The sequence below is a fragment of the Thermoanaerobacter wiegelii Rt8.B1 genome, from assembly GCF_000147695.2.
Classification (GTDB): Bacteria; Bacillota; Thermoanaerobacteria; order Thermoanaerobacterales; family Thermoanaerobacteraceae; genus Thermoanaerobacter; species Thermoanaerobacter ethanolicus.
Genome location: NC_015958.1, coordinates 2,172,058 through 2,272,500, shown reverse-complemented (window position 1 = coordinate 2,272,500; position 100,443 = coordinate 2,172,058). Strand labels below are relative to the sequence as shown.

Below are 100,443 nucleotides of genomic sequence, written 5' to 3'. Positions count from 1 at the left end.
CGTAGTCGAGAGGGGAACAGCCCAGACCTCCAGCTAAGGTCCCGAAGGGCATGTTAAGTGGTAAAGGAAGTGGGACTTCGAAGACAACCAGGATGTTGGCTTAGAAGCAGCCATACATTTAAAGAGTGCGTAACAGCTCACTGGTCGAGAGGTCCTGCGCCGAAAATGAACGGGGCTCAAATATGCCACCGAAGCTGGGGCTACCGCGGAAGCGGTGGGGTAGGGGAGCGTACTGTACGGGTAGAAGGCAAAGCGTAAGCTAAGCTGGACTGTACAGTAGAGAGAATGCCGGCATGAGTAACGAGAGTAAGGTGAGAAACCTTACCGCCGGAAGCCTGAGGTTTCCTGGGGAAGGGTAATCCACCCAGGGTAAGTCGGGGCCTAAGCCGAGGCGAAAGCGTAGGCGATGGGGAACCGGTAGAGAATCCGGTACCACCGAGGGCCGCAAAGAGAAGTGGGGACGCAGCGAGATAGGTGGAGCGTGCGGTTGGTAGAGCACGTCCAATCAGGCACCGAAGGGTACGTAGGCAAATCCGCGTACTGGCAGGGGCCTGAGAAGGGGAGCCGGAAGGCGAAGCCACCGAAGCAGCTGCCGAGAAAAGCCGCTATCGAGGTCCAAGGTGCCCGTACTGCAAACCGACACAGGTAGGCGAGGAGAGGATCCACAGGCGAGCGGGAGAACCCTCATTAAGGAACTCGGCAAAATGACTCCGTAACTTCGGGAGAAGGAGTGCCGAAAGGCCGCAGAGAAGAGGCCCAAGCGACTGTTTACCAAAAACACAGGTCTCTGCTAAGTCGGAAGACGAAGTATAGGGGCTGACGCCTGCCCGGTGCTGGAAGGTTAAGGGGAAGTGTGAGAGCACTGAACCGAAGCCCCAGTGAACGGCGGCCGTAACTATAACGGTCCTAAGGTAGCGAAATTCCTTGTCGGGTAAGTTCCGACCCGCACGAAAGGCGTAACGACTTGGGCGCTGTCTTGATGAGGGGCCCGGTGAAATTGTAGTACTCGTGAAGATGCGAGTTACCCGCGATTGGACAGAAAGACCCCGTGGAGTTTTACTGTAGCCTGTCACTGGATTTTGGTAATTCTTGTACAGGATAGGTGGGAGACGGAGAAGGTAGGGCGCCAGCCTTACTGGAGTCGGCGTTGGGATACCACCCTGGGATTACCGGAATTCTAACCTATAGCCGTGGAGCCGGCGTAGGGACAATGGCAGGTGGGCAGTTTGACTGGGGCGGTCGCCTCCTAAAGGGTAACGGAGGCGCCCAAAGGTTACCTCAGCGCGGACGGGAATCGCGCGAGAGAGTGCAAAGGCAGAAGGTAGCCTGACTGCGAGAGAGACATCTCGAGCAGGGACGAAAGTCGGGCTTAGTGATCCGGCGGCAGTGAGTGGGAACGCCGTCGCTCAACGGATAAAAGCTACCCCGGGGATAACAGGCTGATCTCCCCCAAGAGTCCACATCGACGGGGAGGTTTGGCACCTCGATGTCGGCTCATCGCATCCTGGGGCTGAAGTAGGTCCCAAGGGTTGGGCTGTTCGCCCATTAAAGCGGTACGCGAGCTGGGTTCAGAACGTCGTGAGACAGTTCGGTCCCTATCCGTCGCGGGCGAAGGAAACTTGAGAGGCACTGCCCCTAGTACGAGAGGACCGGGGTGGACGAACCGATGGTGTACCAGTTGCACCGCCAGGTGCACAGCTGGGTAGCCAAGTTCGGAGGGGATAAACGCTGAAAGCATCTAAGCGTGAAGCCCGCCTCAAGATTAGGTTTCCCACCCGTAAGGGGTAAGACACCTCGAAGACCACGAGGTAGATAGGCCGGGGGTGTAAGAGTGGAAACACTCTTAGCTGACCGGTACTAATCAGTCGAGGACTTGACCGAGAAGGCTTTGTGCAGTTTTGAGGGTCTAGATTTCCGGTGGCGATAGCGGAGGGGAAACACCCGTTCCCATTCCGAACACGGAAGTTAAGCCCTCCAGCGCCGATGGTACTGCTTTCGCGGGAGAGTAGGTCGCTGCCGGAATTAAAAATATTCCTCAGTAGCTCAATGGTGGAGCAACCGGCTGTTAACCGGTAGGCTGTAGGTTCGAGTCCTACCTGAGGAGCCAAATCGTGGCCCCGTGGTCAAGTGGTTAAGACACCGCCCTTTCACGGCGGCAACATGGGTTCGAATCCCGTCGGGGTCACCAAATAAATATGGGCCTTTAGCTCAGCTGGCAGAGCGGTCGGCTCATAACCGATTGGTCCGGGGTTCAAATCCCTGAAGGCCCACCATTTAAAAAATTAAATAATAATGCGGCCCAATAGCTCAGTTGGTTAGAGCGCCAGCCTGTCACGCTGGAGGTCGAGGGTTCAAGTCCCTTTTGGGTCGCCATTATGTTATGCCTCGATAGCTCAGTAGGTAGAGCAAGGGACTGAAAATCCCTGTGTCAGTGGTTCGATTCCACTTCGAGGCACCATAATTTTTTTATGGAGTTTTTAGCTATTGCTGGCGTAGCTCAGTGGCAGAGCAGTTGATTCGTAATCAACAGGTCGTGGGTTCGAATCCCACTGCCAGCTCCAGTTCATTAATTAGATAGAGTAAAGGTTAATTAGATAGAGTAAAGGGGAGTAACTCTGAATCAATCAGTCGTCATGACGGCTTTGCCCGGCTGATTGAGCAAAAAATGCGAGTGAGACCTTTACTTTGTGGAATACTACAAAGTAAAGGTCTATTTTATTTTGCAAAATTTTTAAAGGAGGGCTGCTAATGAAAAGATATTGGAATATGGATGTAGAAGAGATAAAAAAAGAATTAGAAACTGATGATAAAAATGGATTGACACAACATCAAGCTAATGAAAGGCTATTAAAATATGGAAAAAATATTTTAAAAGAAAAGAAGAGGAAATCAATATTTTCATTATTTATTGAACAGTTTCAAGATTATATGGTGATAATTCTTATTATTGCTTCAATTATATCTTTTTTTCTAGGGGAAACAACGGATGCTGTTATAATATTAGCTATTGTAATTTTAAATGCATTATTAGGGACGATTCAGGAGAACAATGCTGAGAAATCGCTTGAAGCTCTTAAGAAATTGTCTCAACCTCTTGCAAAAGTAATAAGAGATGGGAAAGTAATGGAAGTTGAAGCATCTTCTCTTGTAATAGGAGACATAGTATTAATAGAAGCAGGAAATATCATACCTGCAGATGGAAGATTGATTGAGGCTAAAAACCTTAAAGTAGATGAAGCAATATTAACTGGTGAATCAGTACCTGTTGACAAGGTTGATACTGTAATAGAAAATGAAGATATACCTTTAGGAGATAGGCTCAATTTAGTGTACATGGGTACTACGGTTACTTATGGTAGAGGGAAACTTATTGTAATTGCTACGGGTATGGATACCGAAATGGGTAAAGTAGCCGGTTTGATAGAAAATGAAAGAGATGTCAAAACGCCACTCCAATTAAAACTTGAAGAATTAAGCAAATATTTAGGAACAGCTGCACTCCTCATAAGCGCTGTAATATTTGCAATAGGAGTACTTCAAAAAAGACCAGCATTTGATATGTTTATGACGGCTGTGAGCCTTGCTGTTGCAGCGATTCCTGAAGGACTTCCTGCTATTATAACTGTTACGCTTGCCCTTGGCGTGCAAAAGATGATTAAGAAAAATGCGATAATAAGGAAACTTCCGGCTGTAGAAACGCTTGGCAGTACAAGTGTTATTTGTTCTGACAAAACAGGAACCCTTACACAGAATAAGATGACTGTTGTGAAGTTTTATACAAACGATAGAAAAGTGAATGCTGATAAAGATGAAGTAAAACAGGAGGACTATTTCCTTTTTAAAAATGCTGCATTATGTACTGATGCTTTTATAGATGAAACAGGAAAAGGGATTGGCGATCCTACGGAAGTTGCACTTGTTGCCGTGCTAAATGATGTGGTAGGCCTAAAAAAAGCCGATATAGAAAAGGAATTTCCAAGAATTGCAGAACTACCCTTTGATTCAGATAGAAAAATGATGTCAACAATACATGCTATGGATAATGGGGGCTTTAGATTAATTACCAAAGGAGCGCTTGATAATATTATTCAAAGAAGTAAGTATATTTTGAAAGACAATAAAATTTTACCGCTTGATGAAATAGAGAGGAACAGGTTAAGTTTTATTAACGAAGAAATGGGAAAAGAAGCTTTAAGAGTTATTGCAGTTGCTTATAAAGATATAAAAGAAATACCTAAAAATTTGAGTAGTAATGAAATGGAAAAAGATTTGATATTTATAGGGCTTATAGGTATGATAGATCCACCACGACTGGAGGCCAAACATTCAGTTGAAATATGTAAAAAAGCAGGAATAAAACCTGTTATGATAACGGGTGATCACAAAATAACAGCCTCTGCGATAGCACGTGAGCTTGGAATTCTTGAGGATAATGATGAAGCAGTAACAGGCAAAGAGCTTGACAGAATCTCTGATGAAGAATTAAAGGAGAGGATAAAAAGAATACCTGTTTTTGCAAGGGTCTCTCCTGAGCACAAGATGAGAATTGTAAAAGCGTGGCAAAAAAACGGTGCTGTGGTAGCAATGACGGGTGATGGCGTAAATGACGCGCCTGCTCTTAAACAAGCGGATATTGGAGTCGCAATGGGTATAACTGGTACCGATGTTGCAAAAGAAGCGGCAGATATGGTTTTAACTGATGACAATTTTGCAACAATAGTTGCAGCAATAAAAGAAGGCAGGACTATATTTACAAACATAAAAAAAGCTATCCATTACTTATTAACCTGTAATTTAGGTGAAATAGTTGTACTGTTTATTGCTACAATATTAGGCATGCCGATGCCTTTAAAACCCATACATATACTATGGGTGAACCTTATAACTGATAGTCTGCCAGCTCTTGCCCTTGGATTTGAACCGGCGGAAAAAGATATAATGGAGAAAAAACCCAGACCAAAAGGCGAAAGTATTTTTGCAGGAGGATTAGCTTATAGAATACCGCTTGAAGGTATGTTAATTGGATTGGTCACATTAATTGCTTTTATAATAGGACTTAAGCAAAATATAGAGACTGCAAGAACAATGGCTTTTGCGGTACTGACTTTATCGCAGCTTGCTCAAGCTTTAAATGTAAGGTCTGACAAATCCGTTTTTAAGATAGGATTATTTACAAACAAATACATGGTTTTTGCTTTGATAGTGTCGATTTTGTTACAAGTTATTGTAATTGTAACTCCTTTAAACACTATATTTGGACTTAGAAATATTAATATTTATGACTGGGATATAATTATTGCAATGTCAATTCTACCTCTTTTAGTAATGGAAGTAGTTAAATTTTTTAAAAATAAGAGGTAAGGTTGATTATTGAAAATAATGGAGGTGGTTTTGAGAATAATTTCGCCTCCATTATTTTTTATATTTTATTTTTTAACCAATTTTTTTACCTGAATTAATGAGTTTCAAAAATACGATAAATAATTCTTGATATTATAAATTTTTATTGATTTTTCGAAAAAAAAAAAAAAAAAAAAAAAAAAAAAAAAAAAAAAAAAAAAAAAAAAAAAAAAAAAAAAAAAAAATAAGTAAAAAAAAAAAAAAAAAAAAAAAAAAAAAAAAAAAAAAAAAAAAAAAAAAAAAAAAAAAAAAAAAAAAAAAAAAAAAAAAAAAAAAAAAAAAAAAAAAATATTAGACAATTCGGAAGGATTTTATCGAATTTTGTCGAATTTATAAAAATAAAAGATAATACCGGTTTATTTATTGGGAGGGTTTTTAGATGAACAAAATCGCATTTGAGGAATCATATGCGATTAAAGATTTAGGTGACGAGTTAGAGAAGTTAATGAGTAAAATTGATGGTGTAAATTTACCTTTTTATGATGAAAATTTTGTTCTGATTTGTGAACTGCAAATAGACATGCCACGAAACAAGCACGAGGAGGAAATAAAATTCACAAAAAATATAATAAAGGATTTTTTAAGAAATGCGCTAAATACGCATTTTATTCTTGTTTTACCTAAAATTGATGAAATCTTATTATTTGTTGGGTTTGATAGAAATAAATATGATAGACAGACATATATAAATAAGTTAAGAGAAGTTTTTTATAGATTACAAAGAGAAATACATGATTTAAATAGGTATTTCAAATTATCGGCAGGGGTTAGTTCTTCCGTAAAAGAAAAGCTTTCTTTCAAAAAAGCTTATACGGAGGCTCATATAGCAAATGAGGTGGGAAAGAAGATTTATAAAAAAGAGAGTATTACTTTCTATGATGATTTAGGTATATACAAATTTTTGCACATTCTTGATAAAGAAGATGTTTTGGAAGACGAAAATATACGCTGCCTTTACGAGTATGACAAAAAACACAATACCAATCTCATAGAAACACTGGAAGCATTTATGGATAGTAATGGGAAGATTAGAAAAACAGCCGAAAAGGTTTTTGCCCATCCTAATACCATTAAATATAGGTTAAATAAAATAAAAGAACTTGTTGGAGAAGACATATTGAAAAATGAAAGCAAAAGACTTTATTACTACATACTGATAAAAGCAACCAAACTGATTTCAGATTGAATAAAGTTTTTACTATTCATACTAAAAAATACATAACATGTTATTTGTTTTGTTTTTTTTAGACATATGCATTTTTTGATACTGTTATTATAATTTAGTTAAAAGTTAATAAGGTTACAGGGGGTGAATATGCTGATAGGGTGTACCGGTTATATTTTGTAATTTGTTGAAGGACCTAAAATGTAAAAAATTGTTAAAGGAAGGTAAATCGTGACATCTAATGTTATTCATGCTTTATTTTACATGCTACTGGCAAGGGATAGATCAACGGCCATTCATTCTAGAAATGTATCGAAGTATGCTATGACGATAGGTACTGCATTGGGTTTAGATTCAAACGATATGAAAGAACTTTATGTAGCTGCTCTGTTGCATGATTGTGGCAAAGTTGCGTTGCCGGACAAGCTTTTAAAAACACCGAGAAGTTATACACGCTGGGAAAAACAGATGGTACAACAGCATGTGGTAATAGCGAAAAAGTTGTTGGTAAATCTCGGTTTTTCTAACAAAATTCTTGATGGCATTTATTATCATCACGAAAGATATGACGGTATGGGCTATGTAGAAGGTTTAAAAGGTGACAGCATACCACTCTTCGCACGAATAATTGCTATTGCAGATGTATTTGACGCGCTTACGAGCAAAAGACCTTACCGAGATCCATTATCCATTCAGCAGGCCATTCACTTATTAAAAGAATCAAAAGGGCAGTTTGATGAAGAATTGTTGGGCATTTTTTTAAGATATATTAACAAATCATATGTTGATACTATTAAAAGCAATTAATTTCAAAATTTTAAAATATGGTGGGAGGTTTAAAATATGGCTGAAAAAAATTATAAAACACTTGCTCCCTTGAGTGGAGAGAGCACAAGTACAACCAGTACAAATACAGTAATAGAGGGGGTAGATAAAAAGCAAATTGAGATGCAAAGAAAAAAGGCACGCACCTTTGCAAAGAGACAACAGGCAGCAGAAAGAATTGCAACAGCGACAGAAGAGCTTTCATCTGGAGTTGAGGAAGCTTCAGGAGCAATTGAAGAATTGAGATCTTCTATGGAACAGATTGCTAGCGGTGCAGAGGAAGCAAGCAAAGCAATACAGGAGTCACTCGCAGCAATTGAACAAGTGACCAGAGGAGCGGAACGTTCATCAGGGAATGCGCAGAAGGTATTGGATAGGGGTGAGGCTATTCAGCTACTTGTAAAAAAGACAGCTGAAGACATAGAAAAGCTTGTAGAAGGCGTAAATAAAGCATCGTCTAAAAATGAAGAATCAGCAAGACTTGTAGCACAACTAGAAAAGCAAGCAGAAAATATAGGTGATATAGTCAAGACAGTTGGAAGAATAGCAGATCAAACTAATTTACTGGCATTAAACGCAGCCATAGAAGCAGCGCGGGCTGGAGATCACGGCAGAGGATTTGCCGTAGTTGCTGATGAGGTAAGGGTGCTTGCTGAAACCTCTGAAAAGGCGGCTAATGATATAAGAGAAGTAGTAAATCAAATTCAGCAAGAAGTTAAGGTAGTAGTAGATGCCATTAATGGAGCAGCAGCCAAAGCACGTTCACAAGTTGAACGAGGGAAGGTTATAAGTGAAGGCCTTGTTTCTATTATTAGAGCAATGGATGAAGTAGTGAAAGGTGCCTCTTTGATAAATGATCTCAGTCGCCAATCGTTTCAAGCTGTGCAAGAATTCCAAAAAGGGGCGGAAATAATAGCAAGCAGTGCTGAAGAGCAGGCTGGAGCTACCCAAGAATCACTTCAGGCGATAGAACAACAGGCAAAAGCCATTGCTGATGTAAGTCAGGGTGCTGCTGAACTTGCTGAAATGGCAGAAGATTTAAAAACATCCACTGATACTCAAAAATCGGCTGAAAGCTTTGCGGCTGCGGCAGAAGAGCTTTCTGCTGCAATAGAAGAATTAAGTAAATCAGCAGACCAAATAATGGTTGCACTTTCACAGATATCCAAAGGTGCTGAACAGCAGGCAAGTGCAGCAGAAGAATCTTCCAGCGCTGTTGCTCAGGTTGAAAACGGAATGAAGACGATTGGAGAGCAGGCGCAGTCGGCTTTAAATAGAGTGATGGAACTTTCAAAGTTACTTGAAACCAACAAGAGCAATGTAGATCAACTTATTGCTGGTATTGAAGATGCTCTTAATGAAAACAAGCTAAATATAGAAAAAATAAAAACATTAGAGTCTATGGCTAAACAGATTAATAAAATTGTGGATACTATTGTCACAGTTGGCATTCAGACAAATATGCTTGCTGTAAGCGGAGCTATAGAAGCGGCAAGAGCAGGAGAACACGGTAAAGGCTTTGCAGTTGTTGCATCAGACATAAGGAATTTGGCGCAAGATAGTACGAATAATGCAGAGGAAATCAAAGAACTGGTAAGGTCTATACAGGAGCAAATAGGAATAGTACTTGAAGATGCAGAGGCGATAGGCGATTCTACTGCTGAGGAGGTAGAAAAAGCTAAAAGCACTTCAAAAGATTTGGAGCAGATAGAAAAGGATATGAAGGAAATGGTAAAAGCTAGCGAAGAAATTGCAGAAGAGGCTAATCAGAGTATATTAGCGATAGGACAAATAAGGAAAGGAGTAGAGCAGATTGCTTCGGCTGCCGAGGAAGCTTCAAGGGCCGCACAAGAAGCAGCCGCAGCCGGTAAGCAACAAGCAGAGGGTGTAAGGGCGTTAGCTGGGGCTATTGAAGACATTGCAGCACTAGCTGATGAAATGCAACAACTTTAAGATTTAAATATTGGTTAAGGTGATGTTTTATGGAACTGATAAACACGAGAGATATGTCAAAGAAAGATGGTCTTCAGTGTGTTACATTTCATTTGGGCGATGAAATGTACGGCATAGATATGCGATATCTCCAGGAGATAATAAGGGTTCCTGATGTAGTAAAAGTTCCGGGTACTCCTTCACATATTCGTGGGCTTGCTAACTTGCGAGGAACAATCTTAACAATTGTAGATTGTAGACTGCGCTTAGGACTCCAGAGGAAGGAGGATACTGAGGCAAGTCGTGTGATCGTGCTGACAGCGGGTAACAAGAAGTTAGGGTATGTGGTTGATGAGGTAGTTGGAGTAATATCTATCCATGAGGATGAAATAGAAAAGGGGTCTGGCTCAGAAACTGCTGCAGACTTTGTTGAAGGTATTGCCAAAATTGAAAAAGGCAAAAAGTTGGTCGTGCTTCTAGATGCCAAGAAACTTCTAAATTTACGCGAGGGAGAAACTATCAAAGAAGGGATAGAAGTTAGTAAGAATAATATAGTTAACATAGTTCAAGAAAGCGAAAAAAAGAACGCAGATGCCGCTAATGGAGAACAATTACAGATGATAAGTTTTAAGATAGGAGAGGAAGAATATGGTATTGAGGTAGGCAGTGTACAGGAAATTGTTCGTTTTTCTGGTGAAGTTAGTGAGGTACCTAATACACCACCTTATATCCTTGGTGTTATTTCTCTTCGAAATAAGGTATTACCCATTGTTAGCTTACGACGATTGTTTAATATGGAAGAATGTTCTTTTGATGAGAGATCGAGAATAGTAGTTACAAGTATAGAGGAAAATGGTTTTTCGTATACTGTGGGGCTTAGAGTTGATTTGGTTTTGGAAGTGTTGAGAATAGATAGAGTTGCGGTTGCTCCTGTACCACCTTTATTAAAGGCAAAAGATAGTGAAGAAATAAGTGGCATATGTAAGCTTAATGAAGGTAGTCGCCTAGTTTACGTACTTGATCCCAAAAAGCTATTTTCATATAGGTTGAGAGAAAGTGCTGATATATTAAGGACACAGGATGGTGATGAGAGGATGAAGGTTGTTGATGCAAAGGACGAAGAGGAGCAGCTTGTAAGTTTTTTGGTGGATGGTATAGAATGCGCATTTCCTATAGAGGATGTGAGGGAGATAATAAGACCAACGGAGATAATAGCGGTTCCTAAGGCACCGGATTTTGTGGAGGGTGTCATAAACCTGCGTGGTACTATTGTACCTGTTATCGACCTTAGAAAAAAATTTGGGTTAAAAGAGAAAAATCGTGATGATCGCAATAGGATAGTGATCGTTGAAATTTCTGGAAGACATACCGGCCTAATCGTTGATTCAGTTAAAGAAGTATTAAAAGTTAGGCATTCTCAGATAGAAGATACGCCGGAGATTCTTATGGATGAAATAGACCAAAGGTTTATGAAAGGCATTGCGAAGTTTGATGGAGCGAACAGGATGATTATTTTGCTATCTGTGGAAGAGGTGTTGTCAGGAAAGGAGAAAAGAGAACTAATGGCAATAGATGAAGCAGATAATTGACGTAATAGTTTGATAGGAGAGAAGTGTTAATTATGAAGAAAAAAATTCGCGTACTCGTAGTGGATGACTCTGCTTTTATGCGAAAGTGTCTAAAAGATATACTTGAAAATGAGGAAGACATTGAAGTAATTGATACCGCTCGTGATGGTAATGAGGCGGTAAAAAAAGCAGTAGAACTTCGTCCTGATGTGATAACTCTTGATATAAATATGCCAGTGATGGATGGGCTTACGGCATTGCAGTACATAATGTCTCTTGCACCATGCCCTGTTGTAATTATTTCATCTCTTTCTACAGAGGGAGCTTTAACCACATTTGAAGCTCTCGAACTCGGAGCCGTTGATTTTGTGGCAAAACCAGGAGGCACAATTTCGTTGGGAATAAAGCAGCTTGCAGACGAAATTGTGTCAAAAGTGAGGATAGCTGCTTTATCGAATAAGGAGTTAATAAGCTCTCCAAGAACTTTTAAAAAGTCTTTGAAACGTAAAAAGTACGATATAACTGGGAAAACATATGAAAATAAAATTGTCAAAAACGAAATTGTGGTAGTAATTGGAGTTTCTACAGGGGGACCAAAAACGCTGATGGAAATTTTACCTTATCTTCCTTCAGATTTTCCGGCGGCTGTGTTGGTAGTTCAGCATATGCCGCCAGGTTTTACACAATCTTTTGCTCAACGTCTAGATCAAAGCTGTAATTTAAAAGTAAAGGAAGCTGAAGACAGAGCAATCGTGGAACCTGGAACAATTATTATTGCAAGAGGTGGCTGGCACCTCGTGCTGGAAAGAGATTCAAGAAGTTCTAAGCTTATTACTAAATTAACTCAAAAACCCGAAGAGGCGCTTTATAAGCCTTCTATTAACGTTACCATGAAATCGGTACTTGAAAATGTAGATGGGCGGAATATTATAGGTGTGCTTTTGACGGGTATGGGTGATGACGGAGCAGATATGATGGTTGAAATAAGAAAACGAGGCGGGTTAACTATAGCAGAATCACAAGAGACTGCTATAGTATATGGTATGCCAAGAGAAGCTGTAGAGCGTGGTGGAGCTGAGATAGTAGCCCCTGCTTATAAGATAAGTGATATTTTGCTAAAGAAGGTGAATGAGTATGCAAAAACTCCATAATATTAATGAATTAGTAAGATTGATGAAAAACGGCAGAAATGAAAGCGAACGCATCGCGGCAGCACTCGATTTGGGGAATTTTAAAAGCAAGGAGGTAGTAGAAGCCTTGGCGGAGCAACTTTGGATAGAGACAAGTAGAGCAGTACAAGAGTCAATAGTGAGTTCTCTTATAAAAATAGGAAACGAAAATGTTGCAGAGCTTGCTGTGGAGTTACTTAAAAGTGACGATGCTTATCTTAGGAATGTTGGAGTAGAAATATTGGCAACCATAGGGGATTCGGCTCTTGAGGTTTTTGAAAGAATGATTATGCATCCTGACAAAGATGTTCGACAGCTAGTGGTTAATGCTGTGGGAGAAGGGCAATTGAAAGAAGCTGTTATGATTTTAAGAAAAGTTATAGAGGAAGATGAAGATGAAAATGTTGTGGCGGCAGCAGTTGAATACTTAGGCGAGATTGGAGGCAGTGATGAGGACAAGAAAGCAATAAAGCAAGCTTTAAATCGCTTTTCCAGTCCCTTTTTTCAATATGTCGCAGAAGTTGCGTTAAAAAAACTGGGGTGAATTGAAATGAGGTGTACAAGTGACAGCTGAAGAATTTATCAAGTTAAGAGATTTTATCTACCGTAAAACAGGGATATATTTTGAAGAACAAAAAATGTATTACGTCAAAAATAGGGTAGAAAGTCGCATAGAGGCTACCGGATCCGAGAATTTCAGGAACTATTTTGCGTGGTTGCGATTTGACGTGACAGGGCAGGAACTTCAACAGTTACTTAATACTTTAACGGTTAATGAGACTTATTTTTTTAGGGAATATTATCAATTGAAATGTTTTGCGGAAGAGGTTTTACCTGAAATTTTGGAAAGAAAACGTAAGGAAAACATGCAAAAAATCAGAATTTGGTCGGCGGGCTGTTCTACGGGTGAAGAACCGTATACACTTGCCATAATTATGGAAGAAATGCTTGAAAACATAAATGATATAGAATGGGAAATCTATGCAACGGATATAAATACAGATGTTCTAAAAAAAGCTGAGATGGGTTTGTATTCGCAAAGATCTGTTCGACTTGTGCCTGAAGAATATAAAAAGCGTTATTTATATAAAAAAGGAGAGTTTTATGAGGTAGTACCAGAACTTAAAAAGAAGGTTATATTTTTTCAGTTAAATTTAATGGATGCAGTGGAAATGCGAAAAATGAGGAACTTTGATGTGATTTTTTGCAGAAATGTGCTTATTTATTTTGATGATGCATCCCGAAGGCAAGTAGCTATTTATTTTTATGAAGCTCTTGTAGAAGAAGGTTATATATTTTTAGGCCATTCAGAGTCAATGAGCCGCATTACACCTATCTTTAAACTGCGAAAATATAAAAATGCGTTTGTGTACCAGAAATGAGGTGAAAAAAGTGAATCCCAGCGTATTAATTGTGGATGATTCTGCGGCAGTACGTGGTTTTCATAGTTCAATACTTCGAAATATTGGCTTTGAGGTTGAAGAAGCTGCTAACGGTTACGAAGCTTTGGAAAAATATCTTGCAAAAAAGTTTGACCTTTTATTGGTTGATGTAAATATGCCTAAAATGCACGGATACGAGTTGGTGCGGCAGATAAGAGAACAAGAGCTTCATGGCTTTGTACCAGTGATTGTTATATCTACAGAATCAGGAGAAAATGACTATTTAGAAGCGTTTCGAGTCGGTGCAAACCTTTATTTAGAAAAACCGGTTGATCCGATATGCTTACAACTTTCTGCAAAAATGCTTACAGGGATAAGGTAGGGATGGCGAAAATGAAGAATGAATCCAATGGATTTATAAATAATGCAAAAAAATTGCTTGATAATATAGGTTTTTTTGTGATTGCGTTAGAAGATGCTTATGAGAAAGATAAAGCAGCTGAAGAAATTTTAAGCAGATTGAATGGCTTATTGGAATTATGCAAGTCCTATGATTTTGATAAACTTGGGTCTTTTATAGAAAGTTTAATAAAGTTGATTGGAGAAATGACCCTAAAGGGAAAAATTATTAATACAGATATAAGCGATTTTTTGCTGGATTCCTTTGAGAGGATAATAAGTTTAATTGAAAACGCTGAAAAAGAGGGACTTGAAACATTAAAAACGCCGGATCTAAAAGAATTTGAAGAGAAAATATCCGAGTTTTTAAATGAAATAGATAAAATACTTCAGGTACCTGTGGTACATACAGATGATATGTTGCGTACCATTTCAAAAGACAAAAAAAGATTTTTAAGTGAATTAGCACAAAAAGGTGGAAACATATATGAGATATTACTGCAAGTGGTAGGTACAAGAGCTTTGGAGATTGACGTATCTGAATTTTTTAGCAAATTAAAACAAGTTGGGGAAGTTGCGCACATTGATGCTGATACGCGAAAATTGCCTTCACTTCAGGATTTTGATCCTTCTACCCCTTATATATCTTTGACTTTTGTCGTAATATCTGATAAAAATGCCCAAGAAATAGAAGATACACTGTATAAAGTAGTAGGAATAGATACTGATGTAAAGGTACTTGTGTCACCGGTATTTCCTGATGCAATTAAGGACGTTACAGAATTTAAAAGTTCTTCTTTTACAGATGTTTCAGCTGAAGAAGATAAAGTGCAAGAAGTGATGGATATGATTATTTCCCAGCAGGAGGATTTCTATAAGATTGCAGAGACGCCGGAAGACCAGCGCTGGAGAGGAAACATGGTTATAAACGTGCTTCAAAGGATAGCAGAATACATGGGTTGGGTTACGAAAAGAGAAAAATTAGTTAAAGCAATTAAAACGAATAAAATCAAATTGCCAGAAAGATTTGTAAAGCTTATGAATCTAATAATAAGTAACGAAAAAGAATTACAAGAAAGTGAATCTAAAGAAAAGGGGTTTTATGCAGTAAGAACTGAGAATGAAGAAATAGAAAAGCCTGAAATTAAAAAAGGTGAAGAAGAGTATAATGAAAGTATTTCCAGAGTCGTGATGAACAATAAAGGATTTTCAGAAATCGAAACTGCGAAAACGCTGAAAGTAGACCAGACTAAAATCGATGAGCTTATGAATTTAGTAGGAGAACTGGTTGTAGTTAACAATGGACTTTCGTTTATGATAAAAAAAATCGAAATGGAATATGGAACAACAGATGTAACAAAAGAATTAAAAGATAGGCAGGTTTTGCTAAAGAGGATAGGAAATGACTTGCAGGATATAGTAATGAGCTTGAGACTTCTTCCAATAAAATATATATTTGATCGTTTTCCCAGAATGATTCGTGAAATCAGCAAAAAACTTGACAAGAAGATACGTCTTGTTACTGAGGGGGAGGAAACCCAGATAGACAAGAATATTGTTACGGCGCTTTATGATCCAATGTTACACATTATAAGGAATGCAATCGATCACGGAATTGAGAAGCCAGAAGAACGGTTAAAAAAAGGAAAATCCGAAGAAGGTTTGTTGGTTCTAAAGGCACAAAAAATAGGAGATAAGGTTATTATTGAGGTTAGAGATGATGGGCGTGGCATTGATACTGATGCAGTAATAGCGAAGGCAGTTCAAAAAGGTTTTGTATCTGCTGAAAAAGCAGCAACGATGGATGAGCACGCTGCTTTGGAACTTCTGTTTATACCTGGTTTTAGTACTTCAGATGACGTAACAGAGTTATCTGGTAGAGGTGTAGGAATGGATGTTGTCCGTGATACGGTCAAAAAACTGGGTGGTAATGTGCGCCTGATAAGTCAGGTAGGAGTAGGCACTTCTGTATATCTGGAACTGCCTGTGACAATGGCAACATCCAGAGTAATGCTATTTACTTTGGAAAAGCGCCGTTATGCCTTGCCACTTGAAAGTGTAGGAGAACTAGTTAAAATAAAGGCTGAAAATATAAAAAAGATGAAAGGAAAAGAAGTAGTAGTATTGAGGCGAGAAATAATGCCACTTTTGAGACTAAAGGAATTTATGGGGCTTCAAAATGATGAGGGAGAAAAATTTGATACAGAATATTCACTTGTTGTACTAAATAATGGCATGGCGCTGGTGGTAGATGAATTTATCGGTGAACAGGAGATCATTATAAGGCCACTTCCGGAAGAACTATCTTCAGCATATTTTTTGGGTGCGGCTATATTGGGTGATGGGGATATTGTTCTTGTTCTAAATCCTGAAAAATTAGCGGGAGGCATTTAAAATGATGTTGGACTATATTGATGCTTATGTTGAGGAGACTGAAGAACAGCTTTCAAGATTGGAACAGCTTTTTTTGGAAATAGAGAAAAATTCCAACCAGATAGAAATTTTAAATGAAATTTTTAGGATTATACATACAATAAAAGGTTCGTCAGCTACAATGGGTTTCAGCGTGGTGGCAGATTTTTGCCACAAATTAGAAAGCCTTTTTGACAAGCTGAGGAAAGGTGAGCTTGGTGTAGACGACTATTTGATAGATATATTGTTTAAAAGCTTTGACACTTTGAAAGATATGATATCAACATCTATAAAAGGAGAAAACTATGATAGCCATATAGTAGAAGAGTTGATTAACGTTATAGATAGTTTTAAACAAATGGATGCCAATAATAATGATAAGAAGATAGAGGAAAGCAATAAAGAAACTATTGAAAAAAAAGAAAACCAAGCAAATGATAATATTTGGAAAATATCGGTTGAGATAAGCAAGGATTGTGTAATGAAAAATGCACGGGCACTTATAATTGAAAAATATATTGAGGAAATGGGAAATGTGATATGTTTTGAACCTTCTCTTGATGTGCTACAAAGAGAAGAGGTTATAGGTGAAAAGATAACGGCAATATTGGAAAGTCGTATGAGAGACGAAGATATAGTCTGGAAGTTACGAAATGTACCAGATGTTATTAACGTAGAAGTGAAGCAAGACTATGGAAGTAAAGAGGTTGTCAGAATAAAAATAAATACGCAGAATAAAATAGAAGATATTATGCATTTAAAAGAAGTTATGATGAGAGCTAACATGGTGGAACTCGAATTTGAAGAAAAGCCAAAGCTGAGTTATGCATTATTACAGCTTATACTTGCTGCGTATAGAGAAAATAAAGAAATTCATTATAAAAAGACTAGGGGAAATGTAGCAAAAATACTTAATTTAATGGGAATAATTTCATAAGGAGATTTTAGATTTTTTAAAAGTAGCACAAATTTTTTCATCAATATTATAAAATATAAAAATTATCCCACAAAGGACAAAATGTATAAGTCAGGGAAGTCTAATAATTTAAAATCCCTGACTTTTCTTTTTATACAAACCATGTTTCAAGATATTTTGTTAATATTGGTACTGTAATATCTCTTGGAGTGTAATTCTTAAAGATATTATTAATTGAGACTTTATATTATTACATTGCGACTTTCATTTAAAAGAAAATATTTAGTTTATAATCTTTTGTTAAATATAAAATTTTTTAAGCTTTTTGATATTGTATAAAGTTGTGGTATAATAAAAAAACAATAAAAAGTGAGGAGGATATTTATGGAGAAATTTGGTTCATTATATCAAAGTGGAGATTGGAAAGGAGAAAAGCACGTTCCTGTCATACATATCTCTGACAAAGTCAAAAAGGGAGAGGTAGTCGAATTAAGGGTCAATATAGGAGAAGAGATTCCGCATCCAAATACACTAGAACATCACATCAAATGGATTAAAGCGTATTTTCATGGGGAGGGAGATAAATTCCCTGTTGAGATAGGTAATTACAATTTCACATCTCACGGAGAGTATGGGGTGTTTACAGAACCCGACTTAACAATAAAATTTAAAGTTGAAAAATCAGGGACAATCTATGCGGCAAGCTACTGCAATATACACGGTTTGTGGGAGAATAGCAAAAAGATAGAAGTCGAGTAAAATTTCAAAGGGCTTTCATCTTTAAATTTATCCAGATGAAAGCCCTTTGTTGCTAATTTAAGGAGAGGAGAGAGTGCAATGAATTCTTTAGAGTTTGCTATAAAAATACAACCTCTTCTATAAATTTTCAGAAGGAGTTGTTAAATTATGGTTATATCAATTTATCATCTATTTCTAAAACCACAGGACAGTGGTCACTACCCATTACATCAGAATGAATTTCTGCATCAATAAGATAATCTTTTAATCTTTGAGAAACTATGAAATAATCAATTCGCCAACCGATGTTTTTTTCTCTGGCATTTCTCATATAAGACCACCAGGTGTAAGCATCTTTTTTATGAGGATAAAAATATCTGAAAGTATCTATAAAGCCGGAGTTTAAAAGCATTGTCATTTTTTCACGTTCCTCATCTGTAAAACCTGCATTTCTTCTATTAGCAGATGGATTTTTTATATCTATTTCTTTATGGGCTACATTTAAATCTCCACATAAAATTATAGGCTTTACGGAATCTAATTTTAGCAAATAATTTCGAAAGTCTTCTTCCCATTCCATTCTGTAAGAAAGTCTTGTCAATCCTCTTTGAGAATTAGGAGTGTAGGTATTTACTAAGTAAAATTTTTCGTATTCTAACGTTATAACTCTTCCTTCGTTGTCATGTTGAGGGATGCCTATTCCGTAGTTAACGGATAAAGGTTTATATTTTGTGAATACAGCAGTTCCTGAATAAGCCTTCTTTTCAGCAAAGTTCCAAAAAGCGTAATAACCTTCTAAATTAAGTTCTTCAAGGTCTGTCTGATGGGGCTGTAATTTGGTTTCTTGTATACAAAAAATATCAGCATTTACTTTTTTGAAATAATCCATAAACCCTTTTTGTAAGCAGGCCCGTAAGCCATTTACATTCCATGAAACAAGTTTCATATTTTTTCCTCCAATATTTTTGAGTTGCTATGAATTAAAAACTATGTGATTACTATCTTCATTATATAGAAAAACAAAAATAAATCAAATTCCAAAATTGTTTACATATTTTTACACAAAAATAACTGCATAAAAGCCCTTTACAAATAGAATTCTATATGATAAAATAAGCTACGTAGTTTTTGTTAAAGCTTCAAGCAAAACTTTTTATTGTTTTAAAAATGTGGAGGGATACCCAAGTGGCCAAAGGGGGCAGACTGTAAATCTGTTGGCTGTCGCCTTCGATGGTTCAAATCCATCTCCCTCCACCATATGACCCATTAGCTCAGGAGGTAGAGCACCTGCCTTTTAAGCAGGGTGTCCCGCGTTCGAGTCGCGGATGGGTCACCAGTTGTAAAAGACAGTTATCAGTTGATAGCTGTTTTTTGTTTTTTACAGCAAAAGTTTATGGTATAATAATATAAAATGTCGAAAAGGTCGGTTTTATAAATTTGAAGGGAGTTTTTGACATGAAAATGAGAAAATTGACTCCTGAAGAGGAGAAGCTTTTAGAGAATTTTGTGACAGACGTATATGGACCTGTCTATTTTATACATTCATTGCCGGAGTTTATCATTCCACCTATAAATTCGAAGGTAAGTAGAAGAGATACCAGCTGGAGGCTTAATATACTTGAGTCTTTGACAGATGGAGATTTAAACATAACTGACTACATACCCAAACATAACATACCTTTAGAAAAAGCAATACAAAAGGCGAAAGAATTTCACGAAAAGTGGGTTGAAAGATTTGGACATTCTTCTATTGCTGAGCAGCATTTAATGCACCTGTGCGTGGAAGATGTTTCAAGGCTTTTGTCAGGGGATATTGAACTTATGAACAGGCGGCCTGCCTTTATAGAGTGGAGCCAAAGGTATCAAAAGCCTACAAGAGATAAAGTAGTGATACCAAAAGAATTAGAAGGAAAGCCTGATTTGAAAGAAAAGTTTTTAAAAGTCTGGAACAACTCCTATGATGCCTATGAAAAACTTGTAGAAGTTTTGACAGAATATTTAGCTAGGGCAGAAGAGAAAAAAGAGGGGGAAAGTGAAGAAAGGTTTTACAATAGGATTAGTAAAATTGCCTTTGAAGATGCGAGATATGCACTTCTTTTAGCTACCAAGACAAGTTTTGCAGTAGCTTTAAATGCCTTAGATTTACAGGATATAGTGAGAAAACTTTTCGCGCATCCTACTAAAGAAGCAAAGTTATTAGCCGAAAGAATAGTAGAACAAGGGGAAAAAATTGCACCAAGCATGTTACGACATACAACTCCTACTGTTTATCAATTAAAAGTTCACGATAGATTAAAGAATTTAGCAAGTGTTGTAAAGGAAGATGAGCTTTCAGATTCAGATGAGGATGTCATTTTAATAGACTATACAGGGAAAGATAGTGAATATTCTCCGGTAGATATTGTAATTATGCATATTTTGTTTACATATTCAGGTAAAAGTTTTGAAGCGGTGAGAAAAACAGTGAAGGAGATGGACGAAGAGGGGAAAAGTAAAATCTTGCAGCAGGCAGTTGAAGATATAGGGGAATTTGACCATTTAATGGAGGCATTTAAATCGGTTAGATTTAAATTTCAACTGAAGATAAGTGAAGCTAATTGGCATCAGCTTTTAAGGCATAGAACTATTGTCTTTGATTGCGGTGAACCGACAATTGAAAATGGTTTTGTTATTCCTCCAAATATCGAAAAAGCGAAGGCTTCCGAAATTTTAATAAAAGCGATAAAGGCTTCAGAGGAATTGTTTATAGAATTAAAAGAAAAATTGCCTGAAGTAAGTCCTTACGTGGTAACAAATGCACACAAACGCTTGGTTCTTATGAATGCGGATTTATGGGCTTTTGATCATTTTGCAAATTTGAGATGCACTAATGAAGCTCAGTGGGATATAAGGAATGTTTCTTTTAAGATGCTTGATTTGATTAAGGAAGTAGCGCCCCAGTTGGCAACCTTTATGGCAAGGCGAAAGAAAGCTTAAAAGATGGAGATGAAATCATGAAAACCAGTTTTAAAGAAATAAGTTTGCCAAAGCTTAATAATTTGACACCCTCACTGGAATCTACTGCTCTTAAATTAATGGAAGAAGCAGGAGAATTGGCACAAGCTATAGGAAAATTTAGAGGTTTAAACGGAGAAAATGTCACTTTAAGCGAAAAAGAGATAATGGAAAAAATTTCAGAGGAGCTTTTAGATGTTGCTCAAGTCGCAGTTTCAATGATGTTTGTCTTAGAGGAAAAGTATAATATAAATATTGAAGAAAAACTTAAAGAACATATCGAAAAATTAAAAAGGAAGGGGTATATAAAATAAAAAATATGCAGAAAAACTCTGCATATTTTTTATTTTTGTGCGCATATTAAAATTGAAATCTAAGAAGGGAGGATAAATATGCAACTTTCAAACAAGGAGTTACTTTATTTGGATGATATTTTATCATTACAGCAAAATATGACAAAGACTTTAAACGATTATGCTGCAAGATGTCAAGACCCACAGCTTAAAGCTTTATGCCAAAATCTTGCAGATAGATGTCAAAACAATTTCAATTCTTTGCTAAAACATTTAAGTTAGGAGGAGTGTAAAAATATGTATGGAAATACGCAAATTAGTGACAAGGATATTATGATGAATGTACTGGGCAGTTACAAATTGGCAATAGAAATGTTCAGTCATGCAGCAGTTGAGTCTGCAAATGAAAGCATAAGAAGAGAATATATCAATCTTTTAAATTCTACCTTAGAAGATCAAAGGACAGTTTGGAATGCTATAAATCAAAGAGGATGGTATCCTGTCAAACCGGCTCCACCTCAGGATATACAAGAGGCAAGGAATAAATTTAGACAACCAGTTGGGATGATGTAAATATAAAAAGTTTGTGATATAATAATGGAAGTAGTGTTTTTACTGCTTCCATTATTATATTTTATTTTCAAAGGAGGAGTGATTTTATTATGTACGATCTAATTATTTTAGGAGGAGGTCCTGCGGGACTTACTGCTGGATTGTATGCTGCAAGATCAAGGCTTAAAACGGTACTTATTGAAAAAACTTATCTGGGAGGGCAAATAGTAAATACTTATCAGTTAGAAAATTACCCGGGTTATGAAGAGATAAGTGGTGCTGACCTTATTGCCAAGATGGAGGCACAGGTGAGAAAACACGGCCTTGAGATTGTTAATGAAGATGTTGAGAGCCTAGATATTACAGGAGATGTAAAGAAAGTTAAGACTTCTAATAAAACTTATGAAGCAAAAGCTATTATTTTAGCGATGGGCGCTACACCTAAAAAGTTAGGTGTTCCAAATGAGGATAGATTTATAGGAGCTGGTATCTCCTTCTGTGCTACCTGTGACGGAGCTTTCTACAGAGATGCTACAGTAGCAGTTATAGGTGGAGGAAATACAGCAGTAGAAGACGCGTTATATCTTACTAAATTTGCAAAAAAAGTCTATATAATTCATAGAAGAAATGAACTTAGAGCTACAAAGATTGAACAGGAAAAAGCCTTTGCAAATGAAAAAATTGAGTTTATTTGGGATACTGTAGTAGTTGATGTAGAAGGTGAGTATGGAGTAGAAAGACTCAAACTTAAAAATGTCAAAACAGGAGAAGAAAGCACACTAAACGTAGATGGTGTCTTTGTAGCTATTGGATATGCTCCTAATACAGAATTGGTGAAAGGAATAGTAGACCTTGATGAATATGGATATATCATGACTGATGATGATATGAGGACAAATATACCTGGAGTTTTTGCAGCTGGAGACATAAGGCATAAATCTTTAAGACAAGTTATAACGGCTGCTGGAGATGGTGCAACAGCGGCTTATGTAGCAGAAAAATATATAGACAGCGTCAAAAAATAGTCAGGATTTTTCCTGACTATTTTTTGACTTTATTCTTCTTTGCTTTCTTCTTGTTCTGCATTTATTTCTTGTACTTCTTGGTTATAGGCTACTTCCTGTGAAGATGTAGGAATTATAATTCTCTGACCGGGATAAATCAAATTAGGGTCTTTAATATCTGGATTTGCCTTTAATATAGCGTCTACTGTTGTGTTGAAAGCTTTTGCTATATTCCATAAAGTGTCACCAGGTTTTACTATATAAACTTTTCCTGGTGGTGTAGGGGTAGTAACAGGAGGAGTTCCAAACAAGAGTGCATTCCATGTCACGTTATCGACAATTCCTGTTACTGGAAGCCCTCTGCTTTGCTGATACGCTTTTACGGCTTCTTCTGTTTTTCTTCCAAAAATACCATCAATAGGACCAGGGTCAAAGCTCAAAGATTTTAGTCTTGCTTGCAAGTTTACTACAAAGGGTCCTTTATCTCCAATCTTTAGTGTGGGATATTCAATGGGTGGTGATGTGGGACAAGGAATTATTAATGTTTGCCCAGGGTATATCATATTTGGATTTACTAGATAGTTTGCTTTAATTAGCTCCTCCAATGATACTCCAAATTTTTGTGCTATAGTCCATAAAGTATCTCCTGGCTGTACTGTGTAATAGGTTGGACAAGGCTTTTGTGCGGGAGGTGGTGAAGGTAGTGGTGGTTGTGGTGCGATTATTTTTGCTCCAGGGATGAATAGCTTTTGACCCGGATATATGGTATAAGGGTATGTGAGATTATTTGTATAAATGATAGCTTCGTAGGGAACATTAAATTTTTGAGCAATAAGATATAGAGTATCTCCAGGTTGGACAGTATAATAACTTCCTTGTACTGGAATGATAAGCCTTTGTCCAGGATATATTAAAGATGGGTTTATAATGTTGTTTCTTGTGATTATAGCGTCAACTGAGGTGTTAAATTTTTTAGCAATTGAAAATACCGTGTCTCCTGGTTGTACTACGTATGTGAATTCTAAAGTGACCATATTTTTACCCCCTTCCTTTAATCATAATATGTGAATTTTATTATTAAGTGACATATAAACTTTTTTAGATGAATAATTTTTACTAAAAGATAAGGGGATGGGGACATGGTATTTAAAAGGTGGATGATGTTTTTAATAATTGTAAGTTTAATAATAGGGTTATATAGTTTTAAAAAAGGGTATTATACAGTTGCTTTTAAAACTGTTCCAATAATGAACAAAGTTATTGTTATAGATGCAGGCCATGGGGGGCCTGACCCTGGAAAACCTGGGAAATATGGCAAAGATGAAGATGAGTTAAACCTTGAGATTGCTCAAAAGTTGAGGGAACTTATTGAAGAAAGTGGTGGCATTGTAGTGATGACAAGGGAAGACGACACTTTGTCAGATAGTTCTCTTTCAAAAGATTTAAAAAATAGAGTGGTAAAAGCAAATGAAGTAACAGCAGATGTTTTAATTAGTATTCATTTAAATAGCTTTAGTCAATCTATATACAAAGGAGCACAGGTATTTTATCAAAACAATTCTGAAAAAGGTAAACTATTAGCAGAACTTATTCAACAAGAGTTAAGAAATACGTTAGATCCTAATAACAACAGGATGGCTAAAAGTTCTAATAGTTATTACCTTTTGCGAAACGCTAAAATGCCGGCAGTTATTGTGGAATGTGGCTTTATGTCAAATCCTGAAGAAGAAAAACTTTTAAATGACGAAAATTATCAATATAAAATTGCTTGGGCAATATATAAAGGTTTAATACATTATTTTCAAAAAGTTTCAGAATAGCAAAATTTTTCACTTCATGTCTTGTTATGAAGTGATTTTTTTTGTATACTAAAAGAAGAAGAGAATTTATGAAGGGAGATAATATGGGGATAAAAACAGTACTTTTCGATTTAGATGGAACGATTATTGATACCAATGAACTTATTATTGAGTCTTTTAAATACACAATTGAACGGCATTTAGGATATATCATAAAACCGGAAGACGTTACTCCTTACTTTGGAGAACCTCTTCCAATAACTTTAAAAAGATTTAGCCAAGATAAATGGGAATTGATGCTGGATACTTATAGACAATACAATGAGTTTAATCATGATAAATATACCAAAATAAGAAAAGATGTAAAAGAAGCCCTTGAACTCATATATAAAAATAGAATAAAAATGGGTATAGTTACATCTAAGAGGAGAGAATTGGCTATAAAGGGGTTAAGGCTTTTTGACTTAGAAAAGTATTTTAAGGTAATTGTGGCATTAGAGGACACAGAAAGACATAAGCCAAATCCGGATCCAATTTTGAAAGCTTTGAAACTACTCAATGCTAATAAAGAAGAGACTTTAATGGTGGGAGACAGTCCTTATGACATATTATGTGCTTCTAATGCTGGAGTAAAAAGTGCGGCTGTTAAATGGACAATCTTGCCCTTTAATCTCTTAGAGGAAGCAAAACCGGATTATGTCATAAATAATATGCTGGAAATTCTAAAAATAATTTGAATATATGGTGGAGGTAAAAATGGATAATATTGCTGTAGAAAAAATTATAGAGAATATAGAAAGAGTAATAATAGGGAAGAGAAAAGTTATTGAACTTGTGGTAATAGCTTTATTGGCTGAAGGTCACGTCCTAATTGAGGATGTTCCTGGTGTAGGAAAGACTTCTTTAGTTAAGGCTTTAGCTAAATCAGTAAATCTTAAATTTAAACGAATACAATTCACACCGGACCTTTTGCCTTCAGATGTTATAGGCATAACTATTTACAATCAATTAAAGAATGACTTTGAATTTAAAGCAGGTCCTATAATGAGTCAGATAGTTTTAGCTGATGAAATCAACAGAACTTCTCCTAAGACTCAATCTAGCCTCTTGGAGGCAATGGAAGAAAGACAAATAACTGTTGATGGGGTTACTTATTCTTTACCTAAGCCTTTTATGGTATTGGCTACCCAAAATCCAATTGAATATGAAGGGACTTTTAGATTGCCAGAAGCTCAATTGGACAGATTTATGATAAAAATAGAGATAGGTTATCCCGATGAATATCAGGAAATGATGATTTTAAAAAATTTCGAGAGAGAGGACCCTTTAGAGTCTCTTTCTCCAGTAGCCGATGCTGAAGACATAAAGGAAATGCAAATGAAAGTAAAGTCTGTCTATGTAGATGATCTAGTCAGAAATTATATTGTCACATTAGTTGCTAATACCAGAAAAAGCAAAGCAATAAGGTTAGGTGCAAGTCCAAGAGCTACTGTAAATTTAATGAGAGCTGCTCAGGCAAAGGCCTTTTGCGAAGGAAGAAATTATGTTTTACCAGATGATGTAAAAGAATTAGCGGTACCTGTGTTATCTCATAGAATCATTTTAAAAAATGAAGAAAGATTTGAAGGATTGGACGAGAAAATGTTTATTAAAAATATTGTAGACACCACAAAGGTGCCGGTGATAAAAAGATATGCGTAATAAAATTTTTCTTTTATTGCTACTCATAGTTTCTTTTGCTTTTGCCATTTTTACCGGCGGGAAAATACTTTATTTGCTTGTCTATGAATTTGCATTTTTTATCCTTTTGAATTACCTGTATATAAGGCATATAAAAAATTCTATAGATATCTATGTTATATCTCACAAAGATGAAATTACTGTTGGAGAAGAGATAGCTTATGAGATAACTTTGATAAACAACAGTTTTCTTCCTGTTTTTAATCTTAAAATTATTGACTATTCTCCTCTAAATGCTAAATTTAAATCAGAAGAATGGTATCTTATGCCTTTTAAAAATAAAAAAGTACAAAAAAAATTTGTGATTTCAAAAAGAGGAATATATTTTCTTGGACCTTTTGAAGTAGAAATAAAAGATCCTTTTGGAATTTTTAATGTAGTAAAAAAATATGATTTTAAATTAAAATTTGTAGTGCTACCAAGGATTCATAATATAAATGTGGAATTGAAGGCAAGACAACAATTAGGAAATATAGAGGCGGAAAATAAAGCTTTTGAAGATTATACTAATATATCGCAATTAAGAAAGTACAATTATGGTGACAGTATTAAAAGGATTCATTGGAAGGTGTCAGCAAAGAAAAGAGAACTCTACGTGAAAGAATTTCAAGTATCCGCGATGAGTGAAGTTTATATTTTGTGGGATTTAGATAAAAACCATTTTGCTATGGATACCCAAGGAATAATAGATGAAAATTGTGCTGAATGCATGTTATCTATAGCGAAATTTTGCCTTTTACATAGTATTCCTGTAAGTGTTATAGATTACAATACTGGTAAGGTTCATATAAAAGGAAGAACGATTAAAGATTTTAAAAATTTTATTGAGGCTTCTTTAAGGAATTTTCCAGTTTACGAAAAAAGTCTAGAGGACTTTTTGAGATTATATAAAAGTATTCCCTATGATGTGACTCTTATTTTAATAACTCCTTATTTGAATAATGTAATTTTAGGAGAATTAGCGGATTTAAGAAGCAGTAATAGAGAATTAATAATCTATTATGTTAATGACCCAAAAGAAATTGAAGATAAAATTAGCAAATTAGATATCGAAGTTGTTTTCTGGGGGAAGAAAGATGTCAAAAGAGCTAAAAAAGAGTTTGCATGAACACATTATGACAATTGCCCTATCTCTTGTGGTTATATCATCTGCTGTTAGCGGCTTTAGATTCTCATATCCTTTCTATTATCTTTTACTATTAGATATAGTATTAGTGATATTTTTTGCTTTTTTGCTCAAAAGGCCACAACTGATAATATTTTTGCTTACAAGCCTTTTACTTATAGATGTCATAGTTTTTATCAAATATCGCAGCTTATTAGTGAGTATTGTATCTTATATTGATGGTTTTATAAAATGGGCGGATATTTATATGAATTATACAATTTCGCCTCCAGGCTTTGACCTTTTAACAGAAAAATATAGATTTTTTATGATTATAATGACCGTTGTTATAGTAACACTGATTATTACGTTATTAAATATTATCATAAGGAGTTGGTTTTTAACTTTATTTTCAGGAATATTGTTTTTTGTTGTGCAGTGGTATAATTATGTAGATGCTGCTTACCTCTATATGACAGTTTATATTACGCTTTGTTTTATAGATATTGGAATAAAGAACTATTTTAAAAAAGGCAGTGCCAAAGCACCTATTGCAGTTTTTTTGATTGTTGTAATCTTTCTATCTTCTATTACCTCTATCAGTGCTCAATTGATGCCTAAAAACTTTAAACCCGTTAAGTGGGAAACATTGAATAATTGGTTTTATGATACTTTCCCTTTTACTAGAGATTGGAGAAATGGCGAAGGTACTAATGATGATTGGTTTGGGGAAACGGTTTTTACTACTTTTGCCAATGAATTAGGCGGAAATGTGAAACCGAGTAATTTTTTAATAATGGAAGTAGAAGCCGATGAAAGTACTTACCTTAGGGGAATGGTCTATGATACTTATACTTATTCCTCAAAAAGTCCTTTAATTTATGATAATTTTTCTAATAGATGGGAAAATTCCAGACAACAGTATATGTATGTAGAAAGCAGCGATAAAATTCCGCCAACTTTCAGTAATAATGTAAATTTTGAAGTAAAAACTATCACAGTAATTCCACTAAAAATTAAGTCAGATATTCTTTTTTCCCCTTGGCAACCTCATAAACTAAGCTATGATTTTTATTATGAAGTTGATAATTTAAACTTAAGAGCAAAAACCTCTCATGGTACTGGAGAGCCTTATGTTGTCACTTATTTAAAGCCACAAATTGATTTAAATTCACTGAGGCAAAAAGGTAACGAGACTTTAAAAGGCGAAGAAAGAATAAGATATTTGTCTTATCCAGCTATTCTTCTACCAGAAAGAGTGAAAGATTTAGCTTATTCTATCACAAAAGACAAAAAAACTCTTTATGATAAGGTAAAAGCAGTGGAAGAATATTTAAGACAATACCCCTATTCTTTAGATGTTCCTCCTACTCCTTCGGATAGAGATTTTGTTGACTATTTTTTATTCGATCTAAAAAAAGGATATTGTTCTTATTATGCGACAGCAATGGTGATTATGCTCAGGACAATTGGAATTCCTGCACGATATGTAGTGGGATTTAGAATGCCGCTAGTACCTAGTAGTGATGGCAAATACAGGATTACCGCTGCCAATGCTCACGCGTGGGTAGAGGTATATTTTGATGACTACGGTTGGATTACTTTTGAACCAACACCTAATTATCCCTCATTAGAATTTCCAATGTCCCTCTCAAATAATAATCACTTAAATTTAGAAAATGATATGGAATTACAACCAGATAACGGGAGTAGAGATTCCCATAGCACAGTCGATAAACTGCAACAAAGTGATAATACGGAGACAACTTCTCAGGAAATTGCTTTTTTCAATTATAATAAATTTAATATTTTACGTTTTGGCTTAACATTGATAGTAATTTTAGTGGTAACAACTTCTTTATACTGGTGGGATAAAAAGAAAAAATTAATAATTTAGGCAATAAATTTTGGGTGATATATTATTATGAAAAAATTGGAAAGCATTTAGCTAAAAAGGGCTTAAAAAAATTAGATACGGAAACTCCTTTAGAATATCAAAAAAAAGTGTTGGGAAATGGGTATATAGGTTTCAGTGAAGTTACGCGAATATACAATGAAACAGTTTATGGAGGTAAAACACCTTCTCAAGAAGAGGTAGGTTATCTAAAAGAATTTATAAAAGGGTTAAAAAAAGAAACCAGTTACATCTAAAAAGAATATAAGGCTTATTGATAGTGTAAAATTATCGTAGGATTTTTAAAGTGAAAAAACAAGAGACAACCCCTGTGATAAAATAGAAATAGGAAACAAAACATCACAGAAAGGGGTGTCTCTTGTGAAAAAATATATTTTTGAAGATATTATACTACAAAATGCTCTAAATTTCACTAGAGAAGTAGTAGAAATTTTTGGTGATTTATTAAACGAAGGAATGGATATTACAAGACTTGTAGCAAGAATAAAGGAAATCACGGACAAACTAGGTAGTGAAGTAATAGAAGCAATTATTGAAGAGTTAGATAGGATAATAAAAGAAGACAAGAGAAGGAAAGAAAAATGGATAGTAGAAAGGAGCTAAGTAAACAGACGGTATTAAACGCAATAAGGGAAATAGGGGAAGTAGAAGTAAAGAGAGAAATAAAAGAGAAGAAAGAAGTAAGGGTATTATACATAGAGGCAGATGAAGACCATGTACCTTTACAAGAGGGTGGAGATGAAACACCTCGATTGGTGTACATACATGAAGGGAGGGAAGAGAGAAACGGAAGAAACGTACTGAAAAATGTGTATTACAAGGCATACGTAGGAGAGAAAGCTGAAGACATATGGATAGATGTAGCAAATTACATAGAAGAAAATTACAAGGAAGAGAAGATAGAGAAGATATACATAGCAGGAGATGGAGCGCCGTGGATAAAAGAGGGATTAGAGTGGATAGTAAAATCAAGGTTTGTGTTAGACAGATATCATTTAAACAAATACGTATTAAAAGCTACATCGAAAGAGCCAAAATACAGGGATAAGATATGGAGAGCAATAAATGAAGGAGATAAAGAAGAACTAAAGAAGGTATTTAATGAACTAATAAAGGTAACAAAGGAAGAGAGAGAAAAAGAGAAGGTAAAAGAGGCGAAGAGGTACATACTAAATAATTGGGAAGGAGTAGAGATATACAGTAAAGACAAAGATGTAATAGGGTGCAGTGCAGAAGGGCATATAAGTCATGTATTTTCTTCTAGATTAAGTAGGAATCCATTAGGATGGAGTAGAGAAGGATTAAAGTTAATGGCGAAATTAAGAGTATTCAGCAAGAATGGAGGAGATTTGAGAGAAATAGAATGGGGTAAGAAAGAGAATATAAATGAAGGGAGCTACAAATTAACGAAGAAGCAAATAAAAGAGGCGGTAAGGAGAGTTAAAACGTCTACAAATGAAAAAATAAATAATATTACGGTTTTGAATATAGGGAAAGTAACACCAATATATAAGGTTTTAAGAGCAATAAAATATGCGCAAGTTATATAAAATGCATGATAAGTTGAAGGCGGAAATTAACTAAGTTTCAGGGGTTGTCTTAAAAAAATCCTACAGTATCTTGACACTATCAGGCTTATTAATAAATTTGACATAAAGTAGAGAATTCACATATAATAATATTGGAAGGGAAAGTATGCACCTGAAAGGGGTTTATTAAAATGGTTTTAAGTTACGAGCCTGGCGTGAAAAGCAGAATTATGGTGTGCGTAACCCCACAGAAAAGTTGCCGCAGGCTTGTGGAAAGAGGTGCTGAAAGAGCGAAAGAAACTAATGGTGAGTTTTGCGTTGTATACGTTAACAAAAACAACGACATCTCAAATGATTTAAAGCAAAACAAAGTATTGCTGGAGCTCTTTGATTTAGCACAAAAAATGGGTGGCAGAGTTTCTATTTTGGTGGGTAAAAAAATCTCAAAAACGCTGGCAGAATTTGCGAAAGAAAACAATATAACCGAGATAATAGTAGGCAAGTCTTTAAGGTCTGCTCTGGATGTTATACTTCATGGAGATGTGATAAATCCATTGAAAAAAGAAGTAGAAAAGAATGACATAAGAGTAGAAGTCATAGAATGACATATCCTTCTATGACTTCTCTCTAATTTTTATATGATTTATCACTTTTTTTACCCCATTTACGCTTTCAGCTGCTTCATTGGCTAATTCTTTTTCTTTTAAATTATTCACATATCCACTTAATGTTACTGTCCCGTTGTTTGCTGTAATAACTAAATCAGGCAAACTCAAATCATAACGAGACAGCTTTTGTACTACTAAATTTACAAGAGATACATTATCTATTTTATGCTCTTTGTTAAGTTCTAATTTGCTTATTACACTTTTGACACCCATGGCTTGGGCTGCTTGACTTATGCTTTCTATTTCTTGCTGTGCGTTATTAATCTTTCCATATAAAGTTACGGTACCGTCGGTTGCATCAACACCTAATTCTCCTATTTCTTCATGAAATTTGGAGTTCTGAAGATTTCTCAAAACACCCTGCTTTATATCTCTGTCTGTTATTTTGCTATCTATTGCAATTGTTATATTATTTTCTACTTTTTTTACACCTTCTACGCTTTCTGCTATTTTTTGAGCGTGATTTTTTTCGGATAAGTTATCTACTATTCCATACAAAGTTACATGACCATTGATACACCGGACATTTACATCTACTCCGTAAGACACCCTTTCCTTTTCTAATTTTTCCTTTATATTTTTTTCTATAATTTTATCTTTATTCATTTTCATCCTCCTTATTTTTTGCTAAAATAATTTTTCCACTTTAATTAAAATTTAATTCAGTTTAAATTATGATTAAGGTGTCAAAAGTATTTTTTCATCCATGATAAACTAAAAATGTGGTAAAATAGAAATATAAACAAAATCAAAATAGAAGGAGCGATACATAGCCATGGCATTCAAACCAAACGAATATCAACAAATAACAATGGATGATAGATTCTTAAACTTAGATGATAGAACAAAAAAGTTCGTTTTAAATTCATGGGCAAAAGACTTTGCTGAAATCATATTTCCAGCAATCAATGAGAGACGGTTTTCTGTGTTGTACAGTGACAATCCCGCTTCTCGTCCCAACAGTCCTGTAAACGCAATAATTGGAGCCCTAATACTAAAAGAAATGTTTAATCTCACAGATGACGAACTATTAGCAAGCATCCTATGTGATGTACGTTTTCAGTATGCACTTCACACTACAAGCTTCAAAAGTCAACCTTTCAGTGACAGGACTTTTAGCCGTTTTCGTGAAAGGCTATATCTTTACAATCTGGAAACAGGAAGAGACCTTCTTCATGAAGAGATGGAAGCCATGGCAAACGTATTTGTAAAATACTTTGATATAAATCCATCAGTAAAAAGGATGGACAGCATTATGGTATCATCCAGTTGCAAAAAAATGTCCAGATTAGAAATACTATACACATGCGTAGCAAATATGGTCAAGGCAGTATACAAAACAGGAGAATATGAGCATCTCAAAAACATGGAACACTACCTGGACGAAGACGACAGAAACAAAACAATTTACCATAGAAAAAGCGAGGAAATAACAAAAAGACTTCAAGAAATAATTGATGATGCCTATACGCTAATAAAAGAATTAGGAGAAGCATACGCTGAATTACCGGAATATCAGCTATTACAACGTGTACTAAAAGAACAAACAGAAATAACAGAAGAAGGCAAGATAGTACCAGTAGAAAAAGAAAAAATAAGCCCTGATAGTCTCCAAAACCCAAGCGATCCAGATGCAACATATCGCAAAAAAGCAGGAAAAGACCATAAAGGCTATGTAGCTAACGTAGTAGAAACAATAGACGAAAAAGGCTCCATAATAACCAGCTATGACTATGATGTAAACACACACAGTGATAGCAGCTTTTGCAAAGAAACAATAGAAAAACTTGGAAAGCAAGAAAAAGAAATAACAATAATAGCAGATGGAGCTTACAGCAGTATTGAAAACATAGAACTTGCAGCCGAAAACAATATCGAACTGATAACAACAGCTCTTATAGGTAAATTACCGGATGAAATACAAAGCGAATTTGAATTAAATGAAACGACTCATGAAATAGTCAAATGTCCAAGAGGAGAGAAGCCATACAAAACAAGATACTATGAAAAAACCGGAGTATATAGAGCATCCTTCAATAAAAAAACATGTGAACATTGTCCCCTGAGAGAAAAATGTGGAGCAAAATTACAAAAGAAATCAGCGTATGTATTAATAACAGCAAAAACAATGCAGAGAGCAAGCTACTTAAAAAAGATGTCAACGGAAGAATATAGTATACTTCAAAAGATAAGAAATGGAGTGGAGGGTATCCCATCAATACTAAGGCGTAAATATCATGTAGATGTGATGCCTGTAAGGGGATTAGTGCGCTCAAAAATCTGGTTTTCATTCAAAATAGGAGCTATAAATGCGAAAAAAGTACTAAAAATGGCAGCAGAGATGGCTGCAATTCTGTATGATAATATCAAAGTCAGATTTATTTTTACAGAATCAGGTAAAAATCAAGAAAAGTTGTTATTAGCTGCTTAAAAAAATGCTTCTTATGACACTCAAATCAATTATTTTTTATTCAAATTTGTTGTATAATTAATATGTACACACGATTTACCACAGAGCCTTGAGAGGTGAATTTTTTGTTTAATGGACTTATAGATATCATAAAAACAATGCGCATTAACGATGTAATAGATATTTTAATAATAGCTTATGTCCTGTATCGCTTAATTTTGGTAATACACAAAACACGAGCAGAGCAGTTGCTTAAAGGGCTTGCTGTGTTAATTGTAATTACCAAAGTGAGCGAATGGCTACAACTTAGGACAGTCAATTATATATTGCGAAATGCTATGACGGTAGGAGTTATTGCGCTTTTAATTGTTTTTCAGCCGGAGTTAAGGCGTGGATTAGAGTCTTTAGGTAGGAGCGGGTTCTTAGGCAAAAATTTCTTCTTTTTTAATGAAGAGGAAAAAGATATGTCAGAGGTTTTAGGAGAGATATGCGATGCGGTACAATTTTTGTCCCGCTCAAAAATAGGGGCTTTAATTGTTTTAGAAAGGGAGACAGGCCTTAATGAGCTCATTGAAACTGGCATAGCCATGGATTCTAAAATTTCCAGTGAGCTTTTAATAAATACCTTTATACCTAATACGCCCTTACACGATGGAGCTGTCATAATTCGTGGAGATAGGATTATGGCGGCAGGTTGTTTTTTACCTTTAACAGACAACCAAAATCTAAGTAGTGAATTAGGAACACGCCATAGAGCGGGAATAGGTGTTACTGAAATATCTGATGCGGTAGCGATAATCGTTTCTGAAGAGACAGGCACTATTTCTCTTGCACAAAATGGCAGGATTTCAAGACATTTAGATGCAAAAACTTTAAAAGAGGTGTTGTCGAGCATATTTGAAGTAAAAGATACCAAAAAGCCCGTATGGAAAAAATGGGGGAACAAACATGCTGACTAAAGATTTTACAATAAAATTGCTGTCACTGGTATTGGCTTTTTTACTGTGGCTTTATGTAATGGGAGAAGAAAATCCAGAAATTCCTTATGAAATAAGCAATGTGCCTGTTAAATTGATTAATAGCGATACTTTAGAGAAAAAAGGACTTATTGTTTTAGATGAAAAAAATTATACGGTAAATGTAAAAGTAAAAGGAAGACGAAGTGATGTTCTGAATATAGCAGCCCAGAATATATCAGCTTTTGCAGATTTAAGCAGAGTAAATTCTAATGGGACAAATGTCATTCCTGTTACAGTGGAAGGATTACCTAGAAATGTCTCCTTAGTTTCAATAAATCCGTCAGAAATAAAGGTAGAAATAGATAATATTGCGAAAACGCAAATGCCAGTTACTGTAAAAGTAATTGGCAATGTGATGGAAGGTTATGCTATGCAACCTGCTGTCCCCACGCCGGGAGAGGTATTGGTGATTGGACCAGAAAGTAAAATTAATCTTATAAAAAATGTGATAGCTGGGGTCAATGTTTCTTATAAAAAAGAGGATGTAAAAATCTCTGTTCCAGTGGTTGCTGTTGACAGAGAAGGAAAAGAAGTAAAAGGCGTTACTATTACTCCTAATCTTGTTGAAGTATATATTCCTGTAAATAAATCTATACGTGTGCCTGTAGTTCCTAAAATATTCGGAAAACCAATGGAAGGATATATGATAGCATCTGTAAATGTACTGCCAGAGTATGTGTATATTACTGGTGATGAGACTGTCCTAAATACGATAAAATCTATAAGTACTAAGCAAATCGATATTTCTGGGAAAAATGAACCTGTCACTGAAAATGTACCTTTTGATTTGCCAGATGGTGTGAAACTTGTTAAAAGTGATATTAATGCAAAAGTATATGTGGATATACAAAAAATAGCGACTAAAGAGATTACTATAACCAATATAGATATAAAAGGAGCAGACAACAAAAATGTTATAATTCAAAATCCAGATTTAGTCATTACTATATCTGGCCCAGAAAGTGTAGTTAATGGAGCTACAGCATCCGATTTTAACGCATATATAGACGTAACCAATCTGCCAATGGGTGATCATTCTTTAACTGTAAATATAAATACTAACTTGAACTTGCAAATAATTAGGATTAAACCTGACAAAGTAACTGTTAATATTCAATAGGCGGGCAATTCCCGCCTATTAATTTTGCTAAAAATCTATCAATTCCACAAAATATAAAGTCTTTATAAAAAAATTTTAATTTAAGAGAAGGATTTTTGACAAATATGTAGAATTAAAATATTGTAAGGTTAAAAAATTTTTAATAACACTCAAAAATTGTAATAGAACTTCATATTATGTATTAAGAAGGGCAGGTGAACCTGTTGAAAGTTTTAGTTATTAATCCGGGTTCTACTTCTACTAAAGTGGCATTGTATGAAGAGGAAAAAGAAATTGTAAAAACGGAGATTGTCCACGACATTGAAGCGCTTAAAAGATATAAGAGTATCATTGAGCAATTTGATTTAAGGTTAAATGCTATAAATGATTGGATAGAGCAAAACAACATAAACTTGAAAGAAATATCTGCAATTGTGGTAAGAGGAGGACTTATTAGACCTGTTCAAAGTGGTACTTATCTTGTAAACGATATTATGCTTGAGGATTTGAGAAGGGGAGTTGGAGGTGAACATGCTTCAAATCTCGGTGGACTAATTGGAAGAGCTATAGGAGATAAGCATAATATTCCTGTTTATACATTAGATCCTGTAGCTGTTGATGAAATGGAAGATGTTGCAAGAATTTCTGGCCTCCCTGAGCTTCCAAGGAAAAGCCAATCTCATGCCTTAAACATAAAGGCTTGTGTACATCGCTATGCTAAAGAAAATGATATTAAGGAAGAAGAGTTAAATCTTGTTGTAGCTCACATGGGGGGAGGCATTTCTGTAGCAGCAATTAAAGGAGGAAAAATTGTAGATGTAAACAATGCAAATCAAATGGGGCCGTTTTCTCCTGAGAGGACAGGAAGCCTGCCATCGATGAAAGTTGTTGACCTTTGTTATTCTGGTAAATACAGTTTTGATGAGATGAAGAAAAAAATTGTAGGTATGGGTGGGATGGTAGCACATCTTGGGACAAATGATGCGAGAGAAGTAGAAAAGCGAATACAAAATGGTGATAAAAAAGCTAAATTAGTTTTTGAAGCTATGGCTTATCAAATTGCAAAGGAAATTGGCAGAATGGCGGCAGTATTAAAGGGGGATGTGAAATCAATAATTTTAACTGGTGGACTTGCTTATTCTAAACGACTAATAGAGATAATCATTGATATGACGAGCTTTATTGCACCTATAACTCTTTATCCAGGGGGAGATGAAATGGAAGCTTTAAGAGATGGTGCATTAAGAGTTTTAAGAAATATTGAAAAGCCCAAGATTTATAGCTGATGAGGTGTATGATATGAGAACATTTGAAGAAATGTATAATTACGTAAAAGACTTGCCTCCCAAAACTATAGCAGTAGCTCAAGCGGCAGATGAAGATGTATTAGAAGCGATTAAAGAAGCTCATGAAAGAGGAATAGTAAAAGCAATATTAGTTGGTGATAAAGAAAAAATAGAAAGGATAGCTTCTTCAATATCAATGCCTTTAAAGGATCACGAAATAATAGACACAAAAAGTAACTTAGAAGCTTGTCGCGAAGCTGTAAAGTTTGTGAGCGAAGGCAAAGCTGATATATTGATGAAAGGCCTTGTACAGACGGCAGAGATATTAAGGGTTGTTTTAGATAAGGAAATTGGTCTTCGCACTGGAAGAACTTTAAGTCATGTGGCTGTTTTTGAATCTCCTTATAACAGGCTTATCCTTTTGACAGATGCAGCAATGAATATTGCCCCTGATTTGAAAGTGAAAATAGACATAATTTTAAATGCAGTAGACGTTGCAAGGCAAATTGGAATTGATGCTCCAAGGGTTGCAGTTTTAGGAGCTGTTGAAACAGTTAATCCTGATATGCAAGCCACATTAGATGCAGCAATACTTTCAAAAATGAGTGAAAGAGGTCAAATCAAAGGGGCTATAATAGATGGGCCGTTGGCTCTTGATAATGCTTTATCAGTAGAAGCAGCGCGGCATAAAGGGATAATAAGCCCTGTTGCAGGTAATGCTGACATTCTTTTAGTTCCAGATATTGAAGCTGGTAATATGCTGTATAAAGCTATAACCTATATAGCAGAAAGAAGGATAGCAGGAATAATAATGGGGGCAAAAAGGCCGATTGTCTTGACTTCAAGGGCAGACTCCAGTGAAGCTAAATTTAATTCTATAATGTTGGCATCTCTTGCTTCTAATGTTTGATTATTAAAGTTGATTATTAAATAGGAGGAGATATTTTATGAAAATATTTGAAATAATGGAAACTAAAGATTATGAAAATGTGATTTTATGCCATGACAAGACTTCAGGTCTTAATGCGATAATTGCAATTCATGACACAACTTTAGGTCCTGCTTTAGGCGGATGTAGGATGTGGACTTATGACTCAGAAGAGGATGCAATAAATGATGCATTAAGGCTTGCAAGGGGAATGACATACAAAAATGCTGCTGCGGGCCTAAACTTAGGTGGAGGTAAAACAGTTGTAATAGGAAACCCTCGAACAGATAAATCTGAAGCACTATTTAGAAGCTTGGGAAGATATATAGAGTCACTAAAAGGAAGATATATAACAGCAGAAGATGTTGGAACTAACTTAAAAGATATGGAATATATACGCTATGAGACGAAATATGTAGCAGGGTTAGCAGAAACCAGTGGAGACCCGTCTCCTTTTACAGCTTATGGAGTCTATAGGGGTATGCAAGCAGCTGCTGAAGAGATTTTTGGAACTTTAGATTTAAGAGGAAAAGTAGTTGCAATACAAGGTGTAGGAAATGTAGGCTACAATTTAGCGAAACACTTATATGAAGCAGGGGCAAAGCTAATTGTGACAGACATATTTGAAGACAATGTAAAGAGGGCAGTAGAGGAATTTAAAGCTGAATATGTGAAACCGGATGAGATTTATGGGGTAGAATGCGATATATTTGCGCCTTGTGCTTTGGGAGCGATAATAAACGATGAAACGATACCGCAACTTAAGTGTAAGATAGTAGCAGGTTCAGCTAATAACCAGTTAAAAGAAGAGAGGCATGGGGATATATTGCAAGAGAAAGGCATACTCTATGTGCCTGATTACATTATAAATGCTGGTGGGGTTATAAATGTAGCTGATGAGCTTAATCCTTCTGGCTATAACAGAGATAGGGCTATGAGAAAAGTTTCTATGATATTTGATACAGTGAAAAAGGTTATACAGAAATCTAAAGAAGAGAACATACCGACATATGCAGCAGCAGATAGAGTGGCAGAAGAGAGGATAAAGACCATTGCTGCTGTAAAAGACAATTATATTGTCAAATAAGGGTGGGCGGTTTTTTGCTTGCCCTTTCCTTAAAAATTTTGATAGAAAAAGGAAGTGTAATATAATATAAATTGATAGCACGGAGGGGATTGTTTTGCCTTTAATTCTTGTGATAAATCCCGGCTCTACATCTACAAAAGTTGCTGTGTTTAAGGACACAGTGCCCCTTTTTACTGAAACTTTAAGGCACAATACTGAAGAGCTTAGTAAGTATAAAAGTATTATTGACCAGTTTGAATTTAGAACTCAGGCGATTTTAAATATGTTAAAAGAAAAAGGCATTTCTCTTTCAAAAATTGATGCAATAGTAGGGAGAGGCGGACTTTTAAAGCCAATAGAAAGTGGAACTTATATTGTAAATGAAAAAATGATAGAGGATTTAAAGAAGGCTGAAAGAGGAGAACATGCTTCCAATTTAGGGGGTATAATTGCTTATACTTTAGCTAAAGAACACAATATTCCAGCTTATATAGTAGACCCTGTAGTAGTGGATGAGTTAGAGGATGTAGCGAGAATAACAGGGATGCCTGAGATTGAAAAATCTAGTATATTCCATGCGTTAAATCAAAAAGCAATTGCTCGCCGTTTAGCTGCTGACTTACACAAAAAGTACGAAGAAGTAAATTTAATTATTGCTCATTTAGGTGGTGGTATATCTGTTGGGGCTCATAAACACGGCAGGGTAGTAGATGTAAATGATGCTCTAAATGGAGAAGGGCCTTTTTCTCCAGAAAGGGCAGGAGGCCTTCCTGTACTTGACTTAGTAAAATTATGTTATAGTGGCAAATACACCTATCAGGAGATGAAAAAGAAGTTAATAGGCCAAGGAGGAGTAGTGGCACATTTAGGAACTAACGATGTAAGAAAAGTTTATAAAAAAATTGAAGAAGGAGATAAAAAAGCAGAATTGATATTAGAAGCTATGGCCTATCAAACAGCTAAAGAAATTGGAGCTATGGCAGTAGTTTTAAAAGGCCAGGTAGATGCAGTAGGAATTACAGGTGGAATTGCGTATAACGAGGATTTTGTAAAAAGGATAAGTGAAAGAGTAAAATTTATAGCTCCTGTTTATGTATACCCTGGTGAGGATGAAATGTTAGCTTTGGCGCAGGGGGCATATCGGGTACTTAGCGGTGAAGAAAAAGCTAAAATGTATAGTTAAAGGGATGATGGATAATGGATTTCAAAAGGTTGACAATTGTAGTAGGGCATTACGGTACAGGTAAGACCGAGGTTGCAATAAATTATGCTAAGTTTATAAGAGAATCAGGAAAAGAGGTAGAAATAGTCGATTTAGATATTGTAAATCCATATTTTAGGTCGAGGGAAGTGAGAAAAGAACTTTTTGATAAGTGGGGAATACGAGTAGCAGGAGTAGAAGAGAAATATATGAATGCAGATGTGCCTGCTATTTCCCGCAACATCTACGGGGCATTATACAGCAAGGATAAATATGCAGTCTTCGATGTTGGGGGAGACGATGTAGGAGCAACTCCATTAGGTCAGTATCGGCATATAATAAAGGATCAAGATGCAGAAGTATTATTTGTAGTTAATGTAAACAGGCCACTTACAAAAGATGTAGAATCGGTCATTGAATATCTTAAATCGATTGAAGAAGCAGCTAAAATTAAAGTAACTCATTTGGTAAACAATACTCATTTATCTTATGAAACAACAGTAGAGGATATTTTAAAAGGTCAAAAAGTGGTGGAGGAAGTCTCAAAAATTACAGGGATACCTATTAAGATGGTGACTGTAAAAAGAGAATTGCTCAACAAAGTTCCTGACTTAGGATATCCGATATTTCCAATTGACCTTTATATGAAAACTCCATGGGATAAAATGTGAGAGGAGGAATTTATGTGGCAAAAGTTATTTTTAATGAAGATTTATGTAAAGGTTGTGAATTGTGTGTAAATGCTTGTCCCAAGAAGATTATTGAAATGGACATGAGCAAAATAAATGTGAAGGGATATCATCCTGCCACTGTTAAACCGGAAAATATGAACAAATGTATAGGTTGTGCATTTTGCGCTATGATGTGTCCTGATACTGTTATAACAGTTATAAAATAAATGGAGGGGAGTAAGATGGCTAAGGTATTAATGAAAGGTAATGAGGCGTTAGCGGAAGCAGCTATTCAAGCTGGGTGTAGACATTACTTTGGTTATCCTATAACACCTCAAAATGAGGTTACAGCTTACATGGCAAAGAGAATGCCAGAGGTAGGTGGCGTATTTTTACAAGCAGAAAGTGAAGTTTCTGCTATAAATATGGTATATGGAGCAGGTGGAGCAGGAGCTCGTGTTATGACTTCCACCAGCAGCCCTGGTTTGAGTCTTATGCAAGAAGGTATCTCATATCTTGCAGGTGCTCAAGTACCTTGTGTAATTGTGAATATAATGAGGGGTGGCCCAGGATTAGGAGATATTCAAGGAGCTCAAGGAGATTACTTTCAATCTACAAAAGGAGGAGGCCATGGAGATTATAGATTGATTGTCCTTGCTCCTTCTACAATCCAAGAAATGGCAGATTTAGTCCAAGAAGCTTTTGATATTGCAGATGAATATAGGAACCCTGTTGTTATATTGGGAGATGGGATGTTAGGTCAGATGATGGAACCTGTAGATTTTGAAAATATTCAAAAAAGAAAGAGAGATATTCCAGAAAAAACATGGGCTACTACAGGAAGAGGAAATAGAGAGCATAGAAACATAATCAATTCTTTATATATCGATCCACCTGTATTAGAGAAATATAATTATCAATTATTTGAAAAATATGCAAAGGCTGAAAAGAATGAAGTGAGATATGAAATGATAAATTGCGAAGATGCGGATGTTATTTTAGTTGCTTATGGTACTATTGCCCGCGTAGCAAAGAATGTGATGAATATTGCAAGAAGAGAAGGGTATAAAGTAGGATTAATAAGACCTATTTCCTTGTGGCCTTTCCCGAAAGAGCCTTTCGAAAAGACAGTTGATACCGCAAAAGCTTATTTGACTGTAGAAATGAGCATGGGACAAATGGTAGAAGATGTAAAACTTGCAGTACAATTCAAAAAGCCGGTCTATTTCTACGGAAGGCCAGGTGGTATGATACCAGAACCATCTGTGATGCTAGAACAAATTAAGAAAATAGCAGGGGGTGTGAAATAATGGCTGTTGTATTTCAAAAAACAAAGGGATTGACAGATACGCCTTTTCATTATTGTCCAGGCTGTACTCATGGTATAATCCACAGGTTAGTAGCTGAAATTATGGAAGAGTTAGATGTTTTAGATAAGGCAATAGGTGTTGCTCCTGTAGGATGTGCTGTATTTGCATATGACTATTTTAATTGTGATATGCAAGAGGCAGCTCATGGGAGGGCTCCAGCAGTTGCTACAGGTATTAAGAGAGTTCATCCTGATAAAATTGTGTTTACTTATCAAGGAGATGGAGACTTAGCAGCTATTGGAACAGCAGAGATTGTTCATGCGGCTGCAAGGGGAGAAAATATAACAGTTATTTTTGTCAACAATGCTAACTATGGAATGACAGGAGGCCAAATGGCTCCTACTACATTAATTGGTCAGGAAACAACTACTACTCCTTACGGAAGAAAGCCGGAAATAAATGGTTATCCCATTAGAGTGAGTGAAATGCTGGCAACCCTTGAGGGTACAGCATATATTGAAAGAGTATCTGTTTACGATGTAAAACATGTAATGCAGGCTAAAAAAGCCATAAAAAATGCATTTTTAGCTCAAATACAAAAGAAGGGGTTTTCTATGATAGAAGTGCTCTCTAGTTGTCCTACTAACTGGGGTATGACACCGGTAGAGGCATTAAATTGGATAAAAGAGCACATGGAACCGTATTACCCTTTGGGTGTGTATAAAAACACCTTAGAGGAGGTTAAGTAATTATGGAAGAAAGAATAATTTTTGCAGGCTTTGGTGGTCAAGGAGTTTTATCAATGGGGCTTATAATTACCTATGCGGGAATGTTTGAAGGGAAAAATGTGTCTTGGACTCCTTCTTATGGTCCTGAAATGAGAGGAGGAACTGCTTATTGTAATGTCACTGTATCAGATGAGGAAGTAGGCTCTCCAATTATTACAGAGGCTACCTCTGTAGTTGTAATGAATAGGCCTTCTTTAGACAAATATGAATCTTATGTGATACCAGGTGGAAAATTATTCATAAATACTTCATTAGTAGATAGAAAAGCAGAGAGAAAAGATATAGAAGTGTATGAGATACCTGCCAATGATATTGCTAATGAATTGGGTAATTTAAAAATTGCTAATATGGTGATGCTAGGAGCTTTCATAGAAGCCACTAAAGTTGTAAAAATGGAAACAGTACTAAAAGCTCTGCCTGAGGTCTTTGGCAAAGGTAAAGAGCATTTGATGCCTATAAATGAAAAAGCGTTAAATAGGGGAGCAGAATTAGTAAAAAGTCTCATTACAACTAAAAAATAACCTCTTCGGAGGTTATTTTTTCTGTAGGAGGTGTAAATTTGAAAAAATTAAGTGAAATTGTAGAGAAAGCAAAAGGATTCAAAAAAATATTTACTGTGGCAGGGGCAGAAGACTGTGAAGTATTGTTAGCATGCGAATCTGCAAGAAAAGAAGGGATAGGAAATCCTATATTGGTAGGTATTAAAGAAAAAATAGAAACTATTGCAAAAGATATAGGCATTGATATTAAGCAATATGAAATAATTGATGAAAAAGAAGAGTCGGAAAAATGCAAAAGGGCAGTTTTAGAAGTTAGAGAAGGTAGGGCTTCTTTTGTCATGAAAGGCCTTATTCCTACGGCTACTCTTTTAAAAGCTGTACTTGACGGCGAATACGGAATTAGAGGAGAAGGACTACTCAGTCATGTAATGGTTTATGAAATTCCCAACTATCACAAGTTATTGCTTTTGACTGATGGAGGAATGAATATTAGTCCTACTTTAGAAGAAAAAGTGCAAATTTTAAAAAATGCTATTAAAGTGGCAAAAGCTATAGAAATAGAAAATCCTAAAGTAGCGTGTTTGTCGGCGGTAGAAGTGGTAAACCCTAAAATGCCTTCCACTGTTGAAGCCGCTAAATTAAAGGAAATGAACCAAAGAGGTGAGATAGAAGGAATAGTAGATGGTCCTTTAGCTTTTGACCTTGCCATAAGCAAAGAGGCGGCAATTCACAAAGGAGTAAAAAGTGAGGTTGCAGGAGATGCCGATATTTTGTTGGTGCCATTTATAGAGGTAGGAAATGCTTTAGGTAAAAGCTTTACTTATTTTGCAAAGGCAAGAAGTGCAGGAATTGTGGTAGGAGCAAAAGCGCCAATTGTTCTAGTTTCAAGAGCTGATTCCCACGAAGATAAGTTTAATTCTATAGCTTTTGCCTGTGCAGTATCTTTTTGATAACGATAAATTAAATGGGGGGAAAATGAATGAAAAAAATAATGATGGGCGATGAAGCAGTAGCAAGAGGTGCTTATGAGTACGGCATCACTTTTGCTGCTGCATACCCTGGTACACCAAGCACAGAGATAATAGAGAATATAGCTAAGTACAAAGAAATATATTCTGAATGGGCGCCAAATGAAAAAGTTGCTGTTGAAGCAGCAATTGGTGCTTCTATCGCAGGCGCAAGAAGTCTTGCTGCTATGAAACATGTTGGCCTTAATGTGGCAGCAGACCCACTTTTCACTTTTGCATATACAGGTGTTAATGGGGGGTGTGTAATTGTAACGGCAGATGACCCTGGAATGCACTCATCACAAAATGAACAGGACAATAGGTATTATGCAAAATTTGCTAAAATACCCATGTTAGAACCTTCAGACAGTCAAGAATGTAAAGATTTTGTAGGATACGCATTGGACATAAGTGAAAAGTACGATACTCCTGTTTTGTTAAGGCTTACAACAAGGGTAAGTCATGGCAAAGGAGTAGTAGAATTAGGTGAAAGGCAAAATGTAGAGATGAAACCTTATAAAAAAGATATTCCTAAATATGTAATGGTGCCTGCTAATGCACAAAAAAGGCATGTAGTTGTAGAAGAAAGGTTAAAGGCTTTAAGACAATTGTCAGAAGAAATTTCTATTAACAGAATAGAATGGAATGATAGAGAAATTGGCATAATTACCAGTGGTATAAGCTATCTTTATGTAAAAGAAGTTTTTGGAGATGAAGTTTCAATCTTAAAATTAGGAATGACTTATCCTTTGCCATCAGAGCTTATAAAAAAATTCGCAGAAGGAGTTAAAAAACTATACGTTGTAGAGGAATTGGATCCTTACATCGAAGAATATGTAAAAAGCTTAGGAATAAAAGTCATAGGCAAAGAGATATTGCCGATAGTAGGGGAATTAAATCCTGGTATAATAAGAAAAGCTATAAAGGGTGAAGAATTAGAGCATATATCAGTTGATACAAAAGTGCTAGGTAGACCTCCTATGCTTTGTGCAGGATGTCCTCACAGGGGAGTTTTCTACGTATTGAAAAAAAAGAGAGTTCCAGTCTTAGGCGACATTGGATGTTATACTTTAGGGGCAGCTCCTCCACTGGAAGCTATAGATACCTGTGTTTGCATGGGAGCAAGTATTTCTGGATCTCACGGATTCCAAAAGGCCAATGAACACAAAGGAAGGAAACAAAAGATTTTTAGTGTAATAGGTGACTCAACTTTCTTCCATTCAGGAATAACAGGTTTGATTGATATAGTCTACAATAAAGGAAATGCTGTACCTATAATTCTTGACAACCGCATAACAGCTATGACGGGGCATCAGCACAATCCTGGAACTGGGAAAACTTTGATGGGAGAAGAGGCTCCAGAAATAGATATAGCGAAATTAAGTGAAGCAATAGGAGTAAAAAGAGTAAGAGTGGTTGATCCTTTTAACTTAAAAGAAGTTGAAAATGCTGTTGATGAAGCTATGAATACTGACGATATAATGGTAATTGTAGCAAGGGGACCTTGTGCTTTGATTCCTCCGAGACCTCAGGGAGAGTGTAGAATAGACCAAGATAAATGCAAAAAATGCGGTTTGTGTCTAAGGATAGGTTGTCCTGCTATAAGCAAAAAAGATGGAATATTTAGCATAGATCCTGACCAGTGTACAGGGTGTACAGTTTGTATGCAAGTATGTCCTTTTGATGCTATAGTAAAGGTGAGGTGAAACAAAGTGCAAGAAGTAAAGAGCATATTAATGGTAGGGGTAGGAGGGCAAGGCACTATTTTAGCCAGCAATGTATTGGCAGAGGGGCTACTAAAAAGTGGTTATGATGTAAAAATGTCAGAAGTCCACGGCATGTCTCAAAGAGGAGGAAGTGTCAATACTCAAATAAGGTTTGGAGAAAAAGTTTATTCTCCAGTCATTGAAGTTGGGGCTGCTGATGTTATCGTAGCCTTTGAAAAAATGGAAGCTGTGCGATGGTTAAATTATCTTAAAAAAGACGGCGTTGTCATTGTAAATACGGTAGAAATACCTCCACTTTCTGTGCTCATAAGCAAAGAAGAGTATCCCAAGAACTTAATTGAGGAAATATCAAAAAGCGTAAAGACAATTGCAGTAGATGCAGATAAAATAGCAGAGAGCCTTGGAAATATAAAGGCTCAAAATATAGTTCTTTTAGGAGTACTTGTTAAATATTTAGGACTACAAGGCATTGATTGGGAAGAGGTAATAAAAAATAACGTGCCACAAAAATTTGTTGAATTAAATACAAATGCCTTTAGAAAAGGGCTGGAGGTAATCTAAGAGGGGGAGATAATTTCCTCCATTTTTTATTAAAAGAAGGATTGTTAAAGATTGTGGCGAATATATCTTATAGCGCTGACTTTATTGAATTTGTCATTAGAGGAAGGGAGGTATTATTTTTTTGTTATATAGAATTTTACGGCTTATTGCTAAATTGATTCTTAAGATATTCTATTCCTTTGAAGTAAAATATGAGAAAAATTTGCCTGAGGGAGCTTGTATTTTTGTTGCAAACCATCAAAGTTTGCTAGACCCAGTTGTGGTAGCCTGTTCTGTAAAAAGACCCGTTATATTTTTAGCAAGTTCTGAACTTTATAAAAGACGTTTTTTAAAATATTTTTTAAAAATTGATAAAGCAATTCCCATAAAGAAAAATTCGCCTGATTTAAATGCCATAAAACAGGCGTTATTTAGACTAAAGGAGGGAAATTCTATAGGATTATTTCCAGAAGGAGGAATATCACCAACTGGTAAAGTAGAAAAAATGTATGAAGGGGCTATGTATATAGCATATAAATCGGGAAAGCCCATTGTGCCAGTGGCTATAAAAGGCACAAGAGAAATACTACCTTTTGGCAAATATTTTCCCAAATTTAGGGGAAAAATTGAACTAAAAATAGGGGAACCAATTTACCCAAATCTGAATATTGATATAAAGATGGAAATTGTTGAATTGAGAGACAAAGTTATGCAAAATATATTAACAATGTTGGAGGAATAGTGTAAATTGAAATATGGTTTTCACTGTGATAAAATATTATCGTATGATTTATTGAGAGGAGATAGAAAATGGCAAGGTTGTTTGGTACAGATGGTGTTAGAGGTATAGCTAATTATGACTTGACTCCACAACTTGCTTTTGAACTAGGAAGAGCAGGAGCATATGCTTTGACGGAAGGAAGTCATAGGCCCAAAATTGTAGTGGGAAAAGACAGCCGTATTTCTAGCGACATGCTAGAATGCGCATTAGCTGCTGGTCTTACCTCTGTAGGGACGGAGGTCATAAGTGTGGGGATAATTCCTACACCAGCGGTAGCTTACCTTACCCGATTATATCAAGCAGATGCTGGAGTTATGATATCGGCATCTCATAATCCCGTAGAGTACAATGGGATAAAATTTTTTGATAAAAATGGGTATAAATTGCCAGATGAAGTAGAAGATAGAATAGAAAATATAATAAAAGAAAAAATTGAGTTGCCTTCTCCTATTGGAACGGGAATAGGTACCAGGAAAGAATACACAAATTCTCATAGAGATTACATAGAGTTCTTAAAGTCTACTATTGATGGGGATTTAAAAGGAATGAAAATTGTAATTGATTGTGCTTATGGAGCTAGCAGCACAGTAGCGCCAATTCTATTTAAAGAACTAGGGGCGGAAGTCATATTACATGGAGCAGAGCCTATAGGGGAAAAGATAAATGTCAATTGTGGGTCTACTCATCCTGAAAAATTGCAACAACTCGTCATAGAAAATGGGGCCGACATAGGTTTAGCCTTTGACGGAGATGCTGATAGACTTATTGCAGTTGATGAAAAAGGAAATGTTGTTGATGGAGACCACATAATGGCAATATGTGCTATAGATTTAAAGAAAAAAGGTAGGTTAAAAAATAACACAGTTGTGGCAACAGTTATGAGCAATATAGGCTTTGAGATTGCACTTAAAGAGCAAGGGATTAATCTCATAAGGACAAAAGTAGGAGACAGATATGTTTTAGAAGAAATGATAAAAGGCGGATATTCTATTGGTGGCGAACAATCAGGCCATATTATTTTCCTTAATGACAATACTACTGGAGATGGGGAAATTACTGCTTTAAAACTTTGTTCTATTTTAAAAGAAAGTGGCAAAAAATTGTCAGAGTTAGCTGCCTGCATGGTTACTTACCCACAAGTTCTTATAAACGCAAAAGTAAAAAATGAGTTAAAACATGCTTATTTAGAGGATGAAGAAATAAAAAGGGAAATTGAAAACTTAGAAAGGGAAATGAGAGGAGAAGGACGAGTACTTATAAGACCCTCGGGCACTGAGCCTCTTGTGAGAGTTATGGTAGAAGGAAAAGATTATGATAAAATTAGTCAAATGGCAAAAGAACTTGCTGAATTAATAGAAAGAAAATTAAATTAAATAAAAGTGCGAAAGGTATTATTTGAAAGGGGGGATGCCTATTGAAGAAGAGTAAAAGAAGGTAAGGATTAAAAATTAAAAAAGCGCCTGGGCTTAAAGTGTATACTTTAAGCTGACGAGGACAGGGTTTATCGAGTTATCGGCGGGTGCCCTGCGGTTTTCTGCGACCGATAAAGGACTGGTAAAACCACAGGCGACTGTGGCATAAAGCAGTCTGGGCAGGGATGAGTATTTATTACAAAAGTGAGAGGAGACCGAGTATGTGTGGAATTGTAGGATATATTGGCGATAAACAGGCGACGCCAATACTTTTAGAAGGTTTGACAAAATTGGAGTATCGAGGCTATGATTCGGCAGGAATTGCCATTTTAAATGATGGCAATATAAATATAAAGAAAGCGAAGGGAAGATTAAACGTCCTAAAAGAGCTTGTTGAAAAAGATAATATGGTAGGGACAATAGGCATAGGACACACAAGGTGGGCTACGCATGGTGAACCATCTGATACAAACTCCCATCCTCATTTATCCCAATCAGGGCTAATTGCAGTAGTCCACAATGGCATAATTGAAAACTATCTTCCACTGAAGAAATGGCTGTTAGAGGAAGGTTATACCTTTAAGTCTGAGACTGATACAGAAGTTGTAGCAAATTTGCTGGAGTATTATTACAATGGCGATATAGTAGAGGCTGTGAAAAAAGTTTTAGACAGAATTGAAGGTTCTTATGCCTTAGGCGTTTTGTGCAAAAACAATCCCGATATGATTGTAGCTGCAAGAAAAGAAGCACCTCTTATAGTTGGAATAGGCAATGGTGAAAACTTTATTGCATCTGATATCCCAGCTATATTAAAACATACAAGAAGTGTATATTTTCTTGATGATCATGAGATTGCCATAATTAAAAAAGACAGCGTAGAGTTTATAGACATGTTTGGAAGGCAAGTAGAAAAATCGCTTTTTGAAGTAAAATGGGATGTAGAGGCGGCTGAAAAGGGCGGTTATGAACATTTCATGATAAAAGAAATTCACGAGCAGCCAAGTGCTATAAAAGATACATTAAGAGGCAGAATAATTGATGATTCAGAAATAGTTTTAGATGATGTGAAAATTACTAAAGAAGACCTTGAAAAGATAGATAAAATCTTTATTGTAGCCTGTGGAACAGCTTATCATGCGGGTGTTGTTGGGAAATACGTCATAGAAAATCTTGCGAGAATACCTGTTGAAGTAGATGTCGCTTCAGAATTTAGATATAGAAACCCCTTAGTAAATGAAAGAACTCTTACAATTGTAATAAGCCAGTCGGGGGAAACAGCAGATACCATTGCTGCATTAAAAGAAGCTAAGAAAAAAGGGTCAAGAGTTATAGCCATTACAAACGTCGTTGGAAGTTCTGTCTCCAGAGAAGCAGATGATGTACTATACACATGGGCAGGTCCTGAAATAGCTGTTGCTTCTACCAAAGCTTATACTACGCAACTTATAGCTCTCTATCTTGTAGCTATGGACCTTGCAATAAAAAGAGGGACAATAACTAAAACAAAGGTTATGGAACTTTGCACAGAATTAAAGAAACTTCCTGAAAAAGTTCAGTATTTACTTGACAACAAAGATGTAATACAAAAATTTGCCTCTGAACACTATAATGCAAAAGACGTATTTTACATTGGAAGAGGACTGGACTATGCCGTTGCTATGGAGGGTTCTTTAAAACTCAAAGAAATATCCTATATTCATTCAGAGGCTTATCCGGCTGGTGAATTAAAACACGGTACTTTGGCCCTTGTAGAAGAGGGAACACTTGTGATAGCTCTTGCAACACAAGATGACCTTTTTGAAAAGATGCTTAGTAATATAAAAGAAGTAAAAGCAAGAGGTGGTTTTTTAGTCGCCTTTGCAAAGCAAGGTAATTTGCAGCTGGAGGGCGTTGTAGATAAAGTAATATATATACCTGAAACGCTTAAAGAGCTTACTCCAGTATTGACAGTTGTGCCTTTGCAACTTTTAGCATATTATATGGCAGTAGAAAAAGGATGTGACGTAGATAAACCGCGTAATCTTGCAAAGTCAGTTACAGTAGAATAAGGATATTCCTCCCACCCATGCGAAATGTATATTTCATTTAAATCTTTTCCCTGTGTGAAAAAAGTGGTTCCGTTTGGGTAGGGAAAAGGGAAAGGGTTTAATGGGCAAGTATCATTGAACAAGGTGAGGGATAAGTGGTAAGGCCTTGAGAGATGAGGGTTTTACACCACTTATCCCTTTTTCCTTTTGCCCTTGAACCTGCCCATTCGGACAAACTTTTTTCGCACAAAATAGGAGCATGATTGGGAATTTTTAGTCGAAATATAGCTTATTTACGGAAAAACTTTATTACCTCCCAGAAAATGCCATGTAGATTTTATGCGGGTTTGAGGGATTGGAAATGGAAAGGGTTTTTTTAAATTAACATAGTTAGGGGCAAGGAAAAAGGAGATAAGGATCAAGTTTTGAAATTGTTTTTGGTTGAAGTTTTTCCGTGGGTAAAAAAGTCGTTCCAAAAAGGGAAAAAAGTTTTTCTTGTATTTATTAGATCCTTGAACCTTGTTTTGAAATATCTTATAAATGGCAGAAACAAGACAAAAGTTATGCTATTTCCTCATCTCCTGCTTGATATTGCAGTTTTCGGATACAGCCGATCAACATCTTAATTATTTCAATGGTTTTTTGCTCAAGAACAATATAATCTTCTTGAGAAATATATCCATTATCAGCAGCAATAATAAGCCAGTGCCGCGTTTCCGATGCACTGCCGAGTGCATTATTTAAAAAGTTTATCTGTTTTTTCTTATAAAGCTGGCCGTTGCCCTCAGCAATATTGGCGCCAATGGAGGTAACGGCCCTTATTATTTGTGATTTTATTGCATATGTTTCAAACTGAGGAAAATTAGCAGTGATTAAATATATATCTTGAGTCAATTCCCTTGCCTTTTGCCAGACTTTAAGTGTCTTGAAATCTTTTATACTATAATCGTTTTTCTTCATCCCTATCACTCTCCCTTCTTAAAATGTTATTATTTGCTCTTATAATAACTGAAAAGGGACTTTAAAATCAAATTTTACTAAGTGGCTATTGGCACAAGGATTAAGAAAATAAAAGTTTTTTATAGAACTATAAAAGGAAAAGCCTCTACCCTGGTTCTCAGAGTAGAGGCTTTATTTTTCGTTTTTAAAAATGAACGGAACGATTTTGAATATGCGAAACCTTAATCAAAGATTTTCGTTTTTAAAATCAAAATTGTATTTATATTACAAAGGCTTCAGCAAATCTTGCTGCAAATGTTGTAAACAGATTTAGGGGTAAGAAAAATGTTTTTTTGTATACCGTTTCCAATTGTTGGTTTTCATTCGGGACTGCTATTTCAACCTCATCTCGCCAGAAATCTTTTCGCCGCACGCAGATCCAAAAGATACCTTTTGGCGAACAAACAAATTTGACATATTTTATCATATATGTCAACTCATTTCAGATTAGTTTTCATAGCGTATGAATATTCTACCATTGATTATTTCATGCATCAATGTTTTTTTAATAAAAAATTATAAGAAAAGCTTGAAGTAAGTTGAAATAGGTTTTTGAAAAGAAAAAAGGAATTCAGTGGTATGTATGAGGCACACGTTTTTAAAAACGAATTATGATTTTGAATTTGTTGTTAGGTTTTTAAAAACGAAAGCCTTTTGAAAATGCTTCCATTTTTCCATTTGAAGCAATAAGATCATGTTGATTGATTTCATTAATTCATATTAAGACGTATTAACATAAATTAATTTGTATTAATACATATTAATTTGTATTAATACATGTTGGCCCATATTAATAAAATCACAATTGGTAAAAACGAGAGTTGAAATGCGGATAGTGTATTTACGATTTTAAAAATGCTCCAAGCATGGAGGCTATTTAATGTTTACCGCTAAAAAACGTTATTATTGCAAGAAATACATAGAATACTTGGAATAAACCAAAATAATTTGTCAATTTTAACTTAAAAACATAATTTTAACGATTTTTGCTATATTGGTTTCAGAGATTTCGCATCTAATTTCCAATAAAACTTTTTTCTTGACAGGAAATCAGACGTATTCTATTTTGTTGAAATTTTGGAATTTGAAAAGGCCGTAGGCCGTGTATATAGATACACTTTCCCCCTCCCCATTATATCGAAAAGATATACTTCCAATTTTATTATCAACTATGTAGTGTTAAAAATTGGATTAATCCAATTCATAATTATCAACATTTCATCTTTCAGATCTTCTATTATATTTATCTGCAAATGTCTTTTCCCTCTAAATCCCCTAATGTTTCTAAAAAAGTATAATTGGGTCAAGTTAAAGGCTATCATCATGAATTCAACTATAGCCTCTACGCCCCTAGGGCTATGCAAATAGCAATGATCAAAATGACACTCTGCTTTCAATTGGTGAAATACATTATTTTCAATATCCCATCTTTTATGTATTATCTTCCATAAAGTCTCAACACAAATATTTTTGTTGGTGGTTACAATCCAGACTTCTTTTAACTCTTTCTTATCACCTTCTTGAATATTCTCTAAAAATCTTATAAATCTCACCTTAATATCCATACCCCTCATTTCAAATCCATCATCATCCCAAGCACTAACGATAATCTTCTTTGTGTTTCCTTCACGCACTATCCATTGTTTGTCAGCTTCACGTCTTTGAAACAGTCCTAATGCGTCTTTAACAATATGAAGCCTTTCATCTTTTACTCTGATAACTGCATCCATTCCAATTGCTAGAACTTCCATAATCCATGATGCTTTGCAATACAAAGCATCCGCAACTATAACATCTGCAAAATGATGAAATTTTTTATAAAGCTTTCTAATAAGTCTTTTACCTCCAGTAATTTCACCTTCATCTTTATTTGAAAGGTCTTTTTTAGGTTCTAACATCTCATAGCCTAATACAATATGGGGATCAGAACCCACAGTTGCACAAACAACTGCTCTGTGGAAGTAATGAGTTATTCCTTGTTTATCAACACGGGTAAGGCATTTTTCACACCTCTTTTTTGTACTTTCAAATATCTCAACTCCATCAATAGCAGCAACCTTTATTCCATCTATTGTACCATTTCTAAATACCTTATTTTTGAATATAGTGCTTATTATATGATCATGCAAAATATTCAAACCGTTTATATCAAAACTACTTAAGGAACGTCTAACAGCATCAATATGGGGCAATCTTGTTTTCTTTGGAAATAAATTTTTAAATCTTCTTTTTTTAAGCCAATGTTCAAGTCTATTAAAACTTTTAAGTCTACAGATAAATGTAAGCAAGACTATAAAAGAAATAGTTGAAGTCTCAATTTGAGGATTTAATCTTCCATCTTTTAACCCCTTGATTTTTTCTCCAAGATGGTATACCTTAGAGAAGTAGGTGAGCATTTGTTTTAAATAGCACTTGTTCATCTTAACATCCTTTCTATTGAATTGGTTACAAGATTCATTATAGAAAGGATGTTTTTATTTTTAAACACTAAATTTTTTTCCAGTAAAAATCGGAATTTACATGCTTCAATTATTATTCATCTAATCCTTGTCATATCATTGGCTAAGCACTATTTGTTTTTTAATCTGCGAAATCTCTGTATTGGTTTGGTTATTAAGCGTTTTAGAGGTTCTGAGCTGGTTTTACTGCTCACAAATTTAAAGAAAAATCTAAAAAAGCTTGATGAATTTTATTTTTTGTTATGCTATGATTAAAGAGAGGGAGGGATATATTTTGTGAGAAAGCCGCATCAGATTTGGGCCTTAGTGAGCCCAGCAATGCATAAAAAACTAAAGGAATATGCAGTACAAAACAAAATAGCTGCTACGCGTGCGAAAATGATTATGTATATTCTTTATAATTTTCATCCTGACCAACTTTTGGAAGACTATACTTTCCAGTCAAAGACAGGGAAGATGGTTAATATAAAAGTTTCTGATGTAGAGCTTGAGTATATCAAAAGCCTCGCACAGCGCTACAATTTAACTATTAGCCGCTTGCTGCGGAATATGGTTTATACCTTCTTTAGGGAATTAGAAGAACAAAAAAGACGGGAGTATGTCGATTGAAAAGGTATAGGAACATTTTAGAAGTATTAAGGTGAAAGGTAGGGGATTCAAAAGGTGAAAACCTTATACGAGCTTTGTGTGCCGCGGGAGAGCGTTTTTGATGAAACAAAAAGAGATGACGTATTAGATTTAACTGATTTAATTGAAAATAGAATAGACCCGAATCGTTTTTTTGAAGAAAATTACGTAACTCAAGGCATGAGAATATTATTTGAAACGGCCTTTAAGCGTTTTCACAGGCAGAGTGCAGCAGGTGTTATCAAGCTAACGCAGAACATGGGCGGTGGTAAAACGCATAACATGATTGCACTTGGGCTTTTGGCCAAATATCCAGAGTTTAGAGAAAAGATAATGGGGGATAAGTTTAAAGACAGTCCTCTTGGAAAAATTAAAGTTGTTGCATTTACAGGAAGAGAAAGTGATGCTCCTTACGGCATATGGGGAGCAATTGCTCAGCAGCTTGGGAAAAAAGAAATGTTTAAAGACTACTATTCGCCTCTGCAAGCGCCTGGGCAAAGTGCGTGGGTGAACCTCTTAAAAGGAGAGCCACTTTTAATTCTTCTTGATGAGCTACCTCCGTATTTAGAAAATGCTAAAGCAAAACCAGTTGGTGATTCAAATTTAGCGGTGGTAACTACTACAGCACTGGCAAATCTTTTTAATGCTTTAAATAAAGAAGAACTTTCTAATGTATGTCTTGTTATTTCAGACTTGCGGGCTGCATATGAAAGCGGGAGTGAACTTTTGCAATCTTCCTTCAAAGAACTTGAAAATGAGGTCAATCGCTTGGCCATAAATATTGAACCAGTTAATATGACTTCGGATGAAATATATCACATTTTAAGGAAGAGGCTTTTTAAAGTTTTGCCTTCAGATTTAGAGATAAATGAGGTGGCGAATGCCTATAAGCAGGCAGTTTCAGAAGCAAGACAAATGGGCTATACCAATGTCTCACCTGACCAAATTTTTATCGGAATAAAGGATTCTTATCCTTTTCATCCTTCCATAAGAGACCTTTATGCGAGATTCAAAGAAAACCCTGGTTTTCAGCAGACAAGAGGTTTACTTAGATTAATGCGCATAGTTGTTTCTCAGCTTTATAGAGGTGGTAATCCAAAAGCGAAAAGTAAATACTTAATAAATGCTTATGATTTTGACTTGAACGATCATGAAATGCTAACTGCGATTACGCAGGTTAAGCCCTCGCTTGCCAATGCTATTGCTCATGATATTGCTTCAAATGGAAAATCCGTTGCGGAAGTAGTTGATGCAACAATGGGAGAAACCCACATGCAGGACCTTGCAAAGCTTATACTTGTCTCCTCTTTGGCAGATGTGCCAAATGCACTTTTAGGACTTTCGCTTCAGGAGACAATAGGATACTTATGCGAACCAGGAAAGGATATTACCCGTGTAAAAAGGGCACTTGATGAATTTGTCATGCGGGCATGGTATCTTCATACCGACAGAGATGGTAGGTTATATTTCCAAAACACAAGAAACTTAATAGCAGAACTTAATTCTTTGGTGGATTCTTACGATAACGAAAGTGCTAAAAAAGAATTGAGGACTTTCCTTGAGGAAAAGTTCAAACCCACTATTGGAGATTGCTACCAAAAAGTTTTAGTTTTTCCTGCTGTTGATGAAATAAGGCTTTCTGAAGATAAAGTTACCCTGGTTATATTCGAACCGTATACGGGAGGGCCAGGTTTACACCCTGATTTGCAAAAATTCTATGAAAACGAAAAGTACAAGAACAGGGTAATGTTTCTCTCGGGTTCCAGGAGTACAATGGAAAAGCTCCTGCATGCAGCTAAAGAACATAAAGCAATTAATGAAATAATTAACAGAATGGAAAACGAAGATAAAGTTCCCGCAAACAATCCGCAATACCAGAAGGCTCTTGAAAAAAGAGACAGGATAGTATTGGAACTTTTGCAGGCAGCGAGGGAGACTTTTACGCAACTATACTATCCTGCAAAAAATGGTCTTTTAAAAGCTGATTTTCTGATGGAGTTTACGAGTAATGAATATAACGGGGAAAAGCAAATAAGGGATGTTTTAATACAGCGACAGAAATTCACTACGGATATTACGGGTGATACCTTTAGAAAAAAATGCGAAGACAGATTGTTTACCCAAAAAGAAATGCGGTGGAGCGATATAAAAGAGCGAGCAGCTACAAATCCTTTATGGCAATGGCATATTCCTACTGCACTTGATAATTTAAAAGGGGAGATGCTCAAAAAAGGCATATGGCGTGAACATGGTGGGTACATAGATAAAGGGCCGTTTCCAAAAGAAAAAACCAGTGTTCAAATTCAGGAACTGCGAAGAGATGAGGACACAGGCGAGGTAATCCTGAAAATTACTCCGCTTTATGGAGATAAAGTTTACTATGAAGTTGGCTCTGTGGCAACCGAAGCTTCAAACCTTGTGGAAAATCCGTATGAGTTTAGGACAAAAGAAGTAAAACTTTCATTCCTGTGTGTCGACAGCAGTGGCGAACACGAAACGGGCGAACCAGTCGAATGGGTTAACAAAATAGATCTTAAGTATCGAGTATACAATAAAGGAACGAATAAGGTTGTTGAATTGAAATCCATTCCTCCAGCTACCATAAAATACACAACCGATGGCTCTAATCCAAAGGAAAACGGAGGTATATACGAAGGCGAGTTTGTTGTCCCCGAAAACTGCACATATGTGGTAGCAGTTGCAGAAGCTAAAGGGGTTTATTCAAGTACCCGTGAAATTAAAATAGACAAGGAGAGAAAAGAAGAAGTTAATATAGCTGTTGAAAAACCGTTGACACTTAACAGGCGTATAAGAACGAATGACACCAAAGAAACCTATGAAGAACTTGATTTGCTTAAAAAGCACAATGCAAAGATTAGCGATGTTATAGTGACTTTTTATAAGGAAGAAGAAACAAGCGGCGATAAAGGTTGGGTAGAATTAACCTTCGATTCTTCTATGAAAATAGATATAGATAAACTCGAAAACAGCATGGATAACATAAGAAGCAACTTTATGGACAAGGGAAAGATAAATATCAATTTTGAATGCAACAGTATCCATTTTGATACTGGCCAGGATTTTTTGGATTGGGTTGCAGAAAAGAAGATGGATTTAAAAGACTTTAAAGAACAGGAGATTGTTCAATAATGGCAAGTAAAAGACAGGTTTTCGGCTTTGGCTTTATTCCCGAAGAATCTCAGCATCATTTTTTAGTGATTATTCCGCGTGCCAATGATGGCAAGGTTATTATTTACGAGCGTTTTAAATGGCAAGATGGCGTTCAAGAACAAGTAATTGACGAAAGAGAAGATAGACCGAAAGTTGAACTTTCAAAGTATAAATGGAAACAGATAGAAGATACCTTAAAAAACGAATTCAATGCGAGGTTGAAGAAGGAAAAATTACCTGCTGGTAAATGGCATGTAGGGCAGGTTCCTGTTCAGAGGCTTTTTGGCAAAGAAATGGTGCTTTTAGCTTGGGCAATAGAGGATTGTGATCCTTCTGTGATACCGATAGCTATAAAGAACTGGCTTGGGCTTTCACCAGAAGAGCGCTGGTGGCTTTTTACCATGACCAATGCCGCAACAGGGGGGCTTAATGATAAAAGAGGCTGGCGAAAGGCTATAAGGTATGCGCTTACCGAAAACCCTGTAGAAGAATCAAACAGGCAGTTGGACTTTTTCGACTTGATGCTTCAAAGAAAAATAAATGACTAAAGGGGTGGCAGAATTGTTTGACTGGAATAAATCTTTCATAGAGGTTCAATTTCCCGTATCAAAAGCTTCAAAAGAGAGCTATAAAGAGAGAAAGGCAGGCAGTGGCCAAACATTGACAGGGCTTGGGAAGTGGTGGGGCAGGAAGCCTCTTATTCTTGTAAGGGCTGCACTTCTTGGCTTATTGATGCCTGCAAGCGATAATCCCAAAAAGGATATGGAGATATTCCTGAAAATATTGACTATGGATGAAGAAGGGCTGTGGCTTCGCAAAAAGCAGTCAATTCCTATTAAAGAAATATATGAAAATTTATCTGAAGAGGAGAGAGAAAGATATTTTGAAAATAATGATGGCAAAATCACATACAAAAGCAATATAACCAGAAAAGAAAAAGAACAATTACAAAGACTTGTATTTAATAGGCTCTCTTATGATGAAAAGCTTAAATATTGCGTGAGGCCAGAAGAAATAGATAATCTTCCTGAATCCGAATGGCAGGTTATAAATCAGCATTTAGGCACAAATGCAAAAAGCTTACAGGAGCTTGTCCGTGAGCTCGGCAAAAAAAGATTTGGAAAAGTTCCCGTTGTTGGTGATTGCTTTGCAGGTGGTGGAAGTGTGCCTTTCGAAGCGGCAAGGATGGGCTTTGATGTGTACGCTTCGGATTTAAATCCTATTGCTATGCTTTTAACATGGGCGGCGCTGAATATTCTAGGAAGTTCAGAGGAAGAAATAGAGAGTTTAAAAAAGTTTCAGGAAAAGATATTCGAGCTTGCAGATAAGCAGATTACCGAGTGGGGGATAGAACATAACGAACAAGGTCACAGGGCCAATGCTTATTTATACTGCAATGAAACTATCTGCCCTGAGTGCGGATGGAGGGTGCCTCTTGCACCTTCTTGGATTGTCGGGAAGGGGACAAAAACGGTTGCTATTTTAAAAGAAAACTCCGAGACTAAAAGTTTTGATATAGAGATAAAGTCAAATGCAACGGTTGAAGAAATGGAACTTGCAGAGAAGATGGCTACAGTAAAGGACAGTAGCCTTGTATGCCCGCACTGCAAGGTTTCAACCCCAATAGCAGCTATTAGAAAAGACAGAATAAAGGAGGATGGTTCAGTAGAATACGGCCTTCGCAGGTGGGAAGCTCACGAATTTCTTCCACGACCTGACGATGTATTTCAGGAGAGGCTTTACTGCATAAGGTATGAAACTCAGGATGGTAAAAGGTATTATACAGCTCCAACAGAAGAAGATTTAAAAAGAGAAGAGAAAGTTGTAAATCTTCTAAAAGAAAGATTTTATGAGTGGCAGGAGAAAGGATATATTCCAAACAGTATGATTGAAGAAGGGGAAAAGACTAATGAGCCTGTAAGAACAAGAGGTTGGTCATACTGGCATCAGCTGTTTAATCCAAGGCAACTTTTGGTGCATGGGCTTTTGATGGAACTGATTGATAAGCATGCAAAAACGGAAAAGGAGAAGGTTGTGGGGCTGTTGGGAATAAATAAGTGTTGTGACTGGAATTCGAAATTATGTAGGTGGGATAATAGTTATGAGAAATCCATCCAAACATATTATAATCAGGCTTTAAACACAATTTATAATTATAGTTCGAGACCGATAGTATTTTTACAGAGTAGTTGGATTTTAGATTTGAATAGTTACTTTTTAACAAAATTTGCTACTATAAAATTATCTGATGCAAGAAGTATTAAAAATATGTCTGATATCTGGCTCACCGATCCCCCCTATGCTGATGCCATAAATTACCATGAACTTTCCGAATTCTTCCTTGCATGGGCTAAGAAAATGCTTCTTGATGTTTTCCCTGATTGGTATGCCGACAGCAAGCGTGCTCTTGCAATAAAAGGGACTGGAGAAAGTTTCAAGCAAAGTATGGTGGAAGTATACAAAAACTTAGCAGACCATATGCCTGATAATGGAATGCAGATAATAATGTTTACCCATCAAAATGTCAGCGTATGGGCAGATTTGGCTTTGATCTTGTGGGTGGCAGGTTTGAGGGTAACTGCTGCATGGAATATAGCGACAGAAACAGATGCCAGTGGGATAAAGCAGGGCAATTATGTAAAAGGAACTGTCATTCTTGTCCTTCGCAAGCAGACTTCTGAGGAAACTGCATATCTTGACGAGATTTATCCAGAGATTGAAAGTGAAGTTCAAAGTCAAATTGACATTATGAGAGCACTAGATGACAAGGAAGAACCTAATTTCAGCGATACCGATTACTTACTTGCCGCTTATGCTGCTTCATTGAAGGTGTTGACATCTTACAAAAAGATTGAAGATATTGATATTCAATATGAACTTTCAAAAACAAGATTACAAGGGGAAGAATCACCGATTGAAAAGATAATAAATGAAGCTGTAAAGATTGCCTATGATTATATAATACCTAAGGGTTTTGATTCTTATACGTGGAAAATGCTGACGCCAGAAGAGAGGTTCTATATTAAAGGTTTAGACCTTGAAAAGGAAGGCATTTATCAATTGGGTGCATATCAGGAATTGGCAAAAGGCTTTGGTGTTAAAGAATATAGAGAACTTCTTGCCTCTACAAAGGCTAACAATGCAAGATTAAAGACAGCATTAGAGTTTGGAATGAGGGGATTGGGCAGCAGCGACAAATTCAGCAACACGATTGTTAGAAATGTCCTTGCCGCACTGCATCAAGCTATAAAAGCAGAAGACACAACAAAGGGTAGAAACTGGCTTAAAAACGAATTGCCCAATTACTGGAATCAAAGAAGTATAATTATTGAGATATTGGAATATATCTCAGCGTTAGGCAATATAAAAACAATGCCTCACTGGAAAGAGGAAGCAAAATATGCAAGGCTTCTTGCGGAGCTTGTGAAAAATGATGGAGTGTAAGCGAGGGTAATTGAGATGATTTACCGTTATTCCTCAAGAAGAAAAAGATTGGATTCAAGTTTTTTAAATGAAAAACTTAAAAATGCTGTAAATTATGACAGGATTGCTGGTTATTTCAGCTCTTCCATCATTGAGGTTGCAGGAGAAGCAATTGAGAATATCCAGGGTTGTGCAAGGGTTGTATGCAATTCAGAAATGCAGAAGGAAGATGCTGTTACAATAAGTGCTGCCGTTAATGCTATGCGCAGGGAATGGTGCAGTGCAAAACCCGAAGAAAAATATAAGAATGTCCCTGAAAGATTAAAAAAGCTCTACAGTCTTATAAAAAGCGGTAAACTGCTTATAAAAGTTGTCCCGAACGATGTTTTTGGACTTATCCATGGGAAAGCAGGAGTTATTACCCTAAAAGATGGGCGAAAAACAGCCTTTATAGGCAGTGTAAACGAAAGTTATGCTGGTTGGAAACTGAACTATGAGATACTTTGGGAAGATGATTCAGAAGAGGCAGTAAAATGGGTTCAGGAAGAATTTGATTATTTCTGGAATAGTCCTTATGCGGTGCCTCTTGCAGATTTTATCGTTGAGGACATTAAGAGGATTTCCGAAAGAAAAGTGATTTATTCTATTGATGAATGGAAAAAAGACCCTGAACCTGCTTCAACTGTTATTGAATCGCCAGTATATAGAGAAGAACTGGGTTTATGGGAACACCAGAAGTATTTCATAAATATGGTTTTTGAGGACCATAAAAAATACGGAGCAAGGTATGTGCTCGCCGATATGGTTGGGCTTGGGAAAACTGTGCAGCTTGCTATGGCTGCACAGCTTATGGCTTTATATGGAGATAAGCCTATCCTTATAATTGTGCCAAAAACGCTTATCTGGCAGTGGCAGGATGAGATGAAAACTCTTTTAGATATGCCGTCAGCAGTATGGGATGGAAAGGGATGGGTAGATGAGAATGGTATAAGGTATCCTGCAAATAGCGATACAGCTATAAAAAAATGTCCAAGACGTATCGGTATAATCTCCCAAGGGTTAATTACAGCAAATTCCGAACAGATCCAGCATCTTTTGAATTTGGAGTATGAATGTGTAATTGTGGATGAAGCCCACAGGGCAAGGAGAAGAAATTTAGGTCCTGGCAGGGAAAAAGAAAAACCTGAACCGAATAATCTGATGAAATTTTTACTTGAAATTTCTAAGTGCACAAAGAGTATGCTCTTAGCCACTGCAACACCTGTGCAGTTATATCCGATTGAAGCATGGGATTTGCTCTATATTCTTGCTCAGGGCAGCGATGCTGTTTTGGGAAATACTTTCAGCATGTGGAGAAGATACCCTGAAAGAACTATAAACTTGATTACAGGGAAAGAAGTTCTTGACCGTTTTGATAGAGAAAATTGGGAGTGGATTAGGAATCCTTTCCCACCAGCATCTGAAGGAGAAACGACATTTGGATTTATAAGAAAGCAGTTAGGCATGGCCGATAATGAATTTGTGATAAAACCAGAAGTATTTGACCAGCTGAGAGAACAGGATAAGCGGAGGATTATTAGAATTATAGACGATAATTTTATGACCGAACACAATCCTTTTATAAGACACATAGTAAGAAGGACCAGGGAATATCTTGAAAATACTATAAATCCTGAAACAGGAGAACCATATTTAAAAAAGATTGAAGTTGAATTAATGGGAGAAAGCGATGATGAAGTTATTGTTTTGCCGCCGTATTTGCAGGAAGCTTACAGGTATGCAGAGGAATTTTGCGAGCTATTGAAGAGAAGATTGAAAACCAGGGGATTTTTTAAGACATTGCTTTTAAGAAGGATGGGTAGCACTATAATTGCGGGAAGGATTACTGCAGAGAGGATGCTTAACAATTGGGGAGATTTTGTAGTAGAAGAAGATTACGAAGAAGAGGAAGTAGAGGATGAAAAGGATATTCAAAGTGAAACAAAGAATTTAACGGAAGAAGAAAGAAATTGCCTCAGAAAATTAATCGAGACCCTGAATATTAATAAAGAAAGAGATCCCAAGTACAATTTGGTTTTAAAGTTACTTATTGAAGATAAATGGATAGAGCGTGGATGTATTATTTTTTCTCAATATTATGATTCCGCCTTTTGGGTTGCTGAGAGTTTATCTCATGATCTTCCAAATGAAAAAATAGGACTTTATGCAGGCGGAGAAAAATCAGGTGTGTTTGTTAATGGAATTTATGAAAGGAAAAGCAAGGAAGAGATAAAGCAGATGGTTAAAAGGCACGAATTAAGAATTTTAGTTGGTACTGATGCTGCCAGCGAGGGATTAAATCTTCAAACATTGGGCACGCTTATAAATCTTGACTTGCCGTGGAATCCGACAAGGCTTGAGCAGCGCAAAGGGAGGATCCAACGTATAGGGCAGGTTTACGATAAAGTGTATATTTATAACATGAGGTATAAAGGTTCTGTTGAAGACAGGGTGCATCAATTGCTTTCCCAAAGGCTTGCGAATATTTACGATATGTTTGGTCAAATTCCCGATGTTTTAGAAGATGTATGGGTGCATGTGGCATTAAATGAAATTGAAGAAGCAAAGAAGAAGATTGATGCTATTCCAAAACAACATCCTTTTGAACTACGGTATCATGCTCATGTTGGCAAAATTGATTGGGAAAGTTGTGCGAAGGTGCTGGATAATAGAGAAAAGAAGAAATATCTTATGGTTGGCTGGCAATAAATTGGATAATGGAAGGAAGGATGATAATAATATGTCATTTCAAACACCGCTTACAATATATGATGCCATAAAAAACATAAGCAGCAGGAAATATTTGCTTCCTGCAATACAAAGAGAATTTGTTTGGAGTGAAGAACAAATAGAACGGCTATTTGATTCAATTATGCGGGGTTATCCTATTGGTTCATTTCTTTTTTGGAAGGTTTCAAAGGAAAGCGTGAAAAAATATCAGTTTTATGAATTCATATGCCACTATCATCAGGGTAAAAGCCACAACCAGAAAGCGGTTCTTATGGGGGATGAAGAAATTATATCAGTTCTTGACGGACAGCAAAGACTTACTTCCCTTTATATTGCCCTAAAAGGAAGTTATGCCTCAAAAGTTCCTTACATGCGTTGGAATAACCCTGCCGCTTTTCCGAAGAAATATCTTTATTTAAATCTACTTAAGGAAGCTGATGATGAAGATTTGAAGTATGATTTCAGATTTCTTACCGAAGAAGATGCAAAAAAAAGAGATGAAAATACATTTTGGTTTAAAGTAGGGGATATTCTTAATTTTGATCCTCAAGATCCTTCGCAGATTAATGACTTTTTAATAGAAAATCAGCTTGCTACAAACAAATTTGCATCCAGAACACTTTTCAGATTATCAGATGTTATCTTTAAGCGCACGTTAATAAATTATTACCTTGAGGAAGATCAGGAACTCGATAAGGTTTTGAATATTTTTATCCGTGTGAATAGCGGTGGTACGCAGCTGAGCTATTCTGATTTGTTGCTTTCAATTGCTACCGCACAGTGGGATAAAAGGGATGCGCGAGAGGAAATTATAAAGTTTGTAGATGAAATTAATAACATTGGGAGAGGCTTTGCATTTAATAAGGACTTTGTTTTAAAAACTTGCCTTGTCCTCTGCGATTTTAATGATATCAGGTTTAAAGTTGACAATTTTAATGCTCAAAACATGGCAATTATTCAAAATAACTGGGATAAGATAAAAGAAAGCATAAGAACAAGCGTAGAATTAATAAATACATTCGGATTTGATTATCAGACCTTGACTTCAAATAACGCAATTATACCAATAGCTTATTATTTGTATAAAAAAGGTCTAAATAGTAGTTATGTAACTTCTTCAAATTTTAGGTCTGAAAGAGAAAAGATAAAAAAGTGGCTTCATATTGTTCTTTTAAAGCAAATTTTTGGCGGACAATCAGATAACATTTTAAGGATTATAAGAGATGTTATAAGAGATAACTTAAATGGCTTCCCAGTTGACATTATGAAGCAAAGGCTGAAGGGCACACCAAAATCATTGGATTTTGGCGAAGATGAAATAGAAAATCTATTAGAATATGAATACGGCAAAAGATATACTTTTTCGGTTTTGGCTCTTTTATATCCCACACTGGACTATAGCAATCTCTTTCATCAAGATCACATTCATCCAAGAAGTTTCTTTACGAGCAGAGAAAAACTACTAAAATTAGGAGTAAAACCAGAAGATATCGATTTTTGCCTCGAAAATTATAATAAGATTCCAAATCTGCAACTTTTACAGGGCAATATAAATATGTCGAAAAGTGCAAAGCCATTCATCGAGTGGCTTGATGAAAATTATAAAGATGACATTGCCAAAAATCAATATAAAGAACTTCACTATTTGAGCGGGTTGGATCTTTCTATTGTTAATTTTAGGCACTTTTTTAATAAGCGCAAAGAAATGATGAAAGATAAACTTATGCAGATTTTGATGTTCTGAATAAAATAAGGGTAGTTTGCAGGATTGATGGTAGATTATAACGGTATTGCCCATGGCACTGGTCATTGAACAGGCTATAAACTTATTTGAAGATGTGGCTTAATTTGATGTGATATAAGTAAGTAGTAGTTTTAGATTTAAGGGAAACGCTACTATTCGGAAAAGAGGGGGTATATATGGATATAAGGAGCAAAGTTTGCAAAATATTTGAATACCTTTTAGCAGTTAAGAATTTAAACGAGACAGTAATTAGAAATATTGAGCAGTATGATGAAGTAATCTGGCAAAAGGATTTGCCAGATTATGAAGGGTGTTTTTTAAATGGCAGTGGGAAATATAAAGAAGCTTGGCTTGAAGTACATAAGCAGGATCTACCATCTGCTCCACAATTACCAAAAACGTTAAGTGATTGGGTGATTTATTGGCCCGATCCAGAAAAAGAACCAGTAGTTAAGAAACAAATTCCTAAAAAAGACAAAATTACAGAAAAGCAAGAAGTAAGCAGTAAGAATTCTTTTTCTTATAATGACTCTTTATTGAGCGAAAAAGATAAAGCAGATTATGAAAATTTCGAGGATGACCCTGAAAGAGTAGAGGCTTTTAAAGAATGGATAGAAAATGTATGGCGTCCTTGGATGAATGAAGCTTTACCTAAAAAAAGAATTAAAAAATTATATACAAAATTATTTACAATACATCAAAGAATTCAGCGTGAAGGAGAAGACGTTGAACTTGCATGGGGGCATGGTATATTATGGTGGGATGTTAACGGATTTAGGATTAAAAGGCCTGCACTTGTAACGCCATTAGAATTACAGTTTGATGCTAAAAATGGGATTTTTATATTGTTACCAACAAGTAAAAGAACATATTTGGAAACTGATATGCTTAACAATATTGATTTGCCATATATTAAAAGGCTGCAACAAATGGAATTTGAGATTCAGAATGCCGAAATAAATGTTTGGGATAAGGAATCAATAGAACCTCTTTTAAAGGAGATAGTGCATACAATAAATCCTGAAGGTATATATTCAGATGAAGATTTTCCCCTCCAAAATATAGGGGAAGTTCCCGTAATTACTTATTCGCCTGTCATATTTTTAAGGAAAACCAGTGGACGCATATGGCATACAGAATTAATTACAGCGATAGATAAAATAAAAAACGGTTATCCTATTCCTGAAACTATTAAATTGCTTGCTGTTGATAATTTAGAAGAATGTAAGAAAGAAGATGAAGCAAATAATAATCAAGATAATTGGGATTCTGTTGGAGAAGATTTGTTATTTCCTCTTCCAGTAAATAATGAGCAAAAATTGATTGCCCAGAAGTTGGCTGTAAGCCCTGGTGTAGTTGTTCAGGGACCACCTGGCACTGGGAAGAGTCATACAATTGCTAATTTAATTTGCCATTTGCTTGCACATGGGAAAAGAGTGTTAGTGACGAGTGAAAAAGAAAGAGCATTGCGGGTTTTAAGAGATAAGATTCCAGAAGAAATTAGGCATTTGTGTGTAAGTGTGTTAGGAGGAGATTCTGCTTCTGTAAAGGAATTAGAGAATTCAATAGAAAATATTACTGAAAATATCGATATCTACGATCCTCAACTTTTAAAAAAGGAAATAGAAAGGCTGAGAAACGAATTATATGAAACAAGGAAAAAGAAGACTCGATATCAAAATTTAATTAAACAGGCAGGCGAATTGGAAAACAAAAAGGTTAGTATTGGTAATTGTGAAATGACTCCTTTAGAAATAGCAAAATGGCTAAAAGAAAATGTTGAACATAACTGGATGCCTGATTCTATAAGAATAGATCAAGAATGTCCTTTATCGGAAGCAGAGGTAAGAAAATTTTTTGAATTAGCGGGGAAGTTACGAACGAGCGATAAAGAAAGTTTAGGAAAAAAGAGACCCAAAATTTCAGAATTACCTGATCCACATATATTCAATGAAAATGTATTGAATATTAGGACTCTTGAGCAGCAAATAGCGGAAAAGTTTAATTATATAAAGGATTGGAATGTATCTCAAAATGTCTATAACGAAGTAGATACATATAAGCAAAAGATTTTGTCTATAATTAATGAACTAAAAGAGTTAAGCGAACCTTGGATGCAGTTTATTATGAAGGATTCAATATCAGGTGGGGACAGAAAAGAATTATGGAAGGTACTTGCTCAGTGTAAATGATAAAATAAGAATGTACGAAAAGTGGAAAATAAAAATGTACAAATTTGTACATGAATTTGGTATCCTTCTGTTTGTAGGAGGGATACCAAAAATGAAAAATCTATTAGGTCAAATTAGTATATTTAAAGCTATGGAGATAAAACCTAATTTTTCAGAATTAGCAAGAGAATATGGAATAGATAGGAGAACTGTTAAAAAGTATTATGAAGGATATGAAGGCAAGCCAAAAACAAGAAATAAACAAAGTAAATTAGATAAATACTATGATGAAATAAAAGCAAAGCTTGAGATAAAGGGGGTTACGGTAAAGGGAGTATATGAATACTTTGTTTCTAAAAATTATGATATTGGAACATATTCTAATTTCAACAAATATGTAAAGAGAAAGGGGTTGAAACCTACTAAAAAAGCAAGTGGTCATCCACGATTTGAAACTCCTGCGGGAAAACAGGCCCAGGTAGATTGGAAGGAAGACATAAAATTAGTTTCGAGATATGGAGAAGAATTCGTTGTTAATGTATTTAACTATAAACTTGGATATTCAAGATATTGCTACTTTGAATATAGGAAAGCAAAAACTCAACAAGATGTAATTGAATGCTTGATAAACGCATTTAAAGCTACAGGAGGTGTTCCGGAGGAAATACTTTTTGACAATATGAAAACAATAGTTGATATAACAAACGAGGGGAGGAAGATAAATAATAAAATAAAAGCATTTGCAAATGATTTTGGCTTTAAGATACGCTTATGTAAACCAAGACACTCATATACCAAAGGAAAGGTGGAATCATCTAATAAATTTATTGACTGGTTACTGCCATACAATGGTGAATTTGAAAATGAAGAAGATTTAATAAAGATAATTGATGAAATAAACAAAAAGTTAATCAATCCACAAATCAATCAACAGGGATACAACCGATAATATTATTCCAAAAAGAGAAGGAGTATCTATCTCCGCTACCAAGTAATGATATCATAGAAAGTTATATGAACTTCGAGCAAAAAGCAACTGTCCATAAAGATTCTATGATATATTACAAAGGGAGTAGATACTCAGTCCCTCCAAAATATATAAATAAAACTGTAACTCTTAAAACAGTAGAAAATGAGTTACATGTATATTTTAACACAGATTTGATATCTGTCCATATATTAAGTGATAAAAAGATAAATTATCATGAATCTCATTATAGAGAATTAATGGAAAATCTCATCAAAAATAGAGAAGATATTGAACAAATATGCACAAATAATCTTAACGAATTAGATAAATTATTGCATAGGTAGGTGAAAATGTGAGTAACTATATTAAGCTATTAAACAATTTAGAAGAGCTTGGATTAAATAACATAAAAAATAATATAGATATGTACTTAAACCTGATTAAATCAGGAGAAAAAAGTGTTATAGATGCTCTATATGAACTAAGCAATTTAGAAATAAAATCAAAACAAGAAAAAGCAATACTTGCATGTGTTAAAGTAGCAAACTTCCCTTTTTTAAAAGAACTTGATGATTTTGATTTTGAATTTCAACCAAGCATAAACAAACAAGAAATTCTTGATTTAAAAAGCTTAAGATTTGTAGAAAATAACGAAAATATATTGTTTGTAGGAACCCCCGGGGTAGGCAAGACACATCTTGCCACCGCCATAGGGATAGAATGTGCTAAGCACAGATATTCTACATATTTCATTCATTTTCAAGAATTAATGTCTCAATTAAAAAGGCATTAGCAGAAAACCGTTTAGAGATCCGATTAAAACATTTTTCAAAGTATAAAGTGTTAATAATAGACGAAGTAGGGTATTTACCAATAGACACAGATGCTTCAAATATATTTTTTCAGCTAATATCTAAAAGGTATGAAAAGCATAGTACTATTATTACAACTAATATGCCCTTTTCTAATTGGGCAGAAGTATTTGGATCAGCAACATTAGCCAATGCAATATTGGATAGATTACTTCATCATTCGCATGTTATATCAATAAAAGGGCCTTCATATAGATTAAAGTCAAAAGTTGAATATTTTAACAGTTCTTCGAATGCATCTTAGTACATTTTTTGTACAAAATTATATTCCACTTTTTGTACAAAAATATATTGACTTTTACACTCAGGAAAGCCGAGATAGGATTAAGCAAATAAAAAATCTTGATATGGAGTTAATAGAGCATGAGATTGTTTTTTCTGAAGATATTGATCCTACAGTTGCAAAGGAAAGCTTAAAGGTTTTAAAAGAGAAACTAAAAGGTGTTAAGCAAATAAGTTGGTTTTTTAGAAACATTACGGGTCGTAAATATACGTATTTAATGGATAAGAGTAAAGTATCTTTAGACGGGCATGAAATAAGAAATGAAAATGAGGTTGATATAATTATCAAATATATAGAGAAAAATGAAATTAAAAACAAGTTAATATTGAAATGGAATAACATAATGAAGGACATTGGAGGGCCACAATTATCTGATTCAATACCAAGATTTTCTTTCTATGTAGAGGAACTTATAGATAAAATAGAAAAAGGGTTACAATGGAATGATAAAGTTGTAAAACCTTTGCAAGAATTTTTGAATGGCTTAGGCATTCCAGAAACACCTGCTTGGACTAATATAAAATGGTTTGAAAAACTTTATAATGGTATAGAAGTACTTGAATTAAAGATAAAATTGAATGATGCCAATGCATTTTTTGAGAGATTAAAAACTCTATTAATTCGCGGGAAGGAATCAAATAATGCTCATCCAAGCTGGATAAATCTTTTAAATGCATGTGAAGCAAAAGATACAGAGTTATGGAATAAAGAATACTGGGAAGTTGTTCGACTTGAAGGCTTAGAAGAGGATTATAATGTTTATTTAAGCTTAAAAGACAGACTTGAAGAAGTAGCACCTAAATGGGTAAGAATGATAATTGAACAAGGTGGGCAAGGGGAACCTTTAATTCCACCTGATGATTGGAAATTAGCATGGCAATGGAGACAATGTGATACTTACCTGAAAGAGTTAGAAGAGACAACTAATATAGAAAAATTTGAGGAATTGTTGAAGGAAGAAGAAAAAAAGGAATCACGTATCTTAAGAGAACTTGTTGCGAAATCTACATGGCTTGCGCAAATTGAAAGAACTACATATGAGCAAAAGAAAAGTCTGCATGCATTTGTGCAAGCAGTTAGGAAAATTGGTAAAGGAACAGGTAAGTATGCTAATATGTACCGAAAAGAAGCGAGGGAAGAAATGCAGATTTGCAAAGGAGCGATCCCAGTTTGGATAATGCCTATACAAAAAATAATCGAGAACATAAAGCTTACAGATGATTTATTTGATGTAATAATAGTAGACGAAAGCAGTCAGAGTAACTTATTTGCTTTATGTGCATTATTACGAGCAAAAAAAGCAGTGATAGTTGGAGATGATAATCAGATAAGCCCAGAAAGTATTGGTATAAATGTTGGAGAAGTGCATCAACTTATTCAACGTTATTTGGCTGGAATAGTGCCCCATGCCAGCAGATTTGAACTTACTACAAGCTTGTATGATATAGCGAATCAAATTTTTGAAAGCAAAATTGTATTAAAAGAACATTTCAGGAGTGTTCCTGAAATAATACAATTTAGTAATGATTTTATGTATGAAGGAAAAATAATACCCTTAAGATTACCAATGTCTCATGAAATATTTGAACCGCCTGTATCAGCAATATTTGTAGAGGAAGGATTTGTGGAAGAACATACTACTAAAGTAATAAATAGGCCTGAAGCGGAAGCAATAGTAAGACATATTGTAAAACTTTGTTCTGATCCAAAATATAATGGAAAGACAATGGGGGTTATTTCCCTTCAGGGAGATGATCAAGCAGAACTTATTGAGGAACTTTTAAGAGAAGCAATTGGAGAAAAAGAGATGGTTGAAAGAAAGCTGATATGTGGGGATGCATATTTCTTCCAAGGTGATGAAAGAGATATAATTTTCCTTTCAATGGTTATTGCACCGAATGTTAGGTTTAGGGCATTAACCAAGCGTTCTGATTATCAAAGGTTTAATGTTGCGGCAAGCAGGGCAAGAGACCAAATGTTTTTGTTTCATTCAGTGCAATTAAAGGATATAAATAATCCAGAATGTGCGAGATATCGCTTATTACAGTATTGCCAAAATCCACATAGAGTGCAACAAAAAATTGATGAAGTTAAACATTTATTTGAATCAAAGTTTGAGGAAGATGTTTATAGAATTATTTGTGCACGTGGGTATAGAGTAATACCCCAAGTAAAAGTCGCGAATTTGGGCAAGCGAATTGATTTAGTGGTTGAAGGAATTCGCAATAGATTAGCGATTGAATGTGATGGAGATAAGTGGCATGGTATTGATAAATGGGAGGAGGATATAGAACGCCAACGTATTTTGGAAAGGGTTGGTTGGACTTTTTGGCGTGTGCGAGGAAGTGTATTTTATAGGGATCCTGAAAAGGCTATGGCGTCTTTATGGAAGAAGTTAGACGAAATGGGAATTAAACCAGTGGAATAAATGATCAATTGTTATTGTAGCAAAAAATAAAAAATTTGCTTACTTAATCTGTATTAATATTATGCAACTATCGCTTATGATAGTTGCTTTTTTATTTTTCTTCTCTTCTGTTAAACCAATCTATTTTTATTAAAAAAATTGACAATAAAAAAGGGGGTAAAATTTGAGTTTAAGCCTCTTTATGTTCTAAAATGATAACAGAATTCCACATAAGGAAGGGGATTCATAAAGGATATGGGAAAAATTCAGCCTTTTCAACATCGGCTTTACAAATACAATGAAATTTGTTATCCTAAAGATTCTTTTGAAGCCGTTAAATTAGCCATGGCTGTGATGGGTAAGATAAAAGCATATGGAGGAACTGTTAGCCGTGAACATTACGGCCAGTTAAGGACAGTGGCAAAGATTCTCCTTTTCCCCTTAATTGATTCCAACAAACCAGTGGTTATTCCAATGGAGACTGGACTCGGCAAGTCAACAATGATAGAAGAGTTTTTAAGGCTAAAACTTGACGATGATTCTAATAATTTTGGCGCAATAGTCGTTAAAGAAAGGATTGAGGATATTTTAGACCTCGAAGAAAATCTGAAAGGAAAAGCCAAAGCTGTCTACAGCTTTTATCCCGACCACTGCCTGCAGGGGTACAAGGAATATCAGCGCATAGCATGCAGAAACTGCGACGCCGATTGCAGGATGAAAAAAGCCGTCAGTGAGCAGAAAAATTATCCTGTACTCTTGATGAGCAGTGAGAGATTTCGATTGGAAATGCTGTATGGACGGCATCTCAAGGATTTTTTGACATTCTATGGTAAGGATGGGATTGAGCACAAGCGAGACATCCTTATCATTGACGAAAAACCACCGCTGGCAATTAATAGACCTGTAAATAGAAGGGATATAAGGAAAGTATACGAAGTTATACGCTATATACAACCAGGATCAGAACTGTATGAGGAAGCTCAGTGTCTTATGAGCCACCTCAGAGAGCTCAATACCATATTAAATGACCTTGATTTTACAAGCCCGTTTCTGTCAGCCTTAGAACCAGGTTTTAAGCTGTCTGATAAGTTCAAGAGTTTTTTTGAAGAAGCATACACAGAAAACGATGTCGAAATACTCGAGTGCATTGCAAGTCTTATCAGAAAAGGCGGCATTCTGCGCGCCGAAGAAGCCAAGATTGGCTTGGAAGCCCAGGCTATTACTACGGATTACATTGAATTTGCCAAATTAGACGGATTAAAGACGGTTATCTTTGATGCCACCGCAAAATATGACGCCGAGTACAAAGAAAGGCAGTTTGCAATATTGGATTTGCCTCAGATTCGAAACTACGATAATCTTACCATTTACAACTGCCCTGTAAATTTGAGCCGCACAAACATTTTCAGCAGAAAAAGCAGTGCGAGGTTTGATTTCAAGAAGCTGTTTCAGGATTTGGAGGGAATTAAGGATAAAGAAGTGTTTATTTTAACCTATCAAAAACTCGTTAATACCATCAAAAAAGAATTGATGGATACCATGTTTTACAAAAACAACCGTGTTTACATTGACCACTTTAACAACGTTAAGGGTAAGAACATTTATGCCAACTGTACGGTCATGCTAAATATTGGCATTAACCATAAAGGTGATGAATACTATCTTGCCAAAGCCGTATCAGTTAGCAACGAACAGGATTTCGACGATTTAGGCAGTGCGGATGATAAAGCAGTAGTACTTGCTGAAAAAGTGAAACGGGTCATCGAAAGTGACCTTTTCACAGAGATGATCCAGAACTTTTGCAGGACCGCGCTGAGGAAATCTACAAATGAACAGGTTCAGATTTACAGCTTTATTGGAGAATCTGTACTGCTTGGACTTCTAACAACATATTTTCCCAATGCCAAAATTGAAACATGGTATCCCGAGGAGTTCTATAAGCATTATTTAACGCACAGTAGCAAACGCAACAAAAAAATTCTGCAACTGGGTGAGTTTCTGAAAACACAGTTTTCTCAAAAAAGCATTATTACAAAAAAAGAGGTTCGCGAGGCGCTGGGATATACAGACCAGGATACCCTTGCGAACCACTTGAAAGTTCAGTATATAAAGAATTTAATGAAAAAAATGAATATTGAAGAGAAATATCATTCTCTTCAAAAAAAACGAGCTTAACTAAATATAAAAGAGGTGGTCTCAATGATACTTTATATAGAAAAAAACTGCATTGAAAGCTACGCCCAAGTGGGTTGTGACGTTATTCGCATAATTCCCTTGGCACTTCAAAATTTAGAAAAGGCAGCATCGAGGAAAAAATACACAATAAAGCACACCGAACTAAACGATAATTATGTTGTTAGAATAAATATGCCAGATATCCGCTTCAATTTCGAGCGCTTTTCGGATGGGAAAACCGATGCTTCCGACATTGTCAACTTTGCGCTGAAGCTTTATTTGCCAATTTACAAAAGAGAACAAAAGAAAGAAAAAATAAAAAAGGCATTTGATGAAGCTTACATGTCAAGGCTTTTTCAGGAACTTGACTTGGAAATAGCGGAAACTGAAATTGATAACGAAAGAGAAAGAATTTATTATTACACTATCTGTCCAGCATGCGGTATGGAACGCTTCTACCTCAGCCTTGATTTGGCTAACAAAAATATATTCGTAGGATGCATTAATTTTAGGTGCAGCTTTTATAACAGAAACCGCGTAGATATCATATCCTTTTTAATTAAACAGTATAATAAAACTTTTGCCGAAGCAATAGAATTTTTAGCTGAAATTTGTGAACAAAAAACTGAAGTGAAAAATAGCAAATTTGTAAGTACACCTTTTTATACCAAAATGACTCTTGAAGATTTTAAAGGTTTTGGTTTTGATAAAGAGATTGTTTCAAAATGTTTTATCGTGCCCAAAGGAGAAGGTGAAAATCCCATAGTTTACATGAACAAAGGGGAAAGAGACGATGTTTACGTAATTGTATATGATGTATTGTGTGCAATGCGAATTAGGAAAAACAACGAGGATGTTAACATTATAGCAGTTTATTCTAACTCGATTAGCGAGGAACAGTTGAAAACTATATGCAATTGTGTTCCAAAACAAAGCAAAATTATTCTTGGTTTTGGCAATAATGTTTGGTATGAAGATCTCAACCGCGAAGTGAAAAAACTCAGTGAAGAAGGCTATCAACAAGTTGAAGCTGCAGATATTCCGTTGCGGTTTAACAATTTTGCGGACATGATGTTTGATGATCCTGAAATCGAAAGAAAAGAAGTAAATCGAGCATTAAAACTCGTTTAAAAGGGGAATAGATCCCCTTTATTTTTTTACCACAAAAATGAGATAAGAAACTGATCATAAAAGAAAGCAAAAGCGAGCTTCAACATTACTTTTAGCTGTAGCAAGAGCTTAAGCTTTTAGCTTTAGCGTTTAGCCTAAGCCATTAGCTTAAGCAATAAGAAATTATGAAAACCAATCTCCTATAAATGCTTATAAGATTTTATAAACAAACTTAGGAGATTGGTTACTTTAATCTATTTGCTTTAGCTTACAACAAAATGGAGTGTAAGAAAATTTTCTACAACGGGGGAATCTCAGGGGATTTGAACAAAAGCCAAATTTTCAAAAAACATAATTTTCAAAGGGATAAGCTATAGCGGAAAAAACTTCCCAGGGAATTCCCCCGTTTTTGAATATTTTGCTTTGCACTTTTTGAACCAATGCAATTTTGGAGCTGAGCTTAGCGTTAAATTAGCTATTTGATGTTGCTTTATTTCTATGGCAAAGATAGAGCGAGGAGATGCTGATGCTGGACGAAAATATAACAAACCATTTTGATGATGTTGAAAGTGGTGTGAAAAACTTAATGTCAAAGGAAGAGTTTGTAAAACTTATGCAACAAGATCTTTACAGACAAGGTGTATGGTCGAGGGGAAAAAGCACGTTTTTAAAAACGTAATTACACCCACCTTCACGGCGACGAACGGTTGTGGTTTTACGTCAAAGGATTTAGAAGGCAAGCTTTCGTTTTTAAAAGGCAATAGACTAAAAAGCCTTAATGCGAAAAATCCAAGAGAAACATAGTATAGGGCTCAAAAGTGCTATGTAGAAAGCAAAAGAGCCCCGATTTTTTCGGGGCTTTCGTTTTTATATTGTGAATGCTTCAGCAAGCCGTGCAGAAATTGTAATAAGTGGTGAGCAAATGGGAAGAAAAAGATTTTGCGCCAAACTGTTTTCTTGCCATACCAGTGCGGAACCTGCAGCACTACTTCTGCTTTCCAAAAACTGTGCGTAATTACGTATATCCAGAACGCCCCTCTCTTCGAGGATACGAATTTTTCGAAAACTACCATTCCTACCAGCTCCTTTCACAGTCTTACTCATCATTGTTGGCTACATCATATCATATTTTTTGCAACTTGACAATATTTGCAAAAAATATTGAATAAAAACTTGACTCAAGCATGAATATTTTTCTATTATGTTTGTAGAGAATTAAAAGCGAGGTGGTTTGTATGAGAAAACAAAAGCAGTTTTGGACGGTAGTTTCGGAGCGAACTTTTCAGAGATTGCGCGAACTCTCGGAGGAAACTGGTATGACGATAACAAAAGTTGTGCTTTGGATACTGTTTGAACAATTTGACTACAGCACGGAAATCAGAAATGATTACACTTTTACCACGGCAAAAGGGCACAAAATAGTTGCAAAAGTGACGGATGAAGAGTTGGAGAGACTGCAAGACCTTGCTCAGAAACATTCGATGTCTGTATCACGTTTGGTGAGAAACATTTTGTATACTCATTTTTTTAAAAAGTCGGAGTAAAATTTGATTTTCTCTTAAGGTATTTCTTACAATATTTGCGTAGAAAAAAATGCCGTTTATACTTGGCGTAAAGTCTTTGCACGGTGTTGAGGAGCTTGTAGAAACTTTTAAAAGTTACGAAAAGAATAAAAACTGCCCGCTTAACGGCGGGCTGACATACTTAAACAAAAAAAGCGGGAATTCTTCCCGTTACAGAAAATTTTTTTGTTGCGTTTCATGTTTCTCAGTTACTCCCTCGTACATACTACTCAAAAAAAGGAGAATAAGAAACCTAATCAAAGGAGAGTGATGTGCTTAATGAAAATTATACAAAATTTATACAAAGAATACAACGAGATTTTATCACGCTATAATGAAATAGTTGAAACAAAAAAGACTTTTCAAGACATTATCGAAGAAGCTATTCAAAACGCTTTACAAAACGCAGACTGGAAGCAACTACGACACTTTAATTATAAACAGTCAGTAAATCAAAAAGATGGCTATTTATGGAATCCGATTTTTTACAAAGCCGATTACGAAACGTATAAGCAACTAAAAAACTTTTTATCAAATGACATAAAAATGGATGATATTGTGAATTTTGCTCTGCTGTTTTCAAAAAAATTTCTACTTGCAAAAATAAAAAAAGAAATTTTAGACGCAAAATGGAACACTGAAAGAATTGCAAAGATTTTTGAAAAGCAACGGTATGAAATTATAGATATTAGTGATTATGTTGTGAAGCTTGATATTTGTCCAATTTGTGAACACGAAAATTTTGCAATTTTTATGAATGAAGATGCCCTGCCGCATGGAAACTGTTTTCGCTGTGGTTTTACGGGGGATATTTGGGGGCTTTTGAAAGAAAGTGCCGATCTTTTTGTTGACAATATCGAAACTGTATGGGAAATATTAGAGGAGAATTCGCAAGAAAGAGATATAGAAACTCAAAAAATAATAGGTAAGACAAATGGAGTAAGAGGTTTTGTAAACGAGAAGAATGTTGAAAAAATCTTAAGCGAAACCAAGGGAAAATGTATGTATATGGAGAAGTTAGGATTTAATGCACAAGAGATGGAAGAGTGTGATATTTATTACAGAGACGGGAGCGAATCGGCTGATTGCAACGAATCGAACGACTTCCGTTATCGTGTCATTTATGCTATCAAAGACATAAATGGGAAAGTGGTTGGCTTGCAGGGACGGAGCATTTTTGACGATGAACAAGAACGAGAACATAAAGTTTTGAGCGATAATTTTTGGAAAAAACAGTATTGGGAAAACTTGGAAATTACAAAGGAACAAAAAAACAATAAAAAGAAAAAGCTGACATCGAGAATTATTAATACTGTTGGTTTTAAACGCGATGAAAACCTCTATCTCCTTTACAAGTATGTAAAAAATCCGAATGAATATAAAAAAGTCGTGCTCGTCGAGGGGCCAAAGGATGCAGCACGAGTTTATTGCTACCGTCTTGATGGCGTTGCGGTTGTGGCGACACTCGGAAATTCTATATCTGAACGGCAGATAGAACTCTTAATGGAAGTTTTTGGGAAAGATATAGAGGTGATTTTAGCATACGATAGTACGGATGACGGAATAAAAGCAAATATTGCAACTTATGAAAAGATGAAAAAGTTTGGTTTTTCGAGAGTGAAAATTTTAGTATATCCAAAAAAGAACACACATGACAGGTATAAGGATTTCGGCGAGATGGTTGCTCCACGGGATTCGGCTTTTTACCAGATTGTAACAAGAAAAATACAACATGCGATTGATGAGGCGGTGGACATAGAGACATACCGCAAAAAGTTTGGACTTATTTCAGACGCACTAGAAACGCAAAAAACACAAGAAAAGAGTTTCCGAGATGAAGTAAACGCATATTTTTTGTCTTGTGTTACGGGAAAAATGCAAAAAGAGAAAGAAATGGAAGCAGAAAAGAAAAAAGAAAGCATACAAGCAGATAAAAGCATAATAGAAAAAGAAAAACTTGTGCATGAGATTATGGAAGATTTTTATATCACGGAGACGGAAGCGAGAAACCTTGTTTATCGTGAGGCTGTTTAGTAGTCTCTTTTTTGAATTGCAAATGTGTAAAGTTACTGGATTTTTTCATAACTCTATTTTTTGCATTGCCGAAATTCATATGCTTGCATTTTAAAAAATGTGGTTTGAAGTGATATAAAGAAAAGTTTCTTGACTTTTTAAAAGAACATTGTTTATGATGGCGATGTTACGAGTAAAAGTTTTTCAAGAAAAAACTGGTTTAAAAATCATTTTGACTAAAAACTCCTGAAATTCCTGCTGCGGTTCCCACAGCACTAAAAGTGCTGTTTTATATATATTCCCATTCTCTCCCTTCTTTTCCTGTCTCCTTCTTTTTTGACAAAGCAGGTGTATTTATTGGCCGCTACTGATTTATGGTAGCGGCGTACATATTGCTTGTAGGGATTAAGGGAAAAGGATTTAATTAAGGTTACATACAATAATTAATTGCACAAGAAGATGAAGGAGGGAATATCTTTTGCGGGACATTTACAGTGCTTTGGAAAACTATAAAAATGACAGAGTAGACGAAATTGTAAACCGTATTGCTGCAACTTCTTCGGAATATAAGCAACTAACATGTTCTGTGAAAATAGCATATGAAAAAATATTTTCAAGTTCCATTGATGATAGCAAGTCGAGGCTTGAAAAATACGAAGACTTAGTCGGGCAAAGGGAGGCTTTGGCTTTTCGTTTTTTATACCAACAGGGGTTTAAAGATGGGTTGAAAATAGGATTTTTGCTTAATAATGCAATTTTTAAAGACGAGATAAAAACGTGACCAAGTTTTTTAAATACATGTTTAGGGGATTGTTTGAATAGGACAGTCCCCTTTTTTATTTTCAAAAACGAAAACGATCCAAAGTTTGTTTAAATACCATCTTACTTTCTTACCCATCATATTTTGAGCCTGACCAAAAGGAAACACTTTTGCCTGTAAAAGATTTCAGCTATACACTCGACTTTAGCTATACTTTGACATATTATGTAATGCAGAAATTTGAATGGAATTATTTTTTGCTTTTTTGTCATGTGCGCTATAATAGATCCATCATATTAAAAGGAGAGGTGAAACCATATGGCAAATGCTAAAGATAAAGAAAGGTATAACGCAGGGGAAGTGCTGCAGGAAATTATTTATCTCGCACATTACGGACATGACATAGCAGAGTTTGGAAGAAGTGTAGCAAGCGTTCTTTATGAAAAAGGATGTATAGATGAGGCAATCTATGAGATACTGGTGGGAAAATAAAAATTTTTGACATAAGAAAGGTGTATTTTCTATAATTTTCTTGATTGATATGGTTATGTTTTGGCTTTTTTTATAATATCTCCTTCTTCTTCATGATAAAACCGCAGGTTTTAAATTGACCTGCGGTTATTTTGTGTTTCCATTGTGTTTACATTAGGTTAATTTTTCCACTGCAGCAGTCTTATCGGCTCGGCTAACTCGAACATAGAAGTCCATGGTGGTTTGAATACTTGAATGGCCTGCCAGCTTTGAGATGATAGGTATGGGAACATTTTCGGACATCAAACGGGTGCAGAAAGTATGCCGCAAGACATGAGCGGAAATTTCTTCGATGCCTGCCATACGACAGTATTTTTTAATAATTTTATCAACCGATTCTCTTCTCAGCGGGCCACGCTGGCCGATGAAAATTCTGCCACTTAAATGTGACCTTGTGACGAGGTATTCTTCCAACGCCTTTTTGACTTGGGAATTTAAAGGTATTTCTCGATATTTATTGCCTTTCCCATTACGGATAACAATATATGAATAGTTTTCTTTGCCATTTCGTGCAGTTAAATGGATGTCTTCTGTGGTTAAAGAAACGAGTTCGGAAACTCTTACACCTGTTCCTATCAAAAGCTCGATCAATGCTATATCTCGCTTATTTCCGCTTGCATATACTGCACGCTTAAGCCTGTTAAGTTCATTGCGGCTAATGGTTCTAATTTCTCTGTCATGAATGTCGGCCACAGAAATACCACAAATGTCTGCTTCTATCCCTGTGCCAGTTTGGATAAGAAACTGGTTGAAGTTTTTTAAAGCGGCCATCTTTCTGTTAATGGAGGATGGCTTTAACTTTGCTATGTTTAGTAAGTAGTTACGGTATTCACGAACGTCTTGCTCAAGAATTCTACCGTCGAATTCCTTCGCATATGTATCGGAAAACCACTTCAAGAATTCTTTTATGTCTGTGCAATAACTTATAATTGTATTTTGACTTTTCCCTGTTTGTTTTAATTCCTCTTCAAACTTTTCTAACCAATCCACAACAGTTACCTCCCATACCATAAATCGGATTGGCTACATAATTTGGCTTCATAAGATATCGTTATGTAGCGAGTTTTACGATTTTAAAAACGAATTTTTCTGATGTTTGCGTTTTTAAAAATGAAAATAAATGAAAAAATCTCGCTACATAATATTTTTATTACTTTTTTCCGCCTAATACATCCTTGTATGCTTCTTCTAAAATGTCGTTCAGGTCTTCAATAATTTGAGATAAAATTTTTCGATGTTCGGCTAAGGCTTGTTTTGTAATACATTTGTCTTTCTCTTTCAGTTCCGCAAGGGTATTGAAATAAAGAACTACATCGCTGATAGTTTTTAGCAGCAATTGCAGTTCTGATTCTGTTACTTTATGTTCATTATATTTTCCGATAGAAGTAGAAAGATTTTCCACTAAAAAATACATTTGAGATGGGTCGCCTATCTTTGACCACTCGAATTCTTTCAAAAATTCACTTTGTATATTAGCTTTTTCTACAAACTGTGGTTCCCGTATGTTGGTACGCCCAAGAAGGAAGTCAAGTGAAACCTGAAAATAATCAGCAATTTTAATAAGACTTTCTATAGAAGGTTCAGCACGGTTCTTCTCATATTTGGTCCATGCTGCATCAGAAACTCCAATGATTTCCCCAATTTCTTTCATTGTAAGTCCTTTCTCTTTGCGAAGCATTTTAAGTCTTTCGCCGATCAATTGCTGTCAACTCCTTTCGTAAAGAGTATATCATAAAAATTAGCGAAAAAAAAGTTAGTAAAAAAGAGAGCAGTAAAATTTGCACACTAACAAATTAGATGTTATAATAAAAATGTCTTAAAAGTTAGTAAAGGGGGTGGTATGTATGAGTAATGTCTATTATGATACAGCAAAAATTAAGCTGGAGCGTGCCAGACAGGGTAAAAGTATAGCCCAGCTGGCAGAAGAAGCGAATTTGAGTCCTAAAACATTAATAAGAATAGAACATAGCAAGGTAATCCCAAGGCCGCAGACAGTTGGGAAAATTGCTGCGGCCTTAGGTAAGGATATAGAAGAGTTTATTATAAACACAAAATTATAACCTCAAATGACTGTTTAAAAATAAATTGAAAGGGGTTGGTATATGTGACGACAGAATTAAACAAAAAAGCAAGAATTAGATATCTTCTCAATGAAGAAGGAAGAAAAAAAAGCCTTTTGAGCGGAGGCAATGGTAAAGAATTGCAAGAAATTTACTGCAATGCTACTCCAGAAATTATTGAACTTGCAAGAGTGGACAAATACGGAAATATTTATTTAAACATTGGAGCAGAGATTAGCGTTGAAGAAGACAACAGGGATTCTTTTTTTAATGAAGGATATAAAAAATATTATCTTGCTGAAGTTGTAGTTGACTATAAGCTTGAGGAAAGATGCCCATCGTATTGGAAAATTGAAGAAGTAAGAGATTTTAAAAAGTTTAGTGAACCTCAAACAGTAGAACAATTGATTGAATGGGAAAAGAACAGAGTGAAAAATATCACGGAGAAAAAAGCAGCGTTAGAAGAACAAAAAAAGGTATTGGAAAAAGAATATGAAGAAAAAGAAAGGATAAAAAATGAACAGAGGCAAAGAGAGGCCGAAGAATTAGAAAAGAAGAAAAGAGAAGAGGAAGAAAAAATAAGGCAAGAAAAAGAGCAAATCATAAAAGAAAGAAAAACTTGGATTGAACAATATGGAAGCGAAAAATTGAAATTAGCTTTAGAATTAGGATATGAGTGCGAAAAGGATTATGTGTACGAAAGGGCAAGAAAGGAATTCCCTGATTTTACTTTAGACTATTTCGACAACGGCTGTTGGGAAAAAACAGATAATCCAAGCCTTGAAGCATTAAAAGAGGTTAAAGAACTGATTGATAAAGGATACAATGCTTATGTCGCAGAAATTGAAACATTTCCTTATGATGAGGATAACGATTCAGAAGATGATAACGATGATATAGAGGGCGAAGTAATTGTTATAAGCGATTATTTAGGTAAATATGATTTAGTTAAATTAGTGCAGTAATTTACGACAATTGCTAATAATGATGCCTTGTAATGCTGACACTTAAGTTTGAATTTTAATTAGAGCAAAAAAGTAAAAGAAAGGATGATTTGTATGAAAAATCTTACCGAAGCCGAAAAAAATATAAAAATTGAAATCAGTCCGATGGTTTACGAAGCCGTACGCAATTATCCTTCAGGCAATATTTATCTTTTGGAGGATTACGAAGAAATTGGAGAAACAATTACTGAGGAAGATAAGGCTTGTTACCTTGAAAATAAGATTAGAGATATGATTCTTGACCTTACGAGATTATTTAATTTCACCAGAAAAAGACTGCAAGGATATTTTACGGAAGAAGAAGTTTATATATTACTTCAAGTGTTTTGGAATACCCTGTATCATGTAAGCAATAAAATTGAGCCAAGAGAAGTAATTGTTAAGTCAATTGAAGATGTTTTAAAATATGAATCTTTTGATTTTGACGAAGAAGATTTTGATATTGCTAAGACTTTGATAGAAAAAATTCAGAAGCTAACTCCTTTTGAAGCGTATGTGACGATATTATTAACTTGCTCATTGAAAAAGAATGATTTAACAGATGATGATATAAGAAAAACTTTTATGACTGCATAAAATTTTAGCTCCTCTGCTGGGGAACCTTCATTGAATTGTTTTGAAGGTTCCTCAGCAATTATTATAGCATTTCCTTATAAAAGGAGATGAGGAATATTGGGAAATACAATACTGACTGGTCGGAAGAAAAATATAAAAGGTTTCTAAAAGAAGGACGCGGACGGGGAGAAGGGAAAGACTATAAGCCCTGGTTAACTGTTCAAGATTTTCCGTCAAAGGGCCGCTGCCATAGAATTTTCGGATGGAAAACAGGACGGATTCACCATCTTTTCACTGACAGCGAGGCCAGATTTTTCTACCTGCTTGAATGGGAAGATTCAGTAATTGACATCAGAGAACATTTTCCCCTCTTGGATTATGGAGACTGGGTACAGGATAGAGAAGACTTGCGGTTTGATTTGTTTACCGACAAAAAATCGGGAACCACCTATGTTATTTCAACTTCGTTTTTGATCACGGTAAAGGATCATGATGGTAATGTAAGGTATGTAGCGAGGAGTCTTAAGGCGGCAAGTGAGCTGGAGAAGAGAATAAGCCTTGAACGGCTTGAAATAGAAAGGCGCTATTGGCAGGCAAGGGGTATCGATTGGGGAATCGTAACGAATAAAGATATTCCTGTTGTCAAAGCAAAAAACATTGAATGGATACATTCAGCGCGCTATGCTTATATGGATGCAGGGTTAACTGAAAGTGAATTGGTTGAGCTGGGGGACGCTTTTTTATTAAGGCTCTCCCAAAGCTCCGAATCAATTCGTAAAACGGCGTTGGAATTTGATAAAGATTATGGGCTTGATCCAGGAACAGGGATGTTCCTGTTCAGGCACCTTCTTGCGGTCAAAAGGATCAAGGTAAATATGGACGAGCCTATTGACCTTAATCGCCCCGCTTATAGTGTCGATATAACCGATGCCGCCAGAAAAGGGGGGAAGGCTTATGCTGGCGGTTAATATGCTTATCAAATGGGAAAATGGTGGAGAAACAAGTATTGAGAGAATCTTATGGCTGGATCGTCAATCCGATCTGGCTTTCGTAATTGATGTAGAAGCAAATGAATTTCCTTTTGCAGTAACGATTAGCGAAATTGAGGAAGGGATAAATGAAGGGTTTGCAACTGTATTGCATAACGATCCTTTTTTACGGGTCGTAGAGGAGGACAAACTTTCTGAAAAAGAACGGCATATGCGAGACAAGGCGTGGGAGCTGATTGGCGGAATCGTCACCCTTGAACCTCACATCTATTATCGAAAAGAACGGAGCAAATACATCAGAGCCATTGCTGAAAAAAGCGGTGTATCCGTAAAGACGATCGGAAACTACCTCAAAAAATACTGGAGAAACGGGAAGACAAAAAATGCTCTGCTGCCGTCATTTTATTTGTGCGGCGGCAGAGGAAAAGAGAAAAGGATAGGCAGTGCCAAAAGGGGCAGGCCGAGGCAGCACGCTGATATTGTAGGCGAAGGCATAAATGTAGATGAAGATGTCAAAAAGATATTCCGCAATGCCATTAACAAGTTTTACTACTCTTCTGCCAAGCATTCCCTGCGGCTAACTTATGAACTGATGCGTAAAGAATACTTTTCTGAAGGATTTAAAATTGAAAGCGGCGTTAAGGTTCCAATCTTAAAGCCTGCATCGGAAATCCCTACCTTTTGGCAGTTCCGCTACTGGTTTGAGAAAGAGCGCAATATAAAGAAAGAAATATCCACCCGTTTCAGTCCAAAGAAATATGAGCATGAGTACAGGCCAGTCTTAGGAAGTTCTACTGTAGAGGCTATGGGACCAGGCTCCATCTTTCAGGTAGATGCTACGCTGGCGGATGTGTATCTCGTGTCAAGGTACAACCGCAACTGGATTATCGGGCGGCCAGTAATTTACGCTATTATCGATGTTTTCAGCAGGATGGTTGTGGGAATTTATGTTGGATTGGAAGGGCCTTCATGGAATGGAGCTATGATGGCAATTGCAAATGCGGCAAGTGATAAAGTTGCTTTCTGCAAAGAATACGGAATTGAAATAACCGAAGAGGACTGGCCAGTTCATCATATTCCCGAGGCCATCCTTGCAGACCGTGGGGAGCTGGAGGGCAAAAATGCCGAAAACCTTGTAAATGGACTCCATGTGAAAATAATGAACACCCCGCCTTACCGCTGCGATTGGAAAGGAATTATCGAGCAGTATTTCAGAACCGTAAATTTGCAGTACAAGTCTGTTGTCCCTGGTACCGTCGATCCCGAGGGGCGGGAGCGGGGAGACAGGGACTACAGGCTTGATGCCAAACTTGACATTTACCAATTTACGCAAATTATTATCAAGTGCGTACTCTACCATAACAACCAGCACTATTTGAAAAATTATAACCAAGAAGAAATGATGATTGCCGACGATGTTGAGTGTATCCCGCGGGAAATCTGGAACTGGGGGATAGAAAACCGTGCAGGAAAACTGCGGAGTGTGCCCGAGGATATTGTAAAGCTCCACCTTATGCCCAGCGATACGGCAACTGTTACGCCGAGAGGCATAAGGTTTAAGAACCTGTACTACGGCTCGCCACTCATGCTGGAGGAGAGATGGACTGAAAAAGCCAGAATGAACGGGACCTGGAAGGTGGAGGCATGTTTCGACCCGCGGAACATGAACTATATTTACATAAAAGATGCGGACGGTATCAATTTCGAAAAATGCTACCTTCTTGATCATCAAGTTAGATACAAAGATAAGACTTTTGATGAAATACAGAATTTATTGGCTTTAGAAAAGCTCAAACAGAAAAAGGCAGCCGACAGTGAGGCCCAGGCAAAAGCGGAACTGATTACCGAAATCCAGCATATAGTGCAAGAGGCACAGAAAGCTACAGCTGTGACAAAGGATGACGGAGAAAGTGATACGAAAAAGAAAAGGAGCATCAGGGCAAACCGTCAGGCGGAAAAGCTTGCCAATCGAGAGAAGGAAGCTTTTGAACTGAAAAAAGAGACTTCGAAAGGACTGGCTCCTGTTGTCACGCTTGGGAACAGTCAAGAAACTGTAGGGGAAGAGGAAGGACAGTTGGAATTATTGAAGAGAAAGCAGAAGGAGGCACTACAGAAAAGTGATGGATAAACTGAAAATACCAAACGGTACGGTGGCTGTCCCTGCAGAATATAAAGAGCAGGTAATTCCAGAATACCGAGGGAATCCCTTCATCGAAGCCCTTCCTCCGATTTTATGCGCTGAAGAGGCGGCTGAAAGGCTTGCTTATTACCCGCCATATCATCCCGAGGAGAGGAAACTTGAAAGCCATTACCGCATTCACATGGTTCAGCGGCTTTTTCAAATATTTCAGCCACTTCCCGTTCATCTTGACATGGAAAGCAGGATCTCAAGGGTATTGAGGCAGGGTTACCTTGCCCGCAACCCTTTAAAGCCTCAATTTGTGCAGAGTTTGAAAAAATCGGATGAGATAAATAAAGGAATTAATGGAGTTTTGGAAACCAATGAATTGTTTCGGACCACTGCTTCAGGTTTCAGCATCGTCGGCGTAAGCGGTATGGGCAAAAGCACGGCGGTAAACCAGATCCTGCGCATGTATCCCCAGGTGATCATACATTCGCGCTATAAAGAAACCAAATTCAGCGTGTATCAATTGGTTTGGCTCAAGCTTGACTGCCCGTTCGACGGCTCTATAAAAGGTCTGTGTATTGAATTTTTTAACAAAGTGGACAACTTGTTGGGGACAGACTACTATAAAAAATTTGGAAATGGGCGCTACAGCGTCGACAATATGGTAACTGCTATCTGCAAGATCGCCCAGAACCTCGGCCTTGGCCTGCTTGTAATCGATGAAATCCAGCACCTAAATGAAGCAAAAAGCGGAGGGGATCAGCGGATGCTAAACTTCTTTGTCAGCTTGGTCAATACCATTGGTTTACCTATAGTTTTGATCGGCACGCCAAAAGCTTTGAATGTGTTGCAATCGCAGTTCAGACAGGCGCGTCGGGGCAGCGGACAGGGTGATATGATCTGGGAAAGACTAAAAAAAGACGATACATGGCAGCTTCTTATAGATGCACTTTGGGGCTATCAGTGGACCAAAAAGGAAACCCAGCTTACCGATGAAATCAATGAAGTGCTCTATGAAGAAAGCCAGGGTATTACCGATATTGTCGTTAAGCTCTATGCTATGTCACAAATTAGAGCTATTGTTTCGGGAAAAGAAGAAATCACTCCTAACCTTATAAGGCAGGTTGCCAAAGAAAATTTGCAGCTGGTACAGCCCATGCTGCAGGCTTTGAAAAAAGGAGGCTTGAGGGAGATTGCAAAATATGATGATATCTGCACCGTAAATGTTGACTTTGCAGGTTTCCTTGACAGGAGCAGACAAACGGTAGAAGCGGAAATGCGGCTGAAAGCGCTGCAAAAGCAAAGACAGGAAGAAGAGAAAAAAGCGTCGCTTTCTATTAAGGAACAGGCGATTACAAAACTGCTGGAGCTTAATATCGAAGCAAAGAAAGCCCAAAAAGCTGTAGAACAGGTAATGGAAGCAGAAGGGGAGAAGATTGATGTTTCGGAGCTGGCGGTAAAGGCGATCCAGCTTCTTTCTTCACCTGGAGAAAAAATGAATCGTAAACCCAGACGCACTATCAAAAAGATGAACGAAAACGACATCCGTTTTATCGTCGAGGAAGGCAGAAAGAAGCAGATGACGGCTTATGAGGCGTTAAAGGAGAAGGAGCTCATAAAAGGTATAGACAATGTTATATTCCAAGTGGGGTGATCTGGATGATGCCGTTCTTTCCTACACCTTACCCCGATGAGCTGTTATACAGCGTCCTGGCGCGGTACCACCTGCGGAGCGGAAATATCAGCTTTAAAGCCACCATGGAAGATGTTTTCGGTACTAAAAATGCTACGGCTGTAGTGGAACTTCCATCGAACATTAATGCTTTAATAAGCAACATGCCACTTAACACTGAATATACTGCGGACTATCTTATAGACAACCACACCCTTTTCCCGTTTTACACAGCATTCCTGCCACCAAAAAGGGCTCAATGGGTTAGGAATAACATGATGAAAAGAAATGGAAAAGGGATTTACGGCAAGACGGGTATCATGGCAAGCAGCGTGGTATCAAACCATTATTTCAGGTTCTGCCCATTGTGTAATGAAGAAGATAAGGAACGGTACGGAGAGCTGTACTGGCACCGTATCCACCAGATCCCTGGGGTACTTGTGTGCCCTAAACATCAGGTAATGCTTTGCGACAGCAAAGTGCCGATTAAGGGCTACAATAAGCATCAATATGTTGCTGCCAGCGAGGAAAATTGTATCAAGTCAGATAAGGTAGTTGTACACTCGGATAAAACTATGTCACATTTAAACAATCTGGCAAAAGATGTTGAATTTTTGCTTAACAACCAGTTTGAACGGCGCCCCACGGAATGGTTTCATGAGCAGTATCGAGCGAAGTTAATGGAGCAAGGCTTTGCTACTATAAATGGGAATGTAATGCAGAAAAAACTGACCAAGGAATTTGTACAGTTTTACGGTGAGGAATTTTTGACACTTGTGCAATCGAGTATTGAAATCGGCAGTGATAACAATTGGCTGGCAGATATGGTCAGAGGGAGAAACAGGGCAAGCCATCCTATAAGGCATTTGCTTTTGGCAAGGTTTTTGGGCATAACCATTCCCGATTTGTTTTACAGGCAGTTAACCTATAAGCCGTTTGGAGACGGACCCTGGCCGTGCCTTAACCCTGCGGCGGAACATTACCTTAAACCTGTGGTAAAACAACTCAAAATATCTTACAGCAACGATACAAAAAGGCCTGTTGGAACATTTTCCTGTGACTGCGGATTTGTATATGTTAGGACAGGGCCTGATGTTACTGAAGAATCTCGGTATAAGGTTGGGAAGATTAAGCAATTTGGGCATGTGTGGGAGGCAAAGCTTAAGGAACTTGTCGAAAAGGGATTGAGCTTGAGACAAACAGCAAAGCTGATGGGAGCAGATCCGAAGACGGTAAAGAAATATGCAGCCAAGCTGGGACTTGAGACTTACTGGGAGAAAAGAAGTAAGCGGGAACTTATTCAAGATAAAGGGAACAGCATTACGAATGCTGATAAGAAGGATTATTACCGAGGAGAATGGCTTAAGTTAATGAATCAGTATCCTGACAAAAGCAAAACGGAACTTCGTCAGTTAAACAAGGCAGTTTACGCTTGGCTGTATAGAAATGACAAAGAATGGCTTAAGTTTAATTCTCCAGAGCCGATATATAGATATAGAAACACGCGCGTTGATTGGGACAAAAGGGACAAGGAAATATTGGCCAAGGTAAAAGTGGTAGTCGAGGAAATGCTGAACTCTACAGAAAAGCCTGAAAGGATTACTATAAGCCTTATTGGGAGCAAATTGGGTATAAGAGCGTTACTTGAAAAACACTTGGATAAGTTGCCCCTTACGAACCAGTACCTTGATTCGGTCCAGGAAAGCAGGAAGGATTTTCAGTTAAGAAGGATAAAGTGGGCAGTTAAGGAATTGAAAAAGGAAGGGCAAGAACTAAAAATGTGGAAAGTGTTAAGAAAGGCGGGGATAAGGAAGGAATTTTGTCAAGATATGGAGAACTATATACTAAAAATGATTAAAGAATAGAATTTTAATGAGAGATAACATGGCTGCTTAAGGGACATTTTGTTTTTACAGTAATAGTAAAATATGTAATAAATGGGTAAATAACAAAGCAGACGAGAAAAGCACAATATACATACATAAATGTAGAGTCCAAATCTTTCAACTAGATCAATATTATGACGAAATTTAGGAGTGAAATTAAAACCAAAAAATCAGAAATGCGTAAGATCATGCTATAAGGTTAGGTGATTAAGTATGAATAGGAAGAATCCAACTAGTCCGATTAGGAGCGGACTTGATTTTCAGGATTTATGGGGAGCTTTTCTTTGCGTTGAATGGCTAAAGAACCCTGATAAATATAAATGGATTAGGTTTGAAACAGTTCCTGATGAATTAAATGACCGAAATTTCTTTTTGGATGATATTATTTTGTGTACCCAGGATGATACTTATCATGTATATCAACTTAAACATAAGCAAAATCCCAAAAAAGATAAATGGAACTGGGATTCCCTTTTGAAACAGGAATCCAATTCAAAGGGAGAGCCTAAAAATTCGCTAATACAAAAATGGTTTAAGTCGATGTTTAAACCTGAATTGGATGGTAAGATAAGTTTTGCAGCTTTTGTTAGTAATGGGATAGCAGACGAAGACATACAAAAGTGTTTAGACGGAGATAAAATAGATATCAGCCTTGTTAAGAGTAACTTTCCTGAAGTTTATGCAAAAATAAAAGAACAATTGGTTGACGAGATAAAAATTGAAATATTTTTTAATGAATTTCATTTTTATTTTGGGCAGAAAAATGTTGATGAGTTAGAACAGGAGATAAGAAAAATCCTCCAAGAGGATTTAGGAGTGACCGAGAATGGAGCGACTAATTTGCTTTCTCAAATTCATAAAGAGTCCAGGAAGCCATATACAAACAGAATATTGATAGAACAAATCAGAAATTGGTGTGAATGGGACAATCCGAGGCCTCTTAATGAGAATTTCCAAATACCCGAAGATTTTGTATTTTTCGATCGGGAAATGCATGAAAAGATCATTTCAGATTTAATGAATCCAGAGGGAGGCATAAAAGTATTTTATGGTAAACCTGGTAGTGGTAAAAGTACATATCTCTCAAAACTTCACAAGCTACTTACGGAACGAAAAGTAATTTCAGTTAGACATCATTACCATATTGCCCCCAATGATCCTAATCCTATTGATAGGTTAGAGTCCCAACGAGTGATTGAAAGTATAAAGTATCAGTTTAAGCAACATTATCAATACTTAGGGAATCTTGCCCATAAAAATTCTAAAAATATTACTCTACGTGAGTACATAGCCCAGTTAGCAGGAGAGCTATACGAAAAAGGAAAAGCATTTGTGCTAATAATTGACGGTCTGGACCATGTTTTAAAGTATAGAGACGAAAAGGAGCTTTCAGAATTCTTGAAGGAAGTATGCTATCCTCAACCTGGTTTATGGTTATTAATAGGCATGCAGATGAGTGCTAAAGAGTATTTACCACAAATTATTTTTGAGAAGTGCCCTGAAGAACAATGGATTGAGATTAAAGGGATTTCAAAAGATGCAGTTGAGGAAATCTTAAATGCCAACCTTCTTGGGCTCAATCTCCCTAAGGACAGTTCTCAAAAAAAAGCCTTAGTAGAAAAGCTATTTGGATTAACTGAGGGGAATCCACTACACCTGCGATATACTTTAAGGGAATTGAAAAATAAACTGGGCAATAAACTTTTAACCGTTTTTGATTGCGACGATCTTCTCCCTTATGGTGGAGAAATTTTCATCTACTATAATTCGTTATGGAGAAAACTTCCTGAAACCTCGAAAACATTTGCTTTCCTTGTAGCAATAGCTGATTTTTCTTTTAAAAAATTCCAACTTTTTGAAATCCTTCCCAAATTTGAAGATAACCCGATAAAAATACAGGAAGGGTTTAAAGCAATTTCACATTTGCTTGACGAAAAATCGCAAGGCATCTTCATATATCACAATAGTTTTGAAACATTTATTTTGGACAGACCAGAGCTTCATTTGCAGGAAAAGCCAATTAAACGGATACTTAAAGAATGGCTTGAGGAATCTCCATATGAAGAACTTAAGTGGGCAGAATTAAGGAAACTATATTATGACTTGGGCAACCCTGAGCCAATATTAGAATTAAACAGAGACTGGCTGCTTGATGCTATATGCTATCCAAGGGATCCTCTGAAAATAGTTGCCCAGCTAAGACTTGGTATTAAGGCAGCACTTGAGCGAGGATTATATGGGAAAGCTTATGAGCTCTCCAAGTTAAAAACCTATTATGAAAATTCTCTGGAATATATAGATGAATCGGCAGAATTGATATGGGAAGTTGCTTTTCTTCGTAATGAAAGGAAAGAAGAAATCTACAAAAGGGATCTTAATAAATTATACTCAAAAAATATATCTATTATTGTCGAGGCAGCCGTAAAAGATGGAGAAACAGAAATAATTAATGATGCTATTGAAGTCCTCAACAGCAGGCATGAAAATCAAACCATAAGAACAAAAGGTGATATAGGTGCCGAGGTTCCACAAATATCACGTTATTTGTTAGAGGTTGTTTCTTGTGCTAAAAATATTAGCTCAAAAAAGGTTTATCACTATATTAAGCAATTTAGAAACACTGGTTGGTCTAGCGATCTTTTCGGTATCTATTCGGCAGCCTTGCTAAAAAGCAAACAACTAACTAAAGTTTTAGAACTGCTTGGAATGGAATTGACCAAAGAAGAAAGGAACACTATCCTTAATAATTTGGCCGAATATGGGTTGAAATATAATGACAAAAATATCGATTCAGTAATAAGTGCTGAGAACAAAGCCGATTTAAGTTATTTTTGCTTGCTCTACTTGCTTATCAAAGGGGTTGATATTGGAAAACTTCCTAAGTTACCCAATTATGACGATTTTCCGTATTATGTTAAAGAGTACGAGACAGGAAAGAGAACAGAAAGAGCCAAAATATTCTCGAACAACTTCTTCCTTGGAGTAATGTACGGGCTGCGAGAACGAGAATCGGAAGTCTTTAAATGGATTGAGGGAGCAGAGAAAAGATGGGCTTTGGACGTAATATCTTGTGTCTTCCAAGCGGGAATAGCTATAGCTAAAAAAATTAAAGTCAGAGACTCTATTGAGTATACAACAATATTTGAGTACCTGGATAAGGTAACTAAATTAAGGTTTCCCGAACACAGAGATCTATTAGAACTTCAGCACAGTCTGACAATTGCCCTATCAAACATTTTAAAGAGCATTTATCTTATTAAAATATCCTTGAATCAATCTTCTCTTATAACAATGGAGGAGTATATAAAAATTAATAGCTCTAAATTCTATTCTTCGCAGGAATTTATACAGTTTTTGCTTGAAATAGGGACTCCTATTTTATCGACTGATTCTTTTAGGCATTTTCTAGAGGAGCAAAGAGCATTTTGGAAAAGACATATTACTTATTTCTCAGAAAGGTCTCGATGGTATGCATTGCTGGCTAGGCTAGCATTAATTTATAATGATGTGGATGCAGTTAATGAATTCTTGAATCTTTCTGCATCAAATCTCTTAGGATATGGATACCATAAAGATATGTATCTTGACGAGCTGATGGATGCTATTCGTGAATGTCATAAGTCAGGTTCTGAAAAATCTGTAAAATGGATAAGTGAAATAGCTCCACTTGTGGAAAATGTAAGTGAATATACTGATGGGGATGAGACACGCCATTTTCCTATATTTTTAGCTGAATTGTTGGTAAATGTTAGTCCTGAGCTTTTATATAAATACTATTATCAAAAAGCTTATGAGGAAGATCTTTTTCTTGCGGAGGATATTTTCAAAAATGTTATAAGGTCCTTAAATTTTGAAGCTGATGAAGAAGTATGGTTAGCCACGACAGCACTTGATTCTAATTCCTTTGAAGAATTAAAATCCATAGCGGCGAACAACGAAGGTGCTAACAGAGCTTTAACAATAATCCAGGATTATTTAGGTCCAGTTGATTATTCAGTTAATAATGATTTTTATTCTGGACCTGTTACTTCATCTTCTCCATTTCCAGCTGAGAAAAAGATAGATTACTCGGTTATTACTCCATCTTCTTTGGGACAGTATTTGGATGGGATTGAGACAAAATGGGATATGCGTCAGTTCCTAACTGAATGGTTAAAGCATTGGAATAGTAGAGAAGATGTAGATAAAAGATGTATTTACGATACTATAAAAACTATAGTTGAAAAACAAGGTTTACACAATGCTGATGAAGAAATTCTGGATTTCTTGTATCCGCTAGCATATGAGTTTGACGAAGATATAAACAAAGCCTTTGAATATCTTTGTTGGGCACAAGCTAACCATAGTGGGTGGGGTAAATATTGGAGTGATGAAAAAAGAGTCTTTGAGAGATGGAAGTTTTTAAAAGAATATTTTCCCACAAGGTATATGGAATTCTTCAAAAAAAGTATTTATTATACTGGAGTTCGTTACGGCAGAGGTAGGGAATATTTCGTTCCCCTTTTACGAGGTGTTCAATTCTTCCTATTTTTCGACAAACAAGAATATGCAGAAGAAATAACAGAGGCAGGTATTTTGTTTGCCAAGGAATTGATGGCTGATATAGTATTGCCAGCCAGTAAATGGCTGATGCTTCCTGAGATTGGTGTCATCGATATTTTACTTCAGAGATTGACGTGGCCCAGTCCATTTGTCAGGGAAAGGGCTGCAACAGCTATTGCTTCTTTGTTAATAGATTCTTCTAACAAGATCTTTATTTGGGACAAATTAATAGAATTTATATCTAATCAGAAATTGGAGAGTTTAGTCGCAATAGGTTTGTTGCCTTTAATAAAAGCTGCTTCAACAAGACCCGAAGAAATGAACTATCTAGACATAGATAGATTGATTTCTGCTTTACCCTTAACTTCTGTAGTAATTGATAAACTTGTTAATGAATTGGCTACTCTGTTGAATAAAAAAGTAACTGTTCCGAAGAAGGTTATTGATATCAAGCCTGCGCCATATTTGTATCATCCCAGCGATTTTTTCTTAAAAAATGTAACAGGCTTTTTAGCACCAATTTATTTTGAAATTGCAAAAATGATTTCAGAGCGGACGGGGAAAGATTTTATTAAACAATGGGCATATACGGCAGATGAGATTATGGAGCAATGTGGTTTCCAGAAAGAAGAAAATGAAGTAATGCATTTCTATGGGGGAAGAACTTTGCCTATACTTCTTGGAATGTCTACAAATCTTAGTGAGGTTTATAGGTCAGCCTTTTTAAGGGTTCTTCAATATTATTATGACCAAGGCAATATTTCAAAGGATTTATATCTGAAATATTCATATATAACTTTACCTGTAGAATTATCTTATTGGAAGATAGAACCTCAAAGATGTCCTGATTGGTGGCCAGGGTTTAATACTAATGTGTCAAGTAGAGATATAGATCTCTCCAAGACTGGGCTTTTTGATTCCCTTAATAGGCTTATTAATGAAGAAGGGGACTTTAAAGTTATCGGACTTGATGGTGCAGCTAAACCGTCTGTCGGTTGGAGTAAAGGGAATATTGATACTCGGATAACCATGATTGCCTTTGCATATGAAGTTGTAGGAAATGATATTCCTTTAGCGGAAGAAGTAGCCAAAGAAATTATGTGGTCTTCGCAAAGGCTAATTCCCAAAGCCCCAAGACCTTTTAATATGCTAGAGGCAAGTAACTATGTTATGCAGTTAGAGGAGATTCCTATTGAGATTAATGATTTGGTTATTTTCCCATTAGTATACAGGTGTAAGCCTTTAGTAATATATTTGTGGCAGTGGTTTAGAGACTATCATCCTCCATTTATTTTATCAAAGGACCTGGATAGAGAGATGATAATTAGATTACACAAGAAAGAACTGAACTATTATTATCGTGATAAAGTTATTGTTAGGGTTTTTGATTGGTTAGAAGGGTTAAAGGAAAGAAATGATATAGATATGGAAATTCCACATGGAACATGTATATTAATGAAAACGGAATTTTTGAACAAACTATTGGTTGATTACGGTTTAAGGTTAGGATATGTTGTAAGGATAAATTACAAATTCAAGAAAAGCATTTTTGACAAGGCACAATCATATGAGGAGTATCATTTATTGGGTGTAAGTAGAATAATAATTTAAATGTTATTTGCCATGGAATAGTTTTTCGAACTATATTATATTTTAAGAAAATATTTCTTCTTAGACCCATATTTTGTGTTTAAATATTAGATTATAGGATTATTGGGGTACTTATGGGCGGTATATAATACCATTAAATCGAAATCTTATATTAAAAATTTCGAAAGTCTTACAAACTTTGACTGTTAGACTAATTTAGAAATAAGTCTTAACCTTTACCACTTATTTCCAAACGATGTATATTTCATTTAAATCTTTTCCCTGTGTGAAAAAAGTGGTTCCGTTTGGGTAGGGAAAAGGGAAAGGGTTTAATGGGCAAGTATCATTGAACAAGGTGAGGGATAAGTGGTAAGGCCTTGAGAGATGAGGGTTTTACACCACTTATCCCTTTTTCCTTTTGCCCTTGAACCTGCCCATTCGGACAAACTTTTTTCGCACAAAATAGGAGCATGATTGGGAATTTTTAGTCGAAATATAGCTTATTTACGGAAAAACTTTATTACCTCCCAGAAAATGACATGTAGATTTTATGCGGGTTTGAGGGATTGGAAATGGAAAGGGTTTTTTTAAATTAACAGAAATGTGTATTTTTCATTTATTCCTCTCCTGCATGCGAAAAAAGTGGTTCCGCTGAGGGGTAAGAAAGGGAAAAGGATTAAGGTTCAAGCAGTAGTGAGGAAGATGAGGGATAAGTGGTAAGCCTTGAAAAAGCAAGGTTTACGCTACTTATCCCTTTTTTCCTTGAACCATGATCCTGCCCTTTTGGAAAGACTTTTTTCACACAAATTTGAGATGTATTTGGTAAATTATAGGAAAAATATTACTGCTTCATGGAAAAACTTTATTACCTCCCAGAAAATGACATGTAGATTTTATGCGGGTTTGAGGGATTGGAAATGGAAAGGGTTTTTTTAAATTAACAGTTATTATTTTTTTAGCGTGGGGTATTGTATTTACAACAGGGGGACAGTATGGAATTAAAAGTTTGACAAAACAAAATTGGATCTTTTTGATTCTTTCTGGACTCGCAACAGGTTTGTCTTGGTTATTTTATTATAAGGCAATATCCATAGGTGAAGTATCAAAGGTTGCACTTATTGATAAATCCAGCATTGTCCTGACCTTGATTTTATCTTTTTTTATCCTAAACGAGCAATTCAACGCAAAAACTTTAGTTGCAAGTGTACTCATTACTGCAGGTATATTTGTGATGATATGGAAATAAATGTTGTATTTTTTGATTTTACTTTTTATAGTCCAGGTTGACATGGCATTAAACAATTTGCTATTATAAAAAGCAAATCTAGAAAACAAAAAATGGAGGAATTGTTATGGCTGTTCTGGAGATAAATACATCGGCAAGAGAAGTGATGGTGGATATTACTGATATGGTGATGCAAGAAATTAAGAAATCTGGTATTGTTGATGGCCTTTGTGTCATTTTTGTGCCTCATACAACAGCGGGAATTACAATAAACGAAAATGCAGATCCAACTGTAAGAGAAGATATAATGGCGGCTTTAGAAAGAATAATTCCTAATATACGTTTTAAACACATGGAAGGCAATTCTGATGCCCACATCAAGGCGTCTCTTATGGGAAGTTCAGTAACTCTCATTATTGAAAATGGAAGGCCACTTTTAGGAACTTGGCAGGGTATTTATTTATGTGAGTTTGATGGTCCAAGGAGAAGAAGAGTGTATATTAAGTTTTTGAAGTGAGTTTATTCAAACCTGCACTCTTCTGGTTTTACGTTATACTCAAATTGAATAAAAGAAGGTGCCCTCATCTTCATGTTTTCAGACCATTCCATAAATCTCACTTTACATGTTAGCAAGGGTTTTAACCACTGCACATTTTTTTCTTTAAAGTTATAATAATTATCTGGGGCTTTTATCTCCTTGGCAACTTCATAGAATGCTTTTAATTCCTTCTGGGATAGGCCTGATTCACAACTTCCTATGTTTATTAAATTATTTTCCTCATCGTAAAGCCCCAGTATGAGGGCTGTTTTGTCAGTTCTGTACCCTATAATAACAGCATTTATTACAATAAAATGTTTTGACTTAAGCCAGAGTTTACTCCTTTTTCCTATTAAATATTTTGAATCTGCTTTTTTGGCAACAATTCCTTCAAGTCCTTTTTTCCCTGTCTCTTCAAAAAGCATTTTTCCATGTTCAAATATAAAATCTGATATTTTTATGATCTCGTTTTCTTTAACTGTTTTTCTAAGTATATCTTTTCTCTCTATAAGTGGCAATTCTACAAGAGGTTTGCCGTTTAAGTACAATATATCCCATGTTATGAAAATTACAGGCATTATCTTGCTTAAAAGATTTATTTTTAATAAATTTTGCTGATGCTTTCTTGACATAATGCTTTTGTAACTAGGCTTGCCGTTTTTTAAGACTACAAGTTCACCGTCAAGTATTGCTTCTTTTGCTTTTATTTGCTTATGAAGTAATGCCAAATCTGGAAACTTATAGGTTATATCAACAAGCCTTCTATCTTGAAGTCTTGTTTTACTAGAAAGGAAAGCAATAGTCCTTGAACCATCCCATTTGATTTCATATATCCACTCGGGGCTATCAAAAGGGTCACTGCTGGATGCCAGCATAGGTGATATTTTTTCTTCTATCATAGACATATTCAATCTTCCTTTTATGCGCCTTT

General features: G+C 36.0%; 77 protein-coding genes, 8 tRNA genes, 2 rRNA genes and 3 pseudogenes (2 of these 90 cut by a window edge). 80 read left to right on the top strand and 10 right to left on the bottom strand.

Going from position 1 to position 100,443, the window contains the following annotated elements; translation table 11 throughout:
- From THEWI_RS11080 to THEWI_RS10980, 20 genes are all read left to right on the top strand, one after another.
- Nucleotides 1-1,881: ribosomal RNA gene (locus tag THEWI_RS11080) — 23S ribosomal RNA — on the top strand; it begins 1,002 nt to the left of the window's first position.
- A 32-nt stretch (nt 1,882-1,913) separates the two neighbouring features.
- Nucleotides 1,914-2,022: ribosomal RNA gene (gene rrf / locus THEWI_RS11075) — 5S ribosomal RNA — on the top strand.
- 10 nt (nt 2,023-2,032) lie between these two features.
- Nucleotides 2,033-2,107: transfer RNA gene (locus THEWI_RS11070), tRNA-Asn, on the top strand.
- A 6-nt stretch (nt 2,108-2,113) separates the two neighbouring features.
- Nucleotides 2,114-2,188: transfer RNA gene (locus THEWI_RS11065), tRNA-Glu, on the top strand.
- A gap of 9 nt (nt 2,189-2,197) precedes the next feature.
- A tRNA-Ile gene (locus THEWI_RS11060) sits at nt 2,198-2,273 on the top strand.
- A gap of 23 nt (nt 2,274-2,296) precedes the next feature.
- Nucleotides 2,297-2,373: transfer RNA gene (locus tag THEWI_RS11055), tRNA-Asp, on the top strand.
- Nucleotides 2,374-2,382: 9 nt separating this feature from the next.
- A tRNA-Phe gene (locus THEWI_RS11050) sits at nt 2,383-2,458 on the top strand.
- Between the two features lie 28 nt (nt 2,459-2,486).
- Nucleotides 2,487-2,561, top strand: a tRNA-Thr gene (locus tag THEWI_RS11045).
- A gap of 187 nt (nt 2,562-2,748) precedes the next feature.
- Nucleotides 2,749-5,361 (top strand): calcium-translocating P-type ATPase, SERCA-type, encoded by a 2,613-nt coding sequence (locus tag THEWI_RS11040; RefSeq protein ID WP_014063481.1) that lies wholly within the window; start codon nt 2,749-2,751, stop codon nt 5,359-5,361.
- 418 nt (nt 5,362-5,779) lie between these two features.
- Nucleotides 5,780-6,586 (top strand): PucR family transcriptional regulator, encoded by an 807-nt coding sequence (locus THEWI_RS11030; protein ID WP_014063480.1) that lies wholly within the window; start codon nt 5,780-5,782, stop codon nt 6,584-6,586.
- A 243-nt stretch (nt 6,587-6,829) separates the two neighbouring features.
- Entirely contained in the window at nt 6,830-7,372 is a 543-nt protein-coding gene (locus THEWI_RS11025; protein ID WP_279625594.1) for an HD-GYP domain-containing protein, read from the top strand.
- Nucleotides 7,373-7,408: 36 nt separating this feature from the next.
- Nucleotides 7,409-9,343 (top strand): methyl-accepting chemotaxis protein, encoded by a 1,935-nt coding sequence (locus tag THEWI_RS11020; protein WP_014063478.1) that lies wholly within the window; start codon nt 7,409-7,411, stop codon nt 9,341-9,343.
- A 29-nt stretch (nt 9,344-9,372) separates the two neighbouring features.
- Nucleotides 9,373-10,911, top strand: coding sequence for a chemotaxis protein CheW (locus THEWI_RS11015; protein WP_014063477.1), 1,539 nt, complete (start codon nt 9,373-9,375; stop codon nt 10,909-10,911).
- Between the two features lie 32 nt (nt 10,912-10,943).
- Complete coding sequence (locus THEWI_RS11010) at nt 10,944-12,041, top strand: protein-glutamate methylesterase/protein-glutamine glutaminase (protein WP_014063476.1); 1,098 nt, start codon at nt 10,944-10,946, stop codon at nt 12,039-12,041.
- Complete coding sequence (locus THEWI_RS11005) at nt 12,025-12,603, top strand: HEAT repeat domain-containing protein (protein WP_014063475.1); 579 nt, start codon at nt 12,025-12,027, stop codon at nt 12,601-12,603. The genes THEWI_RS11010 and THEWI_RS11005 overlap by 17 nt, the downstream gene beginning before the upstream one ends.
- A gap of 19 nt (nt 12,604-12,622) precedes the next feature.
- On the top strand, nt 12,623-13,441 hold the full coding sequence (locus tag THEWI_RS11000; RefSeq protein WP_014063474.1) for a CheR family methyltransferase: 819 nt from the start codon (nt 12,623-12,625) through the stop codon (nt 13,439-13,441).
- A 10-nt stretch (nt 13,442-13,451) separates the two neighbouring features.
- Nucleotides 13,452-13,823 carry a response regulator gene (locus tag THEWI_RS10995; protein WP_014063473.1) on the top strand — a complete coding sequence of 124 codons (372 nt, stop codon included), beginning with the start codon at nt 13,452-13,454 and terminating at the stop codon, nt 13,821-13,823.
- Nucleotides 13,824-13,834: 11 nt separating this feature from the next.
- Entirely contained in the window at nt 13,835-16,234 is a 2,400-nt protein-coding gene (locus tag THEWI_RS10990) for a chemotaxis protein CheA (RefSeq protein ID WP_156786941.1), read from the top strand.
- Between the two features lies 1 nt (nt 16,235).
- Nucleotides 16,236-17,189, top strand: a complete 954-nt coding sequence (locus THEWI_RS10985) for an Hpt domain-containing protein (protein ID WP_014063471.1) — start codon at nt 16,236-16,238, stop codon at nt 17,187-17,189.
- A gap of 363 nt (nt 17,190-17,552) precedes the next feature.
- Nucleotides 17,553-17,927: a class II SORL domain-containing protein gene (locus tag THEWI_RS10980; RefSeq protein WP_014063470.1), complete on the top strand. Its 375-nt coding sequence runs from the start codon at nt 17,553-17,555 to the stop codon at nt 17,925-17,927.
- Between the two features lie 151 nt (nt 17,928-18,078).
- On the opposite strand, the gene THEWI_RS10975 is transcribed toward THEWI_RS10980, so the two are convergent.
- Entirely contained in the window at nt 18,079-18,852 is a 774-nt protein-coding gene (locus tag THEWI_RS10975) for an exodeoxyribonuclease III (protein ID WP_014063469.1), read from the bottom strand.
- 225 nt (nt 18,853-19,077) lie between these two features.
- On the opposite strand from THEWI_RS10975, the gene THEWI_RS10970 reads away from it, so the two are divergent.
- The 7 genes from THEWI_RS10970 (at nt 19,078) to trxB (ending at nt 22,770) form a co-directional block, all read left to right on the top strand.
- Nucleotides 19,078-19,163, top strand: a tRNA-Tyr gene (locus THEWI_RS10970).
- A gap of 3 nt (nt 19,164-19,166) precedes the next feature.
- Nucleotides 19,167-19,242, top strand: a tRNA-Lys gene (locus tag THEWI_RS10965).
- A 119-nt stretch (nt 19,243-19,361) separates the two neighbouring features.
- Nucleotides 19,362-20,882: an FAD-dependent thymidylate synthase gene (locus THEWI_RS10960; RefSeq protein ID WP_004405873.1), complete on the top strand. Its 1,521-nt coding sequence runs from the start codon at nt 19,362-19,364 to the stop codon at nt 20,880-20,882.
- Nucleotides 20,883-20,899: 17 nt separating this feature from the next.
- The gene (locus THEWI_RS10955; RefSeq protein WP_003868493.1) at nt 20,900-21,214 is read left to right on the top strand and encodes a MazG-like family protein; all 315 of its coding nucleotides are present in this window, start codon (nt 20,900-20,902) and stop codon (nt 21,212-21,214) included.
- A gap of 78 nt (nt 21,215-21,292) precedes the next feature.
- On the top strand, nt 21,293-21,475 hold the full coding sequence (locus tag THEWI_RS10950) for a hypothetical protein (RefSeq protein WP_014063468.1): 183 nt from the start codon (nt 21,293-21,295) through the stop codon (nt 21,473-21,475).
- Nucleotides 21,476-21,490: 15 nt separating this feature from the next.
- The gene (locus THEWI_RS10945; RefSeq protein ID WP_014063467.1) at nt 21,491-21,766 is read left to right on the top strand and encodes a spore coat protein; all 276 of its coding nucleotides are present in this window, start codon (nt 21,491-21,493) and stop codon (nt 21,764-21,766) included.
- A gap of 56 nt (nt 21,767-21,822) precedes the next feature.
- Complete coding sequence (gene trxB / locus THEWI_RS10940; protein WP_279625645.1) at nt 21,823-22,770, top strand: thioredoxin-disulfide reductase; 948 nt, start codon at nt 21,823-21,825, stop codon at nt 22,768-22,770.
- 29 nt (nt 22,771-22,799) lie between these two features.
- Here the strand turns inward: trxB and THEWI_RS10935 are convergent, their stop codons facing one another.
- Nucleotides 22,800-23,783, bottom strand: a complete 984-nt coding sequence (locus THEWI_RS10935; protein WP_014063466.1) for a LysM peptidoglycan-binding domain-containing protein — start codon at nt 23,781-23,783, stop codon at nt 22,800-22,802.
- Between the two features lie 105 nt (nt 23,784-23,888).
- On the opposite strand from THEWI_RS10935, the gene cwlD reads away from it, so the two are divergent.
- The 8 genes and pseudogenes from cwlD (at nt 23,889) to THEWI_RS10895 (ending at nt 31,442) form a co-directional block, all read left to right on the top strand.
- On the top strand, nt 23,889-24,569 hold the full coding sequence (gene cwlD, locus THEWI_RS10930) for an N-acetylmuramoyl-L-alanine amidase CwlD (protein ID WP_014063465.1): 681 nt from the start codon (nt 23,889-23,891) through the stop codon (nt 24,567-24,569).
- 83 nt (nt 24,570-24,652) lie between these two features.
- Nucleotides 24,653-25,285 carry a pyrophosphatase PpaX gene (ppaX, locus tag THEWI_RS10925; RefSeq protein ID WP_014063464.1) on the top strand — a complete coding sequence of 211 codons (633 nt, stop codon included), beginning with the start codon at nt 24,653-24,655 and terminating at the stop codon, nt 25,283-25,285.
- Nucleotides 25,286-25,304: 19 nt separating this feature from the next.
- Entirely contained in the window at nt 25,305-26,249 is a 945-nt protein-coding gene (locus THEWI_RS10920) for an AAA family ATPase (RefSeq protein WP_014063463.1), read from the top strand.
- Nucleotides 26,242-27,396 carry a DUF58 domain-containing protein gene (locus tag THEWI_RS10915; RefSeq protein ID WP_014063462.1) on the top strand — a complete coding sequence of 385 codons (1,155 nt, stop codon included), beginning with the start codon at nt 26,242-26,244 and terminating at the stop codon, nt 27,394-27,396. Before THEWI_RS10920 ends, THEWI_RS10915 begins: the two co-directional genes overlap by 8 nt.
- Entirely contained in the window at nt 27,365-29,290 is a 1,926-nt protein-coding gene (locus tag THEWI_RS10910; protein WP_244262227.1) for a transglutaminase-like domain-containing protein, read from the top strand. Before THEWI_RS10915 ends, THEWI_RS10910 begins: the two co-directional genes overlap by 32 nt.
- Nucleotides 29,291-29,304: 14 nt before the next feature.
- Entirely contained in the window at nt 29,305-29,544 is a 240-nt protein-coding gene (locus THEWI_RS15070) for a DUF4129 domain-containing protein (RefSeq protein ID WP_041589249.1), read from the top strand.
- A 124-nt stretch (nt 29,545-29,668) separates the two neighbouring features.
- Nucleotides 29,669-30,858: pseudogene (locus tag THEWI_RS10900) on the top strand (ISLre2 family transposase).
- A 170-nt stretch (nt 30,859-31,028) separates the two neighbouring features.
- The gene (locus THEWI_RS10895) at nt 31,029-31,442 is read left to right on the top strand and encodes a universal stress protein (RefSeq protein WP_003868505.1); all 414 of its coding nucleotides are present in this window, start codon (nt 31,029-31,031) and stop codon (nt 31,440-31,442) included.
- A 9-nt stretch (nt 31,443-31,451) separates the two neighbouring features.
- Here THEWI_RS10895 and THEWI_RS10890 read toward each other — a convergent pair whose 3' ends face one another.
- Nucleotides 31,452-32,111 carry a BON domain-containing protein gene (locus THEWI_RS10890; protein ID WP_014063459.1) on the bottom strand — a complete coding sequence of 220 codons (660 nt, stop codon included), beginning with the start codon at nt 32,109-32,111 and terminating at the stop codon, nt 31,452-31,454.
- A 169-nt stretch (nt 32,112-32,280) separates the two neighbouring features.
- Between THEWI_RS10890 and THEWI_RS10885 the strand changes: the two genes are divergently transcribed.
- From THEWI_RS10885 to glmS, 18 genes are all read left to right on the top strand, one after another.
- Nucleotides 32,281-33,936, top strand: a complete 1,656-nt coding sequence (locus tag THEWI_RS10885; RefSeq protein WP_014063458.1) for a transposase — start codon at nt 32,281-32,283, stop codon at nt 33,934-33,936.
- A gap of 104 nt (nt 33,937-34,040) precedes the next feature.
- Entirely contained in the window at nt 34,041-34,874 is an 834-nt protein-coding gene (cdaA, locus tag THEWI_RS10880) for a diadenylate cyclase CdaA (protein ID WP_003870054.1), read from the top strand.
- Entirely contained in the window at nt 34,864-36,054 is a 1,191-nt protein-coding gene (locus THEWI_RS10875) for a CdaR family protein (RefSeq protein WP_014063457.1), read from the top strand. Before cdaA ends, THEWI_RS10875 begins: the two co-directional genes overlap by 11 nt.
- 200 nt (nt 36,055-36,254) lie before the next feature.
- Nucleotides 36,255-37,319: a butyrate kinase gene (gene buk / locus THEWI_RS10870; RefSeq protein ID WP_208854417.1), complete on the top strand. Its 1,065-nt coding sequence runs from the start codon at nt 36,255-36,257 to the stop codon at nt 37,317-37,319.
- A 13-nt stretch (nt 37,320-37,332) separates the two neighbouring features.
- The gene (ptb, locus tag THEWI_RS10865; protein WP_003870051.1) at nt 37,333-38,229 is read left to right on the top strand and encodes a phosphate butyryltransferase; all 897 of its coding nucleotides are present in this window, start codon (nt 37,333-37,335) and stop codon (nt 38,227-38,229) included.
- A 37-nt stretch (nt 38,230-38,266) separates the two neighbouring features.
- Nucleotides 38,267-39,334, top strand: coding sequence for a Glu/Leu/Phe/Val family dehydrogenase (locus THEWI_RS10860; RefSeq protein ID WP_014063455.1), 1,068 nt, complete (start codon nt 38,267-38,269; stop codon nt 39,332-39,334).
- An 88-nt stretch (nt 39,335-39,422) separates the two neighbouring features.
- Nucleotides 39,423-40,496, top strand: coding sequence for a butyrate kinase (gene buk / locus THEWI_RS10855; protein ID WP_208854416.1), 1,074 nt, complete (start codon nt 39,423-39,425; stop codon nt 40,494-40,496).
- 14 nt (nt 40,497-40,510) lie between these two features.
- The gene (locus THEWI_RS10850) at nt 40,511-41,185 is read left to right on the top strand and encodes a hypothetical protein (protein WP_006569555.1); all 675 of its coding nucleotides are present in this window, start codon (nt 40,511-40,513) and stop codon (nt 41,183-41,185) included.
- Between the two features lie 14 nt (nt 41,186-41,199).
- Entirely contained in the window at nt 41,200-41,412 is a 213-nt protein-coding gene (locus THEWI_RS10845; RefSeq protein WP_003870047.1) for a 4Fe-4S binding protein, read from the top strand.
- Nucleotides 41,413-41,427: 15 nt separating this feature from the next.
- Nucleotides 41,428-42,495: a 3-methyl-2-oxobutanoate dehydrogenase subunit VorB gene (locus THEWI_RS10840; protein ID WP_014063453.1), complete on the top strand. Its 1,068-nt coding sequence runs from the start codon at nt 41,428-41,430 to the stop codon at nt 42,493-42,495.
- Nucleotides 42,495-43,244 carry a thiamine pyrophosphate-dependent enzyme gene (locus THEWI_RS10835; RefSeq protein WP_003870045.1) on the top strand — a complete coding sequence of 250 codons (750 nt, stop codon included), beginning with the start codon at nt 42,495-42,497 and terminating at the stop codon, nt 43,242-43,244. Before THEWI_RS10840 ends, THEWI_RS10835 begins: the two co-directional genes overlap by 1 nt.
- A gap of 2 nt (nt 43,245-43,246) precedes the next feature.
- Nucleotides 43,247-43,804 (top strand): 2-oxoacid:acceptor oxidoreductase family protein, encoded by a 558-nt coding sequence (locus tag THEWI_RS10830; RefSeq protein ID WP_003870044.1) that lies wholly within the window; start codon nt 43,247-43,249, stop codon nt 43,802-43,804.
- Between the two features lie 38 nt (nt 43,805-43,842).
- Entirely contained in the window at nt 43,843-44,733 is an 891-nt protein-coding gene (locus tag THEWI_RS10825) for a bifunctional enoyl-CoA hydratase/phosphate acetyltransferase (protein WP_014063452.1), read from the top strand.
- Nucleotides 44,734-44,762: 29 nt separating this feature from the next.
- On the top strand, nt 44,763-46,496 hold the full coding sequence (gene iorA / locus THEWI_RS10820) for an indolepyruvate ferredoxin oxidoreductase subunit alpha (RefSeq protein ID WP_014063451.1): 1,734 nt from the start codon (nt 44,763-44,765) through the stop codon (nt 46,494-46,496).
- Nucleotides 46,497-46,502: 6 nt separating this feature from the next.
- Nucleotides 46,503-47,078, top strand: coding sequence for an indolepyruvate oxidoreductase subunit beta (locus tag THEWI_RS10815; RefSeq protein ID WP_003870041.1), 576 nt, complete (start codon nt 46,503-46,505; stop codon nt 47,076-47,078).
- A gap of 121 nt (nt 47,079-47,199) precedes the next feature.
- On the top strand, nt 47,200-47,799 hold the full coding sequence (locus THEWI_RS10810; protein ID WP_003870040.1) for a lysophospholipid acyltransferase family protein: 600 nt from the start codon (nt 47,200-47,202) through the stop codon (nt 47,797-47,799).
- Between the two features lie 68 nt (nt 47,800-47,867).
- Nucleotides 47,868-49,211, top strand: coding sequence for a phosphoglucosamine mutase (gene glmM, locus THEWI_RS10805; protein ID WP_014063450.1), 1,344 nt, complete (start codon nt 47,868-47,870; stop codon nt 49,209-49,211).
- Between the two features lie 260 nt (nt 49,212-49,471).
- Nucleotides 49,472-51,298 (top strand): glutamine--fructose-6-phosphate transaminase (isomerizing), encoded by a 1,827-nt coding sequence (glmS, locus tag THEWI_RS10800; RefSeq protein ID WP_003870038.1) that lies wholly within the window; start codon nt 49,472-49,474, stop codon nt 51,296-51,298.
- Between the two features lie 540 nt (nt 51,299-51,838).
- Here the strand turns inward: glmS and THEWI_RS10795 are convergent.
- Nucleotides 51,839-52,237 carry a four helix bundle protein gene (locus THEWI_RS10795; RefSeq protein ID WP_014063449.1) on the bottom strand — a complete coding sequence of 133 codons (399 nt, stop codon included), beginning with the start codon at nt 52,235-52,237 and terminating at the stop codon, nt 51,839-51,841.
- A gap of 1,208 nt (nt 52,238-53,445) precedes the next feature.
- Nucleotides 53,446-54,696, bottom strand: coding sequence for a transposase (locus THEWI_RS10785; protein WP_014062776.1), 1,251 nt, complete (start codon nt 54,694-54,696; stop codon nt 53,446-53,448).
- A gap of 315 nt (nt 54,697-55,011) precedes the next feature.
- On the opposite strand from THEWI_RS10785, the gene THEWI_RS10780 reads away from it, so the two are divergent.
- The 13 genes and pseudogenes from THEWI_RS10780 to THEWI_RS14290 all read left to right on the top strand — a co-directional run bounded on the left by THEWI_RS10780 (nt 55,012) and on the right by THEWI_RS14290 (nt 77,136).
- Complete coding sequence (locus THEWI_RS10780) at nt 55,012-55,344, top strand: hypothetical protein (protein ID WP_014063448.1); 333 nt, start codon at nt 55,012-55,014, stop codon at nt 55,342-55,344.
- Nucleotides 55,345-55,398: 54 nt separating this feature from the next.
- The gene (locus THEWI_RS10775; protein WP_014063447.1) at nt 55,399-58,512 is read left to right on the top strand and encodes a DUF499 domain-containing protein; all 3,114 of its coding nucleotides are present in this window, start codon (nt 55,399-55,401) and stop codon (nt 58,510-58,512) included.
- Nucleotides 58,512-59,081, top strand: coding sequence for a DUF3780 domain-containing protein (locus THEWI_RS10770; RefSeq protein ID WP_014063446.1), 570 nt, complete (start codon nt 58,512-58,514; stop codon nt 59,079-59,081). The genes THEWI_RS10775 and THEWI_RS10770 overlap by 1 nt, the downstream gene beginning before the upstream one ends.
- A complete protein-coding gene (locus tag THEWI_RS10765; RefSeq protein ID WP_052877871.1) occupies nt 59,074-61,977 on the top strand; it encodes an anti-phage-associated DUF1156 domain-containing protein in 2,904 nt (967 codons plus the stop codon). Before THEWI_RS10770 ends, THEWI_RS10765 begins: the two co-directional genes overlap by 8 nt.
- 15 nt (nt 61,978-61,992) lie before the next feature.
- Nucleotides 61,993-64,704, top strand: a complete 2,712-nt coding sequence (locus THEWI_RS10760) for a phospholipase D-like domain-containing anti-phage protein (protein ID WP_014063444.1) — start codon at nt 61,993-61,995, stop codon at nt 64,702-64,704.
- Entirely contained in the window at nt 64,613-66,469 is a 1,857-nt protein-coding gene (locus THEWI_RS10755) for a DUF262 domain-containing protein (protein WP_244262368.1), read from the top strand. The genes THEWI_RS10760 and THEWI_RS10755 overlap by 92 nt, the downstream gene beginning before the upstream one ends.
- 176 nt (nt 66,470-66,645) lie before the next feature.
- Entirely contained in the window at nt 66,646-68,661 is a 2,016-nt protein-coding gene (locus THEWI_RS10750; RefSeq protein ID WP_052877870.1) for an AAA domain-containing protein, read from the top strand.
- Nucleotides 68,662-68,752: 91 nt separating this feature from the next.
- Nucleotides 68,753-69,954, top strand: a pseudogene (istA, locus tag THEWI_RS10745) (IS21 family transposase).
- A gap of 80 nt (nt 69,955-70,034) precedes the next feature.
- Nucleotides 70,035-70,726: pseudogene (gene istB, locus THEWI_RS15680) on the top strand (IS21-like element helper ATPase IstB).
- Nucleotides 70,716-73,193: an AAA domain-containing protein gene (locus tag THEWI_RS10735; protein ID WP_052877869.1), complete on the top strand. Its 2,478-nt coding sequence runs from the start codon at nt 70,716-70,718 to the stop codon at nt 73,191-73,193. Before istB ends, THEWI_RS10735 begins: the two are co-directional and overlap by 11 nt.
- Before the next feature lie 234 nt (nt 73,194-73,427).
- Nucleotides 73,428-75,347 (top strand): hypothetical protein, encoded by a 1,920-nt coding sequence (locus THEWI_RS10730; RefSeq protein WP_014063440.1) that lies wholly within the window; start codon nt 73,428-73,430, stop codon nt 75,345-75,347.
- A gap of 24 nt (nt 75,348-75,371) precedes the next feature.
- A complete protein-coding gene (locus THEWI_RS10725; protein ID WP_014063439.1) occupies nt 75,372-76,478 on the top strand; it encodes a hypothetical protein in 1,107 nt (368 codons plus the stop codon).
- A 505-nt stretch (nt 76,479-76,983) separates the two neighbouring features.
- Nucleotides 76,984-77,136: a hypothetical protein gene (locus THEWI_RS14290; protein WP_014063438.1), complete on the top strand. Its 153-nt coding sequence runs from the start codon at nt 76,984-76,986 to the stop codon at nt 77,134-77,136.
- A 142-nt stretch (nt 77,137-77,278) separates the two neighbouring features.
- On the opposite strand, the gene THEWI_RS10720 is transcribed toward THEWI_RS14290, so the two are convergent.
- Nucleotides 77,279-77,530: a hypothetical protein gene (locus THEWI_RS10720; RefSeq protein WP_156786940.1), complete on the bottom strand. Its 252-nt coding sequence runs from the start codon at nt 77,528-77,530 to the stop codon at nt 77,279-77,281.
- 243 nt (nt 77,531-77,773) lie between these two features.
- Between THEWI_RS10720 and THEWI_RS10715 the strand changes: the two genes are divergently transcribed.
- From THEWI_RS10715 to THEWI_RS14380, 4 genes are all read left to right on the top strand, one after another.
- Nucleotides 77,774-78,001 carry a hypothetical protein gene (locus THEWI_RS10715; protein ID WP_244262226.1) on the top strand — a complete coding sequence of 76 codons (228 nt, stop codon included), beginning with the start codon at nt 77,774-77,776 and terminating at the stop codon, nt 77,999-78,001.
- 297 nt (nt 78,002-78,298) lie between these two features.
- Nucleotides 78,299-80,053, top strand: coding sequence for a toprim domain-containing protein (locus THEWI_RS10710; RefSeq protein WP_244262225.1), 1,755 nt, complete (start codon nt 78,299-78,301; stop codon nt 80,051-80,053).
- A 457-nt stretch (nt 80,054-80,510) separates the two neighbouring features.
- The gene (locus THEWI_RS10705; protein WP_014063435.1) at nt 80,511-80,813 is read left to right on the top strand and encodes a hypothetical protein; all 303 of its coding nucleotides are present in this window, start codon (nt 80,511-80,513) and stop codon (nt 80,811-80,813) included.
- 297 nt (nt 80,814-81,110) lie between these two features.
- A complete protein-coding gene (locus tag THEWI_RS14380; protein ID WP_014063434.1) occupies nt 81,111-81,284 on the top strand; it encodes a hypothetical protein in 174 nt (57 codons plus the stop codon).
- A gap of 153 nt (nt 81,285-81,437) precedes the next feature.
- On the opposite strand, the gene THEWI_RS10700 is transcribed toward THEWI_RS14380, so the two are convergent.
- Both THEWI_RS10700 and THEWI_RS10695 read right to left on the bottom strand, forming a co-directional pair.
- The gene (locus THEWI_RS10700) at nt 81,438-82,313 is read right to left on the bottom strand and encodes a tyrosine-type recombinase/integrase (protein ID WP_014063433.1); all 876 of its coding nucleotides are present in this window, start codon (nt 82,311-82,313) and stop codon (nt 81,438-81,440) included.
- Nucleotides 82,314-82,473: 160 nt separating this feature from the next.
- Nucleotides 82,474-83,022 carry a helix-turn-helix domain-containing protein gene (locus tag THEWI_RS10695; protein ID WP_014063432.1) on the bottom strand — a complete coding sequence of 183 codons (549 nt, stop codon included), beginning with the start codon at nt 83,020-83,022 and terminating at the stop codon, nt 82,474-82,476.
- A gap of 145 nt (nt 83,023-83,167) precedes the next feature.
- On the opposite strand from THEWI_RS10695, the gene THEWI_RS10690 reads away from it, so the two are divergent.
- The 10 genes from THEWI_RS10690 (at nt 83,168) to THEWI_RS10640 (ending at nt 99,491) form a co-directional block, all read left to right on the top strand.
- Nucleotides 83,168-83,383, top strand: a complete 216-nt coding sequence (locus THEWI_RS10690) for a helix-turn-helix transcriptional regulator (RefSeq protein ID WP_014063431.1) — start codon at nt 83,168-83,170, stop codon at nt 83,381-83,383.
- A 44-nt stretch (nt 83,384-83,427) separates the two neighbouring features.
- Nucleotides 83,428-84,348, top strand: coding sequence for a hypothetical protein (locus tag THEWI_RS10685; protein WP_014063430.1), 921 nt, complete (start codon nt 83,428-83,430; stop codon nt 84,346-84,348).
- Between the two features lie 93 nt (nt 84,349-84,441).
- Complete coding sequence (locus THEWI_RS10680; RefSeq protein WP_014063429.1) at nt 84,442-84,963, top strand: hypothetical protein; 522 nt, start codon at nt 84,442-84,444, stop codon at nt 84,961-84,963.
- A gap of 86 nt (nt 84,964-85,049) precedes the next feature.
- On the top strand, nt 85,050-85,910 hold the full coding sequence (locus tag THEWI_RS10675; RefSeq protein WP_014063428.1) for a heteromeric transposase endonuclease subunit TnsA: 861 nt from the start codon (nt 85,050-85,052) through the stop codon (nt 85,908-85,910).
- Entirely contained in the window at nt 85,897-88,059 is a 2,163-nt protein-coding gene (locus THEWI_RS10670; RefSeq protein WP_014063427.1) for a Mu transposase C-terminal domain-containing protein, read from the top strand. The genes THEWI_RS10675 and THEWI_RS10670 overlap by 14 nt, the downstream gene beginning before the upstream one ends.
- Nucleotides 88,052-89,713 (top strand): ATP-binding protein, encoded by a 1,662-nt coding sequence (locus THEWI_RS10665; RefSeq protein ID WP_041589246.1) that lies wholly within the window; start codon nt 88,052-88,054, stop codon nt 89,711-89,713. Before THEWI_RS10670 ends, THEWI_RS10665 begins: the two co-directional genes overlap by 8 nt.
- 5 nt (nt 89,714-89,718) lie before the next feature.
- Nucleotides 89,719-91,596, top strand: coding sequence for a TnsD family Tn7-like transposition protein (locus THEWI_RS10660; protein ID WP_041589245.1), 1,878 nt, complete (start codon nt 89,719-89,721; stop codon nt 91,594-91,596).
- 234 nt (nt 91,597-91,830) lie between these two features.
- Complete coding sequence (locus THEWI_RS10655; RefSeq protein ID WP_014063424.1) at nt 91,831-97,770, top strand: dsDNA nuclease domain-containing protein; 5,940 nt, start codon at nt 91,831-91,833, stop codon at nt 97,768-97,770.
- A gap of 889 nt (nt 97,771-98,659) precedes the next feature.
- Nucleotides 98,660-98,995 (top strand): EamA family transporter, encoded by a 336-nt coding sequence (locus THEWI_RS10645; RefSeq protein WP_341853105.1) that lies wholly within the window; start codon nt 98,660-98,662, stop codon nt 98,993-98,995.
- A 106-nt stretch (nt 98,996-99,101) separates the two neighbouring features.
- Nucleotides 99,102-99,491 (top strand): secondary thiamine-phosphate synthase enzyme YjbQ, encoded by a 390-nt coding sequence (locus THEWI_RS10640; protein WP_014063423.1) that lies wholly within the window; start codon nt 99,102-99,104, stop codon nt 99,489-99,491.
- 2 nt (nt 99,492-99,493) lie between these two features.
- On the opposite strand, the gene ligD is transcribed toward THEWI_RS10640, so the two are convergent.
- Entirely contained in the window at nt 99,494-100,417 is a 924-nt protein-coding gene (gene ligD / locus THEWI_RS10635) for a non-homologous end-joining DNA ligase (RefSeq protein ID WP_014063422.1), read from the bottom strand.
- Nucleotides 100,418-100,431: 14 nt separating this feature from the next.
- Nucleotides 100,432-100,443, bottom strand: partial view of a non-homologous end joining protein Ku gene (gene ku / locus THEWI_RS10630; RefSeq protein WP_003870034.1) — the 3' portion only. It continues 801 nt past the right edge of the window; only the last 12 of its 813 coding nucleotides appear in the window; its start codon lies off the right edge, out of view — the gene reads right to left on this strand; it ends in the stop codon at nt 100,432-100,434.

Bases quoted from the DNA above. Each gene is read 5' to 3' on its own strand.
- THEWI_RS10675 (WP_014063428.1), top strand. From the start codon at position 85,050: ATGAGGAATATTGGGAAATACAATACTGACTGGTCGGAAGAAAAATAT.
- THEWI_RS10990 (WP_156786941.1), top strand. From the start codon at position 13,835: ATGAAGAATGAATCCAATGGATTTATAAATAATGCAAAAAAATTGCTT.
- THEWI_RS10640 (WP_014063423.1), top strand. From the start codon at position 99,102: ATGGCTGTTCTGGAGATAAATACATCGGCAAGAGAAGTGATGGTGGAT.
- THEWI_RS11030 (WP_014063480.1), top strand. From the start codon at position 5,780: ATGAACAAAATCGCATTTGAGGAATCATATGCGATTAAAGATTTAGGT.
- iorA (WP_014063451.1), top strand. From the start codon at position 44,763: ATGAAAAAAATAATGATGGGCGATGAAGCAGTAGCAAGAGGTGCTTAT.
- THEWI_RS10860 (WP_014063455.1), top strand. From the start codon at position 38,267: ATGAAAATATTTGAAATAATGGAAACTAAAGATTATGAAAATGTGATT.
- THEWI_RS11005 (WP_014063475.1), top strand. From the start codon at position 12,025: ATGCAAAAACTCCATAATATTAATGAATTAGTAAGATTGATGAAAAAC.
- THEWI_RS10665 (WP_041589246.1), top strand. From the start codon at position 88,052: ATGGATAAACTGAAAATACCAAACGGTACGGTGGCTGTCCCTGCAGAA.
- THEWI_RS10770 (WP_014063446.1), top strand. From the start codon at position 58,512: ATGGCAAGTAAAAGACAGGTTTTCGGCTTTGGCTTTATTCCCGAAGAA.
- THEWI_RS10730 (WP_014063440.1), top strand. From the start codon at position 73,428: ATGGGAAAAATTCAGCCTTTTCAACATCGGCTTTACAAATACAATGAA.
- THEWI_RS10785 (WP_014062776.1), bottom strand. From the start codon at position 54,696: ATGAACAAGTGCTATTTAAAACAAATGCTCACCTACTTCTCTAAGGTA.
- THEWI_RS10760 (WP_014063444.1), top strand. From the start codon at position 61,993: ATGATTTACCGTTATTCCTCAAGAAGAAAAAGATTGGATTCAAGTTTT.
- THEWI_RS10830 (WP_003870044.1), top strand. From the start codon at position 43,247: ATGGAAGAAAGAATAATTTTTGCAGGCTTTGGTGGTCAAGGAGTTTTA.
- cwlD (WP_014063465.1), top strand. From the start codon at position 23,889: ATGGTATTTAAAAGGTGGATGATGTTTTTAATAATTGTAAGTTTAATA.
- THEWI_RS10850 (WP_006569555.1), top strand. From the start codon at position 40,511: ATGGATTTCAAAAGGTTGACAATTGTAGTAGGGCATTACGGTACAGGT.
- THEWI_RS10960 (WP_004405873.1), top strand. From the start codon at position 19,362: ATGAAAATGAGAAAATTGACTCCTGAAGAGGAGAAGCTTTTAGAGAAT.
- THEWI_RS14380 (WP_014063434.1), top strand. From the start codon at position 81,111: ATGGCAAATGCTAAAGATAAAGAAAGGTATAACGCAGGGGAAGTGCTG.
- THEWI_RS10715 (WP_244262226.1), top strand. From the start codon at position 77,774: ATGACGATAACAAAAGTTGTGCTTTGGATACTGTTTGAACAATTTGAC.
- THEWI_RS10655 (WP_014063424.1), top strand. From the start codon at position 91,831: ATGAATAGGAAGAATCCAACTAGTCCGATTAGGAGCGGACTTGATTTT.
- THEWI_RS10950 (WP_014063468.1), top strand. From the start codon at position 21,293: ATGCAACTTTCAAACAAGGAGTTACTTTATTTGGATGATATTTTATCA.
- THEWI_RS10660 (WP_041589245.1), top strand. From the start codon at position 89,719: ATGATGCCGTTCTTTCCTACACCTTACCCCGATGAGCTGTTATACAGC.
- THEWI_RS10735 (WP_052877869.1), top strand. From the start codon at position 70,716: ATGCATCTTAGTACATTTTTTGTACAAAATTATATTCCACTTTTTGTA.
- THEWI_RS10710 (WP_244262225.1), top strand. From the start codon at position 78,299: ATGAAAATTATACAAAATTTATACAAAGAATACAACGAGATTTTATCA.
- ppaX (WP_014063464.1), top strand. From the start codon at position 24,653: ATGGGGATAAAAACAGTACTTTTCGATTTAGATGGAACGATTATTGAT.
- glmS (WP_003870038.1), top strand. From the start codon at position 49,472: ATGTGTGGAATTGTAGGATATATTGGCGATAAACAGGCGACGCCAATA.
- THEWI_RS10885 (WP_014063458.1), top strand. From the start codon at position 32,281: ATGGCATTCAAACCAAACGAATATCAACAAATAACAATGGATGATAGA.
- THEWI_RS11015 (WP_014063477.1), top strand. From the start codon at position 9,373: ATGGAACTGATAAACACGAGAGATATGTCAAAGAAAGATGGTCTTCAG.
- THEWI_RS11040 (WP_014063481.1), top strand. From the start codon at position 2,749: ATGAAAAGATATTGGAATATGGATGTAGAAGAGATAAAAAAAGAATTA.
- THEWI_RS10765 (WP_052877871.1), top strand. From the start codon at position 59,074: ATGACTAAAGGGGTGGCAGAATTGTTTGACTGGAATAAATCTTTCATA.
- THEWI_RS10750 (WP_052877870.1), top strand. From the start codon at position 66,646: ATGGATATAAGGAGCAAAGTTTGCAAAATATTTGAATACCTTTTAGCA.
- THEWI_RS10955 (WP_003868493.1), top strand. From the start codon at position 20,900: ATGAAAACCAGTTTTAAAGAAATAAGTTTGCCAAAGCTTAATAATTTG.
- THEWI_RS10935 (WP_014063466.1), bottom strand. From the start codon at position 23,783: ATGGTCACTTTAGAATTCACATACGTAGTACAACCAGGAGACACGGTA.
- THEWI_RS10915 (WP_014063462.1), top strand. From the start codon at position 26,242: ATGCGTAATAAAATTTTTCTTTTATTGCTACTCATAGTTTCTTTTGCT.
- THEWI_RS10985 (WP_014063471.1), top strand. From the start codon at position 16,236: ATGATGTTGGACTATATTGATGCTTATGTTGAGGAGACTGAAGAACAG.
- THEWI_RS10725 (WP_014063439.1), top strand. From the start codon at position 75,372: ATGATACTTTATATAGAAAAAAACTGCATTGAAAGCTACGCCCAAGTG.
- ligD (WP_014063422.1), bottom strand. From the start codon at position 100,417: ATGTCTATGATAGAAGAAAAAATATCACCTATGCTGGCATCCAGCAGT.
- glmM (WP_014063450.1), top strand. From the start codon at position 47,868: ATGGCAAGGTTGTTTGGTACAGATGGTGTTAGAGGTATAGCTAATTAT.
- THEWI_RS11025 (WP_279625594.1), top strand. From the start codon at position 6,830: ATGCTACTGGCAAGGGATAGATCAACGGCCATTCATTCTAGAAATGTA.
- THEWI_RS10875 (WP_014063457.1), top strand. From the start codon at position 34,864: ATGCTGACTAAAGATTTTACAATAAAATTGCTGTCACTGGTATTGGCT.
- THEWI_RS10910 (WP_244262227.1), top strand. From the start codon at position 27,365: ATGTCAAAAGAGCTAAAAAAGAGTTTGCATGAACACATTATGACAATT.
- THEWI_RS10920 (WP_014063463.1), top strand. From the start codon at position 25,305: ATGGATAATATTGCTGTAGAAAAAATTATAGAGAATATAGAAAGAGTA.
- THEWI_RS10720 (WP_156786940.1), bottom strand. From the start codon at position 77,530: ATGGTAGTTTTCGAAAAATTCGTATCCTCGAAGAGAGGGGCGTTCTGG.
- THEWI_RS10895 (WP_003868505.1), top strand. From the start codon at position 31,029: ATGGTTTTAAGTTACGAGCCTGGCGTGAAAAGCAGAATTATGGTGTGC.
- THEWI_RS10890 (WP_014063459.1), bottom strand. From the start codon at position 32,111: ATGAATAAAGATAAAATTATAGAAAAAAATATAAAGGAAAAATTAGAA.
- THEWI_RS10980 (WP_014063470.1), top strand. From the start codon at position 17,553: ATGGAGAAATTTGGTTCATTATATCAAAGTGGAGATTGGAAAGGAGAA.
- THEWI_RS11020 (WP_014063478.1), top strand. From the start codon at position 7,409: ATGGCTGAAAAAAATTATAAAACACTTGCTCCCTTGAGTGGAGAGAGC.
- THEWI_RS10840 (WP_014063453.1), top strand. From the start codon at position 41,428: ATGGCTAAGGTATTAATGAAAGGTAATGAGGCGTTAGCGGAAGCAGCT.
- THEWI_RS10670 (WP_014063427.1), top strand. From the start codon at position 85,897: ATGCTGGCGGTTAATATGCTTATCAAATGGGAAAATGGTGGAGAAACA.
- THEWI_RS10945 (WP_014063467.1), top strand. From the start codon at position 21,491: ATGTATGGAAATACGCAAATTAGTGACAAGGATATTATGATGAATGTA.
- THEWI_RS10755 (WP_244262368.1), top strand. From the start codon at position 64,613: ATGCTCATGTTGGCAAAATTGATTGGGAAAGTTGTGCGAAGGTGCTGG.
- THEWI_RS10835 (WP_003870045.1), top strand. From the start codon at position 42,495: ATGGCTGTTGTATTTCAAAAAACAAAGGGATTGACAGATACGCCTTTT.
- THEWI_RS11010 (WP_014063476.1), top strand. From the start codon at position 10,944: ATGAAGAAAAAAATTCGCGTACTCGTAGTGGATGACTCTGCTTTTATG.
- THEWI_RS10795 (WP_014063449.1), bottom strand. From the start codon at position 52,237: ATGAAGAAAAACGATTATAGTATAAAAGATTTCAAGACACTTAAAGTC.
- THEWI_RS10680 (WP_014063429.1), top strand. From the start codon at position 84,442: ATGAAAAATCTTACCGAAGCCGAAAAAAATATAAAAATTGAAATCAGT.
- ptb (WP_003870051.1), top strand. From the start codon at position 37,333: ATGAGAACATTTGAAGAAATGTATAATTACGTAAAAGACTTGCCTCCC.
- THEWI_RS10975 (WP_014063469.1), bottom strand. From the start codon at position 18,852: ATGAAACTTGTTTCATGGAATGTAAATGGCTTACGGGCCTGCTTACAA.
- THEWI_RS10690 (WP_014063431.1), top strand. From the start codon at position 83,168: ATGAGTAATGTCTATTATGATACAGCAAAAATTAAGCTGGAGCGTGCC.
- THEWI_RS14290 (WP_014063438.1), top strand. From the start codon at position 76,984: ATGCTGGACGAAAATATAACAAACCATTTTGATGATGTTGAAAGTGGT.